This window comes from Hydrogenophaga sp. (genome assembly GCF_030373245.1).
In the GTDB taxonomy this organism is placed as follows: Bacteria; Pseudomonadota; Gammaproteobacteria; order Burkholderiales; family Burkholderiaceae_C; genus Hydrogenophaga.
This window is the reverse complement of the sequence record NZ_JAUCZF010000006.1, coordinates 115,343-227,425: the sequence shown is the minus strand read 5'-3', so window position 1 is coordinate 227,425 and position 112,083 is coordinate 115,343. Positions and strand designations below refer to the sequence as shown.

Genomic DNA, 112,083 nt, shown 5'->3' with positions numbered 1-112,083 from the left:
CGGCCCAGCTCAGCAGGGCAAAGCGCTCGGCGTTGTCTGCCCACTCGCGGCCGTCCGGGTCGAGGTAGGGTCCACCCGGGCGATGAAACAGGGCGGGCGCGTCGAGCAGGTAGAGCTGTTCGTTGGTGGCGATCAGGCGACCGAGCAGGAGTCGGGGCGCGGGCTGCAGTTTACCCAGCAAGGCAGGCCCACCCGGGCCGGTCAGGGTCAGCGCCGGCCCATCGATTTCAACGCCCGCCTGCAGCGCGGCGAAGGCGGGCAACAAGCGGCGCACATCGTGCCCCTCCGTGTGCAGGGCCGTAGGCAAGGCGGTGGCCACATCGGCCAGGCCGCCAGTTTTCAGCAAGGGATACAGCTCGGTGCAGGCGAACAGCACTTTCACCCAGGCTCTCCCTGGGGCTGCGTGGCGGCTGCCACGCGGGCCAGCATGTCGCGGGTGACCAGCACCACGCCTTGTTCGGTGCGAAAGAAATGGCGGGCGTCGGCGTCTGCATCAAACCCGATTTCCATGCCCGGTGGTATGACGCAACCGGTATCGATGACCGCTTTGCGCAGGCGCACATGCCGACCCACCTGCACATCGGGCAGGATGACCGATTCCTCCACCCGGCTGTAGGAGTGCAGGCGCACGCGCGAGAACAGCACCGAGCGGCGCAGGTAGGCGCCCGAGATGATGCAGCCGCCCGAGACCAGCGAGTCCACGCCCATGCCGCGCCGATCGTCGTCGTCGAACACGAATTTCGCCGGTGGCAGCTGTTCCTGGAAGGTCCAGATCGGCCAGTTGCGGTCGTACATGTCGAGCTCAGGCAGTGGCTGGGTCAGGTCCATGTTCGCGGCCCAGTAGGCGTCGATGGTTCCAACGTCGCGCCAGTAGTCGGGTGCGTCCGGCGCGCTCTTCACACACGACAGGCCAAAGGGATGGGCGACCGCTTCGCCGCGTGCCACGAGTGCCGGGATGATGTCTTTGCCGAAGTCTCGGCTGGAGCCGCTCAGTTGGGAGTCGGTCTTGAGCAATTCAAAGAGGTGGTCTGCGTCGAACACGTACACCCCCATGCTGGCCAGTGCATGGTCGGTGCTGCCCGGCATGGGTTGCGGATGGCGCGGCTTCTCTTCGAAGCGCACGATGCGGCGCTGTTCGTTAACGGTCATCACACCAAAGCCCTGGGCCTCGGTCAGGGGTACTTCGATACAGGCCACAGTGCAGCGCGCGCCTTGCGCCACGTGGTCGGCGATCAGGTTGGCGTAGTTCATCTTGTAGATGTGGTCGCCCGCCAGCACCAGCACGTAGTCGGGTTTCTGAGCGCTCAGGATGGTGATGTTCTGGAACACGGCATCGGCCGTGCCCTGGTACCAGGAGTGCTCGTCGATCTGCTGCTGGGCGGGCAGCAGGTCGATGTATTCGCTGAACTCGCTGCGCAGGAACGACCAGCCGCGCTGAAGGTGGCGCAGCAGGCTGTGCGACTTGTACTGCGTGAGCACCGAGATGCGGCGCACCCCGGAGTTCAGGCAGTTGGAGAGCGCAAAGTCGATGATGCGGAACTTGCCACCGAAATAGACCGCGGGTTTGGCGCGCCGGTCGGTCAGCGCATGCAGGCGCGATCCGCGTCCGCCGGCCAGCACCAGGGCGATCGTGCGGCGGGCCAGCTGGTAGGGGTCGTTGTGGTCCATTGGCGGGTCCCCTGAAGTGGTGGTGTGGAAGAACTGGTTCAGGTCCGGCCATGCGCGCGGACCATGGCGCCGAGACGGCGCGCCGGCGTCGCATCAACCATAGTCCAGTCGAATCGCCACGTCCAGCAGCCGCGCGCCTGCCCGGGCACATTCATGCGGTGGCGGCTGTCCAGGCCCAGCACGTCCTGAAACGGCACGAGCAGGGTATTGGCCACCGACTGCGACAGCGCCTGCACCATGGCCCAGTGGACTTCGGTGTCCACCTGCGGGCCGAGGTAGTGGCGCACCGCGTCGCGCACCTCGGGGGCGAGGGATTGCCACCAGCCCACCGTGGTGTCGTTGTCGTGGGTGCCGCTGCAGGCCACCATGCCAGGGGCCAGGTTGTGCGGCAGGTGCATGTTGACCGGCGAGCCGTCGAAGCCGAACTGCATTACCCGCATCCCAGGGAATCCGCAGGCCAGGCGCAGCGCGGTGACGCTGTCGGTGATCAGACCCAGGTCTTCGGCGATGAAGGGCAGCGGACCGAGCGACGTTTCCAGTGCATCGAACAGGGCTTCGCCTGGCCCGGCATGCCAGTGACCGTTGGCGGCGGTGGTGTCGGCTGCCGGAATTTCCCATCCGGCGTCGAAGCCACGGAAATGGTCCAGCCGCACCACGTCGAGCATGGACAGCAGATGCCTCGCGCGGCGCGTCCACCAGCCGAAGTCATCCGCTGCCATGACGTCCCAGCGGTACAGCGGGTTGCCCCAGCGCTGGCCGTCGACGCAGAAGTAGTCGGGGGGGACCCCGGCGACGACGCTGGGTTCGCCCTGCAGGTCAAGCCGGAACTTGCCGGCGTGGGTCCAGACATCGGCGCTGTGGTGATCCACGAACAGAGGGAGATCGCCGACGAAGTGGATGTCGCGCGCATGGGCGGCTGCACGCAGCCGTGCCCACTGGACCTGAAAGCGCCACTGCACAAAGTGCCAGAAGCCGAGGGCGTCCCCGGCCTCGGCGTCCAGGCGCTGCAGTGCTGCCGGGTCACGCTGCGCCAGCTCGGCCGACCAGCGGGTCCAGGCCTCGCCATGGCGTTCGGTCAGGACCATGAAGCGGGCGTAGTCGACCAGCCAGCCCGCCTGTTCCCGCACAAAGTGCTCAAACGCTTCGCGGTCGCCTGCGAGCGCATGTTGACGAAAGCTGTGCCAGGCCTGGTTCAGTGCGGCGCGGCGGTAGGGCATCACGCGCTCGAAGTCGCAGCGGCGTGGATCAAAGCGCTGGTTGGGCAGTGCAGGCAGCCACCCACAGGCCACCAGGTCGTCCAGGTCCACCAGCCACGGATTGCCGGCAAAGGCCGAGGGGCTTCGGTACGGTGAATGACCAGGGCCGGAGGGGGTGAGCGGCAGGATCTGCCAAAGCGACTGGCCAGCCGTCGCCAGCCAGTCCAGAAAATGCAGGGCACCGTCGCCCAGGTCACCCGAGCCATGGCGCCCTGGCAGGCAGGTCAGGTGCAGCAGCACGCCGCTGGTGCGCCGTTGCAGCAGGGGATGAGTGGCATGTTTCATGGCGCTGGCAAGGCTTGGCTTGTCAGGGACCGGACCAGCATCAGCACGGTGAAAGGCTGGACATCGATGCGCCCGGTGAAGAGGCGCGCGGGTTCTCCCTCTGCGGTCACCCAGCCCTGGGCGCTGTCCATCACCAGCTGCCAGATGCCGCCCGGCAGGCTGACCGAGGTGAGCTCGGGGTTGGCGTGGAAGATCAGCATCACGCGCTCCTGCGCTGGCGCTGCGCGCTCGCCGACCGTGATGACGCAGGCCAGCAGGTGCCCGTCCGGGATGTCCCATTCGATGCCGTGCGGATGCGTGCCGCTGGCGTTGCGCCAGTCGATGTCGGGGTAGGCTGCGCCATCCACCGGCTCGCCGGTGAACCAGCACGGATGTCGCAGCGCCGGGTGGCTTCGCCGCAAGCGCGCTAGCCCGCTCACGAACGCGGTCAGCGCTTCATCAGCCTGCGCCCAGTCGAGCCAGGTGGTGGCGTTGTCCTGGCAGTAGGCGTTGTTGTTGCCGTGCTGGCTGTGGCCGAGTTCGTCACCAGCCAGCAATTGCGGCGTGCCCTGTGCACAGAACAGCGTGGCCAGCAGGGCACGCTGCCATCGCGCTCGCCGTTGCAGGATCACCGGGTCGGTGGTCTGACCCTCTTCACCGCCGTTGGCGCTGAAATTGTGGTCGTGGCCGTCCTGCGTGCCTTCGCCGTTGGCCTCGTTGTGCTTGCGCTCGTACGCCGTGAGGTCGGCCAGCGTGAAGCCGTCGTGGGCCGTGATCAGGTTGATGCTGGCAGCGGGCGGGCGTCCACCGGACTGGAACAGGTCGTTGGAGCCGGCCAGGCGGCGTGCGAACTGGCCGCGCGTGCAGTTGTGGCCCAGCCACCAGGCGCGTACCGTGTCGCGGAAGCGGTCGTTCCACTCGTGCCAGCGCGCACTGAACTGGCCGGTGCGGTAGCCATGAGGGCCCACGTCCCAGGGTTCGGCGATCAGCTTGGCGCGTGCCAGCACCGGGTCTTGCGCAATCGTGGTGAACAGCGTGGCCAGCGGGTTGAAGTTGCGACCCAGCTCAGGTGCTCGACCCAGAGCCACGGCCAGGTCGAAGCGAAAGCCGTCTACACCAAAGGCCTGGACCCACCAGCGCAGGCTGTCCATGATGAGCTGGATCACCCGTGGCTGACCCATGTCAAAGGTGTTCCCACAGCCAGTGGGGTTCAAGTGGTGGCCGTTGCCGTCCAGCGCGTACCAGGCGGCGTTGTCCAGACCTCGCCACGACAGCGTGGGACCATGGTCATCGCTTTCGGCTGTGTGGTTGTAGACCACGTCCAGGATCACCTCGATGCCGTGCCGGTGCAGCGTGTCGACCATTTGCCGGAACTCGGCGCGCACCGTCGCGTCGACGCCTTCTCCAGCGCGCGAGGCCAGGCGCGGATCGGGCACAAAGAACGAGAGGGTGTTGTATCCCCAGAAATTGGTGAGACCTTTCTGGATCAGGTGGCGCTCGTCCAAATGCAAGTGAACTGGCAGCAGACACAGGCTGGTCACGCCCAGGCGATGGTAGTGCGCCAGCATGGCGGGGCTGGATACCGCGGCGTACGAGCCCTGGTGCTCGGGCTCCACGCCTGGGTGAAGGCGTGTCAGGGATTTGACGTGCGCCTCGTAGATTAGCGTGTCGCGCCACGCGGTCGCTGGTCCAGGCGTGATGCGCGCGCCGGCTTGCAGCTCGGCTTCGACATCGATCACGCGACCCTTGGGCACGAACGCTGCGTTGTCGGTCGGCTCGGGCTGGGTTGTGGTTTCGGACTGTGGCTCGCTGCGAACCACCAGCTCGTCCAGCGGGCCCACAAGCGCGCGCGCCCAGGGATCGATCAACAGCCGCGCCGGGTTGAAGCGGTGTCCGACCTGAGGCTGCCAGGGGCCATCGACCCTAAGCCCGTAGAGCTGCCCGGCAACGATGCCTGGCACAAAACCGGTCCAGACATCTTCGGCACGCTCGGGCAGACGCCAGCGCGCGGTCTCTGTCTGGCCGTCGGCGCTGAACAGGCAGATCACCACGGCTTGCGCATGGGGAGCGAACACGCACACGTTGAGACCATCGCGCTCGCGCAGGCGAGCAAGCTGCGCACCCATGGGCCACGACCGGCCGGGCTCGCAGCAGGGCACTTGCAGCAGGGGTGCCGTCACGGGCCCTCCGGTTGCAGCCAGAGCACCACTAGCGGCGGCAGCGTGAACGCCGCAGACCAGGCCTGCCCGTGCAGCGGCACATCGTCGGACCGCAACAGACCATGGTTGCCCACATTGCTTCCGCCGTAGTGCGCCGAGTCGGTGTTGAGCGCCTCACGCCAGGTGCCGCCGTGCGGCAGGCCCACCCGATAGCCATGGCGCACGACGGGTGTGAAATTGGCGACCACCACCACCGTGTCCTCCGGGCGCAGGTCATAGCGCGCAAAGGCCAGCACCGACTGCTCGGCATCGTCCACCACCAGCCACTGAAAGCTCTGCGGGTCGGTATCGCGCGCATGCAGCGCTGGCACAGCACAGTAGAGGCGGTTCAAGTCCCCTACCAGGCGCTGCACACCGGCATGCGCCGGGTCCTGCAGCAGCGTCCAGGGCAGCTCGCTGTCGTGGTTCCACTCGGTGGGCTGGGCCAGCTCAGCGCCCATGAAGAGCAGCTTCTTGCCCGGGTGCGCATACATCCAGCCGTAAAGCGCGCGCAGGTTGGCCAGCTGTTGCCAGCGGTCGCCCGCCATCTTGCCCAGCATGGAGCCTTTGCCGTAAACCACCTCGTCGTGCGAGAGTGGCAGCACGTAGTCTTCGCTGTGCGCATACATCATGGCGAAGGTCAGCTTGTGATGGTGCCAGCGGCGGTGCACCGGATCCAGCGCCAGGTAGCTCAGCACATCGTGCATCCAGCCCATGTTCCACTTGTGATCAAAACCGAGACCGCCCTCTGCTGTGCTGCCGGTCACGCGCGGGAACGCGGTCGACTCCTCAGCGGTGGTCATGGCCTGCGGTGCTTCGCGATGCAGCACGTCGTTCACTTCGCGCAGAAATGCGATGGCTTCGTAGTTCTCGCGCCCGCCGTCGCGGTTCGGAATCCAGTCTCCGGCGGACCGGCTGTAGTCGCGGTACAGCATGGAGGCTACGGCGTCCACACGCAGACCATCGACGCCGTATTGCTCGATCCAGAACAGCGCATTGCCGACCAGGAAGTTGCGCACTTCGTGGCGGCCAAAGTTGTAGATCAGCGTGTTCCAGTCGCGGTGCACGCCCTCTCGAGGGTCCTCGTGTTCGTAGAGGGCGCTGCCGTCGAACCGGGCCAGCGCATGTTCGTCGGCCGGGAAGTGGGCCGGCACCCAGTCGAGCACGACCTTGAGGCCGGCTGCATGGGCGGCCGCCACGAAACGCCGGAATCCGTCGGGTTGGCCATAGCGCGCGGTGGGCGCATACAGGCCGGTCGGCTGGTAGCCCCAGGAACCGTAGAACGGGTGTTCGCTGATGGGAAGCAGCTCCAGGTGGGTGAAGCCCAGTCCAGCGGCGTAGGGAACCAGATGCTCGGCCAGGTCATCCCAGGTGGGCAGCACATCAGGGCCGTTCGGGCGCCGCCAGGAGCCAACATGCACCTCGTAGATGGCCATGGCCCGATGCGGTCGCGTGTGCTCTGCGGTCGGTGTGGCGGCGGGCCTCAGTGGCGCGCAGATCCGCGCGGCGTTGCCCGGGGGCAGTTCGGTTTCGCGTGCGTAGGGGTCGGTCTTGAAGACGTGGCTGCCGTCGCTGCGCTGGACGTCGAACTTGTACCAGTCGCCCACCGACGCCTCGGGCACAAACAGCTCCCACACGCCGCATTTGGGGCGCAATTGCATGGCTTGCGGCTGCCACTGATTGAAGTCGCCCACCAGTCGCACTTGCCGAGCGTGCGGAGCCCAGACGGCGAACGCGGTGCCGGTCTCGCCGTCCAATTGCGTGACATGCGCACCCAGCTTCTGCCAGGGGCGCAGGTGCTTTCCTTCGGCCAGCAGCCAGACGTCGGTCTCTCCGAGCCACTGGCGGGCTGAGCCATCGGACAAATGAACAGCGTCTGTGTCCTGCTCGGTCAATGAGGTGGCGGGTACTGAGGGCGCAGTCGTCATGGTGTTGCACGCATTCTTGCACCGTTCTTCTGCCCGAACGAGAACCGCCGTGGCCACACATCGACTTCGGTCCGCGGTTGTCGGGTGCGGGCGTCAGGGCGTCAGGGCGTCAGGGCGTCAGGGCGTCAGGCCATTCGGCCTTCTGTGCGTTGCTGCCGGGTTGCCGATGGGTGTGGGCGCTGCGCGACAATAGTCCCATGAATTCCGCGACCCTCCAATGGATGACCCCCAAGCGCTTGCTCATAGCTTCGGTCGTGGTCGCGCTGTTCACCATCACCCTCAAGACGCTCGCCTGGTACGTGACCGACTCGGTCGGTCTGCTGTCGGACGCGATGGAGTCGCTGGTGAACCTCGCCAGTGCGCTATTTGGGCTGGTGATGGTCACCGTGGCCGCGCGGCCTGCGGACGACGATCATCCCTACGGGCACCACAAAGCCGAGTACTTTTCGTCGGGCTTTGAAGGCATCCTGATCATTGCGGCGGCGATGGGCATCATCTGGGCGGCAGCACACCGTTTTTTTGATCCGCAGCCCATCACGCAGGTGGGTTGGGGCCTGAGCCTCTCGGTGGCCAGCTCGGCGCTCAATGGTCTGCTGGCATGGGTGATGTTTCACGCTGCGCGGGAGCACCGCTCCATCGCGCTGGAGGCCGACGCCAAACACCTGGTGACCGATGTCTGGACCTCGGCCGGCGTGGTGGTTGGCCTGACGCTGGTGCATTTCACAGGCTGGCTGTGGCTGGATCCGGTGGTGGCCATCGCGGTGGCGCTCAACATCCTGAAAGAGGGTTATCACCTCATCTGGCGTTCCTCGCAGGGCCTGATGGACGAGGCGCTGGAGCCTGAAGTGCTGGTCACCATCAACGAGACCCTGGCAGGCTTTGCTCACCAGCGAGGAGAGACCGAAATCGTCCGTTTTGACCACCTGACCACCCGCAAGGCAGGCCAGCGCAGGTTTGTCGACCTGCACATGCACATGCCGGCCTCGTGGACCCTGGGCCGCGCAGCGGCGGTGCGCGGCAGCGTGGAGCAGGCACTCATGAGCGCCGTACCTGGTCTGCGCGCCACCATCCAGTTGCTGCCCAGCGACGTGGAAGCCCATTTTGATGATGCCAGGGACCTGATTTGATCGCTTTGTTGCAGCGGGTGAGCGAGGCCAGGGTGGAGGTCGATCGCGAGGTGGTGGGCGAAATCGGTGCCGGTCTGCTGGTGCTCTTTTGTGCTGAACCACAGGACACAGAAGCCCTGGCCGAGAAGATGCTCAGCAAAATCCTCAAGCTGCGCATCTTCGGCGACGAGCAGGGCAAAATGAATCGCAGCGTGCAAGACGTGGGCGGCGGTCTGCTGCTGGTCAGCCAGTTCACACTGGCGGCCGACACGCGCAGCGGCAACCGGCCAGGGTTTACCGGAGCGGCACCGCCGGCGTTGGGCGAAGCGATCTTCAATCACTTCGTGGCCCTGGCCCGCGAGCGCCACCCCGTGGTGCAGACCGGGCGGTTTGCGACCGAGATGAAGGTCCATTTGGTGAACGACGGGCCGATCACCATCCCTCTGCAGATGAGCGCCTAGGCCGGCAGCATCAACCGGCGTAGGGGTCAGGTTGTCCCAGCCCGGCCAGGATGGCCGTTTCGCGGGCCTCCATGGCGCGCGCATCGGCTTCGCTGGTTTCGTGGTCCCAGCCCTGGGCGTGCAGCGTGCCGTGCACCAGCAAGTGCAGGTAGTGCTGGTCCAGCGGTTTGCCAAGTGCCTTCGCTTCCCTGGCCACCACCGGTGCGCACAGCACCAGATCGGCCATCACCAGCGGTTCGACGGCGTAATCGAAGGTCAGCACGTTGGTGGCGTGGTCCTGGTGGCGGTAGTCGCGGTTCAGCGCCAAGCCTTCGGCTTCGTCGACGATGCGCACCGTGATCTCTGCGTCGCATGACAAGGCATGGCGAATGGCCCGGATCACCCGGTGTCGGGGCAAGGCGGCGCGGTGCACGGCAGGGTCGGCCAGTGCACCGAATTGCAGCGAAAGGGTCAGGGCAGGCCGTGCCATGGTGGACTCAGGCCTTGGCGCGTCGCGCTCGCTTGACCGCTGGCACGGCTTCGTCGGCCACCTCACTGCGCGCGTCGTAGGCGTCCACGATGCGGGCGACAAGCGGGTGGCGCACCACGTCAGCGCTGGTCAGGCGGCACATCGAGATACCCTGCACCCGCTTCAAAACCCGCTCGGCGTCGATCAGGCCCGAGAGCTCGGTGCGCGGCAGGTCGATCTGGCTCACGTCGCCGGTCACCACCGCCTTGGAGCCGAAGCCGATGCGGGTGAGGAACATCTTCATCTGCTCCACGGTCGTGTTCTGCGCCTCGTCCAGAATCACGAAGGCATGGTTCAGCGTGCGCCCGCGCATGAAGGCCAGCGGCGCGATTTCGATCTGCTGGCGCTCGAACGCTTTCACCACCTTGTCGTAACCCATCAGGTCGTAGAGTGCGTCGTACAGCGGGCGCAGGTAGGGATCGACCTTCTGGCCCAGGTCGCCGGGCAGAAAGCCCAGCTTTTCGCCGGCCTCGACCGCCGGGCGGGTGAGCACGATGCGCTGCACCGCACTGCGCTCCAGCGCATCGACCGCGCAGGCCACGGCCAGATAGGTCTTGCCGGTGCCGGCGGGGCCAATGCCGAAGGTGATGTCGTGCGTGGCCATGTTGTCCAGGTATCGCGCCTGGGCCGGCGTTCGGCCGCGCACCTCGCCGCGCCGTGTCTGCATGGCGACACCGTCTTCGCCTGCCGGCAGCGCGGTGTCGCCGCTGAGCATGAGCTGCACCGTCTCAGCCGGGATCGGCTTCTTGGCGATTTCGTACAGGGCCTGCAGGGTCTCCAGCGCCTGGTTGGCCTTGGCTTTCGGTCCTTCGATGCGGAACTGCTCAAAGCGGTGCGCCACCTTGACCTGCAGGCCCGCCTCGATGCTGCGGATGTGGCTGTCCATGGGGCCGCACAAATGGCCCATGCGGAGGTTGTCGGGCGGGGAGAAAGTGTGTCTGAGGATCAAACGGATAATCCGGTGAGGCTGATAACCAAGGAATCCCGCCATGATAGGCAAGTTGACCGGCACCCTGCTGGAAAAGAACCCGCCCCAGATCCTGCTGGACTGCCATGGCGTGGGCTACGAGGTGGATGTGCCCATGAGCACGTTCTACAACCTGCCAGGTGTGGGTGAGCCTGTTTCGCTGCTCACGCACTTTGTGGTGCGTGAAGATGCGCAGATCCTCTATGGCTTTGGCAGCGCCAGCGAGCGTGAAGCCTTTCGCCAGCTGGTCAAGATCAGTGGTGTGGGTCCACGCACCGCGCTCTCGGTGCTCTCGGGCATGAGCGTGGCCGACCTCGCGCAGGCGGTGAGCGCGCAGGACAGCGCACGCATCGTCAAGGTGCCCGGCATTGGCAAGAAGACCGCCGAGCGCCTGCTGCTCGAACTCAAGGGCAAACTCGGCGCCGATCTGAACCTGCCTGGTGCCGGTGCGGCCGCTGGAGATGCGGCCAGCGACATCCAGCAGGCTTTGATGGCACTGGGTTACAGCGAAAAGGATGCGGGCGCCGCGCTCAAGGCGCTGCCGAAAGACGTGGGCGTGAGCGATGGCATCAAATTGGCGCTCAAGGCGCTGGCGAAGTAAGCTGAGACGCACATGAGCATTCAAACCGACGACTTCGCTCCCGCCCCGCGCGTGGTCTCGGCCGCGCCGATTTCGCCTAAGGAAGAGGCGATCGAGCGCGCATTGCGGCCCAAGCTGCTCGATGAATATGTGGGCCAGGCCAAGGTGCGGGAGCAGCTGGAGATCTTCATTGGTGCAGCGCGCAAGCGCGGCGAGGCGCTGGACCATGTGCTGCTGTTTGGCCCGCCGGGCCTGGGCAAGACCACGCTTTCGCACATCATTGCCCAGGAGCTTGGCGTGAACCTGCGCCAGACCAGCGGGCCGGTTCTGGAAAAACCCAAAGATCTGGCAGCTCTGCTGACCAACCTGGAAGCCAACGACGTGCTGTTCATCGACGAGATCCATCGGCTCTCGCCGGTGGTCGAAGAGATCCTGTACCCGGCGCTGGAGGACTACCAGATCGACATCATGATCGGCGAGGGCCCGGCGGCGCGCAGCATCAAGCTCGACCTGCAGCCCTTCACCCTGGTCGGGGCCACCACGCGCGCGGGCATGCTGACCAACCCGCTGCGCGACCGCTTTGGCATCGTCGCGCGGCTCGAGTTCTACAGCGCCGAGGAGCTCACCCGCATCGTCACACGCAGCGCCGGTCTGCTGAACGCGCCGACCGAAGCCGAAGGTGCGTTCGAAATTGCGCGCCGCTCCCGTGGCACGCCGCGTATTGCCAACCGACTTCTGCGCCGGGTGCGTGACTATGCCGATGTGAAGGCCGACGGCCGCATCACCGCCGACATCGCCGGGCGGGCGCTGACCATGCTTGACGTCGACCCGCAGGGTTTCGACGTCATGGACCGCAAGCTGCTGGAAGCGGTGATCCACCGTTTCGATGGCGGGCCGGTCGGGCTGGACAACATCGCAGCCAGCATCGGCGAGGAGCGCGACACCATCGAGGACGTGATCGAGCCCTACCTGATCCAGCAGGGTTACTTGCAGCGAACGCCGCGCGGGCGCATCGCCACGCTGGCCGCCTACCGCCACCTGGGCGTGGCGCCGCCAGCCTCAGACGCCGGTCTGTTTGCGCCGGGCGTCTGAGGACTCAGCAGCATGAACCTGACTGGCAAGAAGTCGCGCTTGATGTGGGGCGTGTTGTTGGCGGTGCTGCTGGTGGGCGCAGTGCTGTTCGGGCTGTGGTGGCGCGGTGCGCCGGTCGACGCGGTGACGGTGCAGTCTCAGGCGCTGGTGCGCAGCCTGCAGTTTTCTGCGCGGGTGGCGAGCCAGACCCGGGTGGACGTGGGCAGTACGCTCACCGGTCGCGTGCAATCGGTGCGGGTGGACGAAGGTGCAGCGGTGAAGCTGGGCGATGTGTTGCTGGAACTGGAGTCGCAAGAGCTGCAGGCTGCGCTCAGCCAGGCGCAGGCCAGTGAGCGCCAGGCTGCTGCAGGCCTGGCTGGCTTGCGAAGCACCGGTCGCTCCACGGCAATGGCCAACGTGAGCCAGGCCCAGGCGGCCGAGCGCGCGGCGCAGGCGAGCTGGACGCGTACTCAGCAGTTGGTGGCCCAGGGTTTTCTGAGCCCGGCGGCACTGGACGATTCGCGCCGCGCCCGCGACGTGGCCTCGGCCCAGTTGGTGAGCGCGCTGGCCCAGAGCCGGGCCAGCGGCGAGGGCGGAAGTGATGTGGCCCAGGCCCAGGCGCAGCTGAGCCTGGCTCAGGCGGCAACGCAGGCGGCACGCGCGCGGATGGCGCAAACCAGGCTGGTGGCGCCGGCCGATGGCCGCGTGCTGGTGCGCGAGGTGGAGCCTGGGCAGATCGTTCAGCCGGGCAAGGCGCTGCTGAGCCTGGTGCTGGCCGGTCCGGTGCAGATCAGCGCGCAGGTGGACGAACGTTTTCTCGATCAGCTGCGCACCGGTCAACCCGCTTCGGTGGTGGCCGATGCCTACACCGATCAGCGATTTGCTGCGCGCGTGATCTCGATCGCACCCTCGGTGGACGCGCAGCGCGGCTCGGTTGAGGTCAAGCTGGCCCTGACTGGCGACGCGCCGGACTATCTGCGCGAAGACATGACCTTGTCGGTTGAAGTCGAAACCGGCCGCCGCGAATCGGCCCTTGTGCTGCCGCTGGCCGCGCTGCGCACGGCAGCAGACGCCGAGCAGGCCGAGGTGATGGTGGTCGACGCAGGTCGGGCGCGCTTGCGGGCCGTGCGCCTGGGTCTGCGCACGCTGGCCGCGGTGGAGGTGTTGGATGGCTTGACCAGCGGCGAGCAGGTGCTCTTGGGCACGGCGGTGCAGGCCGGTCAGCGGGTTCGTCCACAGGCGCGCGAACCAGGTCTGACGGCAGGTTCGGCGGGCAGCGATGCGGGCTCCGCGCTCACCAACGCCATGGGGCGCTGAGCATGTGGCGCCCGGCGTGCTGACCATGGCCTGGCTCGGTTTTGAGCGGCAGGTGGCAATCCGTTTCCTGCGCGAGGGCCGCATGCAGACGCTGCTCATCATCGTGGGCGTGGCGGCGGGGGTGGCGGTGATCGCCTACATCTCCGCCCTCATTTCGGGTCTGCAGGCCAACACCCTGAACAAGACGCTGGGTGCACAACCCCATATTTCCCTCAGCGTGCCGGACGACGTGGTCACGCCCGCCGCGGCCCGCGCGGCCGATACCGTGGTGATGTCTGATGTGCAGGTGCGCGCGCAGCGCTTGCGCACGGTGGCCAACTGGCAACTGCTGCTGCCGGTGCTCGAGCGCACGCCCGGCGTGGTGGCGGTCTCGCCCATGGCGGCTGGCGCAGGCCTTGCGCTGCGCGGCGAGGCCAGCCAGGCGATTTCGCTGCTGGGTGTGGAGCTGGAGCGGTATGACCGCATCGTGGGTCTGCGCAGCAAGGTGGTGCAGGGCACGGCGCGCCTGGCACCTGGTGACGCGGTGGTGGGGCGCGATCTGGCTGCTGATCTGGGCCTGCAGGTGGGTGACCGGCTGCGGGTCCAGACCAACACGGCGAGCGACGCTTTGCGCGTGACCGCGCTGGTGGACCTGGGTGTGAAAGAGCTCAACCGGCGAACCGTGATCGTGCCGCTGCGCAGCGCTCAGAACCTGCTCGGTCTGCCGGGCGGCGCAACCAACATTGACCTCACCGTGAGCGATGTCTGGTCCGCCCAGGCCATGACGGACGACCTGCGGCGCCAGCTGCCCTACCAGGTGGAAAGCTGGCAGGAGAGCAATGCGCAGCTGGTGTCGGCCCTCAATGCGCAGTCGGTCAGCACCAGTCTGATCCGGGCGGTGGTGCTGGTGGTGGTGGTGCTCGGCATCGCCAGCGTGCTGGTGGTCTCGGTGGTGCAGAAGCAGCGCGAGATCGGCATCTTGCGGGCCATGGGCGCGACCCGGGCGCAGGTGCTGCGGGTGTTTCTGGTGCAGGGCGCGGTGGTCGGGGCCTTGGGCTCGGCACTCGGGGTCTTGCTGGCCTGGGTGATGGTGTTCCTTTTCACCCGCTTTGTGCGCGGATCGGACGGCCTGCCGCTGTTCAACATCAGCCTGCCCGCGTCGCTGGCGCTGCAGGTGGCCCTAGTGGCTACGGTGTGCGGTGTGCTCGCGGCCATCGCGCCGGCGCGGCGTGCGGCTGCCATGGACCCAGCGCAAGCCATCCGGATCTGAGATGAGCGACACACCGCTGATCGAGCTGCATCAGGTTCGCAAGACCTACAACCTCGGCCTGCCCAACGCCACCGAGGTGCTGCACGGGCTGGACCTGAGCGTCAACGCTGGCGAGTTCGTGGCGCTCATGGGGCCCTCAGGGTCGGGCAAGAGCACCTTGCTCAACATCGTGGGGCTGCTGGAGCGCATGACGTCGGGCAGTTACCGGCTGCAGGGCGAGGAAATGGTGGGGCTGGACGATGGCGGCCTGACCCTGCGCCGACGCCGCCTGCTGGGTTTTGTGTTCCAGTTTCACCACCTGCTGCCTGCCTTTTCCGCACTGGAGAACGTGACCCTGCCCGCGCTCATGGCCGAGGGCCGGGTCAGCGATGCGCAGCGCTCGCGCGCCAAGGACTTGCTTGATGCGGTGGGGCTGTCGGCGGCCTTGGACAAGCGACCTTCTGAGCTGTCGGGTGGCATGCAGCAGCGGGTGGCGATTGCGCGCGCGCTGGTGATGAACCCGCCGCTGGTGCTGGCCGATGAGCCCACCGGCAACCTCGACACGGTCTCTTCCGACGAGGTGTTTCGGCTGCTGCGGCGCATCCATGTCGAGCGAGGCACCGCCTTCGTCGTGGTCACCCACGATGCCCGGCTGGGCGCGCGCTGCGACCGGCTGGTCGAGTTGGTTGACGGCCAGATTGCTCGCGACGAGCCAGTGCCGGCCGAAGGCGTGGCGTAGCCGTGTCACGTGTCAAAATCTGATCCAATGGTCGACTCTGCGACACCCGACGAAAGCGGCACCCCGGCCGGCGGCTCGGTGCGCAATGCCCTGTACCGTGCGGCCCTGGGGCCTGTGCATGCCGAGCACTACCTGCCGGCGTTCGCCCGATTTGATGAGCGTGGCCGCGCCGGTCCGGTCTGGAATCTCTCCGCCTTTGTTTTTCACCTGGGCTGGCTGCTGTACCGCCAGCTGTGGGGCGCCGCCGGCGAGTTTGCGCTGCTGTTTGCCGCCTGGGCTGCGCTCGGTGGCGGGTTGTGGTGGTTGACCGATGCCTGGCCGCTGGGGGTTCGCGTGGGGCTGGTGCTGGCCTTGCTGGTGCTGGTGTTGCTCGTGCCGGGACTGTTCGGCACCGCCTTGCTGCACGCCCAGGTGCGCCAGCGCATGATCAAAGCGGTGGAGCAGTCGACCACCATCGATGCCGCCTGCGAGCTGCTGCAGTCGAGTGGCCATCGGCAACGGCGCCAGGGCGCATGGGCCGTGGCGGGGTTGCTGGTCGGCGGTGGCGCACTGGCCTGGGCGCTCTGGGCCTGGACCGCCAACCCGGCTGATCGACCCGCGCCACCGGTGGCGACACCCTCACCGCCCGCCGAGTCGGTGCCGGTCTCTCCACCGCAGACACCCGCGTTGGTGGTTGCGCCCATTCCGGTTGCGTCCGAGCCGCCTGAATCCTCGCCTGCGGTTGCTGAAGTCGTTCCAGCCGAGCCCGCCAGCGACTCGCCGAAGACCATACCCTTGGCCGCACCGGCTGAGGCCGGTGCCCCCGCGGCCTCCGTGGCAACACTGCCCGATGTGCGCACCCGCGTCCAGGGGTTTGGCGTGAGCGTGGGGCTGTTTGCGGTGGCGAGCAACGCCGATCGTGTCGTGGCCACGCTGGCCGGCAGCGGATTGCCGGTGATCATCGATCCGATCGAGTCGGCGCGAGGTCCGATGACGCGGGTTCGGGTGGGGCCGTTCGAGACCCGGGACGAGGCGCAGGCGGCGGCTGAGCGGGTGCGCGCGCTCGGTCTGGAGGCTCGGGTCTACGCACCCTGATCGGCCCGGCTGCTCGCCCGTCTCGCCGGGCGGCCTCGCAGCCAGCCCATGACCATGAGGCATTGCGCGGCGTAGTAAGTGGTCAGAACCCAGACCGCGAAGTGGGGCAGCGGCATCACGAAGCGGTTGACCGCCAGGGTGGCGTCGCTGATCAGGAAACTGATCGCGCCCACGGCCACGGCCCACGCCGGTCCATCGGCCAGCACGGTGGCGCGGCTCACCGCCCAGCTGGCCATGACTGCGATCGCCAGCACATACACCGCAACCGGTACGCGCAGGGCCGCTGGCAGGCCGCCGATCCACAGCAGAACGAAAACCGCCAGCCCCACCAGCGCGATGACCAGCGCCGCGCGGCGCGCAGCCAGCCACGGCGCATCCTGGCGCAACAGGGCGATGTAGGCCAGGTGGGCGAGCAAGAAGGCCAGCAGGCCAGGCAGGAAAAAGCCGTCGAACATCAGGAACGCATCGCCCGCCAGCGAAGCGGCCAGCGCTGTCAGCAACCACCCGATGCCGCGCGTGGACGATTGCCCACCGTTGCGGGCGACCAGGCCGGCCTGCGCCACCACCATGAGCGCGAAGCCCATGGTCAGCGGCTTGAAGAGTCGGTGCAGATCAACCAGCCCGGTGGCAGCTGTGGCCATGCTGAGCGCCGCGCACTCGATCATCAGCGCTTCGCCCATGCCGATGCGGCCCTGCATCACCGCGCCCACCGACCACAGGCCAGCGAGCAACACCACGAGCCAGACCGCGCTCTGCCAAAGCGGCCAGCTGTCGGTGAGCCAGAGGTAAGCGCCAGAACCTGCGAGCAGGGTGATGAACTGCCATGCGGCAAAGCGCTGCACGTTTGGGCTCAGCGGCGGCGCAAAGGCGCGCACCTGCCCGATGTCAAACGCAGGTTTTGGAAAGCGTTGGCTCACATCCGCTGGTCGCCAGCCAGGGGGTCGGAACCACACGCGCAGCTTGTCGGCCCAGCGTCGGGTGTGCCAGCTGTCGCGCGCCAGGTCAGCGTAGACCTCGGCATTGGCCCAGAGCGGGTCCCAGCTGTTGAGCGGGCTGCGCGTGCCGTAGACGCAAGGCTCACGATCGTCTTCATCGGCGTAGCTGCCAAACAGCCGGTCCCACAGGATCAGGATGCCGCCGTAGTTCTTGTCCAGATAGCGGTCGTTGACCGCGTGGTGCACCCGGTGGTTGGAGGGCGAAGCGAACACGCGGTCGAACCAGCCGAGCTTGCCGATCTGCTGCGTGTGAATCCAGTACTGGTAGAGCAGGTCCACCAGCGCCACCACGCCGAACACCAGCGGCGGCACGCCGGCCAGCGCCATCGGCAGGTAGAACACCCAGCCGAACAGGGCGCCGCTGCTGGTCTGGCGCAGCGCGGTCGAGAGGTTGTAGTCCTGGCTCTGGTGGTGCACCACATGGGCGGCCCAGAACAGCGAACAGGTGTGGCCCAGGCGGTGGTGCCAGTAGTAGCAGAAGTCGTAGAACACCAGGGCCAGCAGCCAGCCACTCCAAGTGGTCCAGAAGCCGCTATCGGGCGTCAGTGCGACCAGGCTGTACACAGCCGTGTAGATGCCGAAACGCAGCAGCCGGGTGAACACCGCGCTGACCTGGCTCAACATGCCCAGGCCGATGCTGGTCACCGCGTCGTCCAACCGGTAGGTGTTGCGCCCGCGCGCCCGGCCCACCGCGTATTCCAGCGCAATCAGCGCAAAAAACGCCGGCGTGGCCAGCACGATGATCTGGCTCGGGCTCATGCGAGCAGCCTCAGGCCAGCGCGCCGCGCGCGTCGATGTCGATCAGGCGCTCGACCTGACCAGCGGCCAGGCCGCCGCGCACGCCGACGGCGAAATCGTGCAGGTTCACCGTGGGGTCGCAGTGGCCGGGCACCAGCCAGACGGTCTCGTCCAGCGCGGGCAGTTCGTCCTGCCCGCTGGTGACGCGCAGGATGCCGTGCTCGTCGCCACCGCTGGTGTAGGACAGGCCGCCGGGCCACCAGACGGTGGGCATGCCGCTGTCGATGGCGTGACTCTTGTGCCCGGCGTCGCAGACGGCGCGGTCTTCAGCCAGGCTCATCACCGCGGTCTTGATGAACAGCGCGTGTTCAAACACCGGCGCAGCAGGATCGGCTTCATTGGCTGCGTAGTCGGCATCCATGAACAGGTAGGAGCCGGCCTGCAGCTCGCCCCACACACCGCTGGCCGCCTCGCGCACAAAGCTGCCGGTGCCCGCTCCAGTGACCAGCGGCACCGCGATGCCGGCTGCGCTCAGCGAATCCATCGTCTCGCGCACCGCCGCCTCCGACGCGGCCAGCGCCGCGTCGCGCTCGGCGCTGGCGCGCTTGTGCTGCGCGCTTCCGTGGTAGGCCTGCAGACCCGCGAAGCGCAGCACGGCGTGGTTCTGGATCAGGCGGGCAAGCGCGAGCGCAGGCGCACCCGCATCGACACCGCAGCGACCATGCCCGACGTCGATCTCCACGAACACGTCGATCGCGCCGCTGCGCGACACGCCTGCGTCCACGAGAGCCTCAGCCAGCCGCTCCACGCCCAGCGCGCTGTCAACCGCGATCGCAAATCGCGTGGGCAGACCGTGCACCGCCTGCGCCAGCCGCGCGAGCTTGGCCGGTGCGACCACTTCGTTGCTGATGTAGATGTCGGTCACGCCCGCATGCGCGAGCGCCAGGGCCTCGTCGGTCTTCTGCACGCACACGCCCACGGCGCCGTGGGCCATCTGCAGCTTGGCGATCTCGGCGCTCTTGTGCATCTTGGCGTGAGGCCGCAGGCGCAGGCCGTGCGAACGAGCGAAGTCGGCCATGCGCGCCAGGTTGCGCTCCATGGCGTCGAGGTCGATCACCAGCGCTGGTGTGTCCACGGCGCTCACGCTGTGGCCCACCCAGCCCTGCGCTCGGTCGCGCCGCGCGCGCGCGAAGTGGCCGGGTTCAGGCCGCGCGTTCATCGAGCGAACCTTGTTGCAGGTGGCTGGTATCGGCCCAGCCCACCAGGCTCAGGCCCTCGGGGGTCCAGAGCAGGCGGTTGACGGCGGTGTTGGGCAGCTCCCAGCTGCGCGGCGCCTGCAGATCGAGCCGCGTGGCGGCCCGGTACAGGATGTCGAGCACGCCGCCGTGCGCCACCATCAGCACCTGCTCGCCAGGGTGGCGGGCCGCGAGCTCGTCCACCGCGGCCACCACACGCGCCTGCAGCTGCAGCAGCGACTCACCGCCAGGCGGTGCGAAATCAGGCAAGCGCTTGCGCCAGGCCTGCGTCTCGGCCGGCCAGGCGGCTTCGAGCTGGACCCAGGTCTGGCCTTCGAACTGGCCGAAGCAGCGCTCGCGCAAACCCGCATGCGTGCCCACCGTTTGTCCCACCAAGTCCGCCACCGCCTGCGCCGTGCTGCGCGCGCGGCTGAGGTCGCTGGCGTAGCAGGCGGTGATGGGTTCGTCGCGCAAGGCTTGCGCCAGCTGGGCGGCTTGCCAGCGGCCATGCTCGTTGAGATCGATGTCGGTGTGACCCTGGATGCGCGAGGCGTGGTTCCAGGCGGTTTCTCCATGGCGCACGGCGAGGATGCGTGTGACTTGCAAGTGATGTCCTGGAATGGTTTCGGGCGAGGCGATAGGCCTTGCTCCAGCCCCTTGAACTTTAACCGGAGGTTTGAGGTCGCTGAACCTGACAAAGTTGGCATGTTTCTCTCAATGAGCTGGCGCACAATGACGCATGGCCGAGCACGTTCCAGATGCTTCTGGGAATTTTTCTTCCCTGTTTCAGTTTCTACCGATTGGTGCCTACCGCACGTCACCAGACGGTCACGTTTTGCGTGCCAACCCTGCGCTGGTGGCTCTCAATGGCTTCGAGACAGAGGCCGAACTGATTCAGACGGTGCGCGATGTGGCGGTGGACTGGTTTGTCGAGCCAGGTCGTCGCAAAGAGTTTCTGGACGTCCTGTTGCGCGACGGCGTGGTGCGCGGTTTCGTGTCCGAGGTGCGACGGGTCGCCTCGGGTGAGCGCATCTGGATCAGCGAAAACGCGCATCTGGTCCGCGATGCGCGTGGAGAAGTGCTGTTCTACGAGGGCACGATTGAAGACATCACCGATCGGGTTCGCGACCGTGTTGCGTTGCAGCAGAACACCGAGCAATTGCGTTTGTTGGCCGCGCAGGTGCCGGGCATGGTTTATGTCGTTCACTTTGACTTGCAGGAGCGACGAACCTACCAGTTTGTGAGTGAAGGTATCCGGGGGCTCTACGGTGTATCTCCCCAGGCGCTGGTAGACGACCCTGATTTGGTGGTTCGCTACCGCCATCCCGACGACCACATGAAGCTGTCACAGGGTTTGCGCGATGCGCTGAACGGAACAAATGAGTTCGCTGGTGAATTTCGCATCGTGCTACCCGATGGCGCGGTTAAGTGGTTGCTGCGCCGGTCCACCACCGTGCGCAGCGACGAGACGGGGCAATTGCGTGTGGGGGTCTTGATCGACATCACCGAACGCAAACGGGTCGAGTCCGAACTGCTCGAAAGCGAGACCCGCTGGAAGCTCGCGATGGAAGGTGCGGGAGATGGCGTTTGGGACTGGAATCTCGAAACCGGCGAGGAGTTTTTCTCCCAGCGCATCAAGGCCATGTTTGGCTACGGAGACGATGAGTTGACCAACCTGGCTTCCGAGATGGATCGGCGCACCCACCCGGACGATATCAACCAGATGCGGACTGATCGTGAGGCCCATTTCAGTGGACAGACGGCGATCTACCGCAATGAACATCGCGTGCAGTGCAAGGACGGTTCGTGGAAATGGGTGCTCTCGCGCGGCATGGTGATCGCTCGTGACGACGAAGGCAAGCCCTTGCGCATGGTCGGGACCCACACCGACATCACCGAGCTCAAGATGGCCGAAGTGCAGCAGCGGGCGCTGGAGATGCAGTTGCGCGAATCCCAGAAGATGGAAGCCATCGGAACGCTCGCCGGAGGCGTCGCACACGATTTCAACAACCTGCTGGCAGCCATCTTGGGCAACCTGGTTCTGGCACGCGAAGACGTGGGCCCCGAGCATGTGGCCCAGGAAAGCCTGAACGAAATCAATCGCGCGGCCATCCGGGCGCGCCAGCTGGTGCAGCAAATTCTTGCCTTCAGCCGTCGCCAGGCCCAGGTTCTGGAGCGCCAGGCCTTGTTGCCGCTGGTGCAGGAATCGCTGGCGCTGATGCGTTCACTGCTGCCTGCAGGCGTGAAGATGTCGGCCCAGCTCGACGAGCGCGAGTTACCGGTGATGGCCGACGCCACGCAGATGCAGCAGGTGCTGATGAACCTCTGCACCAACGCCTGGCAGGCCTTGCAAGGGCGATCTGGTGAAATCACCGTGGCCCTGCGCCTGGTCAGGCTGGACGCGGCCCGCGCGCTGGAGGTGGGCGGGATCAGCGCGGGAAGTTATGCCTGCTTGAGCGTGGCCGACAACGGGCCGGGCATGGAGGCCGATACGCAGCGCCGCATCTTTGAGCCGTTTTTCACCACCAAGGCGCCTGGTGCCGGCACCGGCCTGGGCCTGGCCGTGGTGCATGGCATCGTGAAGGCGCACCAGGGAGCCATTGCGGTGAGCAGCCGACTGGGCGAAGGCACCCGCTTTGATGTTTACCTGCCCCTGGCCTCGGCGAGTGGGCCTGTGGTGGCTCGACCCCCCGCAGCGCCGGTGACCACGCCTGCGGGCGCAACCGAAGGGCGTCATGTGGTCTACATCGATGACTACGAGGCCATGGTGTTTCTCGTTGGGCGGCTGCTGCGCAAACAAGGCTACCGCGTGAGCACCTTCACCTCGGGCGAATCGGCGCTGGCCTGGATGCACGCCAACCCGGAGCCCATCGACCTGCTGGTGACCGACCAGAACATGCCCGGCATGTCGGGGCTGGAGCTTTCACAAGCGGTGATGCAGCTGCGTCCTGGCCAGCGAATCGCCATCGTCTCGGGACATGTGAACGACAAATTGCTGGCCGATGCGGCGGCCCTGGGGGTGCAGGAGGTGATGGCCAAGCAGGACAGCATGGATGCTCTGGGCCAGGCCATCCGCCAGCTGCTCGAGGCGCAGCTGGCAGCAAGCTGATCTGGGTCAGGTTCGGCAGGTCGATGCTGCGCAGGCCTCAGGCCCAGGTGCTACGGAACCACCCGGTCGATCACCAGTTTCACATCCGCGGCACCGACTTTCACGCCCATGACCCGACCCTCCAGGTCACCTGGCTGGGCAATCGGATTTCCCGACTTGGAGATGCGGGCCACCACCACCACTTCCTGGTGGTTTGAGAGCACGTTTGCGGGGCTCATGGCCATGCTGTCGTTCAGGCTGAACGGCAGCGGAAACGTCCCCATGGCCACGCGGGCCGCGGCCAGTGGCGGACCGCTTTCGCCAGCGCGGGCAATCAGGTAGATCGTGTCCTGCTCGCCAACCTGGGCTTTGAGCTCATCGGCAATCTGCACGCTGCCACCGATGCTGGCCTGCGGCCCGGCGGTGACCTGTTGGTCCGGCGCACGGGCAGCCTGAGTACTGCCGGCGGCCAGCGCCAGTTGAGCGGCTTCGTTGCGCATCGAAAGGATGTCCTGGGCATACGGCGTCTCCGGCGTCAGCAACTGGTACAGCCGGTCGAGAAACTGCGCCGCCTGGGCAAACTCCTGGTTCTGGTAGGCGTGGATGCCGGCCAGTTCGAGACCCTTGCGGTTGTCCGGCTCAGCTTGCAAAGCCATCCTGACCAGCTCGATCGGGCGACCCGCCAGCACCAGGTTGCTGGTCATGGCCAGCGCCTCCGCATAACCGCTCAGCACGGCGGGCTTGGCGGGCAGCAACTGGTACGCCTGTTGGTAAGCCTCCAGTGCCTGGGGCCAGCGAGCCAGCAAACCGTTGGCCGAGGCCAGCGCTTCCCAGGCCTCGCCTTCGGTCGGGTTGGACTGGGTGCGCGCTTCGAGCTGCTCGATCATCCTCATGATGTCCTGCTCGGTCGGTGCGGCGGCCATGCCGGCGTCCATGGGTCCGCCGGACGAAGCGGTCAGCGCGCCGGGGTTGCCAAACCAGGCGTACATGCCGATGGCTGCGATGGGCAACACCGCGGCGAGGGTGAACCCGAGCCGGCGGCTGGCCTGGGGTGCGGACGCACCGTCATCCTGCGCCAAGGCATCCTCTGCCGCGCGGGTCTCCAGCTCCAACTTGCTGGCCAGGAACTGCTCTTCCGACAGCTGTCCGTTGGCCCGCTCGGTTTTCAGGTCTTTCATCTGGTCGCGGTAAACGGCCAGGTTGATGTCGCGGCGCGCGGCCTGCTGGCGCTCGTCCTGCCGGCTGCGAAACAAAAAAGGCAACACAAAAGCCAGGGCCAAGGCCACCGCCACCGCAGCGGCGCCCCAGAAAAGGGTGATGGACCAGAACAGATTCATGGCTTGTCTTCCAGCAGGCGGGCCGCGGCGGCGAGCTGTGCGCTGCTCACCGGTTCGCCCTGGAAGGTGCGGCGCGCGCGCAGCGCCACGTACCAGACCAGGGCGCCAAAGCCGAGGAACAGAAATGGCCCCAGCCACAGCAGGTAGGTCAGCGGTTTGAAGGGCGGTCGAAACAGCACGAAGTCTCCGTAGCGGGCGGTCAAGAAGCCGAGCACCTCGGCGTCGGTCTTGCCGGCCTTCATCAGGTCGCGGATCTCTTGGCGCATGGCGCCCGCGAGCTCGGCAGGGGATTCCGAGAGCGACTCGTTCTGGCAAACCACGCAGCGCAGCTCGCGCGACAAATGGTTCAGGCGGTTTTCGATGGCCACGTCCTCAAACAAGGGTTGTGCGGCGGACGAGCCGGCGGGCGAGACGCTGGCTGGATCGCTGGCCCATGCCGGCGGGAACAGTGCGAGCAACATGCTCAGAAGAACCTGTTGGATTCTGGAGGACCTCATGCGCCCAACTCCTTGAGTTTCGGCACGAACTTGTTCTGCCAGACATCCAGGTCGATTGGCCCCACGTGCTTCAGCCGCACGATGCCAGCCCGGTCGATGAGGTAGGTCTCGGGGGTGCCGGTCACGCCCCAGTCGATGCCGACCCGGCCAGACAGATCATTGGGCACGGCAACATAGGGGTTGCCGGTCTGCACCAACAGCTGTTCTGCCTCGCGGTTTTTGTCTTTCCAGTTGAGCCCCACGATGGGCGGCGCGGTGCGGCTCTCGGCCAGCGCCATCAGCAACTTGTGCTCGACGCGGCAAGACACGCACCAAGGCGCCCAGACATTGAGCATCCAGATCTGGCCCTTCATGTCGATCGTGCTGAAGACCTTGTCGGCATTGCCGGCCACGGGCAAGGTGAACAAGGGCGCCGACTTGCCGATGAAGGGCGAGGGCACCTCGCGCGGGTTCAGGAACAGCCCTTTGGCAAAGAAGCCAACCAGCACAACAAAAAAGAACAGCGGCAGCCATCGTTTCACGGTTCAGGCTCCCTGTGCGCCCGACACAACCGGCGCACGCGCCTTCGCACCGATGCGGTAGCGCCGGTCGGACGCTGCGAGGAACCCGCCAACCACCATGAACAGGGCGCCCAGCCACAGCCAGTTGATGAAGGGCTTGTAGTACAGCCGCACGGCCCAGGTGGTGAGCTCGCTGTTGAGCGGCTCGCCAAGCGAGACATAGAGATCGCTGAACAGGCTGGGGCGCACCGAGGCTTCGGTCATCACCGAGCCCGACCGGTTGTAGATGCGCTTGGCCGGGTAGAGCCGGAACCGCTCAGCGCCGTCCTTGCTCACAATGACCGTGCCACGGGTGCCCTGGTAATTGGGCCCAGCGTAGTTTTCTGTGCCCAGGAAAGTCAGGGTGTAGCCGGCCATCTGGGCCTGGTCACCGACGTTCATGCGCACGTCCTGTTCGCGTTCGTAGTTGACCACCATGGTGATGCCCGCGATGCCGATGGCCAGCCCCAGATGCGCGAGGTGCATGCCCCAGAAAGCGCGCGGCAGCGTCGTGAGATGGGCGACGCTTTTGACGCGCTCGCGAAAGGCGATCAGCACCGTCAGAACAATCCAGGTCGCCAGCCCCAGCCCCAGCACGGCCCAGGGTTTGTAGCCCTCCAGGGTCAGCGGCAGCAGCAGGCCGGTGGCCATGGACACCCCCAGCGCCCACTTCAGGCGGTGCAGCACGTCGGGCACGCTGTCGCCCTTCCAGCGCAGCAACGGACCCACACCCATCAGGAACAGCGCCGGCGTGATCAGCGGCACAAACACCGCGTTGAAATAGGGCGGACCGACCGACAGCTTGCCCATGCCCAGCGCGTCGATGAAGAGCGGATACAGCGTGCCAAGCAGCACAGCCGCGACCGAAGCCACCAGCACCACGTTATTGGCCAGCAGCAGCGATTCGCGCGAGAACCAGGTGAAGGCGCCGCCGGCCACCATGCGGGGTGCGCGCCAGGCGAACAGGGCGAGCGAGCCGCCCACCACCACCATCATGAAGCCCAGGATGTAGGCGCCGCGCTGCGGGTCGACCGCGAACGCGTGCACCGACGACAGCACGCCCGAGCGCACCAGGAAGGTACCGAGCAGCGAGAGCGAAAAGGTCATGAGCGCCAGCAGCACGGTCCAGGCCTTGAAGGCGCCGCGCTTTTCCGCCACCGCCAGCGAGTGGATCAGGGCAGTACCCGCCAGCCAGGGCATGAAGGATGCGTTTTCCACCGGGTCCCAGAACCACCAGCCGCCCCAGCCGAGCTCTCGGTAGGCCCACCAGCTGCCGAGCACCACGCCCAGCGTGAGGAAGGCCCAGGCCACCGTGGCCCAGGGCCGCGACCAGCGTGCCCAGGCAGCGTCCAGCCGTCCGGAGAGCAAGGCGGCGACCGCGAAAGCGAACGCCACCGCGAAGCCCACATAGCCCATGTAGAGCATCGGGGGGTGGATGATCATGCCCCAGTCCTGCAGCAGCGGATTCAGGTCGCTGCCCTCGGCGGGGCCTGGGAACTGGCGCAGAAACGGGCTGGAGGTGATCAGCAAAAGCGACAGAAAGCCGACCGAGATCAGACCCATGACGCCGAGCACGCGCGCCACCATCTCTTCGGGCAGCGTGCGCGAAAAGGTGGCGACTGCGATGGTCCAGACGGCCAGGATCAGCGACCAGAACAGCAGCGAGCCTTCGTGAGAGCCCCAGGTGGCAGTCACTCGGTAGAAGGCTGGCAGGTTCGAATACGAATTGCTGGCCACGTTGATGACGGTGAAGTCGTTGGTCAGGAAGGCGTAGACCAGGCACAGGTAGGCGATACCAATGAAGGTGAACTGCCCCCAGGCTGCCGGGCGCGCCACCGCCATCCAGGTGCGGTTGCCACGCTGCGCGCCGGCCAGCGGCAGTACCGCCTGGGTGAGGGCCAGCAGCAGGGCCAGGATGAGGGCGAGGGTGCCGATTTCGGGAATCACGATCAGGTTTCCTTGGTTGCCAGGCGCTCAGTAGGCGCAGCACTTGCGAATACCACGCGAGGCAAAAAGTTTCCTTTCTGGCCTGCAGCGCTGGCGCTTCGGGTCAATACGACTTCAGGGTTTTCCCGGCTTCCTTGGCCTGCTCCAGGGCGTGAGCGGCTTCTGGCGGCATGTAGTTCTCGTCGTGTTTGGCCAGGACCCGGTTGGCGACGAACAGGCCGTCGCTGCCGAGCTTGCCGTCGGCCACCACACCCTTGCCCTCGGCGAACAGATCGGGAAGGATGCCGGTGTAGACAGCGGGAATGATCCGTGCGGTGTCGGTGACCACAAACCGCGTGGTCAGCCCATCGGGTTGGCGCTGGACGCTGCCTTCCTGCACCAGCCCGCCGATGCGAAACACCCGATCGGCAGGTGCTTTGCCTTGGTGAACCTCGGTGGGCGAGAAGAAGAACACCAGGTTCGACTGGAAGGCGTTGAGCACCAGCGCGGCAGCGCCGCCGAGGCCCACCAGCGCGACCGCGATGAGCGAGAGTTTTTTGTACCGAGATTTCATGGCTCCGATCCCTCAGACGACGAGTCCCATTGCTGCATGCGCACCAGACGGCGGCGCGATTGTTGCGCCGAGCGTCGCAGCCACACGATTTCGGTCAGGACGCAGATGGCTGTGACGCCATAAGCGCTCCAGACAAAAAAGCCCCGGCCTCCCATGTTCCAAAAATCCGACCAGCTGGCCCATTCCATGTCAGGTCCCCTTTCTCAGCAATTCGATCACCCACTCGGTTTTTCGTTCACGTTCCAGAATGATTCGGCGCACGCGCACCAAGGTCGCGGCGATGGCGTAGGCCCAGGCTGCGGCGGTCATGAGCAACAAGCCCTGAAGCATGGTAGCGGCCATTTTGGGGGCGTGAGTGACGCCCACGGTAGACCCCTGGTGCAGGGTGTTCCACCAGACCACCGAGAACAGGATGATCGGCACATTCACCACACCGATCAGGGTCAGCAAGGCGCCCGCACGGTCGCTGCGCTTGACATCGTCGATCGCCGACCACAGGGCCAGGGTGCCGATGTAGAGGAACAGCAGGATCAGGGTCGAGGTCAGGCGCGCGTCCCAGACCCACCAGGTGCCCCACATGGGTTTGCCCCACACCGCGCCGGTCCACAGCGAGACGAAGGTGAGCATGGCCCCCGTGGGTGCCAGCGCACGCATCATCATGAAGGGCAGGCGGGCGTTGAAAGCCAGGCCGATGGCGCCCCAGAACGCCATCACGAGGTAAATCAGCATGCCCATCCAGGCCGCCGGCACATGGATGAAGATGATCCGGTAGGCCTCGCCCTGCTGGAAATCGGTGGGCGCCACAAAGAAGCCGATGTACAGGCCCAGCACGGCCAGAATCCCCGCCGTCCAGGCGGTCCACGGGATGGCTTTGCCGGCCAGATGGTAGAAGGTCGACGGGGATGCGTAGTGAAAGAATCTCATTCCAGGGACACCCTCAAGGAAGCGGCTGCGATCCAGGGCGCAACCAGAAACGACAACAGAAAGAAGGCGCCCAGCAGCGACAGGTGCGCTTCGGCACCGGTGCCCGCCATCACGCCATCGACCGCGCCCGCACCAAAAATCAGGGCCGGTGTGTACAGCGGAAGGATCAGCAGCGTCAGCAGCACGCCGCCACCGCGCAAGCCCAGGGTCAAGGCCGCACCCGCTGCGCCCAGCAGGGACAGGATGGGGGTACCCAGCAGCAGCGAGAACATCAGCACCCCGATGGCTTCCCAGGACAGGTTGAACTGGATGCCCAGCAAGGGCGCCATCAGCAGCAGCGGGATGCCATAAACCAGCCAGTGCGCCATGGCCTTGCCCAGCACCAGCAGCACGGTGGACGCGGGCGACAGCACCATCTGCTCCAGGCTGCCATCGCGGTGGTCGTCTTCGAACAGCCTCGACAGCGACAGCAGCGAGGCCAGGGTGGCCGCGACCCACAGCACACCCGGGCCGATGCGCTGCAGCAACTCAGGCTCTGGTCCGACCCCCAGCGGAAACAGGCTGGTGACCATGACGAAAAAGAACAGCGCGGTCAGCCAGTCGCTGCGCCGCCGAGCGGCGAGCGTGAGATCGCGGAGCAAAACGCTCCAGAAGAAGTGCCCCATGTCAGAAGGCTTCCGCGCTCGCGCCGTGGGGCGTGGCTGCGTTGCCGACCAGCAGGCGCTGCACGTTGACGCCCTCCAGGTTCATAACCTGGTGGGTGGTGGCCACCACCATGCCACCGGCCTGGAGGTGGTCACGGATCAGTCCCTCCACCAGGGCGACCGCGTGTGTGTCCAGCCCGGTGAGCGGTTCGTCCAGGATCCAGAGGCTGGCGCCTGCGAGCAAGAGGGCCGACAAAGCCACGCGGCGGCGCTGGCCGAACGACAGCGCGCGGCAGGGCAGATCGAGGCAGCGTGAGAGACCCAATCGTTTGAGTGTGGCCACCGCTGCATCGGGATCGAAAGCCCGGCTGTGCAGGGCGCCGTGAAAACGCAGGTTTTCGACCGGATTGAGCTCGTCCTTGATGCCGTTGGTGTGCCCCAGATAGGCCATTTCCCGGTGGTAGCGATCACGGCAGCGCGCGATGGGTTCGCCGCGCCAGCGCACCTCCCCGGCGTCCGGTCGACCCAGGCCGGTCAGCAAACGCAGCAGGCTGGTCTTGCCCTGACCATTGCCGCCCTGCACCAGCAGCAGTTGCTCACGGGTCAGGGTAAAGTTCAGGCGGTTGAAAAGCAGCCGTTCGCTGCGTTCACAAGCCAGGTCGTGGGCGGTCAGGAGGGGGGCCGGCAGAGGGTCCGTCATCGAAGGTGGCTTGGAAGCGGTGGGTCATGAACCAATACCCTCGGTGCAACGCGAAACGAGGAAAACAGCGAAGATTTCTTGCCAATGGTTGGCCGGGATTGTAGAGCGCATCCTGTTTTCAACCCTCCCCAATAACCCTTTGCCTTCTTGGTCAAGTGCTGCCTGAATGGCCACTGGCCCGTGTTCTGTTTGAGAGCGATATCCATGACGACCGTGCAACACACAGGACTTTCTCGGAAAACCAAATGGCTGATCTACCTGGCGATCGCCGGTGGCGTGCTGGCGCTGGTCTGGAGCCAGTTGCCGCGCAGCCCGTATTCCACCGATCTGGCTCGTATCGGGCAGGGGCAGCCGGCGCTGGTGCTGGCCTATGACATCCAGTCCATGGGAGGCATGGAGGTGATGGCGATGATGGACGAGCTGCGCGGTGACTATGCAGATCGCGTCAAATTCCTGGTGGCCCCGCTGGGCGCACCGCACGGTTTCGCATTCGGACAGCGTCACGAGGCCGTCAATGGCACGGTGGTGCTGTTTTCTGCGAACGGCGAAGCGGTGCGCACCGTGCACCTGCCGGCCAACACGGCCCAGCTGCAGCAGGCCCTTGAAGGTCTTCTGGCTCAGTAGCCGCCGCCTTGGCGTTTCTCGCCGATCAGCGCACGCTCTCAGCGCGGCAGATCGGTGTTGATCTGGCGCAGGCCGCTGGGTGGTGTGGGGAAACCTTGCAAAGCCGCATCGAACATCGCGCCCCAGAGTTCGGGTGAGCTGTTCCAGCGGCCATCATGGGCGGCCTGTGTTTCGTAGACCACCTGACCTGTGTCGGCGCGGCTGATCAGCAACGCCACCTTGCGCTGGTAGTAGGGCATGTCCATGCGAATGAAGACCGGCGCCCAGATCACCTGGCCTCTGCCCGTCACCACGTAATCGCGCCCCGGGAATCCGTAGCCGCCCCAGTAGCCGTCCCAAGGATCTTCCCAAGGGGCTCGCGGCAGCTTCAATGTGCCGCCGCTCACGCGCACGGTCCAGCGCGGCGAGACGCCGGCGTCGGCCAGCGACCAGCCTTGTTTGGCCAGCGCCACCCGGGCCAGTGCTTCCAGTTCGTCCTGAGAGCGAGCGGCGTCGCCACTGGCCTGAGAAGGCAGGCGATCAAAACGGTAGTCCTGAGGCGCCCGGGGGATGGCACTGACCGACGCGGCAGATGCCGCCGTGGCAGAGGCCGGATCGGACCATCGCGCAAAACTCTCTACCTGACTGTCCACCCGGTAAACGCTGGCGCAGCCGCTCAGAAAAGCCAACCCCACGCCAGCCAGCAGCCATGCGCTGCATCGGCGCAGTGCAATTTCGAAGGGCAGTGACAACAGGGTGGGGGGCATGTGACCTCCGGCGGAAGCAGCAAGGCGCAGACAGCGCCGGATTCTCAAGATACGGCGATCGGTATGACCGAGCGGCGCACCGCTTCGTTCCCCATGTCGCCGTCTTCGGGTGGCGCCTGCCGCAGCGCGGGGGTCGGCAGCGGCTCGTCGTCAAAGGCCTTGTCGCCCCCGTCGTCGGCGACGCCGGTGGCTCGCAGGGCGGTGAAGGGGTGCAGTTGGCGGTCCATCAGGTGACTGGGCACCACATTCTGCAAAGCGGAAAACATGTTTTCAATGCGACCCGGGAAGCGCTTCTCCCAGTCTTTGAGCATCAGGCCGACCTGCTGGCGCTGCAGGTTGTCCTGGCTGCCGCACAGCGTGCAGGGAATGATGGGGAATTCGCGCACCTCGGCCCAGCGCGCGAGATCGGTTTCGGCCACATAGGCCATCGGCCGGATCACCACGTGCCGCCCGTCGTCGCTCACCAGTTTGGGTGGCATGCCCTTGAGCTTGGCGCCGAAAAACATGTTGAGCAACAGCGTCTGCAGGATGTCGTCTCGGTGGTGCCCGAGCGCTATCTTGGTGGCACCCAGTTCACTCGCCACCCGGTACAGGATGCCGCGGCGCAGCCGGCTGCACAGGCTGCACATCGTCTTGCCCTCGGGAATCACACGCTTGACGATGGAATACGTGTCCTGGTTCTCGATGTGGAACTTCACACCGAGCTTCGTCAGGTAGGCGGGCAGGATGTGCTCCGGAAAGCCCGGTTGCTTCTGGTCCAGGTTGACCACGATCAGCTCAAATTGAATGGGCGCTCGTGCCTGCAGCTTCTGCAAGATGTCGAGCATGCCGTAGCTGTCTTTGCCTCCCGAGAGGCAGACCATGACGCGGTCGCCTTCCTCGATCATGTTGTAGTCGACGATGGCACGGCCGACTTCTCGACACAGGCGCTTCTCCAGTTTGTGGTTTTCGTGTTGGGTTTTTTCGGTGCTCATTGCATTACCACCTGCCAGCTTCCATGCGAATCGCCACTTCGCAGTCGTCAAAAATTTCGAGTTTGGCGATCTTCACCCGCACCCCGATCACGCCCGGCAGCTGCATCAAGCGCCGCGCGAGTTTGCCGATCAGGCTCTCCAGCAGGTTGACGTGTTCGGCGGTGCACTCGTCGATGATGATCTGGCGCACCTTGCGGTAGTCCAGCACGTGACTGATGTCGTCGTCATGCGGCAGCAGCGGCTGCTGACCCTGGTTGAGTTCGGCGTCGACCTGGATCGGCTGCGGCGCGGTCTTTTCATGATCCAGGATGCCCAGATTGGCGTCGAAACGCAGGCCGGTCAGGGCGAGGATCTGGGTTCCAGACGGTGGCGTGGTGTCGGGGCTCATGCGGTCGGGCGCTTCACATCAGGGAGAAATCGCGCTCGAAGCGCATCAGGTGCTGGCCGCCGTCCACCAGCAGCGTGGTGCCGGTGATGGAGCGGTTGCCCAGCGCGAAGGCCACGGTGGCGGCCACATCTTCGGGCGTGGACGAGCGGCCGAGTGGCGACTGTTTGTGCAGTTCGGCAAACCTGTCGTCGCTCAGCAGGTGGCTGGTGAGCGTGAGACCGGGCGCCACACCGACCACCCGCACACGAGGCGCCAGCGCCAGTGCCAGCATGGTGTTGGCTGCTTCCAGGGCGGCCTTGGACAGGGTGTAGCTGAAGAAATCCGGGTTCATGTTCCAGAGTTTCTGGTCCAGCAGATTGACCACCGCGCCCTGTGCATCGCGCTCGCTCAAATGGGCATGCAGGGCCTGCGCCAGCAGCACGGGCGCTCCGGTGTTAGCCCGCAAGTGGGTGTCCATGGCAGCGAAGCCGAAGCTCTGCGCGCTGTCGTGCTCGAACGTGGACGCGCTGTTGACCACGGCATCCACAACCCCAAAACGCGCCACCACCGCCGGCAGCAAGGCGCGAACGCTGGTCTCGTCACCGAGATCAGCAAACAGGAGCGCAGCACTGCCAACGCGTCCGGTGAGGGCATCGCAGTCGGCCGCCGTCTGCTGCGCTTCGCTGACCGAATGTCGGTGGTGCACCGCCACGTTCCAGCCCGCACCGGCCAGCTGCAGTGCTATGGCACGGCCCAGGCGCTTGCCCGCGCCGGTGACGAGCACGGTGCGAGGGGGAGTGAGAGCCGAAGGCGCGGAGGAGGCCATGAAGGACAATCGGCGGGTGAGCACCGACACAGTGAGCGAACCATCAAGTTTAACGAGCGCCCTGCGCCAGCGGGTGGCGCAGGCCGTGGGCGCATCGGGTGGCTGGTTGCCGTTCGACCGCTTCATGGCCATGGCGCTGTACGAACCCGGTCTGGGTTATTACGCCAGCGAGGTCCCCAAGTTTGGCCTCCTGCCCCAGGGGCGGCGCGGTGGCGGCAGCGATTTCGTGACCGCGCCCGAGGTCACGCCCCTGTTTGGCCAGGCGCTGGCGCGCCAGGTGGCTCAGGCTCTGCAGGCTACGGGGGTCGACGAGCTGTGGGAATTTGGCGCCGGCACCGGGGCGCTGGCGGGGCAGCTGCTCGATTCGCTGGCGCTCCTGGGGCAAAGCCCACGGCAGTACACCATCGTGGATCTCTCGGGCAGTTTGCGCGAGCGCCAGCGCGCTGCCCTGTTGCGCCATGCCGCATTGGTGCGCTGGGTGGACCGTCTGCCCGATTCCATGCACGGCGTGGTGGTGGGCAACGAGGTGCTGGACGCGATGCCGGTGCAGCTGCTGGCGCGCACCGGCGGTGTGTGGCATGAGCGCGGTGTGGGCCTGGATGCGTCAGGTTCTTTTCACTGGAGCGACCGGCCGACCGACCAGCGGCCACCGATCGACCTGCCGGGTGATCACGACTACCTGACCGAGATCCACCCGCAGGCTGAGGCCTTTGTGCGCACCGTGGCCGAACGTTTGGTGCGCGGCGCGGCCTTCTTCCTGGACTACGGTTTTCCGGAGTCCGAGTACTACCACCCCCAGCGCCATATGGGCACGCTGATCTGCCATCGCGCTCACCGCAGCGACAGCGATCCGCTCAGCGATCTGGGGCTGAAAGACATCACCGCCCACGTGAACTTCACCGGCATCGCCCTGGCGGCGCAGGACGCCGGCATGGAGGTGCTCGGTTACACCAGCCAGGGCCGGTTCCTCATCAACTCCGGTCTGCTGGATCTGGCCCGTGATGCGGGAGCGCGCGAAAACGCCATGATGCAAAAGCTGGTGAACGAGCACGAAATGGGCGAGCTCTTCAAAGTGATCGCTTTCGCGCCGCAGGTTTCTTGCGCCGGGTGGGCGCCAGTGGGCTTCTCGGCGGGCGACCGCACGCACAGACTTTGAGCCGGGAGCCGACGTGATCCGCTGGATGATCGTGATTTTCCTGGCCCTGCTGCTCATCAGCTGGTTCACGCCGCTGCTGCAGCGCCTGGGGTTTGGCAAGCTGCCAGGTGATGTGCGCTTTCGCGCCTTTGGCCGCGAATGGTTTCTGCCCATCACCACCACCATCGTGCTCAGCATGGTGGCCAGTCTGATTGCGCAGGTGATCTGAATACCCTGTAGGGTGTCTTGAAAAACCTGTGGCTGGCATCAACTGCAGCAGAATTTCAGGAGTTTTCCTATGCCCGCCGACCCGCTGCACATCGTTTGCCCTCACTGCCACACCACCAACCGCCTGGCCCTCAGCCAGCTTGGCGCAGCGCCTGATTGCGGCAAGTGCCACCAACCCCTGTTCAATGCCAAGCCAGTCGAGCTGGACGAGGTCGCGTTCGACAAACACATCGCGCGTTCGCAGTTGCCGGTGCTGGTGGACTTCTGGGCGCCCTGGTGCGGCCCCTGCCGCGCAATGGCCCCCGCGTTCGAACAGGCGGCGCGTGAGCTGGAGCCGCGGATGCGCCTGGTCAAGGTCAATACCGAGGCAGCGCAAAGCCTCGCAGCTCGCTTCAACATCCGCAGCATTCCCACGCTGGCCCTGTTCGCCGGCGGACGTGAGGTGGCCCGACAGCCTGGCGCCATGGGCGCCGCCGACATCGTGCGCTGGGCGCGGTCGCACAGCACCCCCTGACCCGCGACTCCTGCGCCTGATCCTGTGCCGTCGGTTTGCGCGACATTGAAAGCGCTTCCCGCGCCGTGAGGCCCTGAGGAAGGGGATCTCGCCATTTCGTACACTGCACCCCGTGAACCTGGGTGTTTGCGAAAAGGGACTGCATGAGCAACAAATCGGCGGGCACGGGCGCATCGCGAGCCGCTGCCAAGAAAAACGGTGTGGTCACCATCGAACGCGTGGCCGAGCTCGCGGGCGTGTCGCCCAGCACCGTGTCCCGCATCCTCAATGGCACAGCCGTGGTGAGTGCGGCCAAGAAAGCCGCGGTCGACCAGGCGGTGGCCCAGCTGGGTTTTGTGCCGAACCCGATGGCGCGTGGACTGGCGGGCGGTCGCTCCATGAGCATTGGAGTCGTCACGCAAGCCATCGACAGCCCCTTTTACGGCGCCTCTTTGCGCGGGGTCGAGGATGCGCTGGACCCCGCAGGCTACAGCCCGCTGTTTGTCAGCGGGCACTGGGACGCCCAGACCGAGAGTCGCTGCATCGACATCCTGCTGTCGCGTCGGGTCGACGGCATCATTGTGCTCACCGGTCGACTGACCGACGCCGCCTTGAAATCCGTCGCCAAGCGGGTGCCGACGGTGGTCACCGGGCGCTCGGTCAAGGCGCCTGGACTGTTCTCCCTCAACTTCGAAAATGCCGAGGGTGGTCGCCTGGCAACCCGATACCTGATCGACGGCGGGCACTGCAAGATCGCCTTCATTTCTGGCGATCCCCGTCACCCGGATGCCACCCAGCGCCTGATGGGCTACCGGACAGCGCTTGAACAGGCGGGCATCCCTTTCAAGTCTGAGCTGGTGGTCCAGGGTGAATACAACGAGGCCAGCGGGGTGCAGGCGGTGTCGACCCTGATGGCCAGCCGGCAGAAGTTCACCGCCGTGTTTGCGGCCAACGACCAGATGGCGATTGGTGCGGCGCACGGCTTGCAACGGCACGGATTGCGGGTGCCGGATGACGTCTCCCTGGTGGGCTTTGACGACCTGCCCACCTCACTGTATGCCCTGCCGCCATTGACCACCGTGCATCAGCCGGCCTACGACATGGGGCGGCTCGCTGCACAAGCTGTGTTGCAGCTGTTGGACGGCACCAAGCCGACCCAGATGGTGCCGCCCCCACGGCTGATCGTGCGGGATTCCTGTCGCAGACTGAAGGTCTGAGCGGGCGAAGGCGCCCGCGCTCCCCTGTTTCTACCCCGCCGGGTGGCCGTCTGCGGGTCGTGCCCCCCGGGATTTCCCTTGGTGGCGCTCATTCGGAAACGCGTATACTTTTTTGAAAGCGCTTTCATATCGATGTTCTGCCTGCCTGGCAGCCACGCACAGACATGACCTCTGCTCCGCCCACCCAGCCCTCCAGCACCCGGCCCATCACGGCCCATCCATTTACCGTGATGCACGCCAATGAGGCGAGCCTCTGCTTGCGCCGTATGCGATGGTGGCGAAGCCACGCTTCTGAGCTCAGGGCATGCCCCCTCAATTGAGCGTTTGCTGACCTTAGTCTCCCTTTTTACCCCTTCTGCCAAAGCCCATGCCTTCCCAAGAGATCTACCGCCATCTGCACCGCTTCCCTGACGACTTTGTCTGGGGTGTGGCCACCAGCGCCTTTCAGATTGAGGGTGCTGCGACCGAAGACGGCAAGGGCCCCTCCATTTGGGACACTTTCTGCCGGCAGCCGGGCGCCATCGCAGATGGCAGCAATGGCGATGTGGCCTGCGAACACGTCAAGCGCTGGGAACAGGACCTGGACCTCATCGCCGACCTGGGCGTCGACGCCTACCGGTTCTCGATGTCCTGGCCGCGCGTGCGACCAGGCGGCAGCGGCGTCTGGAATGAAAAGGGAATGGATTTCTACGAACGCCTGGTGGACGGATTGCTCGCGCGAGGCATCAAGCCTTACCTGACCCTCAATCACTGGGACCTGCCCGAAGAGTTGCAGCAGCAGGGCGGGTGGGCGAATCGTGACACCACGCACCGGTTTGTCGAGTATGCGCAGGGCGTCTCCAGGCGCCTGGGCGATCGCCTGGCCTCCATCACCACCCACAATGAGCCTTGGGTGATTGCGGTGCTGGGGCATGAAACCGGCATTTTTGCGCCTGGCATCAAGCACCGCGCCACCGCCATGCAGGCTACCCATCACCTGCTGCTGAGTCACGGCATGGCGTTGCAGGCGATGCGAGCCGAAGGGCATGCGACCCGCCTGGGCATCGTGCTCAACCTCTCGCCCATGCACGCGGCCACCGACACAGCAGAAGATCTTGAGAAGACCCGGCTGGAAGACGGGCGTTTGCTGCGCTGGTACATGGATCCCCTGTTCACCGGCAGCTACCCGGAAGATGTGCTGGCCCACCTGGGTGCCGACGCTCCGCAGGTGTCACCGGGTGATATGGCCACCATCGCCACCCCCATGGACTTCCTGGGTGTCAACTACTACTCGCGTTCGGTCATCAGCGCTGCCGGGCCATGGGACGTGCACAGCAGCGGGCGCGAGATCACCGACATGGGCTGGGAGGTGTATCCCGAGGGCCTTACCGAACTGCTGGTGCGGATGCACCAGGACTATTCGGTGCCGCCGATGTACGTCACGGAAAACGGTGGCGCCTTCAAAGACCAGCTTCAGGACGGCCGCGTGCACGACACCCAGCGCCGGGACTACATCGCGCGCCACATCGCCGCCGTGGCCGACGCCATGCAGCAGGGCGTGCACATGGAGGGCTACATGGTCTGGAGTCTGCTCGACAACTTCGAATGGGCTTCCGGCTACGAGAAGCGTTTCGGCATCGTGCATGTCGACTACGAGACCCAGGCCAGAACTCTCAAAGACAGCGCACTCTGGTACCGCGACTTCCTTCGTCACCAGAAGGCACTGCGTCAGACGCCAAGGCCTGGCCCGATCGGCAAGGCTTCGAGTCAGCACAATGCGGTGGCGGTCGTGTCCACTGGAGCTTGACTTGGGGCACGAATCGATGGGCCGATTCCGAGTTTGCCAAGGGGTCGATTCGGGTTTGAGCGATGGTGATCGCCTGCTCCCATTGGAGGACGTGGTGGGCGCCCGGTGCTCGGATTCACGCATCACCAGATTCGGGGCTGCTTCGCCGACACAGCTCTCGCCGGAAATGGCCGGCGCGCGGGGTGTCGACGCTGCTCCCCAGGTGGCCGTCTGAAGGGACAACGCGCGATGGCAACACGACCCAGAAAGCTCCCAGGCTGGAAGCTGGTGTGGAACGACGAGTTCGAGGGCACCGAGATCGACCGCACGAAGTGGGATTTTGATATTGGCAATGGCTTCTTCGATTACGCCAGTCACACCTGGATAGCGGGCTGGGGCAATGAAGAGCTGCAGTACTACACCGACTCACCGGTCAACGCCTCGGTCAAGGACAGCCTGCTCACCATTCGGGCGCAGAAGGAGTCGTTGCATGGTTGCGGCTACACGTCGGCCAGGTTGAAGACGCGAAAGCGCGACGGCACGCCGCTGTTCAACCAGCGGTACGGTCGTTTCGAGTTCCGCGCCCAGGTGCCCTGGGGCAAGGGTCTGTGGCCAGCGCTGTGGATGTTGCCGCAGGCCGATGCCTACGGAGGCTGGGCCGCCTCGGGCGAGATCGATCTGATGGAGATCGTCGGCGACCAGCCGCACGAAGTGCTCAACAGCATCCACTTCGGCTCCTCAGGCAGCGAAGGGCGCGCTCTCATCACCCACGTGCACCCGCTGCCCGGCGGCAGCACCGTGGCCGACTGGCACACCTATGCGGTCGAGTGGGAGCCGGGCGAAATCCGCTTCTATGTCGATGAGGTGCATACCCGCACCTACAACCATTGGTGGAGCTGCAGCCTGACGGAAGCCGGTCAGGGTGTGATCGCCCGCCGCAAAGCCGACCTGAACCCCTGGCCCGCGCCCTTCGACCAGCCGTTTTATCTGGTGATGAATGTCGCCGTGGGCGGCAACTTCCCTGGCGTGCCCAGTCCCCAGACCCACTTCCCTGCGGAGCTGGTGGTGGACTATGTGCGCGTCTACGAAAAAGTCGGCGGCTATGGCCCGCCATCACCGATCGGTCAGGGCCGTTTCCCTTGGCAGTCCGAAAAGAAAAAGCGCTGAGTGTGCTCAGCCTGGCGCAGCCGCGCATCGAAAGTCCAACCATGTCAAAACCCCATCCGGCGAGTGCTTCAAACGCGGCCAACGCCGCCGAACAAGGCGCGTGGCAAGAAGCCCACCCAGCGCACTCCGGTGCAAAGCCTGTCGCGGAGAGCGGCAGCGGCCGCTGGGCTACCCAAGGACCTACGGTCTGGACAGATGAAGCGCGCGACGCGCTCGCCACCGACTTCAACTCCACGCTGCAGCGTGGTGTGCACGGCCTGTGTTTCAGTCCCTATCTCGAAGGACAGCAACCGGGCTCGCAGATCGGCGAGGCGCAGATCCGGGAGCGGATGCGCATCCTGCAGCCGCATGCGCGCTGGGTGCGCAGTTTTTCGTGCACCGATGGCCACGAGCACACGCCGCGTGTCGCCCACGAGCTCGGCCTGAAGACGCTGGTCGGCGCCTGGCTGGGCACCGACGCGGAAATCAACGAGCGCGAACTTCAGGGGGTGATCGAGGTCGCGCGCGCCGGCCACGCCGACATCGTGGCGGTTGGCAACGAAGTGCTGCTGCGCGAGGACATGAGCGAAGACGAACTGCTCGCTTGCATCGAGCGCGTGAAGGACGCACTGCCCGGTGTGCCAGTGGGTTACGTCGACGCTTACTACCTGTTCGAGAAACACCCGCGCATCACCGCCGCCTGCGACGTGGTGATGACCAACTGCTATCCCTTCTGGGAAGGTTGCCCGCGCGAGCAGGCCCTGGCCTACATGCAGACCATGGTGGCTCGTACGCGCGCCGCCGCGCCGGGCAAGCGCGTGCTCATCAGTGAAACCGGCTGGCCCGATCAGGGCAGTCCGTTCCATGGCTCGGTGCCTTCGCGTGAAGGCGCGATGCAGTACTTCGTCGACTGCTGCCGCTGGGCCGAAGAAGACGGTATCGAGATCTTCTATTTCGCCGCTTTCGACGAAGCCTGGAAGGTGGGCGCCGAGGGCGACGTGGGGGCCTATTGGGGCTTGTGGGACAAAGACGGTGCACTCAAATTCGGATGATCTGATGACCCAGCTGACCCTGCCTTCGGGCAACGCCATTTGCTACAGCGGCTATCGAGACGGCCAGAACCCGGGTGAGCAGACTTACCCGTCGCTTGACGAGATTCGCGAAGACCTCACCATCCTGCGCAAACACTGGAAGCTGCTTCGTCTGTACGACTGCAGCCCGCATGCAGACAGGGTGCTGCAGGTCATCGCCGAGGATCGGCTGCCGTTTCAGGTGATGCTGGGCGCCTACCTGGGTGCCGAGATGAACAACTTCGGCTGCCCCTGGGGCGCCACCTTTTCAGAAGAGCAGCTTGAAGCGAGCCGCTCCGAAAACGAAGCCGAGATCGCGCGCCTGATTGCCCTGGCCAATCGCTACTCCGACATTGTGTTCTCGGTGGCGGTGGGCAACGAGGCCACAGTCGACTGGACCGACCACTACGTTCCGGTGTCGCAGATGATCCGCTACGTTCGCCAGGTGAAGGCGGCGGTGCCGCAGCCAGTGACCTTCTGCGAGAACTATGTGCCCTGGCAGCACAAACTGCGCGACCTGGTGGCCGAGCTCGACTTCATCTCGCTGCACACCTACCCGGTGTGGGAATACAAGCACATCCACGAAGCGCTGGACTACACCAAGGACAACGTGCGCAGCGTGACCAGCCTGTACCCCGACAAACCGGTCGTCATCACCGAGGCCGGCTGGTGCACCAACAGCAACGGTCGGGGCATGCATGCTGAGCACGCCGTGCAGGAACTGCAGGCCATCTATTACCAGGACCTGATGGACTGGACACGGGCAGAAGGCCTGCTCTGTTTCGTGTTCGAAGCGTTTGACGAAAACTGGAAGGGATCGCCCGACCCGCTGGAGCCCGAGAAGCACTGGGGCCTGTTCACCGTCGACCGCCGTCCCAAGCTGGTGATGCAGGCGCTGTTTCCCGAGCTGATGCCCGCAGAGACCGTCGGCTGACGGCAGAGACCAACGCCTTTTCCCTGCATGCCCGGACGACCGGTCCGGCGGTGCACTTCACCACAGAAAGTCCACCATGACCCCAACCGCAGCCACCCCAGGCCACAAGATCCCGTTCGGGCACAAGGTCGCCTTCGGACTGGGCATGCTCGCCAATCAGATGTTCCCGGCGGCGCTGGGCATCTTCATGGTGGTGCTGGTGCAGAACCTGGGCTTTCCTCCCTGGATGTGGGGCATCCTGTTCTTCCTGCCGCGGGTCTTCGATTCGGTCACCGACCCGATCATGGGCTTCATCTCCGACAACACGCGCTCCAAGTGGGGCCGGCGCAAGCAGTACGTCTTCATCGGTGCCATCGTGATGGGCATCTCCTTCGTGGCGATGTGGCAGCTTTACCGCGACGACGGGGTCAACTACAACTTCTACTACTTCCTGGCCTGGTCCATCGTCTTCTACGCGGGGCTGACGCTGTTCAGCATCCCCTACGTGGCGATGGGCTACGAGATGAGTGACGACTTCCACGAGCGCACCAGCATCATGGCCGTGGCGCAGTGGATCGGCCAGTGGGCCTGGGTGATCGCGCCCTGGTTCTGGGTGGTGATGTACGACCCCAGCTGGTTCGAGAATGCCGACTCCGCCACCCGCACGCTGTCGGTCTGGGTCGGCGTGGTCTGCATGCTGCTGGCCATGGTGCCGGCCATCTTCCTGCCCAGCCGCTCGACTCAGGACGACGAGCATCTCGTGCCGCTGACCTGGGCCAACTTCGGCGGCGGCATGAAGGAGATCCTCATCGGCTTCAAGGAGGCCTTCGGCTCGGTCCCGTTCCGCAAGCTGTGCTACGCGACCTTCCTGATCTTCAACGCCTTCAATACGGTGGCGGCGTTCTCGTTCTTCATCGTCGTCTACCACCTGTTCAACGGCGACACCGCGGCCGCCGGCATTTGGCCCACGCTCTTCGGCAGCATCGGTGCGCTGATCACCACATTTGCAGTGATCCCCACCGTGGCGTGGATGTCCAGGAAGATGGGCAAGAAGAACGCCTTCATGGTGTCGCAGGGCATCTCGCTCATCGGGTACATACTGCTGTGGTTCCTGATGATTCCGGGCAAGCCGTGGATGTTCATGTTCGCGCTGCCGTTCTTCTCTTTCGGCATCGGCGGCCTGTTCACGCTGATGATGTCGATGACGGCCGATGTCTGCGACCTTGACGAACTGGCCACCGGCAAGCGGCGCGAGGGCATCTTCGGCGCCATCTACTGGTGGATGGTGAAGTTCGGCTTCGCCATCGCCGGCCTGCTCAGCGGCGGCATCATGGCGTTGGTCGCCTTCACGCCGGGAGCAGCCGCGCAGCCTGCCGGTGCGGTGGACGGCCTGCGCCTGTTCTATTCCGGCGTGCCCATCCTGGGCACGATGCTGGCCATGTGGATCATGCGCGACTACGATCTGGACGAGAAGCGCGCCACCGAGGTGCACGCCGAGATCGAGCGCCGGAAGCGGCGCGCCTCCGCCTCGTCGTCCCAGGGCTCGGGTGCACGGCCGTGGCTGGAGGAGCATGGCCTGCTGCTGCCGGCCATGGAGCGCTCGCCACTGGCCAGCAAGTCCGCAGCCGACATTCAGGCGCTGTATGCCGAGCAACTGCGCGGCGGTGTGTACGGCCTGTGCTTCAGTGCCTACATGCAAGGCCAGGGCGCGGGCGACCAGTTGACCGAGGCGCAGGTGCGACGTCGCCTGGACCTCATCGCGCCCCACACGCGCTGGGTGCGCTCCTTTGCCTGCACCGAGGGCCACGAAATGATCCCCCGGCTGGCCCGCCAGCGCGGGATGAAGACGATGGTGGGTGCCTGGATCAGCCAGGATCGGGACCGCAACGAGCGCGAGCTGAGCGGACTGCTGACCCTGGCCGAGGCCGGGCTGGTCGACATCGCCGTGGTGGGCAACGAGGTGCTGCTGCGCGGGGAGATTCCCGAAGCCGAACTGCTGGTCTACATCCAGCGGGTCCGGGCAGCGCTCCCAGTGGACCTGCCGGTGGGGTGTGTGGATGCCTACTACCAATTCCTGGAGCGCCCGGCTCTCACAGCAGCATGCGACGTGCTGCTGCCCAACTGTTACCCGTTTTGGGAAGGCACCGACGTGGCCCTGGCGCCGCAGTACCTCAAGCGCATGCATGGCCTGGTGCAGGCCGCCGGCGGCGAGAAACTCGTCATCGTCACGGAGACCGGCTGGCCTGGTCTGGGCCAGCCCGTAGCTCAGGCCGTACCTTCGCCGGAGAACGCCATGCGTTACTTTGTCGACGTGCAGCAGTGGGCCCGACGCGAGGGGGTCAGGCTTTACCACTTCTCTTCATTCGACGAGCCATGGAAGCTGCAACAAGAAGGTGAAGTGGGCACAAGCTGGGGGCTGTGGGACAAAGACGAGCGCCCCAAGTACGGCGTTTGAGGCACATGCGTGTGGAGGTGGCGTGACAGCGCTTCAAGCTGCACGCCCCCAAGTCGCTGGCCGGGACACATGATGCGGACGCTTGCCCGCGCGCGCTGAGCGTGTCGGACGGCTCGCAGGGCTAAGGGAGCAGCAGGGTCGCGATCGACCGCGGCGGCAGAGCCGCCTGGTGGCTGACGCTCCTGGCGTTCAGTGAGAACGGCAGCGGTTGTTCGGTCCGGTTCATGGCCACGACCACCACGCTGCCATCGGGGTTCACGAAAGCGGTTGCTTCGAGCGCCTCCCTGGTCGATGCGCAGAGAATGCGCCGTGCACCAGACTGCACGAAGCGGGCGAAATGCCCGATGTAGTGATACGAGCTCTGCAGATCGAAGCTGTCATGGTCGGTACGGACCAAGATGGGTGCGCTGCAGAAATTGCCCACATGGTTGGGTCCTCCCTGCTGATCCAGCAGCAGATTCCAGTCAATCCAGCCCACGGTCCACCGGTTGATGTCATTGATCATGGATCTTGCGTACCGTTCGCCCAGGTCCCAGCTGCCATGGTGCGGACCCCCTTCCTGGCAACCTTCGGTGAACAAGAGCTGCTTGTCAGGCCAGGCGTCGTGCACCAGCTGCACATGGTCGAAATGGTCTTCGCCGTACCAATGGAAGCCGGTTCCCCAGACGTATTTCGCCGCAGCCGAGTCCGCATAGACGGTGCCCGCCCGCTCCACCATCAGGTCTCGGTTGTGGTCCCAGATGATGATCTTCACATGACCTAAGCCTGCTGCTTCCAGCTGTGGGCCCAGGTGGTCGCGCACGAAATCGCGCTCCTCTTCGGCTGTGTAAATGCACGAGTCCCAGCGTTGCACCGCCATCGGCTCGTTCTGCACCGACACGCCCCAGATCGGCACCCCGAGCTCGGCATACGCCTGGATGAAGCGCACGTAGCAACGCGCCCAGGCATCGCGGTACTGGGGCAACAGATGACCTCCGTGGTTCATCTGTCCATGGCTCTTCATCCACGCCGGTGGACTCCAGGGCGAAGCCAGGAGTTTGAGCGGCTTTCCCGCCACGCGCTGGGCCGCGATGATGAAGGGAAGCAGCGCCAGTTCATCGCGTTCGATGCTGAAGTCGCTCAGGGCCACGTCACCGGGGGTGGCCGCATGGGCATAGTTGCCCAGCGAAAAATCGCAGCTGTTCATGTGCACGCGGCAGAAGCTGTAGCCATGCCCTTCCACTGGATCAAAGTAAGCTTTCAGAACCGCTTCGCGTTGCAGCTCGCTCAGCTTCAGCCAGCTATGGGCGGCGGCTTCGGTGAAGGCGCCGCCAAAGCCTTCCATGGTCTGGAAACTGCGCTCGGGATCGATCCAGAGCGAGGCGGGCGGTCCCATGTCGTCGGAGGGGGGAAGCAGCCCCGTCTGCGTCAGCCGCAGCTCGGTGCCGTGAGCGGTCACAAAGGAACGCATGGTGGTGGGCGAAAAAAGGGAATCGTCAAAACGCGGCGGTCAGCGGGTCCGCGGCCAAGCGGGGTTCCGGACAATCAAAAAAAGCCTGGCCCTGGTATTGTCCACCGGGGCCAGGCGGGTGATGTGAAATCAGCGCGACCAGCCGATACCGTCGATGTTGATCGGTGTCGTGATCCCGGAATTCAGCGGTTTGCCGGTGAAGCTGTAGCGGTCCGCGATGTAGAAGGGATTTAGCACCAGTCGGAAATCGATCTTGGCGTTTTTGGCCCTGAACGCACTCAGCGGAATCGACACGCGACACCATGCGCCGGTGTTGCAGTAGCCATACTCACCGTTGCCAATCTGGACAAAGGCTTCCTGTCCATTGCCATCGACATCCAGCGTGGACACGCCGATTTCGATCCTGCCCGGGTAAGTCGTGTTGATCCACGCATTGACTGTGGCGAAGGCCGCCAGGTTCTGGGTGGTGCGGGCCACTTGCGGGTTGTAGAGCAATCCCCAACCGTAGTCGGCCGGACTGGGGGTGATTCGCAGACTCTCGCTGCCGCCATCTGGTGCGAACGAGGTTCGGTCTACGCTCCTGGATGCGGTGTTGCCACCGAATGCGTCAAGGTTGTAGCCGGTCACCAGAGCGGTACCCGGGGCATCGGAATACAAGGTGAAGGCGTTGCCTGCGAAAGGCGCCGTGATGACCGGGGGGATGAAGTACACCGCGTCGGCGTCGGTCAGGGCGGCATTTTCCGGCTGAAGGCTGGGGTAGAGGTTCTGAACCACGTAGCGAGGTTGCCGCTGCACGTTGAACAGGCCCCAGCCGTCGTCGTTTTGCTTCCAGGGCTCGTCAAATGCCTCGAAGTAGAAGATGTTGACGGGACCATTCCCGCTCATGAGGCTTTCCTGGCGCCATTGCTCCAGGCGGTCGTAATACATCTTCTGGTTCACCGGGTGGGCGCGGAAGGCCTGGTCGCCCGTGATGCGGGCCTTCCAGCCGGTTTCTGTGATGGCGATCGGCATCTGGCTCAGGCCCACGCTGTTGAGCGCATCTCGACTGGCTTGGTACTGTTTCTTCAGTTCGACGATGCTGGCGTCCATCATGGCGGTCGCTCGCGCGGGGCCCTCGGGCACGCTCAGCTGTTTCCAGTCCCAGTACAGCGGGCTGGTGGGGAACTCGGTGTCAATGGCTGGATAGGCGTGAATGGCCACGAAGTCGATCTCGTTCACCACGACCTGGGGCAGCGGGTTGCTGAAGACCTGGAAGTTGTCGTCGGTGGTCACTGGCTGGGTGATGCGGTCGCGCACGTATTTGATGTAGCCCGCCATCACCTCGGGGGTGTTGCGGTCGGCCGAGAAGTCCACGATGTTTTCGTTGCCGACGCTGACCGCGAGGATCACATCGCGGTACTTCGGATCGTTGGCCAGTGCGATGGCCCGTTCGAGCTCGGCCATGTTGGCGTCTTGGATTTCCTGAACCCGGACGGGGTTGAGTTCAAATCTGAACCCTCCCATGAAGGCGCCGAGCTGTATCTTGATGTCGAGTCCGTTGTCGACGATGACGTCCAGTGTTTGCCGCGCCACCTTGTCGCCGCTGTCAAAGATGCGGACCAGCCGGAAATTGCCGGCCTCCAGCAACCTCATGTCTTGCTCGATATTGGCGGACGTGACCACGCTGGCGGGGCTTCTTGGGCCCAGGTTGTCGCGGTAGGGGCCATAGGCCACCGCCTGCCGCGCGAAATATTCGGCGGGCAGGGCGCGCGGGTTCGTGACGAAGACGGCGGTGGACGGCGGGTCCACCCCGATTTCGCCGCCACCGCCGCAGGCGGTCAGCGCGGCCGTCATGAGCGCGGCAATGCCCACGCGAAGGCGGCGCAAGGAAAACACGGACTGAGTGGAGTGGGCAGGAGACGTCATGGTGGGGGCTCTCATCGGATTTCGCCTCAGAAGTTGTACTTGATGCCAACGCCGAACCAGTTGCCGGCCTTGGTGACGCGCGAGTCGACGGCGTTGATGGTGGCGTTTGACGGCATACCGAGAGGCGACAGACCTTTCAGGCGGTAGTGCACCATGCCGGCGAATGCCGAGGCTTCCCAGCCGTTGCCGTAGTTGTAGGTTGCACCAATGGTGTTGACCAATGCCGAATTGCTCTGGCCGCGCTCGCTGGGGTTGCTGGTGCTGGCCTTGCCGATGTAGACCAGGCCGGTCGAGAAGGTCCACTTGTCCATTCGGTAGCGGGCACCCAGGGCGAAGTCGGTCGAGCGGGCCGGATAGCCCGGGTTCGCAACCCCATTGAGCGTGCCGCCCCAGTTGACGTTGAACGGAAAATTGAACTGGGCGGGTGGCCCGTCGAGCGCGACCACCGCGTAAGCGCCACTCCATTTGTTGCGCCGCACCGCACCGGACAGTTCGATCTTCGGGCTGTACTGGTAGATGGCCTGCAGCAGCGCCACGCTCTGGCCGGAGCCGCCGAGCCGGCTGTCGCCCGCCGGGTCGTAGAAGGGCGCATAAAAGCCGGCCGCACCAAACGCTGACGGGGAGCCGTTGCGTGTGTCCTGGTACATGGCGTCGACCGACAGATCGCCCTTGCCGTAGTGGGTCCACAGTTCGAAGAATCGGGGCTTGTTGATCTTGAAGTCATCGGAGCCGCGGTCGTAGGTCGCCTCCAGCACCATGTCGCCTTCCGCCACGTCCAGCACACGCGATGTGTAGCGAATGGCGCGTCGCAGGTTGCGGTAGCCAGCGCCTGTGCCGGCCCATGCGGACGACAGGCCCAGGTTGGAGCCGAACGGAAAGTCGGCGAACTGCCAGGTGCGCGAGACCGTTTCGCCCACTGTGAGCGTGCCGTAATCCTCGTGGCTGAGCGCCACGTTGCGTTCGCGCACGAAACCCGGCGTGTCGATGCTGAAGTCGCGCCAGTTCTGGCTCAGCGTGCCCTTGAGTCGGAAGCCGCCGCCCAGGTCGTACTTGGCGCCCAGCCACAGCTGGAACTGCGTGAAGCCGGTGACTTCGGTGGAGAGCTTGCGGCCGGGCACGACCGCGTCGGCCCAGATGCGTTGGCGATCGGTCTCCGGACTGAGCTGGCAGCCCTCGTCCGGGCACTGGTTGTTGCCCACCGTCGCCGTGGCCTCACCAAAGCCATTGATGCTGAACATGCCGTCGGGACCAAATTCGATCGCCTGCGCGGGCATCGAGGCCGCCAGTGCGAGCAGGGCGGTGCCATATCGCACCCAGCGCGGCGTTTCGCGAAGGCGTGCGCTTCGTATTCCAGGTCGCAGATCAGGCGAGGCGTTGGCTTGGCTCATGGCGGTGTTTGTCTCGGTAAATTTGAAAGCGCTTTCACCATGATATTTACACGCTGAAACAGCGGCACCCGTATTTACCCTAGCGCTGAACCGTTCGAGCGTTGCGTCACGTTGCGCACGCCAAGCAAGTGGCCATGAGCCATTCAAATAACACCCGCAGCCCCCTTATGAGGTGCTGTCGCGCGGCAGGGGGATGTCAGCCGTCCCTGTCTCAGTCTCAAACCTTGCGCTCAGAGTGGTTTTACCTCTGACGACTCTTCATCTCTTTCGGCGGGGGTAAACCATTAGGGGAAATCCTCAGCGTGCAATATGAAAGCGCTTTCACTATGATTTCTCGATGGCCGTTTTCGAATGAATCAAAGGACGCTGACATGAGATTTCTCCACGTTTGCCAATGTGCTTTGGTGTTGGCTTTTGCTGGCAACGGCGCAGCCCTCGCGCAGCCGGTCAAACTCGGTGCCGGCACCTACTTTCTGGCGCCCAAGGGCAGCGACAAACCCTTGCCTGCAGCACCCGGGCGCACCGATGCGCTGTTGAAGACCGCCGCTCAAACCAACCAGTGGTACTCCACGCTGCTGTTTGCGGCCAAGCCCGAAGCGATCTTCGTGCAACCGATCACCGTGAAGACGACGCCTGCGGGGCTGGAGTTCGCGCTGCCAGTCAAAGAGGTGGTGCCTACGTGGCGACGCGACGTCGAAATTCGCTACCCGCACAAAGATCCGCTGGTGATTTCGCCGCTGGCGTTCGAACCCGGAGCCGCTAAACTGGCCAAGGCCGACGACTGGTCGATTGACATCACGATGGCTCGCGGTGCAGATGACATGCGGGTGACGGTCGTCCGCGGCAGCCCGATTGTTCCGATTCTGGTCAGCCGAGGCGATGTGCGCTTGCGTCTGCCAGTGGCGGGCGAGCGCCTGCATACCGGATCGGATGCGCGTGTGCTCGCGCTGAAGGTCGGCGGAAAAACCTATGCCATGTTCGCACCCACAGGGGTGCGATGGGAGCAGGTGTCGGCCACGGAATGGAACGCTCGCCTGCCCGAAGGCAAGGGCTATTTGTCCGCCGCTGCACTTCCTGACGACAAGGCTGAAACACTGGCGCTGTTCACCCGGCATGCCTATGCCTTCGTACAGCAGACCAGGGTGGAATGGCGCTACGACGAAGCCGCGAGCACGGTCGAGACCACATTCAAGGCCGCCACCAAGGCCATGGAAGGGCCCGACAACGGACCTCTGTTGGGTCTGTACCCGCACCACTGGTTCCAAAACGCCTCGGTCGAAGGCAAGCTGGGTCCAGCCTTCGACACCGTGCGCGGCCAACTGCGTTTGCTCGCTGCACCACAGTTCAAGACCACGTACACCCACAACGGATTTGTGCCGTACTGGCCCGGCATCAAGGACTCGCCGCGCCAGTCAGAACTGCAAGAGGTGATGTCACGCGACCTGCGCGATGCTCGGCGCGAGATGCTGCAGGTCGGCCAAAGCGCCTACTGGCAGGGCCTGGGACTGCAGCGCACAATGAAATTGGCCGACGTCTTCGAGCAGCAGGGCGATCTCGCAGGGCGCGATCGGTTGCTGGCGATGGTGAAGAAGCGTGCCGAAGAGTGGCTAGATGGCAGCGGCAGCAAGAACTATGTGCACGTAAACAAATCGATCGGCAACACGGCCATCTATCCGGACGAGTTCTTTGCCGTGACCGAACTCAACGACCGGCATTTCTGGTACGGCTACTGGATCCGCACAGCGGCCGAGATTGCATTGCGCGATCCGTCCTGGATTGCCAAAGACCAGTGGGGCGGAATGATTGAGTTGCTGATTTCGGACATTGCCACCACCGAGCGTGGAAAGGCTGAAGCGCCCTTCCTGCGCACCTACGACGCCTACGAAGGGCACTCCTGGGCCAATGGCATCGGTGTGGGGGAGTTCGGCAACAACAACGAATCGTCGTCTGAGGCCATCAACGCCTGGTCGAGTCTGATTCTCTGGGGTGAAATCACGGGCGACAAGGCGCTGCGCGACCTCGGCATCTTCCTTCGCACCACCGAGATCCAGGCGATCAACCACTATTGGTTCAATATCCACGGGCTGGTGTTCGCGCCCGAGTACAAAAATGCCGACGTCAGCCTCGTGTTTGGTGGTCAATACATGCACAACACCTGGTGGACCGATGAGCCTCGGCAGATCACGGGCATCAACCTGTTGCCCATCACGACCGCCCACCTGTATCTGGCCACCGACCCGAAGTTCGTCAGAAAGAACCTCGATGCGCTGCAGGCCGAAATGAAGGTATATGAAGAGCATGGCAAGCGGCCGAGGAACCCGCCGCCCAGGGACATTTGGCACGACATCTTCTCCAAGTACCTCGCCCTGGTCGATCCTGATGAGGCTCTGAAGACCTGGGATCGATGGGGATCGGTCAACGCAGGGGACTCGCGCACGCATGCGTTGCACTTCATGTTGAGCCTCAAAGAGATGGGCACACCACATTTCGGGGTGACGGCCAACACACCGCTCTACAGCGTGTTCAAGCGTCCTGACGGGGGCACCACCCACCTGGCCTACAACGCCGGCAGCACCCCCATCGACGTGAAGTTCTCTGATGGCAAGACCCTGAAGGTGATGCCCCGCACGCTGGGCGTGCTCCGATGAAGGGGTTGCTCTTCTGTTTACCCCTGCTGTTGGTGGGATGCGGCGGCGGCGGAGCCGATTCCACGGTGGCTGGTGCCGGTGATCCGCTGACGCCGCCGCCGGTGTCTTCGGGTGGCGGTGCAGTCACCCCGCCGCTGCCGTCAGGGGCGACGGGCATGCGCCTGGTGTGGAGCGACGAGTTTGAGACCAGCGGCCTGCCCGATGTCCGCAAGTGGGCCTATGACACCGAGCGCAACAGGCTCGGCTGGTACAACAACGAACTGCAGTACTACGCCGCCAATCGCCCAGAGAACGCCCGGGTGGAAAACGGACGCCTCCTGATCACGGCGCGGCAGGAGCGCCTGAGCAGTGCCTCGGATTTTGGTGGCCAGAACTACACCTCGGCGCGTCTGATCACGCGTGGACTGGCGAGCTGGACCTATGGGTACTACGAGGTCCGTGCCAAGCTGCCTTGCGGACTGGGTACCTGGCCCGCCATCTGGATGCTCGGCACCGGTGGCCGCTGGCCAGACGACGGCGAGATCGACATCATGGAGCAGAAGGGTACCTCGGCCGCGGACAAGCGCGAAGTGCTGGGAACCTTGCACACCCGCGCCTACAACTGGAGTGGCGGTACGCTGGGCGTGGCCAGAGGTGCGGCCACGCCGCTGCCCAATGCCTGCACCAGTTTCAACAACTACCAGATGAGCTGGGACGCCGATCGCATCACCATCGGTGTCAACGGCACCAACTACTTCGAGTTCCGCAACCCCAGGAACGGCGACCGATCCCAGTGGCCGTTCGACGCACCGCAGTTCATGATCCTGAATCTCGCCATTGGCGGTGACCTGGGCGGGGCAGTGGACGCCGCCGCGCTGCCGGCGGTGATGGAAGTCGAGTACGTGCGGGTGTACCAGCGGACATAAAAAAGAGGCCCAGTCCCTGGGCCCGCGCAACTCGTTAATTTGCCGTGTGGACATGGGCAGTCGCAGCCCTCAGCTCCCGTCGCGCTCTTTCGGTGGAACCCCCCGCTCCTAAGCACTCACGAGTCCCCAGGCCCCTCCCAACGACTGCACCGACGTCGCGACCGCCCCCTTGATTGGGATGACGGTCGCGCCGGCTTGTCTTGAACGCGGTGCCCACATGCACTCACGCACTCACCCTCAGCCACCTGCGCCGCAGACCCGTTGCGCGCTGGCCGGTGGTGAGACCCCTGTGAGCATGGCTCTACAAGACGGCTAATCCCCCAATGTGGGGCGCGGGCGATGACCACCTGTGGTGTTCCCGCAGGGCATAACCGCCCCGCATATGGGTTGACAGATTGGGCCGAAAACGAAAAAAGAGGGGCGCAAGGCCCCTCTTTGCATACAACGAACCCGCTGGGCCGACCGAGTTGTTGCAACCCGGTCGGCAACCCTTGGGCTAGCCTTTTCAGTTCGCGCGGTAGAAGTGCATGTTGTCGAAGTAAATGCGGACCGGCGGAGTGGGGGCCGCTCTGGCTGCGGTGATGACCACTTGGGCAATGGCGTTCCTGTTCAAATTGGCTGGGTTACTGGCTGGCCCGAAAGTGCTCAGAGGAATGTTGAGCCTCTGCCATGAACCGCCCGTGACGGGAGCCACCGTGAACTGGATAGCGCTGGTTTCCTGGTCCACGCCGTCGTGGTTGGACAGCTTGATGTCCAAGATCTGGCCAGCCGGCACTGGGTCAGCCACCCAATAATCCATTGCGAAGTGCGTGAAAGTGCTGGCGTCGAACTTGGCTGACGTGAATGAAATGCCGACAAACAACTCATTCGCGAGTATGTCCATGTACTTGGTGTTGTTGCCCGCAATCAAGGCGTCTTCAATGCGCGCGTTCGGGCCAAAGTCCGGGTTGAAGTCGACGTTGGTCAAGTTGGTGAAGCTATCACTGAAAATGGATCGCACATCACCAGCCGCGCGCGCGGTCGGGGCCGGCGCGGCGGTGGTCGGCCCAGACGGCGGAGGAGGCGTGGTTGTAATGACTTCCAGAATGACATCGTCGATCACGACGGTGCCGATCGCAGCGCCCATGTCGAAGAGCACGCGGCTGTTGGCACTGGCGAAGTTGGCCGTCAGCTCCCTCACAAAGGTCTGAGGGGTCGTGGTCAGGTCGACGCTCACGGATGCGTTGGTGAAGGGGCCTTCGTTAAGACCGATTCCAGCAAGCATCGTCCTGTTCCGGTCCGATGAGGCCGTGAAGGTCAAACGGTAGCTAACACCTTGGGTGGGGATGGACAAGGGATACGAGATGTTGACATCAAACGGGTTTCCTACCGCGGTCACGTTCGCAAAGTTGAAGCTGTTGCCTCCCTCGGTGCGGACATCGACAGCGTTGCCAATCCAGCCTGTGGATCCGTTTTCAAAGTTGCCGTTGGCCACCAGGTTCATGGCGGGAGGCGGCGGAGGCGGAGGAGGCGTGGTTGTAATGACTTCCAGAATGACATCGTCGATCACGACGGTGCCGATCGCAGCGCCCATGTCGAAGAGCACGCGGCTGTTGGCACTGGCGAAGTTGGCCGTCAGCTCCCTCACAAAGGTCTGAGGGGTCGTGGTCAGGTCGACGCTCACGGATGCGTTGGTGAAGGGGCCTTCGTTAAGACCGATTCCAGCAAGCATCGTCCTGTTCCGGTCCGATGAGGCCGTGAAGGTCAAACGGTAGCTAACACCTTGGGTGGGGATGGACAAGGGATACGAGATGTTGACATCAAACGGGTTTCCTACCGCGGTCACGTTCGCAAAGTTGAAGCTGTTGCCTCCCTCGGTGCGGACATCGACAGCATTGCCAATCCAGCCTGTGGATCCGTTTTCAAAGTTGCCGTTGGCCACCAGGTTTGCGGTGGGAGGCGGTGGCGGCGGGGTGACGGTCCTGGTGTCAAACGCCTGGTTGGCACTGGCTGCAGCTGTGCTGGCGTTCCCTGCAAGGTCGGTGAACCGGCCGGCTGCCACGCTCACTGCGAGTATGCCGGTGGTGCTGGCGCCTGGGGTCACGACGAGCGTTGCCGATCGGTTTGTCGCGCCCAGGGTGAACGCGCCAGCCGTGCCCCCGTTGACCACAATGTCCGAGGCGTCGAAGTCGGCCACGGCTTCGCTGAAGGTGAAGGTGAAGGTGACAGGCCCCGTGGCGTTGGTGGCGCTGACGTTGTCAGAGATGGCCAGCGAAGGCGCAATGATATCGAGTGGTGGTGATGCATCACCGCCGCCACAGGCTGCGAGCATGGCGGCAGACGCCAGGGCAGCGAGGGTCATGCGAAACGGTACGGGTTGAAGTTTCATGTTGTCTCTCCAGGTGGTTGGATATCTGAAAGCGATTTCAAATTTGACTGAAAGCAGGCTTCTGGGGCGGTGGTCCGGCCTCTCCTTGATCGAGGTCACAAAGCCCGGTAGGCCCGTCGGCCTGCCGGAGCTCTGAGGGTGAGGCTGTCGCTGAACCGCGCCGTGAGGGCTACACGTTGGGAGCACAGGATTTGATTGTCCCTGCGCCCGTCGGCCCTAACCTGCTTGAGCGGCAGCAATTTGCGGAAGCCATCGACGACTGCGCGTCCGGCCAGCGGTTGCGCATCTAGCGGCTGCGCAGTCGGGCCGAGAACCCGACCCGATAACCGCTGGTTGGTGGGGACGGACAATTGCAACCCACGGACTTCGCGGCGGGGGGGCGGCGAAGCACCGGGTTCGCCACCTTGAGGTGGCAGCCACCGCCGCGCATTGCCCGCTTTCACGCGCTGTTGTGCCTGCAGCGATTTGCCGCACAGCGACCAACAGGTCATCAACAGGTGAGCGATCAGGCGGTAAGGCATTTGAGTTAACCAAAGCAAGAATCAGATGATAGTGAAAGCGCTTTCAGAATGTCATAGGGTTTTCCTGCCCGCGGGTTTGCCCGGAAAGAAAGGGCTCACTTTGCTGCTTGACGGCTGTTTCGCTGGGTTCAAGTCACTATGATGTGAAATCGCTTTCACAAGAGTGACTGGAATGGAGTCGAAAAGACCACCTCGCGGCCCGTTGCATTGCCAAGGCAACAACCAGAGCAAGCCCATGCAGCCTAGCCATGTGTTTCATATCCCTGTGGTGGCCAACCTGTGTCCGTTGGTGGACGCGCAGCTGAGTTGGAGCAACCAGCACAGCAACGTGCATGCCAAGGCGCCACAGGCAAGCTGCTGGACGACCTCGGCGAACGTCGCGCGGCGCTGGTGCGCAGGGGCTCGGGCTACAGCAACGAAGGTAGCCTTCTGGAGTTCCAGCAGCGCCAGCAGTTCTGCCTGCTTCAGTTGCGGCAGACCAAGAGCGTGCAACGACTGGTTGCGCGGCAGTACACGCGCCAGAGCCCGACAACCACGGATGCCAGATGGTGCAGGCCCAGCTGAAACCAATGGCTGGAGTTCGTCAAATACGCTGCTTGAAACGCTTCAAAGGCCGAACCCATGGCGAGCATGCCTTGGCCTCGAACGGCTTGTAACTGAATTACGTGTTCAGCATAATCCCGGCTCGTTCGAGCCGTAAGCAACGGCGCAGCACTGATCTGCTTTTTGGTTTTCACGATATGTCATCTTCAACATCTGACCGCCACCGCCTGATCGCCGACGTCGGCGGCACCAATGCCCGTTTCGGCTGGCAGGCAGGGCCAGGCGAGCCGATCAGCGACATCCAGGTTTTGCAGGTTGCTGAGCATGCGCGCCTGCAGGATGCCATGCGCCACTACCTGGACGGACTCGGCCGTGGCGTGCCGAGCGCGGTGGCGATCGCCATTGCCAACCCCATCACGGGCGACCAGGTGCACATGACCAATGCGGCCTGGTCTTTTTCCCAGTCAGCGGTGAAGGCGGAGTTCGGCTTCACCACCTTTCGGCTCCTCAACGATTTCACCGCACTGGCGCTGGCCTTGCCCGGTCTCCCGGCCAACCAGCTGCGCCAGGTCGGTGGCCAGTCACCGGCGCCGCGCGCGCCGATCGGGCTGGTCGGTGCGGGCACCGGGCTGGGCGTTTCGGGACTGTTGCCGGTGGGCGAGGCGGGCTGGATGCCACTCGCGGGGGAGGGCGGTCATGTGACCATGCCGGCGATCACAGCGCGCGAGCGTGTGGTGATGGACGGTCTGGCTCAGCGCTACGGACACGCTTCCGCCGAGCGGCTGGTGTGTGGCCAAGGTTTGCTCGATACCTTTGGTCTGCTGTGTCAGGCCGATGGCGTCGGGCCGGGGGCTGTCCACAGCGCGGCCGAAGTGACCGAGGCGGCGCTCAAGGCACACCACCCGCAGGCTGTTGAAGCGCTCACCATGTTCTGCGCCGTCTTCGGCACGGTGGCGGGCAACCTCGCGCTCACCCTGGGTGCGCACGGCGGTGTGTACATCGGGGGTGGCATCGTGCCACGGCTGGGCGCCTGGTTTGACTCCTCGCCGTTTCGTGAGCGCTTCGAGGCGAAGGGTCGGTTCAAGTCCTATCTGGCCAACATCCCGGTCTGGGTGATCACCTCGGCGCAGTCGCCGGCCTTGCTGGGTGCGGCGCGATCGTTGGATTCGCCGGGCTGATCCAGCAGCTTTGTGGCCCTAGGTTCAGGGTTGCGTGGCGGCCAGGGCGTGCAGAAACTGCTGGCGCCACCAGTGCACGTCTTCTTCCCGTACGCCCCTCAACAGCGCCTGATGGCGGCGCTGGCGCTCGGCCAGTGGCATCTGCAGGGCCAGCTGGATGGTCTCTGCCGTCTGCGCCGTGTCATAGGGATTGACGAGCAGGGCCTCGTGCATCTGTTCGGCTGCACCCGCAAAACGGGACAGCACCAGCACGCCCGGGTCCTCCGGATCTTGCGCGGCCACAAACTCTTTCGCCACCAGGTTCATCCCGTCGCGCAGCGGGGTCACCAGCGCCACCGCTGCCGCGCGGTACAGGCCGGGCAGGCGCTTGCGTGCCACGTTGCGGTGGATGGAGCGCATGGGCATCCAGTCCAGCTGTCCAAACTCGCTGTTGATGGCGCCGCTCAGGCTCTCGAGCTCCTGGCGCAGCGTGGCGTAGGCATCCACCGCCTCGCGGCTCGGTGCGGCAATCTGGATCAAGGTGGCGCGGCCCAGGTTCTCCGGATAGTTCTGCAGCAGCAGGCGAAAGGCCTTGAAGCGTTGCGGCAGACCTTTGGAGTAGTCCATGCGCTCCACCCCCAGCAGCACGCGGCGGCGTGAGTACTCGGTGCGCATCTGCTCCTCCATGGCCTGCGACTCCGGCCCCGCTGCCAGCGCAGCGAGCTCATCCACATCGATGCCGATGGGAAACGCCTGCACCTGCAGGGTCTTGCCGTAGGCTCGGAACTCATGTTCTCCCAGCACATCGGCCGAAATTTCGGTGCCCACGTAGCTGGAGAAATGCGCCACATCCGCCTTGGTCTGAAAGCCCACCAGGTCGTAAGCGAAGAGCGAGCGCACCAGCCACTCGTGGTGCGGAATGGTGGCCAGAATCAGCGGCGGGGGCAGCGGGATGTGCAGGAAAAACCCGATGCGTTGCTGGCAACCCATGGCGCGTAAGGCGGCTGCCATGGGGATCAGGTGGTAGTCGTGCACCCAGAGGATGTCGTCTGGGCGCAGCAGGGACGCGAGTTTCTGCGCCAGCATCTGGTTCACCCGCCGGTAGCCACCGATGAAGCCGGCGTCAAAATCCGCCAGGTCGACGCGGTAGTGAAACACCGGCCAGAGCACGCCATTGCTGTAGCCCAGGTAGTAGCTGTGGTGATCGTCGCGGCTGAGATCCACGGTGGCCAGTTGCACCTTGCCTGCCTGGTGCAGGTGCAGATCGCCTTCGCCGGGCGTGCCGTTGTCCACCACCTTGCCGCTCCAGCCAAACCACAGGCCACCCGAGGCCTCCAGCGCCTGACCCACGGCCACCGCCAGGCCGCCCGATGCGGGCTTGCGTGGGTCGGCCACCCGGTTGGAAACCACCACAAGGCGTCCCATCAGATCACCGTGTCCCAGGCTGCTGACAGTCGAACCGCCGCGTTGATGATGCCAACCATGGAGTAGGTCTGCGGGTAATTGCCCCACATCTCGCCGGTGACGGCGTGGGTATCTTCTGACAGCATACCCAGCGGATTGCGTGCCTTGAGCATGGTCTCGAAAATGGCGCGCGCTTCGTCCACACGTCCGGTGCGCGCCAGCGCGTCGATGCGCCAGAAGGTGCAGATGTTGAACGCGGTCTCGGGCTTGCCGAAGTCGTCGGCAGCCTCGTAGCGGCGCATGTAGGGGCCATCGCACAGGTGTTTTTCCAGCGCGTCCAGGGTGGCGATGAAACGCGGGTCGAGCGGATCGATGAAACCCACCTCGGCCATCAGCAGCACGCTGGCATCCAGGTCGCGGCCGCCGAAGCTTTCGGCGAAGGCCTGGCGCTCCTCGCTCCACGACTCGCGCAGGATGCGCTCGCGCATCGTCTGGGCGTGCTGTTGCCAATGCTGCGCGCGATCGGCTTGCTGCAGTGTGAGCGCGATCTTGGCCAGCCGGTCACAGGCGGCCCAGCACATCAGGGCAGAAGACGTGTGCACCCGCGAACGGGTGCGCAGCTCCCACATGCCGGCGTCGGGCTGGTCGAAAATGCGCACGGCTTTGTCGCCCGCCTTCTCCAGCCTCTGGAACTCCGGCAGACCGGCTGGCTGGAGCATGCGCCGGTCGTGAAAGGCTTGCGCAGCGGCGAGCACGATGTTGCCGTAGACGTCGTGCTGAAAATGCTCCTGGGCCTGGTTTCCCACCCGAACCGGGCCCATGCCTCGGTAGCCTGGCAGGCCTTCGCAAATGCGCTCGGGCAAATCGCGTTCGAGGCCAATGCCGAACAGGGGCTGCACGTGGTCACTGCTGGAGCCGGCCACTGCATTGGTGAGCCAGTCCAGGTACTGCTCCATGGTGCCGACCTCGGCCAGGCTGTTGAGCGCTCGGACCACAAAGAAAGCGTCGCGCAACCAGCAGTAGCGGTAGTCCCAGTTGCGCTGGGTGTGGGGCGCTTCGGGAATGCTGGTGGTCATGGCGGCGATGATGGCGCCGGTGTCTTCGAACACCGAGAGCTTGAGCGTGATCGCAGCGCGGATCACCGCATCCTGCCACTCCAGGGGCAGGGCCAGGCGCTGCGTCCAGGCGCGCCAGTAGGCCACGGTTTCCTGCTCGAAATGGCGCGCGGTGTCACTCACGCCGCCCTCCAGGGTTTCATCCGGACCGAGCAGAAAGTTGAGTTCTCGCGTGAGCAGGAAAGGCTGCTGAAGCAGCACATGCGAAACCGACGCATCGGTCTGCAGGCGCAGCGTCTGCTGATCGCCAACATAGCGGATGTGGTTGCTGCCCGAGGTGACCGATGGCTGGGTGGTGCCCCAGTTGAAGCGCGGCTTCAGGCTCACGCGCATGCGCGGCGTGCCTTTTAGGGGCCGCACCCGCCGCACCAGCATGGTGGGGCGGAAGAAGCGCCCCCGGGAAGGAAAGCGAGGCGCGAAATCGGTGATCAGCAGACCCTGGCCGTGGCGGTCCCAGAGCTCGGTGCGCAGCACGGCGGTGTTGGGTTCGTAGTGCTGTTTGCTGCTGGCCAGGTTCTCGATCTCGAAGGCGAAGGCGCCAGCGCCATCTTCTCCGCCGAGCAGGGCGTGAAACACCGGGTCGCCGTCGAAGCGAGGCAGGCAGCTCCAGACCACGCGCCCCAGCGGATCGATGAGCGCATTGAACGCGCAATTGCCCACCACACCCAGCGAAAGTGATGGGGCGGCAGGCGTGCCGAAACCCGAGGCTTCTTGGGTGGTCTGGGCAGGGGTATCGGGCATGTCGGTCAGAGCGTTGACAGGGATTGCTGCAGCCAGTGGCGCAGGTCGTCGGGGTTGTCGATGCGGTGAGCGGCTGCGCTTTCGCCCGGGCCCACCTTGATGCCGTCGCCGCCCAGGCGCTGCACGGCGACAAATCCGGGTTCGTCGGTGACATCGTCGCCCACAAACACCGGGACGCGGCCCAGAAAGGGCGGTTCAGCCATGAAGGCCTCGATGGCCCAGCCCTTGCCCACCCGCGCCGACTTCACCTCGATCACCGCCTTGCCGTGCAGCAGCTGCAGGCTGGGGTCATCGTCGACTGCCTCGGTCATGGCCGCCACACAGTCCGGCGCCAGCGCGGGGGCCAGGCGGTAGTGCAACGCCACCGACGCGCGCTTGTGTTCGACCAGGAGTCCGGTGTGTCGGCTGGCCATGGCCTGGGCCGCGGCCAGTGCGCGGTCCAGCGGCGGTGGATCGGCCATGACCAGCGTCTGGTCGGCGCTGCGCCGCACCGCCCCATGTTCGTAGGCCACCGGCAGGGTCAGGCCCAGAGGCAGCAGCAGCGGGTCGATGTCGGCCTGGGCCCGGCCGGTGACCAGCGCCATCGCTCCTCCCAGGCGCCGATACCAATGACCGAGCAACTTGGGTAGGTCGCCATGCATCACCACATCGCCTGGCCGCGGTGCGATGTCGGTCAAGGTGCCGTCGAAATCGAGGAACAGGGCTGAGCGGGTGGTCAGCAGGTTGGAAAGCAGGCTCATCAGAACCAACCCTAGCAGACTCTGCCCGCCGCATCTGTGTGCAGTGTCTGTCCGGGCCAGTCAGCAGGCGTTTCCAGGCCGGCGCCGGCGCCGCTGGGTGGCGGGCGTTGTGCTGGGTTGGTGGTTCAGGGAACCGGGCACGCGCTGCACAAAACTCCGCGCAAGGCGCAGGGTGCGCAGCGCTTCACAAGGGTTTTTACCCATGTGCGTGTTAATTAATTAATGAAAAATGAACAACGAAGTGCGAGCAGGCACTTTGCCCAACATTCAGGCCCCTGGCCAACGACGGAGACAAGCATGAAATTCCCCCTCACCCTTGGTGCAGCCCTGGTGGCTGCTTTGCTGGCCACCGCTTGCGGCAAAAAAGAGGAGGCGGCTCCCGCAGCAGCCCCCACCGCAGCAGCCCCTGCGGCAGCGCCAGCCCCGGCCAAGACCGCGATCGAGGTGCTGCACTACTGGACCTCGGGCGGCGAGGCCAAGTCGGCGGCCGAGCTCAAAGCCATGCTGGAGGCCAAGGGCTATGAGTGGAAGGACTTTGCGGTGGCCGGTGGCGGCGGTGACAACGCCATGACGGTGCTCAAGAGCCGGGCGGTGTCGGGCAATCCGCCCACCGCAGCCCAGGTGAAGGGTCCCGCGATTCAGGAATGGGCCAACGAAGGCATGCTGGCCAGCATCGACGGCGTGGCCCAGGCCGAGAAATGGGACGAGTTGCTGCCCAAGGTGGTGGCCGACGTGATGAAGTACCAGGGCAGCTACGTGGCGGCGCCGGTGAACGTTCACCGCGTCAACTGGATGTGGGGCAACCCCGAGGTGCTGAAGCAGGCCGGCGTGACCGGTATGCCCAGGACCTGGGACGAGTTCTTCGCTGCCGCTGACAAGATCAAGAAGTCGGGCAACGTGGCGCTGGCCCACGGTGGACAGAACTGGCAGGACTTCACCCTGTTCGAGTCGGTCGTGCTTGGCGTTGGCGGACCGGACTTCTACCGCAAGGCACTGGTCGAGCTCGATGGGGCCGCTCTTGCCAGCCCCACCATGACCCAATCGCTCAACACCTTCCGCAAGCTCAAGGGTTACACCGACGCGGCCTCGACCGGACGCGACTGGAACATGACCACCGCCATGGTGATTGGTGGCAAGGCCGGCTTCCAGTTCATGGGCGACTGGGCCAAGGGCGAATTCACGGCAGCAGGCCAGAAGCCGGGCGAAGGTTTCCTGTGCGCGGCAGCGCCAGGCACGGCCAACGCCTACACCTTCAACGTGGACTCGTTCATCATGTTCAAGCTGAAGGACGAGGCGGCTCAGAAGGGCCAGGCTGCCCTGGCCTCGGCCATCCTGAGTGACCAGTTCCAGGAAGTGTTCAACCAGAACAAGGGTTCCATTCCCGTGCGTCTGGGTCACGACATGTCGAAGTTCGATGATTGCGCCAAGCTGTCGGCGACCGACTTTGTCGAGACCGCGAAGTCTGGTGGGCTGGTGCCGTCGATCGCCCACGGCATGGCGATCGAGCCGGCCAAGCAAGGCGCGATCCAGGATGCGGTGACCCAGTTCTGGAACGACGACAAGCAAAGCGTCGCCGATGCGCAAAAGCGAATTGCTCAGGCTGCTGGCGTCAAGTAAGGCACTGCAAAACTGCCACTAACCTGCAGATCCAGCCCGGTGCGGGGTCGATCTGCAGGCGGACCGACCATGACCCAAACCTTCGACAAGTTGCTGCCCAGGCTGGTGCTGGCCCCGGCCTTCGTGCTCGGGCTGGCGTTTATCTATGGCTTCATGGTCTGGAACGGGCTGCTGTCGGTGACCGCCTCGCGCATGCTGCCCAACTACGAGCTGGTCGGGCTGGCGCAGTACAGCGCGCTGTGGCAGATGGATCGCTGGCATGTGGCGCTGAAAAACCTGGCGATCTTCGGTGTGCTGTACGTGGGCGGATCGATGGCGCTGGGCATCTTTCTGGCGATTTTGCTCGACCAGAAGGTGCGTGGCGAAGGCTTCATCCGCACCGTCTACCTCTACCCGATGGCGCTGTCGTTCGTGGTCACGGGAACGGCCTGGAAATGGATTCTCAACCCCAGCGCAGGCCTTCAGAAACTGGTTCAGGACTTCGGCTGGACCTCGTTCACCTTTGACTGGCTGGTGCAGTCGGACATGGCGATCTACTGCGTGGTGATCGCTGGCGTGTGGCAATCGGCCGGGTTTGCGATGGCGCTGTTTCTGGCTGGTCTGCGCGGCATCGACGACAGCATCATCAAGGCGGCGCAGATCGATGGCGCATCCTTGCCCCGCATTTACTGGCGCATCGTGCTGCCGGCGCTGCGCCCGGTGTTCTTCTCCACCCTCATGGTGCTGGCCCATCTGTCGATCAAGAGCTTCGACCTGGTGATGGCGCTGACCTCGGGCGGTCCGGGTTATGCCACCGACGTGCCCGCCACCTTCATGTATGCCATGAGCTTCACCCGCGGCCAGATCGGTCTGGGGGCCGCCAGCGCCACCATCATGCTGGCCACGGTGGCCGCCATCGTGGTGCCCTACCTTTACAGCGAACTGCGGAGCAAGCCCCATGACCGGTAGCCCGCTTTCCCGGCGCGCAGGGCGCTGGTTGCTCATGACCACGTTGCTGGTGGGCGCCGCGTTTTTTCTGGCGCCGCTGTACGTGATGGTGATCACGTCCTTGAAAGACGCCGAAGAGATCCGCTCGGGCAATTTGCTCAGCCTGCCTGCCCGTCTCGATTTCTCGGCCTGGAGCATGGCCTGGTCCGGCGCGTGCACCGGGGTGGAGTGCAATGGTCTGCAACCCTTCTTCTGGAATTCGGTCTGGATGGCGGTGCCGGCGGTGCTGCTTTCCACCACCTGGGGAGCGCTCAACGGCTATGTGCTCAGCCTGTGGAAATTCCGTGGCAGCGAGACCTTTTTCGGACTGCTGCTGTTTGGCGTGTTCATGCCCTTCCAGGTGGTGTTGCTGCCCATGAGCCAGGTGCTGGGCTGGCTGGGCATCTCCAGCACCATCGGTGGCCTGATCCTGGTGCACTGCCTCGCTGGCCTGCCGAGCACCACGCTCTTCTTCCGCAACTACTACGCGGCCGTGCCGGGCGAACTGCTCAACGCGGCCCGACTCGATGGCGCTGGCTTCTGGCAGATTTTCCTGCGCATCATCCTGCCCATGTCCACCCCCATCATCATGGTCACGCTGATCTGGCAGTTCACCCAGATCTGGAACGATTTCCTGTTTGGCGTGGCCTTCAGCGGCGCCGACTCCAAACCGGTCACGGTGGGCCTGAACAACCTGGCGAACACCACCAGCAGCGTCAAGGCCTACAACGTGGACATGGCGGCAGCGCTGATCGCAGCCTTGCCCACGGTGGCGGTCTATGTGCTGGCGGGCCGCTTCTTCGTGCGCGGCCTCACCGCCGGCGCCGTCAAAGGATAAGAAAGCAGACCATGACAGCAGCGGGACTCGACATCCATGGCGTTCGCAAATGCTTCGGCAAGGGCGACAAGGCGGTGGAGGTGTTGAAGAAGATCGACATCGCGGTTGAACCCGGGGAGTTCCTCATCCTGGTCGGGCCGTCGGGCTGCGGCAAATCCACGCTGCTCAACATCATTGCCGGGCTGGAAGAGCCCACCGAAGGCGCGATCCGCATTGGCTCGCGTGATGTGGTGGGTGTGCCGCCGGCGCAGCGCGACATCGCCATGGTGTTCCAGAGCTATGCGCTCTACCCCACCATGAGCGTGGCCGACAACATCGGCTTCGCGCTGGAAATGCGCAAAGTGCCCAAGGCCGATCGCCAGCGCCGCGTGAACGAGGTGGCAGAGATGCTGCAGATCACGCACCTGCTCGATCGACGGCCCAGCCAGCTCTCGGGCGGGCAGCGCCAGCGCGTGGCCATGGGGCGTGCGCTGGCACGCCAGCCCAAGCTGTTCCTGTTTGACGAGCCCCTGTCCAACCTGGACGCGAAGCTGCGCGTGGAAATGCGCGCCGAGATCAAGCGGCTGCATCAGACCAGCGGCATCACCAGCGTGTATGTGACGCACGACCAGATCGAGGCCATGACGTTGGGCAGCCGCATCGCGGTGATGAAGGGCGGCGTGCTCCAGCAACTGGGCACACCCGACGAGATCTACCACCGCCCGGCCAACACCTATGTGGCGGGTTTCATCGGCTCGCCCACCATGAACCTGATCGAGGGCCATCCGGTGGCTGGCGGCGCCGGATTTGCCATGAACGGTGTCGAGCTGTCACTGCCTTGCCCCGCCGCCGCAGGCGGCGCGGTGGTGCTTGGCCTGCGCCCCGAGCACATTGCGCTGGCTGACAGCGCGCTCTGGCGCGGCACCGTCAGCGTGGTCGAACCCACGGGCGCCGACACCTATTTGGTGATCAAGACCCTGACGGGCGATGTCAGCGTGCGTGCGGCGCCACAGCTTCGGGTGACTGCGGGCGATCAGGTGGGCCTGGAGATCCAGGCCAGCCACGCGAACTGGTTTGATCTGGCGTCGGGCCAGCGCCTGGGCTGAGAGCCTGGCGCTCAGCTGAGTGACAGCACCACTTGCAGGCCATGGGGCTGCAAGGCTTTCACGGTGGCGTCGCCGCCATGGCGCCGTGAGATTTCGCGCACGATGGCCAGCCCGAGTCCACACCCCCCCGGCTGTTCGCTGGCGCGCCAGAAGCGCTGGAACACATGGCCCAGTTCGTCGTCGCTCAGTCCAGGTCCGTTGTCCTCCACGATCAGTCGACTGGACTCGCCCACGGCATCCACCCGCAGCGTGACCGAGCTGCCGCGTGGCGTGTAGCGCAGGGCGTTGTCGATCAGGTTGGCAAGGGCTTCGCGCAGCTGCACGGCATCGCCCTGGATCGGTCGGTGCGCATCGCCTTCGTAGCCCAGGTCGACCCCCGCTGCCATGGCCTTGGGCGTCCACTCTCGGGCCACCTCCCGCGCCAGGTCGGCCAGGTCCAGCGGCTCCCGCCGCGCCGTGGTCTCGGTGCGTGCCAGGGTGAGCAACTGGTGCACCAGGTGGGCGCTGCGGTCCGCACCCGAGAGCACCTTCGCCAGCCGAGCACCCAGCACCGGATCGGTGGTTTCGCGCTGAGCCAGCTCCACCTGGCTGATGAGACCGGCCAGCGGTGTGCGCAGCTGGTGAGCTGCGTCGTTGATGAAGCGCTTTTCCTGGTCCACGTTGCGCACCACTTCACCGAGCAGCCCATTGATGGCCTGCACCAGGGCGTGCACCTCGCTGGGCGCCTGTGTCATGCCGATGGGCGAGAGCGCATTGACCGAGCGGTTCTCCAGCTGCGCGGTCAGGCGCGTCAGGGGCGCCAGCCCACGCCGGATACCGCCATAGACCAGAAGACTCAGCACCAGGCCGAGCAACAGCAGCGGCGCCAGCAGGTCGGCCACCAGCTCGCCCGCGATCGCCTGTTGAACCGACAGGCCTTTGCCCACCTGAACGCGCAGCATTCGCGGTGCGCTGCTCTCGCCGTAGGAGAGGTCGAGTGCCGCGATGCGCAAGGGCCGTCCATCCAGCAAGCCGCGGTACAGCACCGGGGCGCCACCCACTTCGGGCGGTTGTTCCGGTGGCGGCAGGCGCTGGTTGCCCAGCAGAAACTGCCCCGGTGGTGAGGACACCATGTAGCTCACCCGGTCTGCGGGGTCTTGCTCCAGCACGTCCTGGGCGGCTTTGGGGAAATCGATCAGCAGTCCCGAACCCACGGGCTTGACCTGCCGGGCCAGCGCCCGAACCGACTGGGTGAGCGACTGGTCGATGCCCTTTTCCGCATACGACATGGCGATGCGGTAGGTCAGCAGCCCGCCACCGGCCCACAAGGCCAGTTGTGGCAGCAGCAGCCAGAGCAACAGCTGGCGCCGCAGGGAAGGGCGCGACAGGCCGGTCATGGCGCGCCGGTGGACTCCAGCAGGTAGCCCAGACCCCGGATGTTGCGGATGCTCAAGCTGGAGCCGCTGAGCTTGCGCCGCAAGCGGTGCACATAGACCTCCAGCGCATTCGATGCCAGGCCGCCGGTTTCGCCCGGTTCCTGCTGCCAGGCGCCCAGCACCGCTTCGCGGCTCACCACTTGGCCGGTGTGGCGCACCAGCAGGTCCAGCAACACCCATTCCCGCTGGGTCAGATCGATGGTTTCGTGTCCCAGCCAGGCGCGCCAGCCTTCTGGGTCCAGTCGCACCGCAGCCGTTTCGTCGCTGCCGGCGCGTGGCGGGGTGGGCGCCTGCGGCGCTACCAAGCTGGCACGCCGCAACAGGGCCTGCAGGCGCGCCAGCAGTTCATCTCGGTTGAAGGGCTTGGTGAGGTAGTCGTCGGCACCTGCATTGAGGCCAGCCACACGGTCTTCCACACTGTCGCGCGCGGTGAGGATGAGCACCGGCAGTGCGGGCAGGCTCTGGCGCAATTGCTTGAGCACGGTCAGGCCGTCGACCTTGGGCAAACCGAGGTCCAGCACCACCCCGTTGAATGTTTCGCTGAGCACCCGCGTCAGGGCTGTTTCACCATCCGCTGCGGTGGCCGTGCTGTGCCCCGCCTGCGTGAGCTGCGCGGCCAGCCCATCGCGCAGCAAATCGTCGTCTTCCACTATCAGCAGATGGGCCATGTTGCATTATCCCAGCGCAATGGATGTGAACACCCGCGCCAGCGCCTCGACCCGCGCAGTGTGAATGGCCTTCGCGATGTCGGGTCCCTGGGGCACCGCACCGCCCGCTCTCTGCGCCATGCCGTTGACCACCGCCTGGGTGTCGACCGATCGGGCCGCATCCAGGGCGGCCAGCAAGCGGGGACGTTGCGGATAGACGCTGTCGCTGTGCCCCAGCCGGCCGCGGGCATCGCATTCGCAGGCCACCAGTGCATCCTGGAAACGCTCGGGTCTTCGAAGTGCATCGCAGCGCTCCAGCAGCCGCACCAGGGCAGCCGGACCCAGCGTGCCGCTGCGGTGGATGTTGCCGTGTTCGCGCGCCACCACGTCGGCCAGCTCGCGGCTTTCGCGTGGAACGCGCCAGCGCTCGCAGACGCCTTTGAGCAGGCGGGCGCTTCGCTCCTCGTGGCCGATGTGACGCGGCAACTGATCGGGCGGTGTCGTGCCCTTGCCCAGGTCGTGGCACAGGCAGGCAAAGCGGACCGGCAACTCGGCCTGCAGCCGTGCGCTCATGTCCAGCACCATCATCAGGTGAACGCCGGTATCGACCTCGGGGTGGTACTCGGCGCGTTGTGGCACGCCCCAGAGGCGGTCGACTTCGGGCAGCAGTCGCTCCAGGGCACCACAGGCCCGCAGCACTGCGAACATGCGGCTGGGACGTTGCTCCATCAGGCCGCGCGACAGCTCCTGCCACACGCGCTCGGGCACCAGGTGGTCGACTTCGCCAGCGGCCACCATGTCGCGCATCAGGGTCTCGGTTTCTGGCGCGACGCTGAAATCGGGAAAGCGCGCGGCGAAGCGCGCCAGGCGCAGGATGCGAACCGGGTCTTCGGCAAATGCGCCGGTGACATGGCGCAGCACGCGAGCCTGCAGGTCGCGCAGGCCACCAAACGGGTCGATGAGCTTGGCGCGTACGGGATCCTGGGCCTCACCTGCCGCAATCGCCATGGCGTTGATGGTGAGGTCGCGGCGCGCCAGGTCTTCTTCCAGGGTCACGCCCGGTGCGGCTTGAAAGGCGAAGCCGTGGTAACCCGGCGCAGTCTTGCGCTCCGTGCGCGCCAGCGCGTATTCCTCTTTTGTGTCCGGGTGCAGGAACACCGGGAAATCGCGCCCCACAGGCAAGTAGCCCAGATCCTGCATGGCCTGGGGCGTGGCACCCACCACGACCCAGTCGCGGTCCACATGCGCACAGGCGGATGACACCGAAGCCGGTGCCATCAACGCATCGCGCACCGCGCCGCCGACCAGGTAAATGTCCATGACCGCCAGTTTAGGCGCTGGTGGGCAAGGCGCGAAAAGCCTCAGCGACCGAGGCGATACGGCTCCTCGAAGTCAAGGAAGTCGTGTTCGGCGAGCGCGTCCTGAATCCAGGCCTGCACGCCCGGCAGTGCCGCCACGCGCTCGACGTAGGCCGCCAGGTCCGCCGGCAAGGGCAGGGCGTAGGTCTTGAGCCGCATGCATACCGGGGCGAAGAAGGCGTCGGCAATGCTGAAGCGACCGAACAGCAGAGGGCCGCTGCCATCGGACATTTTGTCGGGCTGGACCGACAACAATTCGCTCCACAGGCCGCACAGACGAGCCATGTCGGCCCGCACACCCGCCTGGTCGCGCCAGATCAGCCGGCCGGTGTCGGGCAGGCTGGCCTCGATGTTCATCGGGCAATGGCTGCGCAAGGCCCCAAAGCCGCTGTGCATTTCCGCGCAAACACTGCGGGCGCGGGCGCGCGCCTGAAGGTCGGTTGGCCAGAGCTGGTGTTCTGGGAATCGCTCAGCCAGATACTCGGCGATGGCCAGTGTGTCCCAGACGGCGAAACCGTCGTGCACCAGCACCGGCACCTTGCCGACCGGGCTGATGCCGCGCAGCGTTCGCTTGAAACTCGAATGGGCCTCGAACGAGTCAAACCTCACCATGATCTCGTCGAACGCGATACCAGCCTGCTTCAGCAGTACCCAGGGACGCATCGACCAGGACGAGTAATTTTTGTTGCCAATGTAGAGCTGCAGTGCCATAGGGCCTCCGATAGTGATGACCCGCATGCTAGCCCGAGCTGTCAGCGGCATTGATGCGAACTGGGCCGAGAATTGATTCGCTGGTCGCGGCGCGCCCCCAGAAATGGTCGACCCGCGCAGCGGCGGGGTGTGGGGGCATAAGCGATACGGCGCCGGGCCGCCCCAAGTCGGATCAGCCCCCTCGGGGGGCAGCGACCCGCGCAGCGGCGGAGTGTGGGGGCCCCAGCGATACGGCGCCGGGCCGCCCCAAGTCGAATCAGCCCGCTCGGGGGGGCAGCGACCCGCGCAGCGGCGGAGTGTGGGGGCTCCAGCGATACGGCGCCGGGCCGCCCCAAGTCGGATCAGCCCCCTCGGGGGGGCAGCGACCCGCGCAGCGGCGGAGTGTGGGGGCCCCAGCGATACGGCGCCGGGCCGCCCCAAGCCGGATCAGCCCCCTCGGGGGGCAGCGACCCGCGCAGCGGCGGAGCGTGGGGGCCTCAGCCTTATGCGTATTTTTCGAGGATGCGCGCCGATCGCTCGACTTCGCGGAAGGTCTCGGCCTCGGAGTCGCCGCTGGACACTGCCTCCATCACCGAGCAGGCCATCATCCGGTAGAAAGCCTTGTCCATCGCCTTGCGTGCGGCCGACATCTGCTGCGCCACGTCCTCACAAGGCCGACCCTGCTCGACCATGTCGATCAGGCCTCGGACCTGTCCTTCAATGCGCTTGAGCCGGTTGACCACATCGCGCTGATGCTCGGAGCGGTAGGTCGCGGCGGGGCTGGGTTCAGCCGGCTCGGCGGCGCGGGCGGCGGTTTTTGCGGGTGAGGCTGCCATGGTGTTTCCTGTGCTGGGACGGTGGGTGGAGTTTGCCAAAAAACCGCGCCGGGCGATCACTTGTTGTCTTTTCACTCACATGCAACTCAACAAGTACCCTACCCCCTAGGGTAGTCACCGATGCCCGTTTGCTTTGCAATCGTTAACTTGGGGAGGCGTCGACCGGTGAAACGGCGACCGAGCCACCATTCAAACGAGGAGACCCCATGCACATCTTCAAACGCTTCGCCACCGGCCTTGCGCTCACCGCCACCTTGCTGCTCACGACCGGCTGCGGCACCTTGTCCACCATCGGAAAACTGGAGGATGGGGCGGGCGCCGAAGCCTCGCGCATGTGGGACCGCTGGATCGAAGGCAACGGCGACATTGCGATCGCCACCACCTGGGAGCGCAAGGTCAAGGAAGGCGTGAGCGCCAAGGAAGTGGAAGAGATCCTGAAGTTCGTTGCCACTGAGCGCAACATGCGCGACGTGGGCACACTGCCGCTGTCGCAAGAACTGGCAGCCCGCTCAGGAAAGAAGGAAAAGCTGCTGACGGTCTACTCGTTCTGCAGCCCGGAAACCGCGCGCAAGATGGTGAACTTCAGTCCCCACATGTCCGCCTACCTGCCATGCCGGGTCACGCTCGTTGAACACGACGACGGCAGCCTGTGGATGTACACGCTCAACATGGACATGATGGTCAAGATGGGCCGCAAGCTGCCTTCTCCGCTCAAGGAAGAGGCCATGGCGGTGCGCAACACCATCTGGGAAATGATGGAGCGCGGCTCCAAGGGTCAGTTCTGATCCGGCCCCATCCAAGAACAACACACGAGGAGACACCATGAAATTTCAACGCACCGCCTGGCGTGCGGCAGCCACACTCGGCCTGGCCACCGCAAGCCTGACCGTTCACGCCACCAACGGGTACTTTCCGCACGGCTTCGGGCTAAAGGCCAAGGGCATGGGTGGCGCGGCCGTCGCACTCGCGCACGACGCATTCGCTGGCGTCAACAACCCAGCGTCATCGGCGTGGGTGGGAAACCGCTGGGACATCGGGGGCGAGATCTTCATGCCCAAGCGCAGCGCCACAGTGAGCACGCCCATGGGTCCGATGGAGATCGAAAGCGGCAAGTCTGCGTTCCTGATCCCCGAGTTTGGCTACAACGTCAACCTGTCGGACCGTCTGGGTGTTGGCATCACCGTGTACGGCAACGGCGGCATGAACACACAGTACCCGGCCACCTTCCCGGGTGATACCAATTTCCTGTGCAGCAGCCCGACCACCTGCGGTACCGGACGCCTGGGTGTCAACCTGATGCAGCTCATCGTGGCACCCACTGTCGCCTACAAGGTATCGGACAACCATTCGCTGGGCCTGTCCCCGCTGCTGGTTTACCAGCAGTTCGAAGCCTACGGCCTGCAGGCCTTCGGCATACCCAATCAGGGCAAAGACAGCAGCACGGGTCTGGGCGTGAGGTTGGGCTACATGGGCAAGCTTGGCGACCGCGTGACCGTCGGTGCGTCCTACTCGCCCAAGATCAACATGAGCCGCTTCGACAAATATGCCAACCTGTTCGCCCAGGGGGGTGACTTCGACATTCCCGAAAACATGGCGGTTGGCGTGGCTGTGCAGGTCACGCCCTCGGTTCAGATCGCGATGGACTATTCGCGCATCAACTACAGCGGCGTCCCATCGATCGGCAACCCCAGTCTGGCGAACTTCGCCAACGGGTTTGGCTCTCCCGATGGCCCGGGCTTTGGCTGGCAGGATGTGAAAGTGGTCAAGCTCGGCGTGCAGTGGCAGATGAACTCGCAGTGGACGCTGCGGGCAGGCTACAACCAGGGTACCAATCCGATCCAGTCGGCCGATGTGTTCCTCAATACCATCGCCCCGGGGGTCATCAAGTCGCACATCACGCTGGGCGGTACCTACGCTCTGTCCGGTCAGGAGGAGCTGAGCTTTGCGGCCTGGCATGGTCGCAAGAACACCGTCACGGGCAGCATCCCCGCGCCCACCACCATTGGCATGAGCCAGAACGGTTTTGGCCTGCAGTACAGCCGCAAATTCTGAACGGTTTCATCTGAGACGAAGTCTCTTGATCCACCCGCGCTGAAAGGCCGGGTGGATTTTTTTCGACTCAGCGCGAGGATCTGCCGGCGCGCGCCTTGAGCAGGCTGCTGCGCCCACCGCGCGTGCCCAGGTAGGTGGGAGCGACGGTATGCACCGATGCGGGCGTGATGCCCAGCGAACTCAGGCCTGGCCACTGGCCGCTGGCCACGTTGTCGACCGACATCGCGTCCAGGTTGTCGCGGCTCATCAGGGGCTCGCCGGGCGCGAGCTCCATCATCATCGCCTGCAGGCGACCAATCGCCATGGGCAGCGGCAGCACCGGGCGCTGTTTGCTGCCATGGCGCCCGGAGATGCGCACCAGATCGGCCAGGGTAAGCACCTCGGGCCCGGCGCATTCAAAGGTCTGGCCCACCGTGCTCATGGGCATGCCAGTGTCCTTCAGGCAGGCCACCACGGCTTGCGCGACGTCCTCCACCCAGACAGGCTGGAAGCGCGCGTGCGCACCGGCCAGGGGCACAACCGGGAACACAGCCTGCAACTGGGCAAAAAGGTTGAGGAAGCGATCGCCTGCGCCAAAGATCACGCTCGGACGCAGGATGGTCAGATCCAGTCCGGCGCGGCGCAACAGTTCTTCGCCGCGCGCCTTGCTGCGCTGGTAGCGCGATGGGCTGTCGAGCCCGACGCCAAGCGCGCTCACGTGCACCAGCCGCGTCACGCCGCTGGCCTTGCAGGCGCGCGCCAGTGTCTGCGGCAGGGTCACATGGGTGCGCTCAAAAGCGGCTTCGCTGCCGTGCAGGATGGCGATCAGGTTCACCACCGCGTCGTGGGTTTGCAGCAGGCGCGTCAGCGTCGCTTCGTCGTGCACGTCGGCTTCCAGCACCGTCAGGCGGGGCAGGTGCTGCACCGCCTTGGCGTTGATGGCCCGGCGTGTGGGCACGGTGATGGACCAGCCTTGACGCTGAAGCTTTTCGCACACGTGGCGACCGACAAAGCCGGTGCCACCCAGAACCAGGATGTTTTTCATGCAGAGACGTGGACTTGAAGGCCTTCAGGGCAGGTCGCGATTGATGGCGGCATTGACCGGCAGCGGGCCCACTTCGCCCAGTCGGGCACGCAGGGATTGCGGCTGGCCAGAGATGAGCGCTGCGTAGTTGACGGTGTTGGACAACACGCGCTGCACATAGTCGCGCGTTTCGTCGAAGGGAATGTTCTCGGCCCAGATCTCGGCCGCCAGGACCGGCCCGTTGCGCCAGGCGCGCGGGCGGTTGGGGCCGGCGTTGTAGGCTGCGGCCGCCATGGGCAGCGAGCCCTCGAAGTCGTCGAGTGCGAGCTTGAGGTAGGCGGTGCCGATGGCAATGTTGGTGTCCAGCTCGGTGATCTGGTGCGGACGGAATTCGGTCAGCCCGATCTTGCGCGCGGTCCAGCGTGCGGTAGCTGGCATGACCTGCATCAGACCCGAGGCGCCCACGCCCGAGCGCGCGTCCATCACGAAGCGGCTCTCCTGGCGGATCAGGCCATAGACATAAGCCGGGTCCAGGCCGATCTGATTCGCGCGCCTCACCACGGCAGCCTGGTGCGGCATCGGAAAGCGCTGCGCGTGGTCGCGCGCCTGAGGCGTGCGTTCGCTGGTGTTGATGCAGCGGTCCCAGACCTCGTTCTGGCAGGCCAGATGTGCTGCGGCGAGCAGCTCGCGCTCGGTCATGCCGCCCGGCGTGTGCAGCGCAACCTCGTAGTTCCATTCGCGCACGCCCTCGCTGCGCAGCCCCAGGCGAATCGCCGCCAGCGCTCGCTGCAGCGCCACATCGTTGCGGGCTTCGGCGATTTCCTGCGGCGTGAGCGGGGCCGTTGGCGGCGGTACGGTGATGCTGCGGCCCAGCTGCTCCAGTGCGAGCTGTTCGTAAAAGCCTTGCACCGAGGCGATGGAGGCGAACAGTTCGCGCGCCTGGGCCACCGCCTGCACCGCATCGGGTTGTCTGAGCGACTCGATGGCGCGCGCCTTCCAGTAGACCCAGACCGGCTCCCGCTGTTGCTCGGGGCTCATGGCTGCCACGGCTTCCTGCACATGGCCCCAGGCGCCTGCCCTGAGTGCGGCGCGCGCTTTCCAGGCCAGGTGATCGTCTGTCATGAATCGGGGCTGGCCATTGGCGAAGTGGTTCAGCGCGTTGTCCTGCAGGCGCTGCGCGGAGCGCTTGCCAATCACGCCCCAGACCCAGCTGCGCTCCTCCTGCGTGAGCTGGGCTTTCCAGCGGGTACGGTCCATCTCCTGCGCGGCAGCGTCCGGGTCCTGACTGGCCAGGCGGATCATGGCCAGCGTCACCAGCTCCTTGGTGCGCGGGCGGATGGCGGTGATCTTTTCATCGAGGTATTTGGCGGGATCTTTGGCAATCGACTCGACCGTGATGGCCCAGTCTGGGTCGAGCAGACCCACGGCCTGGGTGGCCACGCGGGTGCGACCGACTTCAATGGCCAGGCGGGCTCGTTCCCAGGCCGCGGCCGGCTTGAGGTGACCGCTGTCGAGCAACGCCTGGGCGGCGGTGGAGCAGCCATCGTCCGCATCGCGCTGCTGCAGCCAGCGTTGCTGCACCTGCGGCGCCACCTCGGCCGCCGGGGTGCGCAGGTTGACCGCGTCCAGCAGCAGCGCGTAGCACTGCACCTGGCGGTCGTCGTTCATGCGAAAGCGCGGCAGTTCGGCAGCGAAATTCGTCCAGTCGCGCTGCTTGCCCAGGTGCAGCAGCCAGTCGTTGCGCAGGCGGTCCTCCCAGTAGCTGCCGGGGTGGCGGGCCAGCGCGGCGCGCATCTGTTCGGGCGTGGCGGTATCCAGCCGGCTGCGGGCTTCCCAGTAGCCGGCGAGCGGCTCCAGCACATGGCCGCGCACCTGGGGCAGCAGGGTGGCCAGTGTGGTGGTGTTGCCGCGGCGGAAGGCTTCGCGCATCTCCAGCAGGGTGGTATCCCCACTGGTCTGCGCCCAACCCGGTCCTGTGAGGCACAGCAACGCCATAATGGCCGCGAAGCCCCGCAGGGTTTTCAGGTATCGAACGCTTCGCAATGTCATAGATTGATTATGGACAACAAAGACGGCCAGAGTTCCTTGCAGAGTCAGAAAGCCGCCTGGCGCAAGTCATTGATTGACAAACGCCAGACGCTGGCAGATCGCGCCTGGCGCAACGACATGCTGCAACGGGTGATGCGCGTGTGGCTGATCGAGCGGCCCGATGCGGTGATCGGCGCCTACTGGCCCATCAAAGGCGAGTTCGATCCGCTGCCCGCGCTGTTTCGCTGGCAGGAAGCTGGCCTGGAGGAGGATGCCAAGAGCGCGCAGCGGCACCGACGCATCGGCCTGCCGGTGGTCAACAAGGTGGACAAAACGCTGACCTTCTACACCTGGTACCCCGGCTGTCCGATGGAAGAGGACGCCTATGGCATCCCCAAGCCCAAGGACACCGAAACCGTGACGCCAACGCTGATCTTTGTGCCGTGTGTGGGCTATGGGCCCGGGGGCTTCCGGCTCGGTTACGGCGGCGGTTTTTACGACCGCACCTTGGCCAGCCTGCAGCCCAAACCCTTCACCGTGGGCCTGGGTTATGACTTTGCCTGGTTGCCCGAGCTCCAGCCCGAGATCCACGATGTGCCGCTGGACGCCATCATCACCGACACCGGTGTGATGTGGCCAGAGCAGCGCCGATGAAAGCCCCGGCGATGCGCTGGATCGCGCGCGGGTTGGGTGCCTTGTTGTTGCTGATCGGGGTGCTGGCGGTCTACATCCAGTTCGGCGGTCACAGCTATTTTTGGACCGCGCTGCGCTACACCTACCTTGATGGTCACAACACCGCGCACATCGACGACGCGGCCAACTTCGAGCAGGCGGCCGTGCCCTCGACCATTGCCAAGCCCTGGCTGCAGGACGATCGCGCCGCCCAGACCCGCATCGCACCCGATCTGCTGCAGTCCCTGCAGGCCGAACGATCGGCGGCCTTCCTGGTGATCCACCAGGGCAAGTTGCTGCACGAAACCTACTTCGCGCCCTACACCGCCACCAGCCAGACCAATTCGTTCTCAATGGCCAAGACGGTTGTCACGATGCTGACCGGCGCGGCCGTGGCCGATGGCTTCATTCCGAGTTTTGACACGCCGCTCTCCCTCTACCTGCCTGAATACGCGACCGACCCGAGGGGATCGAAGGCCACGCTGGCCCAGCTCTCGGCCATGACCTCGGGCCACGAGTGGACCGAGCACTACTACCTGCCGCTCAACCCGACCACGAAGCTGTATTTCGGCGGCGATGTCACCGGCACCGTGCTTGCGCAAGGCTTTGAGCGCGATCCTGGAGCGGAGTTCGAATACAGCAGCGCGTCCACGCAGGTGCTGGCGCTGGCGCTGCAGCGGGCGTTGCAGGCGCGCCAGCCCGAACTCACGCTCTCCACCTACCTGGCGAGCCGCTTCTGGCAGCCCATGGGCATGGAGGGTGACGCCAGCTGGAGCCTGGACCGCCCGCGTGCCCAAGGTGGCATGGAGATGGCCTATTGCTGCATCCACAGCTCGGCGCGCAATTTCGCGCGCCTGGGGCAGCTGCTGCTGCAAGGTGGGCTATGGGGAGAGCAGCAACTGTTGCCGGCCGAGTTTGTTCAGCAGATGGTTCGACCCAATGGCTTCGTGAACTACTACGGCCACAGCCTGTGGATGGACCCGGACTACCAGGCACCCTTCTACTTCCTGCAAGGCCACCTGGGGCAATACGTGATCGTCGTGCCTTCGGCCCAGCTGGTGGTGGTGCGCCTGGGCCAGGTGCGGCATCGCACCTACAACCAGCACAAGCTGATTCCTGACGAGGTTTACCGCTACGTGGACGAGGGCTTGCGCATGGCGCAGTGATCCGCGGCCGTCAGGGGTGCTCGGCAGTCGCGTGCGCTTGCGTGATGCGCTTTTCTCTGCGCACCAGGTAGATGCCGCTGCCCACGATGATCGCCGCACCCAGCCAGGTGTGTGACATCGGCAGCGTCTGCCAGATCAGCCAGTCCAGGCCTACGCCCCAGGCCAGCGCGGTGTATTCAAATGGGGCCACGGCCGACGCCTGGCCGTGGCGAAAGGCCACGGTGATCGCGAGCTGACCGCAAAAGCCGGTGACGCCCAGGGCCAGCAGCAGCGGCCAGTCGCTTGCCTGCAAAGGCACCCAGCGAGGCCAGGCCAGCGCGCTCGCACCCACCGCCACGATCACCATCATCCACAGCACCATGCTCTCGGTGCTGTCGGTGCGGCTGGACAGACGGCCCACCACGGCGGCCACCGCGTAGCACGCCGCTGCTCCCAGCACCGCCAGGCCGCCGACGGTGACCAAGCCCGCCTGCAAGTCTTCGCCGCGCGGCTGCAGTGCGATCAGCACGCCGATGAAGCCGATGCCAATCACCCACCAGTGCGCCGCTGGCACGCGCTCGCCCAGCACCGGCACCGACAACATGGTGATGAGCAGCGGCGCGATGAAAAACAGCGTGTACGCGGCGGCCAGCGGCAGTTCACGCACACCGGTGGTGAACAGCGCCAGCATGGCAATGCCCAGCAGACCGCGCAACACATGCAGCGGCCAGCGCACGCGCCACACCGTGCCCCAGGCGCGGCGCACGGTGATGAATCCGAGGATCAGCGGCAAGCCACTCAAGCCACGCAAAGCCGCGATCTGCAGCGAGGGGTAACGCGCCGAGAGCAGCTTGAGCACCGTGTCCATCAGCGCAAAGCAACCCACTGCGACCACCATCGCGGTGATGCTTTTCAGGTTGCCGCGCGCGAGCAGATCAGAAGACGTCATGAAGGAAAGAGGTAGGGCGTATCCAAAGCGTGGGACAAGGAGGGGGAATTCCGTTCAGGCTGCTGCCGATCTGGCCTTGCCAGCCGGCCAGCGCCACCTCGTTGGGGGTGACGCACGCAGTGCGGCGCAGGGAGATCAATCCATATGGTCCACCGTGTCGGGATCGGGCACATCGCCGATCGCTTCGCGCGTTTCGGCCGCCTGCGCCAGCAGCCAGTCGCAGAAGGCCTTGACCTCCGGGCGCTGCACGCCGCGCGGCGCCAGGACCAGCCAGTACACCAGGGGCGAGTCCAGCCGCATCTGCGGCAGGGGTTCGACCAGGTCACCACTGGCCAGGCTCTCTGCCACCAGCGGCAGCCGCGCCAGCGCCACGCCCTGGCCAGTGAGCGCGGCCTGTACGATCTGGTGGGCGTAGTTGAAGTACAGCCAGCGCTGCGGTGTGAACTTGGTCTTGTTCGTCCGCGACGATACGGTAGCCTTGCCCTGGCCTGTGCCGGTCGCTGCGGCCGCGTTGACAAAGGTGTCCAGCCAGCGCTGCCAGGTCAGCCATTCCAGGTGGCGCGTGCGGTGGGCGTCGCCCGCTTCGATCAGAGTGACGTTGGCCAGGTCTTTCAGCTGGGCGACGCGGTGCTCCTTCAGCAGCCAGGGGCTGGCCACGGGCGTGAGTTGTTCGCCAAACAGGCGGATGGCCCCCGTGGGCATGGCCTGTGGCACGGCGTAGCGCAGCGCCAAGTCCACGTCGGCGGTACTGAGGTCCACGGTGGCGTCAGAAGCATCGATGCGGATGTCGATGTCCGGGTGCTCACGCTGGAAAGCCTCCAGCCGGGGAATCAGCCACATCGAGGCGAATGAAGCCCAGGTGGTGACGGCCACGCTCTTGCGTCCGGCGCTCTGGCGGATTTGCCTCACCGCCGCATCAATGCGCTCCAGCGCCATGCCCGCCGCGCGCAGCAGTCGCGAGCCCGCGCTGGTGAGTTCGACGGCACGCGTGTGGCGCAGGAAGAGTGCAGTGCCAACCTCGTCTTCCAGTGCCTGGATCTGTCGGCTGACGGCGCTCTGCGTGAGGGAAAGCTCTTCGGCGGCGGCGCGAAAGTTCAGGTGCCGCGCTACAGCGTCGAAGGCGCGCAGGTGGCCGGCGGAGATCGGCCGGGTGCGGGGATGACTGGAGGTGAGCTGCATGGTCGTTGGCCGGAAGATTAATGCGCTTATCGAATCAATAGCTTAGCGCCATTTCATTGGACCCGGCGGCTACCTGGCGAGAAGATGACACCCACATCGAATTCACAGGAGGTCTCCATGTCACATCCAGCCATTGCCTCAAGCTGCCGTCAGGCCATCGGAACCTGGCGCCTGCATCCCGGCCATGCCATGAGCCTGCGCCCGAAACAGACCGCTGTGCTGCGCATCTTCTGTGGGAAGGTGTGGGTGACCCAGGGCCAGCCTGTCGGCGCCACGCCCGAGAGCGCGGGCGACCGTTTCCTGGGGCCCGGCGATATGCTGACCGTGCCGGCCGGGACCCGCCTGGTCCTGGAACCGTTGGCCAGCCCTGGCGACACGGCGCCGGTGCACTTCGACTGGTCTGTCGCAGCAGCCCCGGCAAGACAGGGCCGGTTTGACCGCGAAGTGCTGTCGCCCGCCCGCGAACTGGGTGCTGCGCTGAGGCAGACCGCCACGGCGGTCGCCCGCGTGCTGCGCGGACTGCTGGGGTACAGCGACTACCTCGTGGCTGGGCGAGGGCGGGTGCTCTCGCCGCTGGAATCACTTCGGTCGTGATGCCGGCTTGCGGCGCGGCGCCGGTTTGCGCGCTGCCACCGCGGCAGCCATCGCGAGCCGTGCCCATGGCGCCATCAGCGCGAGCGATTCCAAGGCCTCTGCGGGCGGCGTGTGGTAGTTCAGCTTCATCGGTTTGCCTTTGGCCTCGTAGATGAAGGGCTCACAGCCCGCGGCCAGCCATGTTGGCTCGGTGTCGGCGTTGGTCTTCAGGTACAGCGTGTCCCAGGCAATGAGGGCCACGTTCATTCCGTCCACCGAAATACCCCAGCCACCAAACATGCGCTTGGCCACACAAGGCCCCAGGCAAGACAGCAGCTCGCAGGCGTGCAGCACGAAAGGGTCGGTGATCGGTTTGGGCACGGACGCATCGTACCCAAGCCGTTCGGTTGCGACCACCTGGTGCAACGCTTTGACAGACTCAACCCGAAAGGGATTGGCTTCAGGCCGAAACTCCCTCAACCGTTCCCACCGAGCTTGTCGAAGGGCTGCCGCGAGTAGCGCGATCCGCAGACCGATTGACCCCAGAATGCCGCCGATCCGGCTCTGCTGCGCGATGCCAGAGGCCAGGTTTGTTGCTGCCCCTATGATCTCGCCAACCCGCTGGCCGTATGCATCGCATCCCCGCCGGCTTCGCCAGCCCAGATCCAGCAACCTGAAGCCATGAACCTGTCACCCGACCTGCTGCCCGAATCCTGCGACGTGCTCGTGATCGGTGCAGGCCCAGCGGGCAGCGCGGCGGCGATGTTGCTCGCGCGTGGCGGGCTGGACGTGGTGGTGGTCGACCAGCACTGTTTCCCGCGCGAAAAGGTGTGTGGTGATGGCCTCATCCCCGACGCGCACCGGGCCTTGCGGCGCCTGGGTGTGTTTGACGAGGTGATGGCGCAGGCCGTGCACTGCAGCCATGTGACCTGCGTGGGCACGCGCGGCCAGGCGATTGACGTGCCGGGGTCGCTCGCGGTGTTGCCGCGTCGCGAGCTGGACCAGCTGCTGCTGCGCAACGCGGTGGCGGCGGGTGCTCGCATGTTCGCGCCGCTGCGTCTGCTTGCTCCCATCGAGAGCCACGGCGAGGTGGTTGGTGCCCGGCTGGCGCAGGGCGAACGCGAGCACAGCGTGCGCGCCCGGTGGGTGCTGCTGGCCACCGGTGCCGTGCCGCAGGGTCTCATGGTCGCCGGCATGTCGACCCGGCAGTCACCCAGCGGGGTGGCGATGCGTGGCTACGTGAAGAACGAAGCCATGGTTGGGCGCATCGACCGTCTGCAGATCGTCTGGCATCGGGCGCTGGCTGGCGGCTATGGCTGGATTTTTCCCTGCCCAGATGGTGTGTTCAACATCGGTGTGTGCACCATGGACGCTCAGCCCTCGCTGCGTTCCGGTCGAGCCAGGCGCTCGCCCAATCTGCGCCACCTGATGGACGAGTTCGTGCGCGTTCATGCACCGGCCCGCGAGCTCATGGCAGGCGGCAGCCTGCTGGGCACCATGAAAGGCGCGCCCTTGCGCACCACGCTGAATGGCGCCCGTTTCGGCCGTCCGGGCCTCATGGTGATCGGCGAGGCCGCGGGCACCACCTACTCGCTTACCGGCGAAGGCATCGGCAAGGCCATGGAGAGCGCCATCGGTGCCGCCGAGCTCTTGCTGAAGGGCCGTGAGGCGGGCATTTGCGATGACGATGTGTTGCGGCAGTACGAAGCCCTGCTGTCGGCATTGCGCCCACAGTTCCAGTTGTACGAAAGGGCCAATCTCGTCAACCGCCATCCCTGGATCACCGATCTGATGATCTGGCGTGCGCGCCGAAGCCCTTGGTTGTTGAGCAAGATGAGCGGTGCGCTGGAAGAGACCACCAATCCGGGCAAGTTGCTCACGCTCAGGGGCCTGTGGCGCGCACTCACCGCCTGAGCCACACCGGCCTGCAGCGGGGTGGGAGAATCCGGTATGGCCCGTCCCAAATCCGCCTCCCACGACATCAAGCGCGAGCAAATTCTCGACATCGCTGCGAGCTGTTTCGCACGCCAGAGCTTTCCTGCTGCCAGCATGAACGACATCGCTGCCGCCTGCGGCACCAGCAAGGCGCGGCTCTACCACTACTACGAGAGCAAGGAAGCCATCCTGTTCGATCTGCTGGACCGCTACACCCAGCGCCTGCTGGCCCTGATCGGCGAATCCGAGGCGCGGGCGCAGCGCAAAAACCTGAGCGAGCGCGATGCGCTGGCCGAGCTGGTGCATGCCTTTCTGGCCGAGTACGAACACTCCGCCACGCGCCATGCCGCCCTGGTTTCCGACACCAAGTTCCTCGGCGAAGTCCAGCGCGAACTCATCCTGAACCGCCAGCGCGACGTGGTCGCCGCTTTCACCCGCTTCCTGCGGCGAGCCTACCCGGAGCGCATGACGCCGGCCAACCAGACCGCGCTCACCATGATGCTGTTCGGCATGATCAACTGGACCTTCACCTGGCTGCGACCAGGCGGCTCCATGAGCTACAGCGCGTTTGCCGACGAAGTGGTCACGGTGCTGGAAAAAGGCCTTGCGGGCTGAACCCGTCAGTCCTTGGTCATTCAATCATGCGTAATGCATTTCGATTAGGTAAAATTTGCGGTTGCACTTGCCGAGCCGTTGCACCCACCCCAGGAGACCCCCCATGAGCAAAGCCTTTGCCTCCCAGGCCGATCTTGCCGAGAAAAAGACCACCTTCGAACAACTCAGCCCCCATTGCTGGGCCTACACCGCCGAGGGCGATCCCAACTCGGGCGTCATCATGGGCGAGGACTGCATCCTCGTCAGCGACGCCACTGCCACCCCTGCCATGGCCACGGACCTGATCAAGCAGATCCGCAAAGTGAGCAAGAAGCCGATCAAGTACGTGCTGCTCACGCACTACCACGCGGTGCGTGTGCTCGGCGCGAGTGCCTATGTGGCCGAAGGTGCCACCGAGATCATCGCCAGCCAAGGCACGCTGGAGCTGATCCGCGAGCGTGGTGAGCAAGACATGAAGAGCGAGATGGAGCGTTTTCCGCGCCTGTTCCGCGGCGCCAACTCCATCCCCGGCCTGACCTGGCCGAGCATGGTGATCGGCGGCGGTGACCCGACCCTGGGTGCCGTGCCGGGCAAGCTTTCCATCAACCTCGGTGGTGTGGTGGTGCAGATCTGGCATCCCGGACCGGGCCACACGCGTGGCGACACCATTGCCTGGGTGGAAGACGAAAAAGTGCTGTTCAGCGGCGACCTGGTGGAGTACGAAGCTGGCGTCTACACCGGCGACGCCCAGCTCGAAGAGTGGCCCGCCACGCTGGAGGCTCTTCGCATGCTCAAGGCCGAGTTCCTCGTGCCCGGCCGCGGCGAAGCCATGAAGGGCAATGCCCAGGTCAACAAGGCGCTCGACTACACCAAGCGCTGGGTCACCACCCTGTTCCAGGCCGGCAAGGAAGCCGCTGCAGCCGGCATGGACCTGAAAGCCGCCATGGCCCACACCCGCCAGAGCATGGACCCGGTGTTTGGCCATGTGTTCATCTACGAACACTGCCTGCCGTTTGACGTCTCCCGTGCTTACGACGAAGCCCAGGGCATCAAGAACCCCCGCATCTGGACCGCCGAGCGCGACAAAGAGATGTGGGCGGCGTTGCAGGACTGAGCGCGCTCGCTCTCCTGTGCAAGATCTGTGCTGCGCGCTGACTGGCTGGTGCGCAGCGCGTTTGGGTATTTTTAGAGATTGCCGATATTTATGGAAATTTCCTAAAACGCCATAAACTGCAGCCATGAGCACCGCCACCTACCATCGCTCAGCCCTGGCCGCGCAGATGGCGCAGCAGCTGCTGCGGCCTTCGTTTCTGGACACCAGCCTGCGCTCGGGCCTGTTCCTTTCTGGTCAGCGGCGGGTGGGCAAGACCACGTTTCTGGCCAGCGACCTGATCCCGGCGCTGGAGGCGCTGGGCGCGGTGGTGATTTATGTGGACCTCTGGAGCCAGCCGCAGGCCAACCCGGCCGAACTGGTGCATGCCGCTATCCGCAAGGCGCTGGGCGAGCTGCAGGCACCGGGCTCGGGGTTGCTCAAGCGCCTGAAAAGCGTGACCGGGCTCGACCTGGGGGTGGCGGGTTTCAGCTTCGGGTTCAAGCTGGCGGAGCTGGGCAAGCCCGGTGGTGTGAGCCTGGCCCAGGCCTTCACCGAGGTGGTGGACCAGGCGCAGACCGATGTGGTGCTGATCGTGGACGAGGTGCAGCATGCGCTGGGCCACACCGAAGGCGACGCGATGCTGCATGCGCTCAAAGCCACGCGCGACGCCATCAACACCCGCCCCGCCACGCCCGGCCACTTCCTGTTTGTGGGAACCGGTTCGCACCGGGCCCGGGTTCAGGAGCTGGCGGTGAAGGGCAACCAGGCGTTCAACGGCGCTGTGACCCACGAGTTTCCGTTGCTGGGCCGTGAATTTGTGGACCATGTGCTGGCCCAGGTGCAGCCGCAGCTGGGCGACAAAACGCCGTCGGGCGAGGTCACCGAGGCGGCGTTTCGCGCCATGGGTCACCGACCCGAAGAGCTGATGAAGGCGCTCAACGTGTTGCGCGGCCTGCCTGTTGGTACCGACGCGAACACGCATTTGCCCACCATCGCTCAGGCGCTCAGTGCGGCGGCGGCCGACATCGAGCTGCAAAAAGTGGAGGCGCTGGGTGCGCTGGCCGAGGCGGTGTTTGCGCGCATCTGCGGCATGGACGGCGACGCGCGCGGCCTCTTCACCACCGACGCACTGCGGGCCTACTCGGCCACCCTGGGGCGCGATGTGGCCGCGCCCGAGGTGCAGGCGGTGCTGGGCCAGCTCATGGGTGCGAATTTGCTGATGCGGGTCAGGCACGGCCACTACGGCGTGACCGACCCGCTGGTCGAGGCGGCCTGGCGAGAGCGCCAGCAGGCGATCGCGCTGATGCAGCGGGCGTCTTGAGCGCGCGCCGAGTGGCCCGGATCAGTCGTTGATCGACGAGAGAAATTGCTGCAGTTCTGGCGTCTGTGGCTGCCCGAACAGCTGAGCGGGTGACCCCATTTCGTGCACCCGGCCCTGGTGCATGAAGATCACGCGGTTGCTCACCTTGCGCGCAAACGCCATTTCGTGGGTCACCATGAGCAGTGTCATGCCCTCCGTGGCCAGCGACTCCACCACCCGCAAGACCTCGCCCACCAGCTCGGGGTCGAGCGCCGAGGTGATCTCGTCGCAAAGCAGCACGCTGGGCTCCATGGCGAGCGCGCGGGCAATCGCCACGCGCTGCTGTTGACCACCAGAGAGCTGGTCAGGAAAGGCGTCAAACTTTTCACCGAGTCCAACGCGATCGAGCAACTGGCGCGCCTTGGCTTCACCGGTGGTTGCGTCGGTCTTCTTCACAAGCCCGGGCGCCAGCATCACATTGCGTCCCACCGAGAGGTGGGGGAACAGGTTGAAGCTCTGGAAGATCATGCCTACGCGCTGGCGAAGCGCGCGCATGGCGGCGGCGTTGCCGTGCAGCAGCGGCTGGCCGTCGACACTGAGCGACCCGGCTTGAAAGGCTTCCAGACCGTTGATGCATCGCAACAGCGTGCTCTTGCCCGAGCCACTCTTGCCAATCACGGCGATCACCTCACCAGGCTGCACCTGCAGGTCGATGCCCTTGAGCACCTCGTTGCTGCCAAACGATTTGCGCAAACCGTGGATGTCGACGATGGGCGGCGCGGTGGATGTCCGGGCTTCGTCGGCGCGCGTGGGTTCAGCCAGGGGCATGCAGCTTCCTTTCCAGGTGGCGCGCATACAGGCTCACGGGAAAGCACAGCGCGAAATACATGAGGGCCACACAGCCATAGACCAGAAACGGCTGAAAGGTGGCGTTGGTGATCAGGGTGCCTGCCTTGGTGAGTTCGACAAAACCGATCACCGATGCCAGTGCGGTGCCCTTGACCACCTGCACCAGAAAACCCACGGTGGGCGCGATCGCAATGCGAGTGGCCTGAGGCAGGACCACATAGCGCAGCTGCTCGCCAAAGCTCAGTGCCAGGCTCTGCGCCGCTTCCCACTGACCTCGCGGCACGGCAGCCACACAGCCGCGCCAGATCTCGGCCAGAAACGCGCTGGTGTAGAGCGTGAGTGCGACCGCCGCCGCCGTCCACGCCGAGGTGTCCACACCGAACAGCGCCAGGCCAAAGTAGGCCAGAAACAGCTGCATGAGCAGCGGCGTGCCCTGAAACAGCTGCACATAGCCGGCCACCAGCGGTTCGGCCAGCGGCCAGCGCGCCGTGCGGGCCACCAGCAGCAACAGACCCACCAGACCGCCGCCGATGAAGGCGATCAGCGACAGCGCGACCGTCCAGCGCGCCGCCAGCAGCAGATTGCGCACAATGTCCCAGAGGGTGAAGTCAACCATGGTGTGGTGCCCGCCGCGATGTCATCGGCGGCCTCCAAACAGGTAACGCGGCCCCACCCAGTTGAGCAGGGCGCGCACGCCGATCGAGAGCAGCAGGTAGATCGCCGTGGCGACGATGAAGGCCTCGAAAGCGCGGAAACTGCGGCTCTGGATCAGGTTGGCTGCAAAGCTGAGCTCTTCGGTGGAGATCTGGCCGCAGACCGCCGAGCCGAGCATGACGATGATGATCTGGCTGGTGAGCGCAGGCCATACTTTCTTGAATGCCGGCGGCAGCACCACATGCACAAAGGTCTGCAAGCGCGACAGTGCCAGGCTGGCCGCCGCTTCCAGCTGGCCCTTGGGGGTGGCGTCGATGCCGGCGCGCACGATCTCGGCGGCATAGGCCCCCAGGTTGATCACCATGGCGATCACCGAAGCCAGCTCGGGCGTGAGCTTCACGCCGGCCGCTGGCAGACCAAAGAAGACGAAAAAGAGCTGAACAATGAAAGGCGTGTTGCGGATCAGCTCCACGTAGGCGCTCACCACCCAGCGCAGCCAGACCGGGCCGCTGTTGCGCGCCCAGGCGCACAGCGTGCCGACCACCAGACCCAGCACCGCCGAGATCGCGGTCAGACCCAGCGTCCAGAGCACGCCAGTGGCCAGCAGCGGCCACTGGCTCAGCACGGCCATGAAGTCCAGATCGATGCGCATGGTGTCCTCGACTCAGGCCTGCAATCCGGTGCTCTGTGCATGCATTGGATCAATCGCCGAGCCGCCCCCTTGGACGGCAGCGACCCGCTGAATGGTGAAGCAGGGTGAGGAGAACAACCTCATTCAGGCAGATTGCCTGCAGGACGGCCGAGCCACTTCTTGGCCATGGCGTCGATCTCGCCCGACTTCTTGGCGGCCAGGATGATTTCATTGACCTTGCCACGCAGCGCATCTTCCCCTTTGGCCACGCCAATGAAGTTGGGGCTGTCCTTGAGCAGCAGCTTGTATTCGGCGCTGAGTTGCGGGTTGCGGGCCATCATGTTGCCGGCCACGGAGGCGCCCGTGGCCAGGAACTGCACCTGGCCTGACACAAAGGCCGATACCGTGGTGTTGTTGTCTTCAAAGCGCTTGATGTCGGCGGTGGGCGGCACCACTTTGGTCAGCTCCTGGTCTTCGATGGCGCCGCGCGTGACGGCAACGGTCTTGCCTGCGAGGTCGGCGAACGAGGCCAGTGCAATGTTCTTGGGACCAAACACGGCCTGGAAAAACGGTGAGTAGGCCACGGTGAAGTCGATGACTTTTTCGCGCTCCGGGTTCTTGCCCAGCGTGGAGATCACGAGATCGGCTTTTCGGGTCTGCAGGTAGGGGATGCGGTTGGCGCTGGTGACGGGCACCAGCTCGACTTTCACGCCCAGCTTGGCGGCAATCAGGCGTGCGGTGTCCACGTCCAGACCTTGGGGCTGCAGGTCGGTGCCCACGAAGCCGTAGGGAGGGAAATCGGTAGGCACGGCGATCTTGATGGTTTTGGACTTCATCACGTCGTCGAGTGCGGTTTGGGCCTGTGCGCTGCCCAGGGCAGACAGCGCAGTGAGTGCAACGGCAGCGAGCAGCAGGCGGCGAGGGGTTTTCATAGAACAGCTCCTAGGTAGGTTTCGGTGACAGGGTGGGTAACAGGGATCTTTTTGCGGTTGGCTTCTTGCTTCAGAGGCCGGGTTGCGGCACCGACAGGTGCGAGCGCTTCACGCAAGCTGGCCAGGGGGTCTTCAGCCGGTGCCAGGCGCAGGGCGGCCTGCACCTGGCCGATGTGCTCTTCCATGAGCCGCTCGGCCTGGGCGATATCGCCGCGCGCCAAAGCGTCGACGATGGCCACGTGGTCGCTGCAGGACTGCATGGCGTCGTGGGTGCTCTGGTAGAGCATGGCAATCAGCGTGGTCTTGGCGGTGAAGCCCCGCAAGGTGTCGGCAAGCAAATGGTTGCCCAGGCATTCGGCCAGGCAAACGTGAAAGTCGCCCAGCAGGTAGCTGCGCTGCCCCACGTCTTCCCCTTTCAGTGCCGAGCGTTCCTCGGCCAGGTGTTGCTGCAGGCGTTTGAGCGCCGGCTTGTTCAGCGGCCTGGCGCGCCGAATCAGTCCGGTTTCAATGACGCGGCGTGCTTCGAAGGCCTCGCGCGCCTCTTCGTGTGAAGGCTGCACCACATACCAGCCCCGGCGAGCGCTGACGGTGACGATTCCTCGATCGGCCAGCCGGACCAGGGCTTCGCGCACCAGCGTGCGGCTGCAGTCGAACAGCAGTGCCAAGCTTTGTTCGCCCAGGCGAGTACCGGGTGCGAGGCGCTGCGCCAGAACCGCTTCGACGATGCGCTGGGTGATGAGGGTGGAGCTGACCATGGGCGGGATGCGAATGGAATCACCCACGCGAATTCCGTGCCATGTTGATCTGTCGGGTATGCCCTTCTGGTATTCAAGACGGGTGTACCGGAATGGTGCAGTCCATCGGTCTGTGGGCCGTGTTCGCACGATTCAGGGGCCTCCCGCACCGCCGCTGTGCGGCGGGAGCGTGGCAGGACGCGTGCCCAGTCGTCTGGGCAGTGCGTCAGTCCTGCGCGGCCAGCGCGCGCAGGTCGGCCTCGTAGCCCTGGAGCACATTCACCGCGTGTGCCCGCTGCTCGGGACTGGTGCTGTTGTGCAGCTGCGCAAACTGGGCGCAGCCTTCGCGCACCAGGCTGGCGCTGTAGGCAGCGTAGCCGGGCGTGGGCGAGTTCAGCAGGCGTTGAGACCAGGTGCGCACCGCGGCCACCGCTTCCGGTGGCGGCTTGCGCGCGCCGTTGGCCGTTGCGCTGAATGCAACGCCATGGCTGGCCTGGATGTCGCGGATGGTCTGCAGCAGCGCGGCCTGGCGGCGCTGGCGTTCGGCAAATGAGCGCTGAGGGTCCCAAGGCGAGCGTTGCAGGCCCGCCTGCAGCAGGTCGCGCTGGCTCGCGCCGAGCGCGCCGTACAGGGTTTCGTAACGATCAACGGCGTGGTCCATGCGATTGTCCAGCCGCTGCGCTGGGGTCCCGCGCAAAAAGTCCTTCTCGAAGCTTTCGTCACCCTTGAGCTGGCGGCGTTTCATGTGTTCGAGCTGCTGCGGGCCGAGTTGCAGCGCGAGCGCGGTGATCGGCTCCAGGCCCTGATCGACCATGCGCCTCAGGCTGCCGCGCATAGCCTCGAACTCGGTGCAGACCTGTTCGGGAGTGATGTCTTGGAGCGCCAGCGCCTGCCATTGCACCAGGCGATCGGCGTACAGCGGCAGTTCGGCGCGGCGGTGCCAGGCGAAGAACCGGTCGATTTCCTGACGGGCCTGAGGCGACTGCGTGTCGGTGAAATCCACAAAACCGTCGAGTCGCCAGTAAACAAAGTTGGGTGCCTGGTTGTAGGCCACGCGCGTGGCGCTGCAGGCCACCAGCACCAGCGTCACGCCGAGCAGCAACAGGGCGCGGGCGATAATCCGGCCCACGATCAATCGAGGGCCTCCTACGGCTCCAGGAGAGGTTTGCATGGTGTTACCGGTGGATGTGGTGGTGATGGCGGCGGGCAAAGGCACGCGCATGAAAAGCGCGAAGCCCAAAGTGTTGCACCGATTGGGCGGTCTCGCTCTGGCCCAGCATGTGATCGACACCGCCGCCAGGGTATCGGCCCGCTCGGTGGTGGTGATCACCGGCCACGGTGCCCAGGCGGTGGAGACGGGGCTGTGTGCGCCTGCAGGCGTGGCATTGAAGTATGTGCGCCAGGAGCCGCAGCTGGGCACCGGCCACGCCGTTCAGCAGTCGGTGCCGGCGCTGGCGGACGACGGCGTGGTGCTGGTGCTCAATGGCGATGTGCCGCTGATCGAGCCAGAAACCTTGCGGGCCTTGCTGGCAGCCTGCGACGAGACGCACCTGGCCCTGCTCACGGTGGACACGGGCGACGCCAGTGGCTACGGGCGCGTGCTGCGCGACCCGGCCCGACCCGAATCGGTGCTCGCGATCGTGGAGCACAAAGACGCCAGCGATGCGCAGCGAGCCATCACCGAGTGGTACAGCGGCGTGATGGCCGCGCCGGCCGGTTTGCTGAAGCAACTGCTCGGCATGCTGAAAGACGACAACAGCCAGAAAGAGTTCTACCTGACCGATGTGGTCAAGCACGCGGTGAGCCTGGGGCAGTCTGTGCGCGCCATCACCACACGCGACCCGGTGCAGGTGGCGGGGGTCAACAGCCCGGTGCAGCTGGCCGATCTGGAGCGGGCGTATCAGCGGCGTCTGGCCCATGCGCTGATGGAGCAGGGCGTGCGGCTGGCCGATCCGGCGCGGCTGGATGTGCGCGGCGAACTGGTCTGCGGAACCGACGTGGAGATCGACATCAACTGCGTGTTTGAAGGCCGGGTGGTGCTGGGTGACGGTGTTCACATCGGCCCCAACTGCGTGATCGCTAACGCCACCATCGAAGCAAGTGCGTCACTGCAGGCTTTCACCCACGTCCAGGGTGGGCAGGCCGGCGTGACGGTGGGGCCGCGCGCCGAGATCGGGCCATTCGCCCGCCTGCGCCCCGGTACACGCCTGGGTGCCGAGGTGCACATCGGCAACTTCGTCGAGGTGAAGAACTCGACGCTGGGCGCTGGTGCCAAGGCCAACCACCTGGCCTACCTGGGCGACGCTGACGTGGGCGAGCGGGTCAACTACGGCGCCGGCAGCATCACCGCCAACTACGATGGCGCCAGCAAGTACCGCACCGTGATCGAGGCCGACGTGCACGTGGGCAGCAACTGCGTGCTGGTGGCACCGGTGACCATTGGCGCGGGCGGCACGGTAGGCGCGGGTTCCACCATCAGCAAGAGCACACCCGCCGGCACGCTGTCGGTGGCGCGCGCCAAGCAGGTCAGCCTGGGGAACTGGCAGCGACCGGTCAAGAAAAAGCCGGCCTGAAGAGGCCGGCTGCGCTCAGGCTGGCGGAGAGCTTCAGCCGCCGCGCACGTCCATGGTGCCGCCGTCAAATCCGCTGTGGCCCGATTGCAGCGAGTCCGGTCCTTCGCGGTCGCGTTCTTTCTGGATGCGCCGCTTGCCGGGACGGCCCAGCATTTCGTCGAGCTCCATCAGACCGCTCAGACCCATGACCTCGGATTCCTTGAACTCGCTGTGGTTGTGCAGGCTGTCGAACTCGGAGATGCGCGACTCCAGTTGCTGCTTCACGCTGTCCCGGTCCGAAGCCCGGCGCTTGAGCTCGGGTTGGGGCAGCGCCGCCAGGTTGAGCTGCGCGCGGAACTCATCCGGCGAGGGCATGCGGCGCAGGCTGTCCTTGATGTAGACCAGGCGCACACCCGCGGTTTTCAGGATGCGGTTCTTGAGCTTGGCCTGCAAGGCCTTGGCCTTGGCGTTGCTCAGATGGTATTGCTCCACGTCGAAGGCAAAGGCCGGCCGCCCGTCTTCGGCACAGACCACATAGTCCACCTTGTGCTGCTGCAGCCGCTGTTCGGCACGTGTGCGGTCGGCCGCCCGGCGGATCGACAGCATGGTCTTGAGCGACACGTTGGGGATGATCACCTGGCCCGGAAAGGTGCTGCGCAGGTAGTCCAGCATCTTGGCCTGTTCGGGCTCGACCAGCTTCTCGGCGGTGTACCGATCGTCCCGGCCTGAGCTCTGCTGGCGGGTGTACCGCCAGGCAAACACGGCCGCGACCACCAGCAGCAGCCCGATGAGGATCGCGATCCACAGTGGTGACATGAAAGCCCCTTCAGGCATGCTGAGAACCTCTTGTTGTGTGAAAGATTAAGCCAAGAGTCTTAGATATGGCCGGTCCGGTCAAGTCTAGGCCGGCAAGTGTCCCTGAAAACCGTGCGGTTTGCATCAGTCGATCGGATGTCTGGTGACGCCGCGTTCGCCAGCGGTGGCACCCAGCGGCAACCGGGGATCGAACTTTACCCGTTTGACGCTGAAAAACGCCTTGACGTTGCGCACATTGGCATCGCTCGTGAAGAGGCGCTGCACCAGCGCCAGGTAGGCGGGCATGTCGGCAGCGTGGACCACCAGCATGAAGTCCGGTCCTGGGCTCACCCGATAACACTGCTGCACGGCGGTATCCGGCGCCACCCGGGATTCGAAGGCCTCCAGCTGCTCGGCCCCCTGGCGCTCCAGCGTGATCTCCACCAGCGCCGTCAGACCATGGCCGATCAGCGGTGCCATCCGATCCGGTTGCAAGATGGCCACTTCGCGCTCGATGAGCCCCAAGGCCCGCAGGCGTTTCACCCGCCGCAGGCTGGTGGGGGGCGAGAGATGCGCCAGCTCGGCCAGCGCCTGGTTGCTGCGCGAGGCATCCGATTGCAGCAGGTCCAGCAGCCGCAGATCGGCCTCATCGATGGTGATTTGTTCCATTTGGAAGATCGAAGTGAAGATTTTGGCGATCAAGATTCCCAGATGGAATTATTGGTCGGAAAGTGCCTGACTATGAACGTTAATTTTTCGCCTGCTTCGGTAGCATGATCCCATTCCATTTCAGAGGGGTGCGGTATGTGCGGCATTGTGGCGGGGGTTTCGGGGCGCGACATCGTGCCGGTGCTGGTGCAAGGCCTGCAGCGGCTGGAGTACCGGGGTTATGACTCGTGCGGCGTGGCCATCCATGCCGGTGGGCTGAGGCGTGCGCGCAGCACCGCCCGGGTGGCCGAGCTGATTGAGCAGGTCAGGACCGAGCAGATCGCCAGCGGCACCGGCATCGCCCACACGCGCTGGGCCACGCACGGCGCGCCCGCGGTGCACAACGCCCATCCCCATTTCAGTCTCGGTCCATCAAGCACGCCTCAGACCCCTGGGCGCGTGGCGCTGGTGCACAACGGCATCATCGAAAACCACGACGAGCTGCGCGCCGCCCTTCAAGCCAAGGGCTATGTGTTCGAGAGCCAGACCGATACCGAAGTCATTGCCCACCTGATCGACTCGCTGTACGAGGGCGACGTGTTCACCGCCCTTCAGGCCGCGGTGGAGCAGCTGCACGGTGCGTTTGCGCTGGCCGTTTTCCACAAAGACGAGCCGCACCGCGTGGTGGGCGCGCGCGCCGGCTCGCCGCTGATCCTGGGCGTGGGCCAGGACGGCGCCGAACATTTCCTGGCCAGCGACGCCATGGCCCTGGCCGGCGTGACCGACCAGATCGTCTACCTGGAAGAGGGCGACCTGGTCGACCTGCAACTGGGCCGCTACTGGGTGGCCGACCGCAGTGGCCGCCCGTTCACCGCCGACGAGCGTCCGGTGAAGACGGTGCACGCCCACAGCGGCGCGGCCGAGCTTGGCCCTTACCGGCACTACATGCAAAAGGAAATCTTCGAGCAGCCGCGCGCCATCGCCGACACGCTCGAAGGCGTGGTCGGCATCACGCCCGAGCTGTTCGGAGACGGCGCCTACAGTGTGTTCAAAGACGTGGACAATGTGCTCATCCTGGCCTGCGGCACCAGCTACTACAGCGGCTGCGCCGCCAAGTACTGGCTGGAGTCCATCGCCCGCATCCCGACCCAGGTGGAAGTGGCCAGCGAATACCGATACCGCACCAGCGTGCCCAACCCGCGCACCCTGGTCGTCACCATCACGCAAAGCGGCGAGACCGCCGACACCCTGGCCGCCCTGCGCCACGCGCAAAGCCTGGGCATGAAGCACACGCTGACCATCTGCAACGTGGCCACCAGCGCCATGGTGCGCGAATGTTCACTGGCTTATATCACCCGCGCCGGTGTCGAAATTGGCGTGGCTTCCACCAAGGCCTTCACCACGCAGCTCGCCGGCCTGTTCCTGCTCACGCTGGCGCTGGCTCAGACCCGTGGCCACCTCAGCGAGGAAGCCGAGGCCAACTACCTGCAGGCCATGCGCCACCTGCCCGTGGCGCTGCAGGCCGTGCTCGCGCTGGAGCCGCAGGTGATCAGCTGGGCCGAAGACTTCGCCCGCATGGACAACGCCTTGTTCCTGGGTCGCGGTCTGCATTACCCGATCGCGCTCGAAGGCGCGCTCAAGCTCAAGGAAATCAGCTACATCCACGCCGAAGCCTACCCGGCTGGCGAGCTCAAGCACGGCCCGCTGGCCCTGGTGACCAGCGCCATGCCGGTGGTCACCGTCGCGCCCAACGACACCCTGCTGGAAAAGCTCAAGAGCAACATGCAGGAAGTGCGCGCGCGCGGCGGCGTGCTGTATGTGCTGGCCGATGCCGACACCCGCATTCAGAACGCCGAAGGCATTCACGTTATCCGCATGCCCGAGCACTACGGCGCGTTGAGCCCGCTGCTGCATGTGGTGCCGCTGCAATTGCTGGCGTACCACACGGCACTGGCCAAGGGAACCGATGTGGACAAGCCGCGCAACCTGGCGAAAAGTGTCACGGTGGAGTGAGGCCTTTCGCGGCGGTTGTGAATTGTTGACCGTAGAAATAAAAAGTGTCAAAGCCCTGCCTCTGGGGCGGAAGTTTTGAAAAAGTGTCAAAACGGGCGAAAACAGCTGGGTGGTTTCGCCTCTGAAAAATATAAAGTGTCAAAAACCTGCGAAGACCTTCTGTGTTGGCAAAAAAAATACCGGGCACTACAACGGCAACTGTGCCGGATTACCCCGATCAGCCGGCACATGATTCAGCAGTTCGACTGGAGGCACGCGAATCAGTCCCTCAGCTTGTTCACGAGATCCGTGCAGCCAGGCATCCCAGTCGGCGCGCTCAATGGGCACCACGCTGCGTTTGTCCTGCTGGTCCGGCGTCTGGCTTTTGTCCGGCCGGTGCATGAGTCCCAAAACAGGGTGGCCGTCGCAGTTTTGCGTGAGCATCGTTTCTCAATAGCAGTAACACTTACCTAGGTGGAAGCAGCGCGTTCTGAGGTTGACAGGGATTCGAGCGACCTTCGATTTTTCAAGTTCGGCTGTGCAGCGATTGCTGCCAGTGGGTGCTGCCGGATGTGAGTTCGCTGAGTGCCATGAAGCGGCTGTTGGTCACAACGACCGGCGCTGGCCTGAATGCCGGCTTTAGGAGGTGCTGCGGTCGTAGGTTTCCGCAACCCTGCTAGCGCAGCGCTACTGACCGTTTCCTCATCACCTGGACTCACGGATTCGCCACTCGGAGCGGAAGTTCGCTACGGGAGAAGCTAATCCTTCATTTGATAGACGATGGGTATCGATTCTCCGCAGAAGTAGCTCTCCGTCTCCTGTTGCCGAACCTTAGCTGTGCGGGGGTAGATGACGCACAACCTCGGTCCGGGCTGCCAAATCAAGTCCACTTGATTAAAGGGACAGCAAGCGACGAACACGCTTCCGCCGCCTCGGGAGTCGTTTACTTGTCGCTCTACATACACCTGCATGAAATCTGCGCCAGGCAAACTGAACGCTACGGCTTTCCCGCGTCCGTCTGGCGCCGTTGCCTCGTGGCTGGGGGGTGGTTCAACCAACTTAAGCTTTCGAGGTCGCTTCGGCTTGGGTTGTGGGCCGAGCAGTTTTGCTCGCAGGTTGGTGAGAGTCTTTCGGCGTCTATCCAACAGCGGGCCTGACCACCGTCCAAGGTCTTGGCCTGTGTCGATAACGTGTAAGGCACGTTGCCGTACTTCGTCCTGCAGTTGCCCGTATTCCCATTGCGTCGCCGCCAGAGCCAACCAGAGAACGGGGCCATCATCAACATCGTCTGCGGAGGTCGACCACTTCTCAAGTACGGCCTTCGTAGAGTCATCAGCCGAACGTCCCTGTCTGAGCGAGTGCAAGAAATCCTCGCGCACATCGTTCGCCACGTCATCGTGAAAAAGCGCCGCGCCATATGTCCCCATGAACCTCCCCTCCTAGTTAGGTTGGTCGCCATTTTCCCGAACACTCGATTCTGGCCGGGACTATCAGTTCGCGGCGGTACCAAGAAGGCGACACCCACTGAAATGCCGGTCCGAACGACGGCTTCCTCAGGTCACCACCGGCGCAAGTCGACCCGAAGCGGACGTTCGGTCCAAGCAAGTTGAGCGACTCCTATACGGACTTCTCTGCCGTTCGCCACAGCGAGGCAAGGCAAAGATCGGATTGTTTCAGAATGATCATTCTGCTACAGTCACGCCATGCCTCGTCACACCTCCTTCACTGCCAATGAGTTAGCAGACCGTGCATTGCAGCACTTTTGGACGCACGGCTTTCATGCATCGTCCATGGATGACCTCGTCAAGGCAACGGGGGTCAGCCGTCACGGGATCTACGCTACGTTTGGCGGCAAAAAAGCTATGTTTCTCGCCTGTTTTGATCAGTACCAGCAGCAGGTTGTTACTCCCGCGTTTGAAGTCGTTGAAGCACCGAGCGCAGACCTAAAGAGTGTTGCGGAGTACTTTGAAAGGCAGATCTCGGCAGGAGAGGCTGCCGGTTTGCCCGGCCCAGGGTGTTTCGTTGCCAACTCTGCAGCCGAACTGGCTCCGAGTGATCCGGATGTCATGCTGCTAGTCAAACGTCACAATGACCGCCTGAAACGCGGCTTCGCGGGCGCTTTGACGGCCAGCATGCCCTCAATTGACGAGGGCAAAGCGTCCAATCTCGCCGAAGTGCTGGTGATCTTTACCAACGGGCTCTGGACGCTTTCGCGCAGCGTGAGCAGCGCAGACCCGCTGCGCCGCGCGGTTCGCAACTTTCTCCATCTTTTGAGCGACAACACAAAATGAACATTGCGACTAGATATTCTGAAAACAATCGGCGCTTGTCGCCTTTCGTCATGGCAATCCTCGTCAATTTCATTTGGATCAACGCATCCGAGATCTTTCGATACTTCGCCTTCGTCATGCCGATGATGCGTGAAGCCTTTCCCACCCTGCCGGACGTCGCTCCGATGAATCTGCCTGTATTTATGATTTGGGGTGTCTGGGACACGATCTTGGTGATTGCAGCGACGCTTGTCCCTTGGATGGCCCTGAAAGTTTTCGGAGCTTCACCTTTACGCGCCGTTGTGTATGGCACCGGTGTTTGGCTGGCAGTCTTTGTGATTCTGTGGCTGGCACTTTACAACATGAATCTTGCCAATCTGGCCGTGCTTGCGGTTGCTCTTCCGTTGGCTTGGTTGGAGCTGGTTGTTGCCTCCCTGGTTGTTTGGTGGTTCACCGCACGAAATGGGATGGACGCTCCATGAGTAAGGCTCTTTCAGAGTTCGCGCCAATTCGCCAGTATCCAGGCCTTTGGTCGGCAGAAAAGGGGGCGTTGCGATGCACTGCATTGCGATTGCGGGACAATTCACTCTGCCTGTACAGCCCGGTTCTTGGACTCGGGGATGATGCTCGGAATAGCTTGGCAGCGCTGGGAGACGTATCGTTCCTACTCGCGCCAAATCATTATCACAACAAAGGTCTGGTGGAATATGCAGAGGCCTTCCCTGAGGCTGAATTGATTTGCTCCGAGCGGGCGCGTCCGCGTCTCGAGAATCAGACTAGCCTCGTGTTTGGAGGACTTACCAATTTGGTCTCGCTGCTGGTCGACGATTGCCAACTGATTGAACCAGCTGGATTGAAGACGGGTGAAGTCTGGTTCACGGTGAAGACATTGAAGGATGTTGTCTGGGTGGTCTGCGATGCGTTCAAAGGATCTTCCGGAAAACTAGGCGAAGTCACCAAGCAGATTGAGATGTTGGGTACCTTTCCGACCTTTGGGATTCAAGACAAAGATACCTATGCCGCTTGGGTTGAATCGCAACTCAGAGTCGGGTCGCCTACGTTGGTCATGCCTTGTCACGGCACGATGGGGCAAGGTGGAGACATGGCCTCAGACATCAGATCTCTGCTGCGCTGAGAAGCTTGGCAGATGTGTGTAGCTGACATTCATTCGCGATACGCTGCGCGGTGCTTTGGGCTCAGACCAGCCGTTCGCCGCACAAAGCACGAATGACCAGTTGTGGCCGGGAGTGCAAGTACGATTCGGAGCCGGAAAGCTGACCTGCGGTGGGAAAACAGTGCTGGCCAAAGTCTGCTCGTTAAGGTCACCGTGGGGACCCGGTCCCGGCCAGAAGCGGTCGTCCAGCACTAGCTCGTCCAAAGGAACCACGACGGTGCGTTTAACCGTGAGTCACGGCGTGGAGCTGAGATGGAGGAACAGATGAGCCTCGAGCTATCGGATGTAGTTTCATTGTCTGCAGAGGTGGGGGGCGAGGATGCTCATGCTGCAACTCACGAACATATCCTTGCACTTCGAAAGCTTCTGCGAGAGAAGTGCAAAGGACCATACAGTTCGATTGTGAAAAGGTTTGATTTCGCCTTGGTTATCGATGGGTCGGTGCAGGCTTGGCCGAAAGAAGTTGCATCTCGAACAATCTTGAAGAGTAAGAGGTCACTTGCGATTGTTGATATTCACATGCCACGCGAAAAGTGGTTTGCCTGTGATTCTGCGAGCATCCGAATGAGCCTTGTCGGCGGGGTGCTTGAGGCGATGGATAAACTCTACGAGTTGGCTGAAAGAAAAAAAGTGGATATGGCGTTTGAGCACTTCCGGCGAGATGTGCGAACTGCTGTCGAAGATTTTCTGTGATTGCTTGCTGAGAGTCTAGGAGTGGTACATATCCCACGCAGCATGACGGTCATCGGCCAAGAGCGGACATTTACAGGAACTACGATGCCAAGTTGGTACCTCGAGGACGCTGACCCCATCGCGGCCAACAACCCGTACACGTTCTATAAGCCGTCGCGCGAAATCATTGCAAAAGTACGACCTGGGGAGGTTGTCAAACTGATTTTTGGCTTCAGCAGCGATGAGCCGGACGCACCCCGGGCGGAACGCATGTGGGTGCTGGTAGACGAATGCTTGACTGACGGTAGATTTCGCGGACGCCTCGACAATGAACCGCGCCACATCCAAGATTTGAAACCCGACGATACGGTGTGGTTTCAGCCCTGCAACATCATTGCAACTGAGCACGATGAGCACGACAACTTGGTCGAGCGGTACGTCAAGCGGTGTTTCGTAACCATGAGGGTGTTGGAAGACGGTCTGAAGGTCGGCTATCTGTATCGGGAAGAACCCGATACGGACAACGATAGCGGTTGGCGCATCACAGCGAATGACGAGTCAGACGAGTACATGTCCGACAGCGACAACATAGCCTTCGTGTCGCTCGGCGCTGTTCTGAGCAAGGACGATTCGTTTCGCGACCTGCTTGGCGCACCCAACGGTTGTGCCTACGTCCGCAATCCGTTGACGGGAGAGTTCGAGGAGTGCCAAGCTTGATGAGCGGGCATGGCGTTCATCGGCCAGAAGCGGACCTCCCGCGCAAGTTCTCAATGAGAGGGATTTGATGCCGTTCGATTTGAATGAGCGCTACGTTCAGGCTGCGGAACAAGCGTTGGGTGTCAGCTTGCCGGCGTCGTATCGCCTGGCAATGATGAAGAGCAACGGAGGCTCTATCGCAACCGAGAGCGATGACTGGGACTTGTATCCCATCTCGGACGACTCCGACAGGAGACGATTGGCGCGTTCCCTCAATGGCGTCGTTCCAGAGACGGAGCGGGCAAGAGCTTGGCGAGGTTTTCCCTCAGGTGCAAGTTCGCTGGGTAATAACGGCGGAGGTGACCAGCTCGTCTTTCTCGCGAACGGACCAGTGCTTGGACCAGAGGTCTTCATCTGGCTGCATGAGATGTGCGAGTTGGTCCACGTCGCCGACGACTTCGCCGACCTTGTCAACACCGAGTCTTGACGGCCAGAAACAGGCATTGAAAAGTATGAAACTCGCTGTACCTAACGCCATCCTCTTCGTGACCGACCCAGAGAGCGTAGCCTCGGATTTTCCCCTGGAGCACGGAGGTTTGGTCTCTCACACGGACGGCTGCGTATGCGTTGGGACCCAAGCGGACGTAGACGGTGAGACCGAGGTATCGATTGGTAGAGTCGAACCGGAAGGACTGACCCGTGTATTCGACGGGTTCGTCAAGACTGCCAGTGGCGCCATAGGTGTGGAAACCTCCGAACGTTTGTCTCTGGGTCTCGTGCAGGGGCTATCGCGAGAGGCAAGGGTAACGGTCTGGGTTGACCACACAAGGTGGCCGTCCCGTGTTGCAGTGGTCGTAGGCCGCTGATGGATGCCCGCTAAGGGACCACCGCTGTCCCAGCGAATCGGCCAGAACCCGACATCCAAGACCAACGCGCTTGACCATCACATGACGCTATTGATTTCAAGTGAACGAGACCGACGCGGCGAGCTCTACGGGCATCTGTTCGAGAATGACTCAACCGGCGTCCCACGCGGTCTGTTTTGGAACTTTTCTTTGCCGTGTGCGCCGATTGCATGGGAAGGCGAGGAGTGGGAATGCTCGGTTCTGTGCGAATGGCTCCAGTGGCCTGTTCGGGACTGGACAAGTCTGGACGGAGCGACTCTGCGTACAAGCTCTGCCCAAGCGTCCTTAGAGTGTTCTATTTATTTCACCGAGCACCATCCCGTTCGCCTCGAAGCGCTGTCTGTAAGTCGCATCGCGGATTCGGCCCGCTTCAATATTGCTCTTTCTGGCGCGTTCGACCTAAAGGGCTACGGCGAACTTGACGCGCAGAACATCCCATTGTTCTTGCATGGGGAGGTCGATTTCGACGGAGTGGTCGTGGTGCCCGACAACTTGGTTCCAAGGCCTTGCAACCCTGCAGACGTCATTCGCCTTGTCGAACCGTTGCTGAACGTTTGTAACCTTGGAGAGCCTGAGTGGGACCGGTTTCGATACGTGCTCAGAGCCGAACCCCAGAAGATGTAGCACCGTGCGGGAGGCTTTGAAGCGCGCGGACCGAACGGCTGCTTCGGAGAAAGCCGTACAGCCGCTCTGGGCCCAGAAGAGGCGGTCGCCTCGGCGGGTAGCAGTCGCACGGCTCCCTCGTGTGGCTCACCGCTGTTGAGTCGCCGCTCTTGGAGGTGCAGCGGTCGGTCGCTTGGCAGACGAGGAATGGCAGGTTCCGGCAGCGGATGTGATGGGGACCCAAAAACCTGACCGGCTGCAGTCAGCCTTCAGCGGGCACTGTTGCTGAACTGCTCAGTTCCCCCTGTCGATCGGCACCATCCGCCGGTGGTCAGTCAGAAGTCCCCTCATATCTCTGGGCGACTTCCTCTCTCCACTATTACACGATCGACGTTTTGTCTATGTCTGCCGGCACTCCACCGTTGGAAGTCTGCACAGGGAACATTCGTAATGATGTCGGGCTTGGTCTTCACCATGCCCATCCTCCCTGGAGTCGCGTCACTGCGATTCAATTTGCCCGGCACCGCGCCGGGCTTCTTTTTGGAAGATGCAGCAGAGATGCTCTATCGATTGATTGGCACGCTACTTCTGGCCCTGGTCATCTCCCCAGCCTGGGCGGACATCCTGGCCGGCAAGGTGGTTGCCGTGGCCGACGGCGACACCATCACCGTCCTCGATAACACCAAAGTCCAGCACAAGATCCGCCTGGCCGGCATCGATGCACCCGAGAGAAAGCAGCCATTTGGACAGCGCGCCAAAGAGCAGCTTTCAGATCTGGTGTTCGGTAAGACTGTCCAGGTCGAAACCGATAAGGTCGACCGGTACGGACGCCAGATCGGCAAGGTGCTGATCGACGGCCGAGATGCCAATCTGGCCATGGTCACCGCCGGCATGGCCTGGCACTACAAGAAGTACCAGACAGAGCAGGCGACCTCAGACCGGCTCCTGTACGCCAGCGCTGAGGAGGACGCGCGCGCGGGCCGGGTAGGTCTTTGGCGAGAGCCAGCGCCGGTAGCGCCGTGGGACTGGAGACGGGGGGAACGACAGGCAGGTCAGTAGGCGCTGGATTCCCAGCCACCCGAAGTGTTCTTCCCTTCGTTCTCCGTCCGGACGCTCAAAGCTCATCCTCCTCGAACCAGACCGAACCCAGCGTGTCATCCAGCCGTTCCTGGTGGTGCTTGCCACACAGCGACAACATCCAGCCCGTCCTCTGATCGATCCATCCGGGACGACCACATGCCGCGCAAATGTCTTGACTGGCCGCCTCGGCTGCGAACTTGAGGTCCATAAGCTGCTTCATCAGCTCTGGCTCCTGTTCGTGCACACCCTCAGCCAGCCGGAAGTACATCCGGGCAGAGCCGAACTTCTCTTTGACCTGGAGCCAGTGAAACCCGCGCTTGTCCTCACCCAGCGCCTGGTCGATGTCAGAGCAAAGCCGAGAGAAGAGCCGGAACCAGCCGCGCGAGTGGCTCATGCCGATGGCCTCGCCTTCGAACTGGTACGGGAAGCGAGCCTGAAGTTCTTTGGGGTTGTTCATGATGAAAGTCTTTCGAGAATGGAATGAAGGTGGGCCGCGTTCGCAGGCGTGAAGCCAACGCGGTGATGGGTCAGCAGCAGGTTCGGACAGCCCGGGCTGAAGATCCAGGGCACGTCATCGATCGCTATCCATGGGTGGTCGGGACGGTTCGCAGCGAGCCAGGTCAGACACTCGATCTCCCGCAGTCCCGCTGACGCAGGCATGGCTGGGTGGCGCGAGACCACCGGCGTGCAGCCCACCACCCGGAGTGCGATGTCCGCGGAGAAGAACTCGCGCAACTCGGTGAGTGGATGGTGCTCGCGCCAGGAACTGCTGATCACGACCTCAGCTGGCGCATGGCAGCGCAGCACGGCCTCGATCAGCGGCAGACAGGTGAACAGCTGGTCCGTCCTGCACAGCTCGGGGTGGGTCACCCCGTCAAAGTCCAGGAACACGATCGGTGTGGGCTTGCTCAACATCGGCTCCCGGTCAATGCAGACAACGGTCATCGGACGTCTCGCCAGGATCTCCGCCCAGCACATCTACTGGCAGGTCCTGGTGCACCAGGTACCTGCGCCCGTTCACCAGTGCCCGGGCATAGGCCTGCTCCAGGGCCTGGATCTGCTCCCGGGGCGTGGCATGGGCCAGCAGCACGATGAGGCGCCGGGGCGGAGCCTCGAATCCCGGGTAGCGGCGGTGAACGGCACTGGCCACGTTCTGCGCCAGCACGATCGCCTGTTCTGCCGAGGGAGATTGAATGTGGAAGATCCGGAACCGCGACTGGATGGGCTCGGGCACCCCGGCCAGGTCGTTGGCCGTGGCCACCCACAGCACATGGCTGGCGTCGAACTGAATGCCGGAGGAGATGTCCACCACCGCGCAGGCCGTGACCGGCTCCAGCAAGCTGTGCAGCGGCGCCAGCGGGTTGGTGCTGCGGTAGTTGCTGGTCTTGTCGATCTCGTCCATCAGGATGACGGGATCGGCGCGCTTGCCCAGGCAGACACCCCTGAAGACCAGACCCACTTCCGTGTTGGCCCAGTGCCTGTCCGAGCCCGTCAGGGCATCGCTCGTGTGGGCGGCATCGAAGCTGTGCCGGTAGATGGGTCGCGCCAGACAGCGGGCCAGGTCCAGCGTGAAGTGGGTCTTGCCGACACCGGGCGCTCCGGCGATCAGGATGGGCGGAATGCGCAAAGGTTGACCCAGTTCCAACGCCAGCAGGACCTGGCCCTCGATCAGGTCGATGACCTCGCCGAAGTGCGGTTGCGTGTCCCGCAGGGCCTTGAGCCCGTCCAGCGCGAGTTGCAGATCCTGCGATCGGCTCACCTGCCGGAAGGCCCCCAGCGCCTTCAGCTGATCGAACAGGACACGGTCACGGTCTCGAAGCTGTCGATCAGGATTCGAGCTCGCCTGCGCCAGGAGCTTGACCGGCTCCTCCCACGCATAGACCTGTACCTTGCCGCTCCAACCCTGTTCAAAATCGGCAGCCTGCTCGCGCTGGAAGTCGAATTGAAGCCTCAGCTCGGCGCGGGCATCGATGACGCTGTACTGGTCAGCGTCCTTCTTGCGGGGGGAGATGAACGGCGAGGGTTCTGGCTTGCTCGCGTGTCTGGCCGCCCGTTCCTCGTCGATCTTCCGAGCCCGTTCCTCAGCGAATTCGGCCTCCCGGTTGCGTGCATCCGAAGCGCATTGAAGCAGCAGTTGGTCCACCTGCTCGGTGGCAGGCAGGAGGAGCTTGAAGCTGCGTGCGGCGCCATCGTTGAAATACTCGACGTCCCGGAGGGCGAAGTCAGGAAACTTCTTGTCGTAAGAGGGCGGGACGCGGGGAATGTACTTGCGCATGTCGGACTCCTTGGCGGAGCCCGGCCGGTGCTGTGTGTTCTGCCCTGGCTCCTTGTTGATTCACTGGGTGAGTGACAAGGTGGGCCGAACGCAAGACCGCTAGAGGCGCGGTCGCAGAGGCACACCCCAGCGGGTGCATATGCACGCGGTGGGACGGGTGGCCTTCAGGGAGAAGTGCTGCGACATAAGTGAAATGATGCAGCAGGAAACAGGAGGAGGCAAGTGATCGAGGCCGCAGGTGTTGCGCGAAAAATAAACGACGTCGTTTATTCGACCTGGGACAGTCGACGTGTCCTTGGACCGTTGTGGGAGGCTGGTGCACCCCGAAGGACCAACATCAAATGCTGGGCGACGAGTTTGTCCGAATGCAGCGACCTGGTAGGCATTCGCCGGTCGTATCCAACTGGTGTCGGCCAAGGGCTTTAGATCACTCAGTCGCGCCCAAGGTCAGCTCAAGGCTGAACGGAGTCACTCGGGGACGGCGGTAACGAACAACAGCGAGGGTCAAAAGCGGTCGTTCAGGATCGACCAAGCTAGCGACCGCTTCGCTTTCAAGACAGGGTACTTGCCAATAAATGGCTTCAAGCCCACGGAGAAGGACTGGTTTCTCACGGGGCGAAGTGACACTCCCGACCTGGGGCCGTCATTTGAGAGTTTCGAAAGAAGGTGGGAAACGTGAAAGCTTGCGGCCGCCCAAAAAAGTACCTTTGAATGGCAAGCAAAGCATGTGCAACACAGATTGATGTCTATGGGAGCACCAGTCGAACCCACCCAAAAGCAGCAAGAAATCCCAAAAAGAGAGTTAGGAATCCCATGCACAGCGCATACGCCATGGGGCGTTTCTTGGGGTCAATCACGCTGCCGTATCTGCGCAGGGGAACCTTGCGTCGCCACATCTCCGCAAGAGCCAGTGCCATCGCCGTAACCAAGATGAGCGCACTGTAGGTTTCAATACTTTCCCTGTGCTGTTCCAGCCCTTCAGTTCTGGCGACCAGTTTTGCGATGATAGGCAGACATAGGACGACTACAACGAGGATGAGGAGAAGAGCCCGTAGACGTGGAGATTTGACCGGCGGCTTCGGAGGCATCGTGTATGGGTCTAGTTGTGGCCGACAGTGTAAATGCGAGGCAGCGTCGGGAAGCCGATCTTTGATGGGATACCCCTGCTGGCCACAGTCAGCTTGTGGCGGTCACCGCAGAGACCCGGTTTCGGCCAGAAGCGGATGTTCCTGGACGACTGGTTCGCGAGACGAAGGTCCTGCGCGCGCAGTGCTGTCGATCAGGAAGGCAGTGCGTCGGCTGCATAGGCAGCCGCGAACTCAGGCGAGGGGGCAATCGGTGTGATGACATCGATGAGCACGCCATTCGGGTCGGTGGCAATGAAGTGGCGCTGCCCCCACGTTTCGTCACGCAGCGAAAGCACTATTGGCACGTCTGCAGCCGTCAACCTGGCGTGGTGTGCATCCACATCTTCGACTTCGAAGTTGAGCAACAGGCCGCTGGCCCGTTCGGCCTTGGGGCCAGGGATGGTCGTGTGCCCTGCCTGCATCACCGCCAAGTTGACGCGATCGTCCTCGCTGGATTGCAGGTGCACGTACCAGTCCGAGGCAAACAAGGTCCGGAACGCGAAGTGCCGGACGTAGAAGTCGGTGGTTTCTCTCAGGCGGTCTGTCGTCAGGACCGGGTAGTACTGCAGGCACTTCATGGTGGCTCCTTTGTGAAAGACAACATACACTATGTATGTAATTCAACTTTACATACATTCTGTACGTATGTCAACACCACCCCGAACACAGGCATCAAGGAGCGAGGCCACGCGCAACGCGCTGATCGCAGCGGCGCGGCGTTTGTTTGTGGATCGCGGCTACGCCGCCACCGGAACCCCGGAACTGGTAGCCGAGGCCGCCGTCACCCGGGGTGCTCTCTACCATCACTTCGTGGACAAATCAGAGCTGCTGATGGCCGTGGCTGCCGACATGGCCTTCGAGGTCGCAGCAGCAGTGGCCGCTTCAGCGCCTCCTGGGGTGCCGCCGCAGCAGGCCCTGCTGGCCGGCAGTCACGCCTATTTCGCAGCGATGGCAGAAGGTGGACGGGCGCGCGTGCTTCTCTTGGACGCGCCGGCAGTTCTGTCCCCGGCGCAGTTGGCGCTGCTGAGCGAGGCCGCCGGGGCCGACGAACTGCGCAATGGCCTGCAGGCCTGCCTTCGCGCGGGCCGCTCCGTGCCTCTGGACGAACTGGGCGGCTTGCTCTCGGCCGCATTCGATCGCGCCGCTCGGGCCCTAGCCGAAGGTGAGGATCCGACGCGGTGGACCGGCGCGATGGACCTGTTGGTCGGCGCGGTTACCAAAGACCTGGCAGGTTGAGCTGGTCGATCCTGTTGCCGGGCCATGGCCGGACTCGCATGACGGCCAGCCCCTCCGTTGGCGAACCTGCGCTGATGGATGACCGCTTCAAAACCTCCCATCAACGGATGGCCTACGCCCGGTATGGGTCGAGAGTGTGAGTTCAGCCCTTCGAGCAGCTGACATTCAACCGGAATTTGAAGGGGTACCTGCGGCATTCAAAGCTGGGTGACTGCAGCCCCCTCGATTCCGGTCATCGATGCTGCCGCACTGCAGGGCAAGCCGATGACAGCTTCGTGCCAGGCACCGGGAACTCAGCTCTCGGCCGCGAGAGACGGCAATCGCTGCAAAGCCGCATTTGGAAACTCCAAGGACACTTCAGGCTGATTGCAGCCGGTGACGTTGCAAGTCTGAATGCCATGCCGCGTTGGTCTTTTCATTCACGGATGGAGGGTCGGTCGGCCGCTGCACCGCCGTCATTTTGTCGAGCACCAACGCGCTCCCAATAGGCGGGCAAACCGTTGTTGCCGTCGTGTGACGCAAGGTGTGCGCAGAGATGGCGACCAGCTAGGTTGGGTTGCGCGCGCATGGCTGCTTTCACAGCCCATGCCAGCCGCTGCGTGATGTTGGATCGTGCCAACGCCTGACCTCCACGGTTTGGCAGCAAGGGCGACGCCGGGCCCAGGTCGGGGTTTGGTCGCCACCATGTGCGGAGCCAGCTCACCGGCGAGCACCACGGCGATTTCTGCCGGCTGGGCCAGCGGCACGCGATGGTGAATCGGGCACGTGTCAGCGGTGGGCATCCAGCAAGGCCTGTCTAAATACCTCGGCAACCCTGGTCGGTGCCGGTGCGCGCCGATGCATGCAAGCGAAGGCGCAGCGGTAAAACAAGGTGCGAGGCGCAACCGCGCGCAGAAGCCCGGCTTCAACGAATGCCCGCGCGTAGTGGTCGGGCAAAAAGCCGACGTAAGCCCCTGAAAGCACCAGCGTTGCGACCGCTTCTTGGTCGCTGGCGGTCGCGGCTCGCACCAGTCGGCGTTCGTGTGTCAGGGCCATGTTGGGTGAGTGGTAATCCAGCGCGGCCAAGTCTTGGCGGCGCAAGTCCGCCCATTCGTGGCAGCCTGAACTGTCATCGAACCACGGGTGGTTCTGCGCGGCGTACAGATACATGGTTTCGTCGAATAGCGGGTCGTAGGCCAGGCTTTCGGAGCGCCGGTGCTCGGGGCTGATGCCCAGGTGGTACTGGCCGTCGATGACGCCTCGCTCGATCATGGCGATGGTGCCTACGTGCATGTGCAGCGTGACTTGAGGTGCCTGCTGGCGAAACGCCGACACCGCCTGCGCGATCCGGACCTGCGGGTTGCTTACGGTTTTTTCGAAAACCGCAACGTGCAGGTCGCCGCTCATGCTGCGGTGGATGTCGTGCAGATTGCTGCGAAAAGCGTCAGTGGCAGCCAGCAGCATTTCCGTTGCGGCGTACAGCTGCTGCCCTTCGGGTGTGAGTGCAAAACCGGCGCGCCCACGTCGGCACAGCACTAGGCCCAAACGTGTTTCCAAGTCTTTCACGTGGCGGCTGATGGTGGACATCGCCAGGTTCAGCTCCAGCTCGGCCGATGCCATGCCGCCGCAGTCCACCACCGCCTTGAAAACCCGCAGCAGGCGCAGGTCGATATCGCTCAACTGCCCCATCGTGGGCACGCTTGGGATCGCAGTTCTTACTTGCATAAATGTTCAAACAAGCTGAGATAAGTTCTCATTTTCAAGACTAACACGGCCATTGAGAATTGCGCAATCATCAACAGGAGCCACTTATGGACATGAACGATATCCAGCGCTTGAACACATCCGTTCGTACCGACGCCGAATGGCTGGCCGCCCACTGGATGCCTTACACCGGTAACCGCCAGTTCAAGGCTGATCCGCGTTTCATTGTGGCGGCCCAGGGCGCCTACTTCACCAGCCACGACGGACGGCAGATTTTTGATGGCCTGTCGGGCTTGTGGTGTTCGGGGCTGGGCCACGGGCGCGCGGAGATCACGCAAGCCGTAAGCCGACAGATGGCCACGCTGGACTATTCCCCCGCCTTCCAGTTCGGCCACCCGCTGTCCTTCGAGTTGGCCAACAAGATTGTCGAACGCATGCCGGCTGGACTCAACCGCGTGTTCTTCACCGGCTCCGGCTCGGAGTCGGCCGACACCTCGCTCAAAATGGCCCGCGCCTATTGGCGTACCAAGGGGCAGGCCAGCAAAACGCGGTTGATCGGTCGTCTCAAGGGCTACCACGGCGTGAACTACGGCGGTATTTCAGTGGGCGGCATCGTCGCCAACCGCAAGCTGTTCGGCCAAGGCGTAGAGGCCGACCACCTGCCGCACACCCAGCCAGCCAACGGCAGCTTTTACAAGGGCATGCCGCCCACAGGGGCCGAATTGGCCGACCACCTGCTGGACCTGATCGCCCTGCACGACGCCTCCAACATCGCCGCCGTCATCGTCGAGCCTTTCTCGGGTTCGGCCGGCGTCGTGATTCCACCGGTGGGCTACCTGCAGCGCCTGCGCGAGATTTGCACGGCCAACAACATTCTGTTGATTTTTGATGAGGTCATCAGCGGATTCGGGCGTTCGGGCGCCTGGACGGGATCGGAAGCCTTCGGCGTCACGCCAGACATCCTCAACTTCGCCAAGCAGGTCACCAACGGCACGCAGCCGCTGGGCGGGGTGGTGGTCAAGCAGGAGATTTACGACACCTTCATGGCGCAAGGTGGCCCAGACTACATGCTGGAGTTTCCGCACGGCTACACCTACTCGGCGCATCCAGTGGCCTGTGCCGCTGGCATTTCGTCCTTGGATCTGCTGGCCAGCGACCACGCGATTGAGCGCGTGAGAGAGCTCGCGCCCTACTTTGAGAAGGCGGTGCACGGTTTGCGCGGCGCCCCACATGTGGCCGACATCCGAAATTACGGTTTGGCCGCCGGAATCAGCATCAGCCCGCTGCCGGGCGAACCCGCCAAACGTCCGTACGAGATCGGCATGGCGATGTACGCCAAAGGCTTTTACGTGCGCTACGGCGGCGATACCATCCAGTTGGCACCGCCCTTCATCAGCACGCCCGACGAAATTGACCGCTTGGTGAGTGCGCTGGGCGACACCCTGAACCAAACGGCCTGAACCAGCTGGACAACGCCACATGAGCCACCCGATCCGCACCTGATCAACGGCCGCCTCACCGACTGCGGACAGCGCGTCAAACCCGTCTACAACTTGCAGCCACCGGCGCCATCAGCGGCCAGGCCAGCGCGCAAGCGACCTTTTCGGCCTGGCGCTGGCTCTGTCGGACCTGAACATCGATGCCACCCATAGTGCTGCCTCGAGTTAACACGCAATTCGTTTCTGTTCAATTTGTACGCCAAACCAGCATTGCGGACCTGCGCGAATTTTCTTTTGCGGGCTGGTGCAATATGAAGAATGAGTGGGGCATGCTGATTCACAGTTCCTTCAAGCCCGCACCACCGGCATGTCCTCCCACCGGGTCGTGTACTGGGGCGTGCGACGCTCCTGTTCTATTGCCCAGAGCCTGATTTCCCGATGTCCGCAGTACCCCATATAGCCGACGTTCATGACTTCGCCTGCGTCGAGGCCCGACGACTGCTTGGCGCCAATCACCAAGAGTGCGCCCGCATCCAGCGAATGGCTCCTCTCGCTGCACTGCTGCCTCTCGGTCCCGCAAAGTCTGTTCAAGGCTGGTTGCTGCCGGTGACTTAGCACGCCCTGAATGTCGAACGCAGCGATCACTTGTCATGTGATGTTGGAGGAGTCGAACGACCGCTGCTCCGCCGTCACCGGCCTCTCAACACAGGCCTGCCTGGTCTCGCTTTGAGAACGAGTCCTCACGCCCGAGGTGAGCGGCTGTGCTGGGCACTGAGCCGATGTTCGACCACGCCAAAAGCAGACATCAGGCAACTCCGAAACTTGCGCGCTAAAACGGCTCTTTCGCTGTCATGCTCACATCTTCGCCGACAGCGGCAGGTCGAAGACATGCAGTTCCTTCCATTGCCCCGTGGAGTTTTCAATCAACACCACAGACGTGCACCTTGCCGCTATGGGCCCTGTTGTGCGCATCTTTTTCTCGAGCTCGAGCGCGCCCAGGGCTGCACTCTGCGCTTCGCCATGCGCCACCGTGAGATGTGGAATCACGCTGGCATGTTCTCCACCGTAGGGAGGAAACTCTGGAAACGCCCGCACGAGTGCAGACGTCAACGCCACGAAAGCGCTTGGGGGCTCAGGGGCAAGATAGGCAGTCGCAGGGAAGCGTCCCACCCGACGCAAGCTGAACTCGAAGGACGGGACCTCCATCAACGCTTCACGCGCCTGCGCGAGGACAGCGGGTGTCACTTGGCCTGGGTCCATGAACGGTACCAAGACAGTGATATGCGCAGGCACGCCCTGCTGGAACGTTGCGTCGTAGCGCGTACGCAGTTCAGTCACGATGACTTCGGCGGATGGAACACGGACGACAAATGCAGTAATGGCCATGACACCGAACTGAGTAAAAAATGGGCAACATCAGCATCTCGGCGCATCATGCCGTTTCGGGCCTCCGGAAATCAGGCCCTTGGCCTGAGCAGCTTTTTCATGGGTAGCGCCTCCATGCCAAAGGCCTGAACGGGAAGCCCATCAGGCATGAACCCGTTGCGAAGGTAGAAGGTCCGAGCTGTACGGGTGCTCTCCAAGCGCAATGCCTCGACACCTGCTCGAACGGCCTGGTCTTCGATTGCAGCAAGCAGTGCCTTGCCTACCCCTGCGAATCGCACAGAAGGTACTGCGTAGCAAAGCGTCACCTCACCGGTGTTCAGAGCGGACCCGAATCCGACAGTCTCTCCCATCACGCTGGCGACAACCGAGAACGCGTTTGGCTCCGAGATGACACCGCGGAAAAACTCAGGCGTCTTGTTGCGAAGCCACCCCTGAATGACAGTTTCGTCACCGCGATGGTCGTCATGACAGCACGCGAGGATGGAGCCGCGAACAACGTTGCAGGCGTCAACTGCGTCGTCCACCGTTGCGGGTCGGGTTTGAATGTTCATAGGTTTCTGAGCATCTGCTTGTGGCCGCATTCTGCCCCCGCCTACTTCCGCCCAGGCTGGCTGAGCGATTTCTGCAGAATTTGTTCAGCCGCTTCGCTCGCGCTGACGTAAGCGGAGTCGACGACCAAGCGGCTCGTCGTCCACGCCTCGTACTCATGACGAAGTACCGCCTCCCAGGCGGGTGGAGTGAAGTCGGGAATGTCACTTCTCCGCCCCTCCACCCGCCGGCGGTGTTCAGCCAGGTCAGAACACACGAGTTCGACCTCGAACAGGCGTGATGATGTGCTGTCTGCTACAGCACGCCACGCTTCCCGGGTGACGGACAGCGGATTGACGCAATCCACTACGACTGCCATGCCCAGCGTCAAGTTGGACTTGGCCAGCTCATAGGCCACTAGGTAGCCGGCGGGCCCGACGTCTTCGCGGGCAGTCCTTCTCCGAAGCGCCTGCTCGATGATGTCCATGCGCAGATAGACAGAGGGCATGCGAGCGACGAGCTCGTGCGCGACGGCCGTCTTGCCCGTTCCAGGTAGGCCGCCGAAGACAATCAACATCAGGTTCTCCCTCGTGAACTTAAAGAGGCTGAAGGCGAAGGCCATAGTCCGCATTTGGCCCGACAGTGTGAGACCGAGGTCGCGCCAGCAAGCTGACCTTCGGCGAGACGTTCATGCAGGTCAACGTCAGCTTACAGCGATCCTCCAAGGAACCCGGTATCGGCCAGGAACAGCAGTTCACTCGGGCGTGACCAAGGTCAAGTGAAGGCTGACTGCCGCCGGTCAGGTTGTGCAGTCCAATGACAGCCGCCGCCGGAAACTGCC

Annotated in this window: 106 protein-coding genes (1 of these 106 running past the window's edge); 47 read left to right on the top strand and 59 right to left on the bottom strand. The window is 64.3% G+C overall.

Annotated features, from left to right (window positions below):
• The 5 genes in view from glgA to glgB are tightly spaced (at most 38 nt apart) and all read right to left on the bottom strand, a layout consistent with a single transcriptional unit that may run on beyond the window.
• Positions 1-382: the start of a glycogen synthase GlgA gene (gene glgA / locus QUV25_RS14985; RefSeq protein WP_300865116.1), read on the bottom strand. The gene continues 1,103 nt to the left of window position 1, outside the view; only the first 382 of its 1,485 coding nucleotides appear in the window; its start codon is at positions 380-382; its stop codon lies beyond the left edge, outside the window.
• A complete protein-coding gene (gene glgC / locus QUV25_RS14980) occupies positions 379-1,668 on the bottom strand; it encodes a glucose-1-phosphate adenylyltransferase (RefSeq protein ID WP_300865115.1) in 1,290 nt (429 codons plus the stop codon). Before glgC ends, glgA begins: the two co-directional genes overlap by 4 nt.
• Positions 1,669-1,706: 38 nt before the next feature.
• A complete protein-coding gene (malQ, locus tag QUV25_RS14975; RefSeq protein ID WP_300865113.1) occupies positions 1,707-3,209 on the bottom strand; it encodes a 4-alpha-glucanotransferase in 1,503 nt (500 codons plus the stop codon).
• Complete coding sequence (gene glgX / locus QUV25_RS14970) at positions 3,206-5,368, bottom strand: glycogen debranching protein GlgX (protein ID WP_300865112.1); 2,163 nt, start codon at positions 5,366-5,368, stop codon at positions 3,206-3,208. The genes malQ and glgX overlap by 4 nt, the downstream gene beginning before the upstream one ends.
• On the bottom strand, positions 5,365-7,314 hold the full coding sequence (gene glgB, locus QUV25_RS14965) for a 1,4-alpha-glucan branching protein GlgB (protein WP_300865110.1): 1,950 nt from the start codon (positions 7,312-7,314) through the stop codon (positions 5,365-5,367). The genes glgX and glgB overlap by 4 nt, the downstream gene beginning before the upstream one ends.
• A 197-nt stretch (positions 7,315-7,511) precedes the next feature.
• Here glgB and QUV25_RS14960 point away from each other — a divergent pair, with 197 nt between their 5' ends.
• Both QUV25_RS14960 and dtd read left to right on the top strand, forming a co-directional pair.
• Positions 7,512-8,441 carry a cation diffusion facilitator family transporter gene (locus QUV25_RS14960; RefSeq protein WP_300865109.1) on the top strand — a complete coding sequence of 310 codons (930 nt, stop codon included), beginning with the start codon at positions 7,512-7,514 and terminating at the stop codon, positions 8,439-8,441.
• Complete coding sequence (gene dtd / locus QUV25_RS14955; RefSeq protein ID WP_300865107.1) at positions 8,438-8,881, top strand: D-aminoacyl-tRNA deacylase; 444 nt, start codon at positions 8,438-8,440, stop codon at positions 8,879-8,881. Before QUV25_RS14960 ends, dtd begins: the two co-directional genes overlap by 4 nt.
• A gap of 10 nt (positions 8,882-8,891) precedes the next feature.
• Here the strand turns inward: dtd and ybeY are convergent, their stop codons facing one another.
• Both ybeY and QUV25_RS14945 read right to left on the bottom strand, forming a co-directional pair.
• Entirely contained in the window at positions 8,892-9,350 is a 459-nt protein-coding gene (ybeY, locus tag QUV25_RS14950) for an rRNA maturation RNase YbeY (protein WP_300865106.1), read from the bottom strand.
• A gap of 7 nt (positions 9,351-9,357) precedes the next feature.
• Positions 9,358-10,338: a PhoH family protein gene (locus tag QUV25_RS14945; RefSeq protein WP_300865104.1), complete on the bottom strand. Its 981-nt coding sequence runs from the start codon at positions 10,336-10,338 to the stop codon at positions 9,358-9,360.
• 40 nt (positions 10,339-10,378) lie between these two features.
• Here QUV25_RS14945 and ruvA point away from each other — a divergent pair, with 40 nt between their 5' ends.
• Genes ruvA through QUV25_RS14915 form a run of 6 tightly spaced genes read left to right on the top strand, consistent with a single transcriptional unit; the run spans position 10,379 to position 16,365 of the window.
• Positions 10,379-10,957, top strand: a complete 579-nt coding sequence (ruvA, locus tag QUV25_RS14940; protein ID WP_300865102.1) for a Holliday junction branch migration protein RuvA — start codon at positions 10,379-10,381, stop codon at positions 10,955-10,957.
• A 12-nt stretch (positions 10,958-10,969) separates the two neighbouring features.
• The gene (gene ruvB / locus QUV25_RS14935) at positions 10,970-12,028 is read left to right on the top strand and encodes a Holliday junction branch migration DNA helicase RuvB (protein WP_300865100.1); all 1,059 of its coding nucleotides are present in this window, start codon (positions 10,970-10,972) and stop codon (positions 12,026-12,028) included.
• Positions 12,029-12,040: 12 nt separating this feature from the next.
• Entirely contained in the window at positions 12,041-13,324 is a 1,284-nt protein-coding gene (locus QUV25_RS14930; RefSeq protein WP_300865099.1) for an efflux RND transporter periplasmic adaptor subunit, read from the top strand.
• Positions 13,287-14,573: an FtsX-like permease family protein gene (locus QUV25_RS14925; protein WP_300865097.1), complete on the top strand. Its 1,287-nt coding sequence runs from the start codon at positions 13,287-13,289 to the stop codon at positions 14,571-14,573. The genes QUV25_RS14930 and QUV25_RS14925 overlap by 38 nt, the downstream gene beginning before the upstream one ends.
• A gap of 1 nt (position 14,574) precedes the next feature.
• Positions 14,575-15,291 (top strand): ABC transporter ATP-binding protein, encoded by a 717-nt coding sequence (locus QUV25_RS14920; RefSeq protein WP_300865095.1) that lies wholly within the window; start codon positions 14,575-14,577, stop codon positions 15,289-15,291.
• A gap of 27 nt (positions 15,292-15,318) precedes the next feature.
• On the top strand, positions 15,319-16,365 hold the full coding sequence (locus tag QUV25_RS14915) for an SPOR domain-containing protein (protein WP_300865093.1): 1,047 nt from the start codon (positions 15,319-15,321) through the stop codon (positions 16,363-16,365).
• Here QUV25_RS14915 and QUV25_RS14910 read toward each other — a convergent pair.
• From QUV25_RS14910 to QUV25_RS14900, 3 genes are read right to left on the bottom strand one after another with little or no spacing between them, the layout of a single operon-like run.
• Positions 16,353-18,119, bottom strand: a complete 1,767-nt coding sequence (locus tag QUV25_RS14910; protein ID WP_300865091.1) for a lysoplasmalogenase family protein — start codon at positions 18,117-18,119, stop codon at positions 16,353-16,355. The two genes, QUV25_RS14915 and QUV25_RS14910, sit on opposite strands and share 13 nt — an antisense overlap.
• A 10-nt stretch (positions 18,120-18,129) precedes the next feature.
• Positions 18,130-19,317 (bottom strand): DSD1 family PLP-dependent enzyme, encoded by a 1,188-nt coding sequence (locus QUV25_RS14905; RefSeq protein WP_300865090.1) that lies wholly within the window; start codon positions 19,315-19,317, stop codon positions 18,130-18,132.
• On the bottom strand, positions 19,301-19,939 hold the full coding sequence (locus QUV25_RS14900; RefSeq protein WP_300865088.1) for a histidine phosphatase family protein: 639 nt from the start codon (positions 19,937-19,939) through the stop codon (positions 19,301-19,303). The genes QUV25_RS14905 and QUV25_RS14900 overlap by 17 nt, the downstream gene beginning before the upstream one ends.
• 133 nt (positions 19,940-20,072) lie before the next feature.
• Between QUV25_RS14900 and QUV25_RS14895 the strand changes: the two genes are divergently transcribed.
• A complete protein-coding gene (locus QUV25_RS14895; protein WP_300865087.1) occupies positions 20,073-22,442 on the top strand; it encodes a PAS domain-containing protein in 2,370 nt (789 codons plus the stop codon).
• Positions 22,443-22,492: 50 nt separating this feature from the next.
• Here the strand turns inward: QUV25_RS14895 and ccmI are convergent, their stop codons facing one another.
• From ccmI to ccmA, 9 genes are all read right to left on the bottom strand, one after another.
• Positions 22,493-23,758 (bottom strand): c-type cytochrome biogenesis protein CcmI, encoded by a 1,266-nt coding sequence (gene ccmI, locus QUV25_RS14890; RefSeq protein ID WP_300865086.1) that lies wholly within the window; start codon positions 23,756-23,758, stop codon positions 22,493-22,495.
• Positions 23,755-24,255, bottom strand: coding sequence for a cytochrome c-type biogenesis protein (locus tag QUV25_RS14885; RefSeq protein ID WP_300865084.1), 501 nt, complete (start codon positions 24,253-24,255; stop codon positions 23,755-23,757). Before QUV25_RS14885 ends, ccmI begins: the two co-directional genes overlap by 4 nt.
• The gene (locus QUV25_RS14880) at positions 24,252-24,776 is read right to left on the bottom strand and encodes a DsbE family thiol:disulfide interchange protein (RefSeq protein WP_300865083.1); all 525 of its coding nucleotides are present in this window, start codon (positions 24,774-24,776) and stop codon (positions 24,252-24,254) included. Before QUV25_RS14880 ends, QUV25_RS14885 begins: the two co-directional genes overlap by 4 nt.
• 3 nt (positions 24,777-24,779) lie before the next feature.
• Entirely contained in the window at positions 24,780-26,741 is a 1,962-nt protein-coding gene (locus tag QUV25_RS14875; protein ID WP_300865081.1) for a heme lyase CcmF/NrfE family subunit, read from the bottom strand.
• 103 nt (positions 26,742-26,844) lie between these two features.
• Positions 26,845-27,294 (bottom strand): cytochrome c maturation protein CcmE, encoded by a 450-nt coding sequence (ccmE, locus tag QUV25_RS14870; RefSeq protein ID WP_300865080.1) that lies wholly within the window; start codon positions 27,292-27,294, stop codon positions 26,845-26,847.
• The gene (gene ccmD, locus QUV25_RS18285) at positions 27,291-27,449 is read right to left on the bottom strand and encodes a heme exporter protein CcmD (protein WP_366945686.1); all 159 of its coding nucleotides are present in this window, start codon (positions 27,447-27,449) and stop codon (positions 27,291-27,293) included. Before ccmD ends, ccmE begins: the two co-directional genes overlap by 4 nt.
• Positions 27,450-27,483: 34 nt before the next feature.
• Positions 27,484-28,218 carry a heme ABC transporter permease CcmC gene (gene ccmC / locus QUV25_RS14865; RefSeq protein WP_300865079.1) on the bottom strand — a complete coding sequence of 245 codons (735 nt, stop codon included), beginning with the start codon at positions 28,216-28,218 and terminating at the stop codon, positions 27,484-27,486.
• On the bottom strand, positions 28,215-28,883 hold the full coding sequence (ccmB, locus tag QUV25_RS14860) for a heme exporter protein CcmB (protein ID WP_300865077.1): 669 nt from the start codon (positions 28,881-28,883) through the stop codon (positions 28,215-28,217). The genes ccmC and ccmB overlap by 4 nt, the downstream gene beginning before the upstream one ends.
• Before the next feature lies 1 nt (position 28,884).
• Positions 28,885-29,562, bottom strand: coding sequence for a cytochrome c biogenesis heme-transporting ATPase CcmA (gene ccmA / locus QUV25_RS14855; RefSeq protein ID WP_300865076.1), 678 nt, complete (start codon positions 29,560-29,562; stop codon positions 28,885-28,887).
• A gap of 204 nt (positions 29,563-29,766) precedes the next feature.
• On the opposite strand from ccmA, the gene QUV25_RS14850 reads away from it, so the two are divergent.
• Positions 29,767-30,186 (top strand): hypothetical protein, encoded by a 420-nt coding sequence (locus tag QUV25_RS14850; protein WP_300865074.1) that lies wholly within the window; start codon positions 29,767-29,769, stop codon positions 30,184-30,186.
• Positions 30,187-30,224: 38 nt separating this feature from the next.
• Here QUV25_RS14850 and QUV25_RS14845 read toward each other — a convergent pair whose 3' ends face one another.
• From QUV25_RS14845 to QUV25_RS14830, 4 genes are read right to left on the bottom strand one after another with little or no spacing between them, the layout of a single operon-like run.
• Positions 30,225-30,932 (bottom strand): hypothetical protein, encoded by a 708-nt coding sequence (locus QUV25_RS14845; protein ID WP_300865073.1) that lies wholly within the window; start codon positions 30,930-30,932, stop codon positions 30,225-30,227.
• Positions 30,933-30,976: 44 nt separating this feature from the next.
• Positions 30,977-31,906, bottom strand: a complete 930-nt coding sequence (gene ttcA / locus QUV25_RS14840) for a tRNA 2-thiocytidine(32) synthetase TtcA (protein ID WP_300865072.1) — start codon at positions 31,904-31,906, stop codon at positions 30,977-30,979.
• Between the two features lie 4 nt (positions 31,907-31,910).
• A complete protein-coding gene (locus QUV25_RS14835; RefSeq protein ID WP_300865071.1) occupies positions 31,911-32,294 on the bottom strand; it encodes a dihydroneopterin aldolase in 384 nt (127 codons plus the stop codon).
• A gap of 13 nt (positions 32,295-32,307) precedes the next feature.
• A complete protein-coding gene (locus QUV25_RS14830; RefSeq protein ID WP_300865070.1) occupies positions 32,308-33,099 on the bottom strand; it encodes an SDR family oxidoreductase in 792 nt (263 codons plus the stop codon).
• On the opposite strand from QUV25_RS14830, the gene QUV25_RS14825 reads away from it, so the two are divergent.
• The 9 genes from QUV25_RS14825 to QUV25_RS14785 all read left to right on the top strand — a co-directional run bounded on the left by QUV25_RS14825 (position 33,098) and on the right by QUV25_RS14785 (position 43,521).
• Positions 33,098-34,255: an SAM-dependent methyltransferase gene (locus tag QUV25_RS14825; protein WP_300865068.1), complete on the top strand. Its 1,158-nt coding sequence runs from the start codon at positions 33,098-33,100 to the stop codon at positions 34,253-34,255. The two genes, QUV25_RS14830 and QUV25_RS14825, sit on opposite strands and share 2 nt — an antisense overlap.
• 13 nt (positions 34,256-34,268) lie before the next feature.
• Positions 34,269-34,463, top strand: coding sequence for a DUF2905 domain-containing protein (locus tag QUV25_RS14820; protein ID WP_300865067.1), 195 nt, complete (start codon positions 34,269-34,271; stop codon positions 34,461-34,463).
• 69 nt (positions 34,464-34,532) lie between these two features.
• The gene (gene trxC, locus QUV25_RS14815; protein ID WP_300865065.1) at positions 34,533-34,976 is read left to right on the top strand and encodes a thioredoxin TrxC; all 444 of its coding nucleotides are present in this window, start codon (positions 34,533-34,535) and stop codon (positions 34,974-34,976) included.
• A 143-nt stretch (positions 34,977-35,119) separates the two neighbouring features.
• Positions 35,120-36,172 carry a substrate-binding domain-containing protein gene (locus QUV25_RS14810; RefSeq protein ID WP_300865064.1) on the top strand — a complete coding sequence of 351 codons (1,053 nt, stop codon included), beginning with the start codon at positions 35,120-35,122 and terminating at the stop codon, positions 36,170-36,172.
• 367 nt (positions 36,173-36,539) lie between these two features.
• On the top strand, positions 36,540-37,958 hold the full coding sequence (locus QUV25_RS14805; protein WP_300865063.1) for a GH1 family beta-glucosidase: 1,419 nt from the start codon (positions 36,540-36,542) through the stop codon (positions 37,956-37,958).
• 228 nt (positions 37,959-38,186) lie between these two features.
• Positions 38,187-39,104: a glycoside hydrolase family 16 protein gene (locus QUV25_RS14800; protein ID WP_300865061.1), complete on the top strand. Its 918-nt coding sequence runs from the start codon at positions 38,187-38,189 to the stop codon at positions 39,102-39,104.
• 41 nt (positions 39,105-39,145) lie between these two features.
• Entirely contained in the window at positions 39,146-40,135 is a 990-nt protein-coding gene (locus QUV25_RS14795; protein ID WP_300865059.1) for a glycosyl hydrolase family 17 protein, read from the top strand.
• A 4-nt stretch (positions 40,136-40,139) separates the two neighbouring features.
• Positions 40,140-41,087 carry a glycosyl hydrolase family 17 protein gene (locus tag QUV25_RS14790; RefSeq protein ID WP_300865057.1) on the top strand — a complete coding sequence of 316 codons (948 nt, stop codon included), beginning with the start codon at positions 40,140-40,142 and terminating at the stop codon, positions 41,085-41,087.
• 76 nt (positions 41,088-41,163) lie between these two features.
• On the top strand, positions 41,164-43,521 hold the full coding sequence (locus QUV25_RS14785; protein WP_300865055.1) for an MFS transporter: 2,358 nt from the start codon (positions 41,164-41,166) through the stop codon (positions 43,519-43,521).
• A gap of 121 nt (positions 43,522-43,642) precedes the next feature.
• Here QUV25_RS14785 and QUV25_RS14780 read toward each other — a convergent pair whose 3' ends face one another.
• From QUV25_RS14780 to QUV25_RS14770, 3 genes are all read right to left on the bottom strand, one after another.
• Positions 43,643-44,971 carry a glycoside hydrolase family 30 protein gene (locus tag QUV25_RS14780; RefSeq protein ID WP_300865053.1) on the bottom strand — a complete coding sequence of 443 codons (1,329 nt, stop codon included), beginning with the start codon at positions 44,969-44,971 and terminating at the stop codon, positions 43,643-43,645.
• A gap of 129 nt (positions 44,972-45,100) precedes the next feature.
• Positions 45,101-46,876, bottom strand: a complete 1,776-nt coding sequence (locus QUV25_RS14775; protein ID WP_300865051.1) for a glycosyl hydrolase family 17 protein — start codon at positions 46,874-46,876, stop codon at positions 45,101-45,103.
• Positions 46,877-46,902: 26 nt separating this feature from the next.
• Complete coding sequence (locus tag QUV25_RS14770) at positions 46,903-48,264, bottom strand: hypothetical protein (RefSeq protein WP_300865049.1); 1,362 nt, start codon at positions 48,262-48,264, stop codon at positions 46,903-46,905.
• 371 nt (positions 48,265-48,635) lie between these two features.
• On the opposite strand from QUV25_RS14770, the gene QUV25_RS14765 reads away from it, so the two are divergent.
• Both QUV25_RS14765 and QUV25_RS14760 read left to right on the top strand, forming a co-directional pair.
• On the top strand, positions 48,636-50,912 hold the full coding sequence (locus QUV25_RS14765) for a glycosyl hydrolase (RefSeq protein ID WP_300865047.1): 2,277 nt from the start codon (positions 48,636-48,638) through the stop codon (positions 50,910-50,912).
• On the top strand, positions 50,909-51,817 hold the full coding sequence (locus tag QUV25_RS14760) for a glycoside hydrolase family 16 protein (RefSeq protein ID WP_300865045.1): 909 nt from the start codon (positions 50,909-50,911) through the stop codon (positions 51,815-51,817). Before QUV25_RS14765 ends, QUV25_RS14760 begins: the two co-directional genes overlap by 4 nt.
• A gap of 505 nt (positions 51,818-52,322) precedes the next feature.
• Here QUV25_RS14760 and QUV25_RS14755 read toward each other — a convergent pair.
• Together QUV25_RS14755 and QUV25_RS14750 are read right to left on the bottom strand one after the other, a co-directional pair.
• Positions 52,323-54,185 carry an Ig-like domain-containing protein gene (locus QUV25_RS14755; RefSeq protein ID WP_300865044.1) on the bottom strand — a complete coding sequence of 621 codons (1,863 nt, stop codon included), beginning with the start codon at positions 54,183-54,185 and terminating at the stop codon, positions 52,323-52,325.
• 985 nt (positions 54,186-55,170) lie between these two features.
• Entirely contained in the window at positions 55,171-55,443 is a 273-nt protein-coding gene (locus tag QUV25_RS14750; protein ID WP_300865043.1) for a hypothetical protein, read from the bottom strand.
• Between the two features lie 3 nt (positions 55,444-55,446).
• On the opposite strand from QUV25_RS14750, the gene glk reads away from it, so the two are divergent.
• The gene (glk, locus tag QUV25_RS14745) at positions 55,447-56,427 is read left to right on the top strand and encodes a glucokinase (protein ID WP_300865042.1); all 981 of its coding nucleotides are present in this window, start codon (positions 55,447-55,449) and stop codon (positions 56,425-56,427) included.
• A gap of 24 nt (positions 56,428-56,451) precedes the next feature.
• Here the strand turns inward: glk and otsA are convergent, their stop codons facing one another.
• From otsA to otsB, 3 genes are read right to left on the bottom strand one after another with little or no spacing between them, the layout of a single operon-like run.
• A complete protein-coding gene (otsA, locus tag QUV25_RS14740; RefSeq protein WP_300865041.1) occupies positions 56,452-57,831 on the bottom strand; it encodes an alpha,alpha-trehalose-phosphate synthase (UDP-forming) in 1,380 nt (459 codons plus the stop codon).
• Positions 57,831-59,666: a glycoside hydrolase family 15 protein gene (locus QUV25_RS14735; protein ID WP_300865039.1), complete on the bottom strand. Its 1,836-nt coding sequence runs from the start codon at positions 59,664-59,666 to the stop codon at positions 57,831-57,833. Before QUV25_RS14735 ends, otsA begins: the two co-directional genes overlap by 1 nt.
• A gap of 5 nt (positions 59,667-59,671) precedes the next feature.
• Positions 59,672-60,406: a trehalose-phosphatase gene (otsB, locus tag QUV25_RS14730; RefSeq protein ID WP_300865037.1), complete on the bottom strand. Its 735-nt coding sequence runs from the start codon at positions 60,404-60,406 to the stop codon at positions 59,672-59,674.
• A 297-nt stretch (positions 60,407-60,703) separates the two neighbouring features.
• Here otsB and QUV25_RS14725 point away from each other — a divergent pair, with 297 nt between their 5' ends.
• The 4 genes from QUV25_RS14725 to QUV25_RS14710 all read left to right on the top strand — a co-directional run bounded on the left by QUV25_RS14725 (position 60,704) and on the right by QUV25_RS14710 (position 64,912).
• The gene (locus QUV25_RS14725; RefSeq protein WP_300865035.1) at positions 60,704-62,023 is read left to right on the top strand and encodes an ABC transporter substrate-binding protein; all 1,320 of its coding nucleotides are present in this window, start codon (positions 60,704-60,706) and stop codon (positions 62,021-62,023) included.
• Positions 62,024-62,092: 69 nt separating this feature from the next.
• Entirely contained in the window at positions 62,093-62,971 is an 879-nt protein-coding gene (locus QUV25_RS14720) for a carbohydrate ABC transporter permease (protein ID WP_300865034.1), read from the top strand.
• Between the two features lie 34 nt (positions 62,972-63,005).
• Complete coding sequence (locus tag QUV25_RS14715) at positions 63,006-63,827, top strand: carbohydrate ABC transporter permease (RefSeq protein WP_300865244.1); 822 nt, start codon at positions 63,006-63,008, stop codon at positions 63,825-63,827.
• An 11-nt stretch (positions 63,828-63,838) separates the two neighbouring features.
• Positions 63,839-64,912: an ABC transporter ATP-binding protein gene (locus QUV25_RS14710; protein ID WP_300865032.1), complete on the top strand. Its 1,074-nt coding sequence runs from the start codon at positions 63,839-63,841 to the stop codon at positions 64,910-64,912.
• A gap of 11 nt (positions 64,913-64,923) precedes the next feature.
• Here QUV25_RS14710 and QUV25_RS14705 read toward each other — a convergent pair whose 3' ends face one another.
• The 5 genes from QUV25_RS14705 to QUV25_RS14685 form a co-directional block, all read right to left on the bottom strand.
• Positions 64,924-66,288 carry a sensor histidine kinase gene (locus tag QUV25_RS14705; RefSeq protein WP_300865030.1) on the bottom strand — a complete coding sequence of 455 codons (1,365 nt, stop codon included), beginning with the start codon at positions 66,286-66,288 and terminating at the stop codon, positions 64,924-64,926.
• Positions 66,285-66,995: a response regulator transcription factor gene (locus QUV25_RS14700; RefSeq protein ID WP_300865029.1), complete on the bottom strand. Its 711-nt coding sequence runs from the start codon at positions 66,993-66,995 to the stop codon at positions 66,285-66,287. The genes QUV25_RS14705 and QUV25_RS14700 overlap by 4 nt, the downstream gene beginning before the upstream one ends.
• A gap of 6 nt (positions 66,996-67,001) precedes the next feature.
• Positions 67,002-68,294, bottom strand: a complete 1,293-nt coding sequence (locus QUV25_RS14695; protein ID WP_300865028.1) for a multifunctional CCA addition/repair protein — start codon at positions 68,292-68,294, stop codon at positions 67,002-67,004.
• Between the two features lie 41 nt (positions 68,295-68,335).
• A complete protein-coding gene (locus QUV25_RS14690) occupies positions 68,336-69,043 on the bottom strand; it encodes a glutathione S-transferase family protein (RefSeq protein ID WP_300865026.1) in 708 nt (235 codons plus the stop codon).
• Positions 69,044-69,525: 482 nt separating this feature from the next.
• Positions 69,526-69,858 (bottom strand): metal-sensitive transcriptional regulator, encoded by a 333-nt coding sequence (locus QUV25_RS14685; protein WP_300865024.1) that lies wholly within the window; start codon positions 69,856-69,858, stop codon positions 69,526-69,528.
• A 206-nt stretch (positions 69,859-70,064) separates the two neighbouring features.
• Here QUV25_RS14685 and QUV25_RS14680 point away from each other — a divergent pair, with 206 nt between their 5' ends.
• Both QUV25_RS14680 and QUV25_RS14675 read left to right on the top strand, forming a co-directional pair.
• Entirely contained in the window at positions 70,065-70,643 is a 579-nt protein-coding gene (locus tag QUV25_RS14680) for a DUF302 domain-containing protein (RefSeq protein WP_300865022.1), read from the top strand.
• A 37-nt stretch (positions 70,644-70,680) separates the two neighbouring features.
• Complete coding sequence (locus QUV25_RS14675) at positions 70,681-71,910, top strand: outer membrane protein transport protein (protein ID WP_300865021.1); 1,230 nt, start codon at positions 70,681-70,683, stop codon at positions 71,908-71,910.
• A gap of 67 nt (positions 71,911-71,977) precedes the next feature.
• Here the strand turns inward: QUV25_RS14675 and QUV25_RS14670 are convergent, their stop codons facing one another.
• Both QUV25_RS14670 and QUV25_RS14665 read right to left on the bottom strand, forming a co-directional pair.
• On the bottom strand, positions 71,978-72,934 hold the full coding sequence (locus QUV25_RS14670; RefSeq protein WP_300865019.1) for a complex I NDUFA9 subunit family protein: 957 nt from the start codon (positions 72,932-72,934) through the stop codon (positions 71,978-71,980).
• Between the two features lie 24 nt (positions 72,935-72,958).
• Positions 72,959-74,962 (bottom strand): lytic transglycosylase domain-containing protein, encoded by a 2,004-nt coding sequence (locus QUV25_RS14665; RefSeq protein ID WP_300865017.1) that lies wholly within the window; start codon positions 74,960-74,962, stop codon positions 72,959-72,961.
• Between the two features lie 9 nt (positions 74,963-74,971).
• On the opposite strand from QUV25_RS14665, the gene QUV25_RS14660 reads away from it, so the two are divergent.
• Both QUV25_RS14660 and QUV25_RS14655 read left to right on the top strand, forming a co-directional pair.
• Positions 74,972-75,595, top strand: coding sequence for a 5-formyltetrahydrofolate cyclo-ligase (locus QUV25_RS14660; protein ID WP_300865015.1), 624 nt, complete (start codon positions 74,972-74,974; stop codon positions 75,593-75,595).
• Positions 75,592-76,779: a serine hydrolase gene (locus tag QUV25_RS14655; protein WP_300865014.1), complete on the top strand. Its 1,188-nt coding sequence runs from the start codon at positions 75,592-75,594 to the stop codon at positions 76,777-76,779. The genes QUV25_RS14660 and QUV25_RS14655 overlap by 4 nt, the downstream gene beginning before the upstream one ends.
• Before the next feature lie 10 nt (positions 76,780-76,789).
• Here the strand turns inward: QUV25_RS14655 and QUV25_RS14650 are convergent, their stop codons facing one another.
• Positions 76,790-77,707 (bottom strand): DMT family transporter, encoded by a 918-nt coding sequence (locus QUV25_RS14650; RefSeq protein WP_300865012.1) that lies wholly within the window; start codon positions 77,705-77,707, stop codon positions 76,790-76,792.
• A 135-nt stretch (positions 77,708-77,842) separates the two neighbouring features.
• Positions 77,843-78,886 (bottom strand): LysR substrate-binding domain-containing protein, encoded by a 1,044-nt coding sequence (locus QUV25_RS14645; RefSeq protein ID WP_300865011.1) that lies wholly within the window; start codon positions 78,884-78,886, stop codon positions 77,843-77,845.
• 117 nt (positions 78,887-79,003) lie between these two features.
• Between QUV25_RS14645 and QUV25_RS14640 the strand changes: the two genes are divergently transcribed.
• Entirely contained in the window at positions 79,004-79,480 is a 477-nt protein-coding gene (locus QUV25_RS14640; RefSeq protein ID WP_300865010.1) for a DUF2917 domain-containing protein, read from the top strand.
• Here the strand turns inward: QUV25_RS14640 and QUV25_RS14635 are convergent.
• Positions 79,466-79,840: a TfoX/Sxy family protein gene (locus tag QUV25_RS14635; RefSeq protein WP_300865009.1), complete on the bottom strand. Its 375-nt coding sequence runs from the start codon at positions 79,838-79,840 to the stop codon at positions 79,466-79,468. The two genes, QUV25_RS14640 and QUV25_RS14635, sit on opposite strands and share 15 nt — an antisense overlap.
• 300 nt (positions 79,841-80,140) lie before the next feature.
• Between QUV25_RS14635 and QUV25_RS14630 the strand changes: the two genes are divergently transcribed.
• From QUV25_RS14630 to QUV25_RS14615, 4 genes are all read left to right on the top strand, one after another.
• A complete protein-coding gene (locus QUV25_RS14630; protein WP_300865007.1) occupies positions 80,141-81,373 on the top strand; it encodes an NAD(P)/FAD-dependent oxidoreductase in 1,233 nt (410 codons plus the stop codon).
• 36 nt (positions 81,374-81,409) lie between these two features.
• Positions 81,410-82,009 (top strand): TetR/AcrR family transcriptional regulator, encoded by a 600-nt coding sequence (locus tag QUV25_RS14625; protein ID WP_300865006.1) that lies wholly within the window; start codon positions 81,410-81,412, stop codon positions 82,007-82,009.
• A gap of 103 nt (positions 82,010-82,112) precedes the next feature.
• Positions 82,113-83,102, top strand: a complete 990-nt coding sequence (locus tag QUV25_RS14620; protein WP_300865004.1) for an MBL fold metallo-hydrolase — start codon at positions 82,113-82,115, stop codon at positions 83,100-83,102.
• A 124-nt stretch (positions 83,103-83,226) separates the two neighbouring features.
• Entirely contained in the window at positions 83,227-84,402 is a 1,176-nt protein-coding gene (locus QUV25_RS14615) for an AAA family ATPase (RefSeq protein ID WP_300865003.1), read from the top strand.
• Positions 84,403-84,423: 21 nt separating this feature from the next.
• Here the strand turns inward: QUV25_RS14615 and QUV25_RS14610 are convergent, their stop codons facing one another.
• From QUV25_RS14610 to QUV25_RS14585, 6 genes are all read right to left on the bottom strand, one after another.
• Positions 84,424-85,209, bottom strand: a complete 786-nt coding sequence (locus QUV25_RS14610; protein WP_300865001.1) for an amino acid ABC transporter ATP-binding protein — start codon at positions 85,207-85,209, stop codon at positions 84,424-84,426.
• Positions 85,196-85,846 carry an amino acid ABC transporter permease gene (locus QUV25_RS14605; protein WP_300865000.1) on the bottom strand — a complete coding sequence of 217 codons (651 nt, stop codon included), beginning with the start codon at positions 85,844-85,846 and terminating at the stop codon, positions 85,196-85,198. Before QUV25_RS14605 ends, QUV25_RS14610 begins: the two co-directional genes overlap by 14 nt.
• Positions 85,847-85,867: 21 nt before the next feature.
• Positions 85,868-86,536 carry an amino acid ABC transporter permease gene (locus tag QUV25_RS14600; RefSeq protein ID WP_300864999.1) on the bottom strand — a complete coding sequence of 223 codons (669 nt, stop codon included), beginning with the start codon at positions 86,534-86,536 and terminating at the stop codon, positions 85,868-85,870.
• Between the two features lie 119 nt (positions 86,537-86,655).
• Positions 86,656-87,447, bottom strand: coding sequence for a transporter substrate-binding domain-containing protein (locus QUV25_RS14595; RefSeq protein WP_300864998.1), 792 nt, complete (start codon positions 87,445-87,447; stop codon positions 86,656-86,658).
• Entirely contained in the window at positions 87,444-88,202 is a 759-nt protein-coding gene (locus QUV25_RS14590; RefSeq protein ID WP_300865242.1) for a GntR family transcriptional regulator, read from the bottom strand. Before QUV25_RS14590 ends, QUV25_RS14595 begins: the two co-directional genes overlap by 4 nt.
• A gap of 205 nt (positions 88,203-88,407) precedes the next feature.
• Positions 88,408-89,352 carry a DUF6279 family lipoprotein gene (locus QUV25_RS14585; RefSeq protein ID WP_300864996.1) on the bottom strand — a complete coding sequence of 315 codons (945 nt, stop codon included), beginning with the start codon at positions 89,350-89,352 and terminating at the stop codon, positions 88,408-88,410.
• Here QUV25_RS14585 and glmU point away from each other — a divergent pair.
• A complete protein-coding gene (glmU, locus tag QUV25_RS14580) occupies positions 89,351-90,754 on the top strand; it encodes a bifunctional UDP-N-acetylglucosamine diphosphorylase/glucosamine-1-phosphate N-acetyltransferase GlmU (RefSeq protein WP_300864994.1) in 1,404 nt (467 codons plus the stop codon). The genes QUV25_RS14585 and glmU overlap by 2 nt on opposite strands.
• A 33-nt stretch (positions 90,755-90,787) precedes the next feature.
• Here glmU and QUV25_RS14575 read toward each other — a convergent pair whose 3' ends face one another.
• Positions 90,788-91,549 (bottom strand): DUF2726 domain-containing protein, encoded by a 762-nt coding sequence (locus tag QUV25_RS14575; protein WP_300864993.1) that lies wholly within the window; start codon positions 91,547-91,549, stop codon positions 90,788-90,790.
• A gap of 123 nt (positions 91,550-91,672) precedes the next feature.
• Positions 91,673-92,197 (bottom strand): Lrp/AsnC family transcriptional regulator, encoded by a 525-nt coding sequence (locus QUV25_RS14570; RefSeq protein WP_300864992.1) that lies wholly within the window; start codon positions 92,195-92,197, stop codon positions 91,673-91,675.
• A gap of 135 nt (positions 92,198-92,332) precedes the next feature.
• Between QUV25_RS14570 and glmS the strand changes: the two genes are divergently transcribed.
• Positions 92,333-94,189: a glutamine--fructose-6-phosphate transaminase (isomerizing) gene (gene glmS, locus QUV25_RS14565; protein WP_300864991.1), complete on the top strand. Its 1,857-nt coding sequence runs from the start codon at positions 92,333-92,335 to the stop codon at positions 94,187-94,189.
• 186 nt (positions 94,190-94,375) lie between these two features.
• Here glmS and QUV25_RS14560 read toward each other — a convergent pair whose 3' ends face one another.
• Positions 94,376-94,612, bottom strand: coding sequence for a hypothetical protein (locus QUV25_RS14560; RefSeq protein WP_300864989.1), 237 nt, complete (start codon positions 94,610-94,612; stop codon positions 94,376-94,378).
• A gap of 1,259 nt (positions 94,613-95,871) precedes the next feature.
• Between QUV25_RS14560 and QUV25_RS14555 the strand changes: the two genes are divergently transcribed.
• The 8 genes from QUV25_RS14555 to QUV25_RS14520 all read left to right on the top strand — a co-directional run bounded on the left by QUV25_RS14555 (position 95,872) and on the right by QUV25_RS14520 (position 101,547).
• Complete coding sequence (locus QUV25_RS14555; protein WP_300864988.1) at positions 95,872-96,459, top strand: TetR/AcrR family transcriptional regulator; 588 nt, start codon at positions 95,872-95,874, stop codon at positions 96,457-96,459.
• 50 nt (positions 96,460-96,509) lie between these two features.
• Positions 96,510-96,920 (top strand): hypothetical protein, encoded by a 411-nt coding sequence (locus QUV25_RS14550; RefSeq protein ID WP_300864987.1) that lies wholly within the window; start codon positions 96,510-96,512, stop codon positions 96,918-96,920.
• On the top strand, positions 96,917-97,573 hold the full coding sequence (locus tag QUV25_RS14545) for a hypothetical protein (protein WP_300864986.1): 657 nt from the start codon (positions 96,917-96,919) through the stop codon (positions 97,571-97,573). Before QUV25_RS14550 ends, QUV25_RS14545 begins: the two co-directional genes overlap by 4 nt.
• A gap of 303 nt (positions 97,574-97,876) precedes the next feature.
• On the top strand, positions 97,877-98,305 hold the full coding sequence (locus tag QUV25_RS14540; RefSeq protein WP_300864985.1) for a hypothetical protein: 429 nt from the start codon (positions 97,877-97,879) through the stop codon (positions 98,303-98,305).
• A 42-nt stretch (positions 98,306-98,347) separates the two neighbouring features.
• Positions 98,348-99,001: a DUF2185 domain-containing protein gene (locus tag QUV25_RS14535; protein WP_300864984.1), complete on the top strand. Its 654-nt coding sequence runs from the start codon at positions 98,348-98,350 to the stop codon at positions 98,999-99,001.
• A 67-nt stretch (positions 99,002-99,068) separates the two neighbouring features.
• Positions 99,069-99,467 (top strand): SMI1/KNR4 family protein, encoded by a 399-nt coding sequence (locus tag QUV25_RS14530; protein WP_300865240.1) that lies wholly within the window; start codon positions 99,069-99,071, stop codon positions 99,465-99,467.
• A gap of 460 nt (positions 99,468-99,927) precedes the next feature.
• Positions 99,928-100,509 (top strand): hypothetical protein, encoded by a 582-nt coding sequence (locus tag QUV25_RS14525; RefSeq protein WP_300864982.1) that lies wholly within the window; start codon positions 99,928-99,930, stop codon positions 100,507-100,509.
• A gap of 453 nt (positions 100,510-100,962) precedes the next feature.
• A complete protein-coding gene (locus tag QUV25_RS14520; RefSeq protein ID WP_300864981.1) occupies positions 100,963-101,547 on the top strand; it encodes a thermonuclease family protein in 585 nt (194 codons plus the stop codon).
• Positions 101,548-101,602: 55 nt separating this feature from the next.
• Here QUV25_RS14520 and QUV25_RS14515 read toward each other — a convergent pair whose 3' ends face one another.
• From QUV25_RS14515 to QUV25_RS14500, 4 genes are all read right to left on the bottom strand, one after another.
• Positions 101,603-102,025: a hypothetical protein gene (locus tag QUV25_RS14515; RefSeq protein ID WP_300864980.1), complete on the bottom strand. Its 423-nt coding sequence runs from the start codon at positions 102,023-102,025 to the stop codon at positions 101,603-101,605.
• Positions 102,022-102,513 carry an HAD domain-containing protein gene (locus QUV25_RS14510; protein WP_300864979.1) on the bottom strand — a complete coding sequence of 164 codons (492 nt, stop codon included), beginning with the start codon at positions 102,511-102,513 and terminating at the stop codon, positions 102,022-102,024. The genes QUV25_RS14515 and QUV25_RS14510 overlap by 4 nt, the downstream gene beginning before the upstream one ends.
• Complete coding sequence (locus QUV25_RS14505) at positions 102,494-103,843, bottom strand: AAA family ATPase (protein ID WP_300864978.1); 1,350 nt, start codon at positions 103,841-103,843, stop codon at positions 102,494-102,496. Before QUV25_RS14505 ends, QUV25_RS14510 begins: the two co-directional genes overlap by 20 nt.
• Positions 103,844-105,122: 1,279 nt before the next feature.
• On the bottom strand, positions 105,123-105,548 hold the full coding sequence (locus tag QUV25_RS14500; protein WP_300864976.1) for a VOC family protein: 426 nt from the start codon (positions 105,546-105,548) through the stop codon (positions 105,123-105,125).
• A 67-nt stretch (positions 105,549-105,615) separates the two neighbouring features.
• Between QUV25_RS14500 and QUV25_RS14495 the strand changes: the two genes are divergently transcribed.
• Positions 105,616-106,206, top strand: coding sequence for a TetR/AcrR family transcriptional regulator (locus tag QUV25_RS14495; RefSeq protein WP_300864975.1), 591 nt, complete (start codon positions 105,616-105,618; stop codon positions 106,204-106,206).
• 768 nt (positions 106,207-106,974) lie between these two features.
• Here QUV25_RS14495 and QUV25_RS14490 read toward each other — a convergent pair.
• The gene (locus tag QUV25_RS14490) at positions 106,975-107,874 is read right to left on the bottom strand and encodes a LysR family transcriptional regulator (RefSeq protein ID WP_366945685.1); all 900 of its coding nucleotides are present in this window, start codon (positions 107,872-107,874) and stop codon (positions 106,975-106,977) included.
• A 122-nt stretch (positions 107,875-107,996) separates the two neighbouring features.
• Here QUV25_RS14490 and QUV25_RS14485 point away from each other — a divergent pair, with 122 nt between their 5' ends.
• Positions 107,997-109,349, top strand: a complete 1,353-nt coding sequence (locus QUV25_RS14485) for an aspartate aminotransferase family protein (protein WP_300864973.1) — start codon at positions 107,997-107,999, stop codon at positions 109,347-109,349.
• 327 nt (positions 109,350-109,676) lie between these two features.
• Here the strand turns inward: QUV25_RS14485 and QUV25_RS18280 are convergent, their stop codons facing one another.
• The 4 genes from QUV25_RS18280 to QUV25_RS14470 all read right to left on the bottom strand — a co-directional run bounded on the left by QUV25_RS18280 (position 109,677) and on the right by QUV25_RS14470 (position 111,864).
• Positions 109,677-109,784: a DUF4113 domain-containing protein gene (locus QUV25_RS18280; RefSeq protein ID WP_366945684.1), complete on the bottom strand. Its 108-nt coding sequence runs from the start codon at positions 109,782-109,784 to the stop codon at positions 109,677-109,679.
• Positions 109,785-110,183: 399 nt separating this feature from the next.
• Positions 110,184-110,714 carry a 2'-5' RNA ligase family protein gene (locus QUV25_RS14480; protein ID WP_300864972.1) on the bottom strand — a complete coding sequence of 177 codons (531 nt, stop codon included), beginning with the start codon at positions 110,712-110,714 and terminating at the stop codon, positions 110,184-110,186.
• 71 nt (positions 110,715-110,785) lie between these two features.
• Positions 110,786-111,265, bottom strand: coding sequence for a GNAT family N-acetyltransferase (locus QUV25_RS14475; RefSeq protein ID WP_300864971.1), 480 nt, complete (start codon positions 111,263-111,265; stop codon positions 110,786-110,788).
• Positions 111,266-111,306: 41 nt separating this feature from the next.
• Positions 111,307-111,864 (bottom strand): AAA family ATPase, encoded by a 558-nt coding sequence (locus QUV25_RS14470; RefSeq protein WP_366945680.1) that lies wholly within the window; start codon positions 111,862-111,864, stop codon positions 111,307-111,309.
• Between the last annotated feature and the right edge of the window lie 219 nt (positions 111,865-112,083).

Coding starts and splice junctions, on each gene's coding strand:
- glgC (WP_300865115.1), bottom strand. CDS start 1,668: ATGGACCACAACGACCCCTACCAGCTGGCCCGCCGCACGATCGCCCTG.
- malQ (WP_300865113.1), bottom strand. CDS start 3,209: ATGAAACATGCCACTCATCCCCTGCTGCAACGGCGCACCAGCGGCGTG.
- glgB (WP_300865110.1), bottom strand. CDS start 7,314: ATGACGACTGCGCCCTCAGTACCCGCCACCTCATTGACCGAGCAGGAC.
- QUV25_RS14960 (WP_300865109.1), top strand. CDS start 7,512: ATGAATTCCGCGACCCTCCAATGGATGACCCCCAAGCGCTTGCTCATA.
- ybeY (WP_300865106.1), bottom strand. CDS start 9,350: ATGGCACGGCCTGCCCTGACCCTTTCGCTGCAATTCGGTGCACTGGCC.
- ruvA (WP_300865102.1), top strand. CDS start 10,379: ATGATAGGCAAGTTGACCGGCACCCTGCTGGAAAAGAACCCGCCCCAG.
- ruvB (WP_300865100.1), top strand. CDS start 10,970: ATGAGCATTCAAACCGACGACTTCGCTCCCGCCCCGCGCGTGGTCTCG.
- QUV25_RS14930 (WP_300865099.1), top strand. CDS start 12,041: ATGAACCTGACTGGCAAGAAGTCGCGCTTGATGTGGGGCGTGTTGTTG.
- QUV25_RS14925 (WP_300865097.1), top strand. CDS start 13,287: ATGCGGGCTCCGCGCTCACCAACGCCATGGGGCGCTGAGCATGTGGCG.
- QUV25_RS14920 (WP_300865095.1), top strand. CDS start 14,575: ATGAGCGACACACCGCTGATCGAGCTGCATCAGGTTCGCAAGACCTAC.
- QUV25_RS14915 (WP_300865093.1), top strand. CDS start 15,319: ATGGTCGACTCTGCGACACCCGACGAAAGCGGCACCCCGGCCGGCGGC.
- QUV25_RS14910 (WP_300865091.1), bottom strand. CDS start 18,119: ATGAGCCCGAGCCAGATCATCGTGCTGGCCACGCCGGCGTTTTTTGCG.
- QUV25_RS14905 (WP_300865090.1), bottom strand. CDS start 19,317: ATGAACGCGCGGCCTGAACCCGGCCACTTCGCGCGCGCGCGGCGCGAC.
- QUV25_RS14895 (WP_300865087.1), top strand. CDS start 20,073: ATGGCCGAGCACGTTCCAGATGCTTCTGGGAATTTTTCTTCCCTGTTT.
- ccmI (WP_300865086.1), bottom strand. CDS start 23,758: ATGAATCTGTTCTGGTCCATCACCCTTTTCTGGGGCGCCGCTGCGGTG.
- QUV25_RS14885 (WP_300865084.1), bottom strand. CDS start 24,255: ATGAGGTCCTCCAGAATCCAACAGGTTCTTCTGAGCATGTTGCTCGCA.
- ccmE (WP_300865080.1), bottom strand. CDS start 27,294: ATGAAATCTCGGTACAAAAAACTCTCGCTCATCGCGGTCGCGCTGGTG.
- ccmD (WP_366945686.1), bottom strand. CDS start 27,449: ATGGGAGGCCGGGGCTTTTTTGTCTGGAGCGCTTATGGCGTCACAGCC.
- ccmC (WP_300865079.1), bottom strand. CDS start 28,218: ATGAGATTCTTTCACTACGCATCCCCGTCGACCTTCTACCATCTGGCC.
- ccmB (WP_300865077.1), bottom strand. CDS start 28,883: ATGGGGCACTTCTTCTGGAGCGTTTTGCTCCGCGATCTCACGCTCGCC.
- ccmA (WP_300865076.1), bottom strand. CDS start 29,562: ATGACGGACCCTCTGCCGGCCCCCCTCCTGACCGCCCACGACCTGGCT.
- QUV25_RS14850 (WP_300865074.1), top strand. CDS start 29,767: ATGACGACCGTGCAACACACAGGACTTTCTCGGAAAACCAAATGGCTG.
- QUV25_RS14845 (WP_300865073.1), bottom strand. CDS start 30,932: ATGCCCCCCACCCTGTTGTCACTGCCCTTCGAAATTGCACTGCGCCGA.
- ttcA (WP_300865072.1), bottom strand. CDS start 31,906: ATGAGCACCGAAAAAACCCAACACGAAAACCACAAACTGGAGAAGCGC.
- QUV25_RS14835 (WP_300865071.1), bottom strand. CDS start 32,294: ATGAGCCCCGACACCACGCCACCGTCTGGAACCCAGATCCTCGCCCTG.
- QUV25_RS14825 (WP_300865068.1), top strand. CDS start 33,098: ATGAAGGACAATCGGCGGGTGAGCACCGACACAGTGAGCGAACCATCA.
- QUV25_RS14830 (WP_300865070.1), bottom strand. CDS start 33,099: ATGGCCTCCTCCGCGCCTTCGGCTCTCACTCCCCCTCGCACCGTGCTC.
- trxC (WP_300865065.1), top strand. CDS start 34,533: ATGCCCGCCGACCCGCTGCACATCGTTTGCCCTCACTGCCACACCACC.
- QUV25_RS14810 (WP_300865064.1), top strand. CDS start 35,120: ATGAGCAACAAATCGGCGGGCACGGGCGCATCGCGAGCCGCTGCCAAG.
- QUV25_RS14805 (WP_300865063.1), top strand. CDS start 36,540: ATGCCTTCCCAAGAGATCTACCGCCATCTGCACCGCTTCCCTGACGAC.
- QUV25_RS14800 (WP_300865061.1), top strand. CDS start 38,187: ATGGCAACACGACCCAGAAAGCTCCCAGGCTGGAAGCTGGTGTGGAAC.
- QUV25_RS14795 (WP_300865059.1), top strand. CDS start 39,146: ATGTCAAAACCCCATCCGGCGAGTGCTTCAAACGCGGCCAACGCCGCC.
- QUV25_RS14790 (WP_300865057.1), top strand. CDS start 40,140: ATGACCCAGCTGACCCTGCCTTCGGGCAACGCCATTTGCTACAGCGGC.
- QUV25_RS14785 (WP_300865055.1), top strand. CDS start 41,164: ATGACCCCAACCGCAGCCACCCCAGGCCACAAGATCCCGTTCGGGCAC.
- QUV25_RS14780 (WP_300865053.1), bottom strand. CDS start 44,971: ATGCGTTCCTTTGTGACCGCTCACGGCACCGAGCTGCGGCTGACGCAG.
- QUV25_RS14775 (WP_300865051.1), bottom strand. CDS start 46,876: ATGACGTCTCCTGCCCACTCCACTCAGTCCGTGTTTTCCTTGCGCCGC.
- QUV25_RS14770 (WP_300865049.1), bottom strand. CDS start 48,264: ATGAGCCAAGCCAACGCCTCGCCTGATCTGCGACCTGGAATACGAAGC.
- QUV25_RS14765 (WP_300865047.1), top strand. CDS start 48,636: ATGAGATTTCTCCACGTTTGCCAATGTGCTTTGGTGTTGGCTTTTGCT.
- QUV25_RS14760 (WP_300865045.1), top strand. CDS start 50,909: ATGAAGGGGTTGCTCTTCTGTTTACCCCTGCTGTTGGTGGGATGCGGC.
- QUV25_RS14755 (WP_300865044.1), bottom strand. CDS start 54,185: ATGAAACTTCAACCCGTACCGTTTCGCATGACCCTCGCTGCCCTGGCG.
- glk (WP_300865042.1), top strand. CDS start 55,447: ATGTCATCTTCAACATCTGACCGCCACCGCCTGATCGCCGACGTCGGC.
- otsA (WP_300865041.1), bottom strand. CDS start 57,831: ATGGGACGCCTTGTGGTGGTTTCCAACCGGGTGGCCGACCCACGCAAG.
- QUV25_RS14735 (WP_300865039.1), bottom strand. CDS start 59,666: ATGCCCGATACCCCTGCCCAGACCACCCAAGAAGCCTCGGGTTTCGGC.
- otsB (WP_300865037.1), bottom strand. CDS start 60,406: ATGAGCCTGCTTTCCAACCTGCTGACCACCCGCTCAGCCCTGTTCCTC.
- QUV25_RS14725 (WP_300865035.1), top strand. CDS start 60,704: ATGAAATTCCCCCTCACCCTTGGTGCAGCCCTGGTGGCTGCTTTGCTG.
- QUV25_RS14720 (WP_300865034.1), top strand. CDS start 62,093: ATGACCCAAACCTTCGACAAGTTGCTGCCCAGGCTGGTGCTGGCCCCG.
- QUV25_RS14715 (WP_300865244.1), top strand. CDS start 63,006: ATGACCACGTTGCTGGTGGGCGCCGCGTTTTTTCTGGCGCCGCTGTAC.
- QUV25_RS14710 (WP_300865032.1), top strand. CDS start 63,839: ATGACAGCAGCGGGACTCGACATCCATGGCGTTCGCAAATGCTTCGGC.
- QUV25_RS14705 (WP_300865030.1), bottom strand. CDS start 66,288: ATGACCGGCCTGTCGCGCCCTTCCCTGCGGCGCCAGCTGTTGCTCTGG.
- QUV25_RS14700 (WP_300865029.1), bottom strand. CDS start 66,995: ATGGCCCATCTGCTGATAGTGGAAGACGACGATTTGCTGCGCGATGGG.
- QUV25_RS14695 (WP_300865028.1), bottom strand. CDS start 68,294: ATGGACATTTACCTGGTCGGCGGCGCGGTGCGCGATGCGTTGATGGCA.
- QUV25_RS14690 (WP_300865026.1), bottom strand. CDS start 69,043: ATGGCACTGCAGCTCTACATTGGCAACAAAAATTACTCGTCCTGGTCG.
- QUV25_RS14685 (WP_300865024.1), bottom strand. CDS start 69,858: ATGGCAGCCTCACCCGCAAAAACCGCCGCCCGCGCCGCCGAGCCGGCT.
- QUV25_RS14680 (WP_300865022.1), top strand. CDS start 70,065: ATGCACATCTTCAAACGCTTCGCCACCGGCCTTGCGCTCACCGCCACC.
- QUV25_RS14675 (WP_300865021.1), top strand. CDS start 70,681: ATGAAATTTCAACGCACCGCCTGGCGTGCGGCAGCCACACTCGGCCTG.
- QUV25_RS14670 (WP_300865019.1), bottom strand. CDS start 72,934: ATGAAAAACATCCTGGTTCTGGGTGGCACCGGCTTTGTCGGTCGCCAC.
- QUV25_RS14665 (WP_300865017.1), bottom strand. CDS start 74,962: ATGACATTGCGAAGCGTTCGATACCTGAAAACCCTGCGGGGCTTCGCG.
- QUV25_RS14660 (WP_300865015.1), top strand. CDS start 74,972: ATGGACAACAAAGACGGCCAGAGTTCCTTGCAGAGTCAGAAAGCCGCC.
- QUV25_RS14655 (WP_300865014.1), top strand. CDS start 75,592: ATGAAAGCCCCGGCGATGCGCTGGATCGCGCGCGGGTTGGGTGCCTTG.
- QUV25_RS14650 (WP_300865012.1), bottom strand. CDS start 77,707: ATGACGTCTTCTGATCTGCTCGCGCGCGGCAACCTGAAAAGCATCACC.
- QUV25_RS14645 (WP_300865011.1), bottom strand. CDS start 78,886: ATGCAGCTCACCTCCAGTCATCCCCGCACCCGGCCGATCTCCGCCGGC.
- QUV25_RS14640 (WP_300865010.1), top strand. CDS start 79,004: ATGTCACATCCAGCCATTGCCTCAAGCTGCCGTCAGGCCATCGGAACC.
- QUV25_RS14630 (WP_300865007.1), top strand. CDS start 80,141: ATGAACCTGTCACCCGACCTGCTGCCCGAATCCTGCGACGTGCTCGTG.
- QUV25_RS14625 (WP_300865006.1), top strand. CDS start 81,410: ATGGCCCGTCCCAAATCCGCCTCCCACGACATCAAGCGCGAGCAAATT.
- QUV25_RS14620 (WP_300865004.1), top strand. CDS start 82,113: ATGAGCAAAGCCTTTGCCTCCCAGGCCGATCTTGCCGAGAAAAAGACC.
- QUV25_RS14615 (WP_300865003.1), top strand. CDS start 83,227: ATGAGCACCGCCACCTACCATCGCTCAGCCCTGGCCGCGCAGATGGCG.
- QUV25_RS14610 (WP_300865001.1), bottom strand. CDS start 85,209: ATGCCCCTGGCTGAACCCACGCGCGCCGACGAAGCCCGGACATCCACC.
- QUV25_RS14605 (WP_300865000.1), bottom strand. CDS start 85,846: ATGGTTGACTTCACCCTCTGGGACATTGTGCGCAATCTGCTGCTGGCG.
- QUV25_RS14600 (WP_300864999.1), bottom strand. CDS start 86,536: ATGCGCATCGATCTGGACTTCATGGCCGTGCTGAGCCAGTGGCCGCTG.
- QUV25_RS14595 (WP_300864998.1), bottom strand. CDS start 87,447: ATGAAAACCCCTCGCCGCCTGCTGCTCGCTGCCGTTGCACTCACTGCG.
- QUV25_RS14590 (WP_300865242.1), bottom strand. CDS start 88,202: ATGGTCAGCTCCACCCTCATCACCCAGCGCATCGTCGAAGCGGTTCTG.
- glmU (WP_300864994.1), top strand. CDS start 89,351: ATGGTGTTACCGGTGGATGTGGTGGTGATGGCGGCGGGCAAAGGCACG.
- QUV25_RS14585 (WP_300864996.1), bottom strand. CDS start 89,352: ATGCAAACCTCTCCTGGAGCCGTAGGAGGCCCTCGATTGATCGTGGGC.
- QUV25_RS14575 (WP_300864993.1), bottom strand. CDS start 91,549: ATGTCACCACTGTGGATCGCGATCCTCATCGGGCTGCTGCTGGTGGTC.
- QUV25_RS14570 (WP_300864992.1), bottom strand. CDS start 92,197: ATGGAACAAATCACCATCGATGAGGCCGATCTGCGGCTGCTGGACCTG.
- glmS (WP_300864991.1), top strand. CDS start 92,333: ATGTGCGGCATTGTGGCGGGGGTTTCGGGGCGCGACATCGTGCCGGTG.
- QUV25_RS14560 (WP_300864989.1), bottom strand. CDS start 94,612: ATGCTCACGCAAAACTGCGACGGCCACCCTGTTTTGGGACTCATGCAC.
- QUV25_RS14555 (WP_300864988.1), top strand. CDS start 95,872: ATGCCTCGTCACACCTCCTTCACTGCCAATGAGTTAGCAGACCGTGCA.
- QUV25_RS14550 (WP_300864987.1), top strand. CDS start 96,510: ATGGCAATCCTCGTCAATTTCATTTGGATCAACGCATCCGAGATCTTT.
- QUV25_RS14545 (WP_300864986.1), top strand. CDS start 96,917: ATGAGTAAGGCTCTTTCAGAGTTCGCGCCAATTCGCCAGTATCCAGGC.
- QUV25_RS14540 (WP_300864985.1), top strand. CDS start 97,877: ATGAGCCTCGAGCTATCGGATGTAGTTTCATTGTCTGCAGAGGTGGGG.
- QUV25_RS14535 (WP_300864984.1), top strand. CDS start 98,348: ATGACGGTCATCGGCCAAGAGCGGACATTTACAGGAACTACGATGCCA.
- QUV25_RS14530 (WP_300865240.1), top strand. CDS start 99,069: ATGCCGTTCGATTTGAATGAGCGCTACGTTCAGGCTGCGGAACAAGCG.
- QUV25_RS14525 (WP_300864982.1), top strand. CDS start 99,928: ATGACGCTATTGATTTCAAGTGAACGAGACCGACGCGGCGAGCTCTAC.
- QUV25_RS14520 (WP_300864981.1), top strand. CDS start 100,963: ATGCCCATCCTCCCTGGAGTCGCGTCACTGCGATTCAATTTGCCCGGC.
- QUV25_RS14515 (WP_300864980.1), bottom strand. CDS start 102,025: ATGAACAACCCCAAAGAACTTCAGGCTCGCTTCCCGTACCAGTTCGAA.
- QUV25_RS14510 (WP_300864979.1), bottom strand. CDS start 102,513: ATGACCGTTGTCTGCATTGACCGGGAGCCGATGTTGAGCAAGCCCACA.
- QUV25_RS14505 (WP_300864978.1), bottom strand. CDS start 103,843: ATGCGCAAGTACATTCCCCGCGTCCCGCCCTCTTACGACAAGAAGTTT.
- QUV25_RS14500 (WP_300864976.1), bottom strand. CDS start 105,548: ATGAAGTGCCTGCAGTACTACCCGGTCCTGACGACAGACCGCCTGAGA.
- QUV25_RS14495 (WP_300864975.1), top strand. CDS start 105,616: ATGTCAACACCACCCCGAACACAGGCATCAAGGAGCGAGGCCACGCGC.
- QUV25_RS14490 (WP_366945685.1), bottom strand. CDS start 107,874: ATGGGGCAGTTGAGCGATATCGACCTGCGCCTGCTGCGGGTTTTCAAG.
- QUV25_RS14485 (WP_300864973.1), top strand. CDS start 107,997: ATGGACATGAACGATATCCAGCGCTTGAACACATCCGTTCGTACCGAC.
- QUV25_RS18280 (WP_366945684.1), bottom strand. CDS start 109,784: ATGGGGTACTGCGGACATCGGGAAATCAGGCTCTGGGCAATAGAACAG.
- QUV25_RS14480 (WP_300864972.1), bottom strand. CDS start 110,714: ATGGCCATTACTGCATTTGTCGTCCGTGTTCCATCCGCCGAAGTCATC.
- QUV25_RS14475 (WP_300864971.1), bottom strand. CDS start 111,265: ATGAACATTCAAACCCGACCCGCAACGGTGGACGACGCAGTTGACGCC.
- QUV25_RS14470 (WP_366945680.1), bottom strand. CDS start 111,864: ATGGCCTTCGCCTTCAGCCTCTTTAAGTTCACGAGGGAGAACCTGATG.